This is a genomic window from Paenibacillus sp. 79R4 (genome assembly GCF_013393165.1).
Classification (GTDB): domain Bacteria; phylum Bacillota; class Bacilli; order Paenibacillales; family Paenibacillaceae; genus Fontibacillus.
In genome coordinates, this window is record NZ_QJOT01000007.1 from 230,685 (window position 1) to 334,410 (window position 103,726).

General features: G+C 45.8%; 105 protein-coding genes and 1 pseudogene (1 of these 106 running past the window's edge). 74 read left to right on the forward strand and 32 right to left on the reverse strand.

From position 1 onward, the window contains the following. The 7 genes from DMN77_RS12175 to DMN77_RS12205 all read left to right on the forward strand — a co-directional run. Positions 1-984 carry the 3' portion of a PrkA family serine protein kinase gene (locus tag DMN77_RS12175; protein ID WP_068780202.1) on the forward strand. The gene continues 912 nt to the left of window position 1, outside the view, so 984 of the gene's 1,896 nt are visible here — the last part of the coding sequence; the start codon falls outside the window, past its left edge; it ends in the stop codon at positions 982-984. A gap of 432 nt (positions 985-1,416) precedes the next feature. After that, positions 1,417-2,253 (forward strand): YitT family protein, encoded by an 837-nt coding sequence (locus tag DMN77_RS12180; RefSeq protein WP_179015153.1) that lies wholly within the window; start codon positions 1,417-1,419, stop codon positions 2,251-2,253. A 109-nt stretch (positions 2,254-2,362) separates the two neighbouring features. Then, positions 2,363-3,085: a glucosamine-6-phosphate deaminase gene (locus DMN77_RS12185; protein ID WP_179015155.1), complete on the forward strand. Its 723-nt coding sequence runs from the start codon at positions 2,363-2,365 to the stop codon at positions 3,083-3,085. A 44-nt stretch (positions 3,086-3,129) separates the two neighbouring features. Continuing rightward, positions 3,130-4,101: an ROK family protein gene (locus tag DMN77_RS12190; RefSeq protein ID WP_068780205.1), complete on the forward strand. Its 972-nt coding sequence runs from the start codon at positions 3,130-3,132 to the stop codon at positions 4,099-4,101. Between the two features lie 93 nt (positions 4,102-4,194). Then, positions 4,195-5,979, forward strand: a complete 1,785-nt coding sequence (locus DMN77_RS12195; RefSeq protein WP_179015156.1) for a glycoside hydrolase family 9 protein — start codon at positions 4,195-4,197, stop codon at positions 5,977-5,979. A 212-nt stretch (positions 5,980-6,191) separates the two neighbouring features. After that, positions 6,192-7,355: a sporulation protein YhbH gene (yhbH, locus tag DMN77_RS12200; RefSeq protein ID WP_068780207.1), complete on the forward strand. Its 1,164-nt coding sequence runs from the start codon at positions 6,192-6,194 to the stop codon at positions 7,353-7,355. A gap of 1 nt (position 7,356) precedes the next feature. After that, positions 7,357-8,787 (forward strand): SpoVR family protein, encoded by a 1,431-nt coding sequence (locus DMN77_RS12205; RefSeq protein WP_179015158.1) that lies wholly within the window; start codon positions 7,357-7,359, stop codon positions 8,785-8,787. A 184-nt stretch (positions 8,788-8,971) separates the two neighbouring features. Here DMN77_RS12205 and DMN77_RS12210 read toward each other — a convergent pair whose 3' ends face one another. From DMN77_RS12210 to DMN77_RS23905, 3 genes are read right to left on the reverse strand one after another with little or no spacing between them, the layout of a single operon-like run. Further along, the gene (locus DMN77_RS12210) at positions 8,972-9,250 is read right to left on the reverse strand and encodes a hypothetical protein (RefSeq protein ID WP_068780209.1); all 279 of its coding nucleotides are present in this window, start codon (positions 9,248-9,250) and stop codon (positions 8,972-8,974) included. A gap of 27 nt (positions 9,251-9,277) precedes the next feature. After that, positions 9,278-10,384, reverse strand: coding sequence for a lipase family protein (locus tag DMN77_RS12215; protein WP_256872360.1), 1,107 nt, complete (start codon positions 10,382-10,384; stop codon positions 9,278-9,280). Then, a complete protein-coding gene (locus DMN77_RS23905) occupies positions 10,368-10,628 on the reverse strand; it encodes a hypothetical protein (RefSeq protein WP_256872361.1) in 261 nt (86 codons plus the stop codon). The genes DMN77_RS12215 and DMN77_RS23905 overlap by 17 nt, the downstream gene beginning before the upstream one ends. A 193-nt stretch (positions 10,629-10,821) precedes the next feature. Here DMN77_RS23905 and DMN77_RS12220 point away from each other — a divergent pair, with 193 nt between their 5' ends. Next, positions 10,822-11,376: a hypothetical protein gene (locus DMN77_RS12220; RefSeq protein ID WP_179015159.1), complete on the forward strand. Its 555-nt coding sequence runs from the start codon at positions 10,822-10,824 to the stop codon at positions 11,374-11,376. Positions 11,377-11,803: 427 nt separating this feature from the next. Next, positions 11,804-12,142, forward strand: coding sequence for a hypothetical protein (locus tag DMN77_RS12225; protein WP_179015161.1), 339 nt, complete (start codon positions 11,804-11,806; stop codon positions 12,140-12,142). 561 nt (positions 12,143-12,703) lie between these two features. On the opposite strand, the gene DMN77_RS12230 is transcribed toward DMN77_RS12225, so the two are convergent. From DMN77_RS12230 to DMN77_RS12240, 3 genes are all read right to left on the reverse strand, one after another. Next, entirely contained in the window at positions 12,704-13,558 is an 855-nt protein-coding gene (locus tag DMN77_RS12230) for a DegV family protein (protein WP_068780212.1), read from the reverse strand. 51 nt (positions 13,559-13,609) lie between these two features. Beyond that, positions 13,610-14,467 carry a DegV family protein gene (locus DMN77_RS12235; protein ID WP_068780213.1) on the reverse strand — a complete coding sequence of 286 codons (858 nt, stop codon included), beginning with the start codon at positions 14,465-14,467 and terminating at the stop codon, positions 13,610-13,612. A 124-nt stretch (positions 14,468-14,591) separates the two neighbouring features. After that, complete coding sequence (locus DMN77_RS12240; RefSeq protein WP_068780214.1) at positions 14,592-15,008, reverse strand: hypothetical protein; 417 nt, start codon at positions 15,006-15,008, stop codon at positions 14,592-14,594. 160 nt (positions 15,009-15,168) lie between these two features. Here DMN77_RS12240 and DMN77_RS12245 point away from each other — a divergent pair, with 160 nt between their 5' ends. After that, complete coding sequence (locus DMN77_RS12245; protein WP_068780215.1) at positions 15,169-15,561, forward strand: DUF423 domain-containing protein; 393 nt, start codon at positions 15,169-15,171, stop codon at positions 15,559-15,561. Positions 15,562-15,656: 95 nt separating this feature from the next. On the opposite strand, the gene DMN77_RS12250 is transcribed toward DMN77_RS12245, so the two are convergent. Further along, on the reverse strand, positions 15,657-16,211 hold the full coding sequence (locus DMN77_RS12250) for a hypothetical protein (RefSeq protein WP_068780216.1): 555 nt from the start codon (positions 16,209-16,211) through the stop codon (positions 15,657-15,659). Between the two features lie 418 nt (positions 16,212-16,629). Here DMN77_RS12250 and sufC point away from each other — a divergent pair, with 418 nt between their 5' ends. The 5 genes from sufC to sufB are packed head-to-tail and all read left to right on the forward strand — an operon-like array spanning position 16,630 to position 21,808. Next, on the forward strand, positions 16,630-17,409 hold the full coding sequence (gene sufC, locus DMN77_RS12255) for a Fe-S cluster assembly ATPase SufC (protein ID WP_218652948.1): 780 nt from the start codon (positions 16,630-16,632) through the stop codon (positions 17,407-17,409). Between the two features lie 20 nt (positions 17,410-17,429). Then, positions 17,430-18,731: a Fe-S cluster assembly protein SufD gene (gene sufD, locus DMN77_RS12260; protein ID WP_068780218.1), complete on the forward strand. Its 1,302-nt coding sequence runs from the start codon at positions 17,430-17,432 to the stop codon at positions 18,729-18,731. After that, positions 18,728-19,942 carry a cysteine desulfurase gene (locus tag DMN77_RS12265; RefSeq protein WP_179015162.1) on the forward strand — a complete coding sequence of 405 codons (1,215 nt, stop codon included), beginning with the start codon at positions 18,728-18,730 and terminating at the stop codon, positions 19,940-19,942. Before sufD ends, DMN77_RS12265 begins: the two co-directional genes overlap by 4 nt. Further along, positions 19,942-20,364 (forward strand): Fe-S cluster assembly sulfur transfer protein SufU, encoded by a 423-nt coding sequence (sufU, locus tag DMN77_RS12270; protein WP_179015164.1) that lies wholly within the window; start codon positions 19,942-19,944, stop codon positions 20,362-20,364. Before DMN77_RS12265 ends, sufU begins: the two co-directional genes overlap by 1 nt. 46 nt (positions 20,365-20,410) lie before the next feature. Continuing rightward, positions 20,411-21,808 (forward strand): Fe-S cluster assembly protein SufB, encoded by a 1,398-nt coding sequence (gene sufB / locus DMN77_RS12275; protein WP_068780221.1) that lies wholly within the window; start codon positions 20,411-20,413, stop codon positions 21,806-21,808. Positions 21,809-21,999: 191 nt separating this feature from the next. Here sufB and DMN77_RS12280 read toward each other — a convergent pair whose 3' ends face one another. Next, complete coding sequence (locus tag DMN77_RS12280; protein WP_179015165.1) at positions 22,000-23,046, reverse strand: HD-GYP domain-containing protein; 1,047 nt, start codon at positions 23,044-23,046, stop codon at positions 22,000-22,002. A gap of 198 nt (positions 23,047-23,244) precedes the next feature. Further along, on the reverse strand, positions 23,245-23,493 hold the full coding sequence (gene moaD / locus DMN77_RS12285; protein WP_179015167.1) for a molybdopterin converting factor subunit 1: 249 nt from the start codon (positions 23,491-23,493) through the stop codon (positions 23,245-23,247). Positions 23,494-23,635: 142 nt separating this feature from the next. Between moaD and DMN77_RS12290 the strand changes: the two genes are divergently transcribed. From DMN77_RS12290 to DMN77_RS12325, 8 genes are all read left to right on the forward strand, one after another. Continuing rightward, positions 23,636-25,069, forward strand: a complete 1,434-nt coding sequence (locus DMN77_RS12290; RefSeq protein ID WP_179015168.1) for a bifunctional metallophosphatase/5'-nucleotidase — start codon at positions 23,636-23,638, stop codon at positions 25,067-25,069. A 30-nt stretch (positions 25,070-25,099) separates the two neighbouring features. Continuing rightward, positions 25,100-26,197, forward strand: a complete 1,098-nt coding sequence (locus DMN77_RS12295; protein ID WP_068780225.1) for an HD-GYP domain-containing protein — start codon at positions 25,100-25,102, stop codon at positions 26,195-26,197. Between the two features lie 16 nt (positions 26,198-26,213). Further along, entirely contained in the window at positions 26,214-27,350 is a 1,137-nt protein-coding gene (yfkAB, locus tag DMN77_RS12300; RefSeq protein WP_179015170.1) for a radical SAM/CxCxxxxC motif protein YfkAB, read from the forward strand. Positions 27,351-27,431: 81 nt separating this feature from the next. Further along, complete coding sequence (locus DMN77_RS12305; RefSeq protein ID WP_179015171.1) at positions 27,432-28,781, forward strand: hemolysin family protein; 1,350 nt, start codon at positions 27,432-27,434, stop codon at positions 28,779-28,781. Between the two features lie 253 nt (positions 28,782-29,034). Beyond that, positions 29,035-29,535: a hypothetical protein gene (locus DMN77_RS12310; RefSeq protein ID WP_179015173.1), complete on the forward strand. Its 501-nt coding sequence runs from the start codon at positions 29,035-29,037 to the stop codon at positions 29,533-29,535. Positions 29,536-29,716: 181 nt separating this feature from the next. Continuing rightward, the gene (locus DMN77_RS12315) at positions 29,717-29,947 is read left to right on the forward strand and encodes a spore coat associated protein CotJA (protein WP_229520996.1); all 231 of its coding nucleotides are present in this window, start codon (positions 29,717-29,719) and stop codon (positions 29,945-29,947) included. Further along, positions 29,940-30,215 carry a spore coat protein CotJB gene (locus tag DMN77_RS12320; protein ID WP_068780305.1) on the forward strand — a complete coding sequence of 92 codons (276 nt, stop codon included), beginning with the start codon at positions 29,940-29,942 and terminating at the stop codon, positions 30,213-30,215. Before DMN77_RS12315 ends, DMN77_RS12320 begins: the two co-directional genes overlap by 8 nt. A 215-nt stretch (positions 30,216-30,430) precedes the next feature. Beyond that, positions 30,431-31,000: a manganese catalase family protein gene (locus tag DMN77_RS12325; RefSeq protein ID WP_068780228.1), complete on the forward strand. Its 570-nt coding sequence runs from the start codon at positions 30,431-30,433 to the stop codon at positions 30,998-31,000. A 71-nt stretch (positions 31,001-31,071) separates the two neighbouring features. Here the strand turns inward: DMN77_RS12325 and DMN77_RS24275 are convergent. Next, a protein-coding gene (locus DMN77_RS24275) for an IS3 family transposase (RefSeq protein ID WP_372775850.1) occupies positions 31,072-32,627 on the reverse strand; the annotation gives its coding sequence in 2 pieces (ribosomal slippage) (positions 31,072-31,976 and positions 31,976-32,627; 1,557 coding nt in all). A 304-nt stretch (positions 32,628-32,931) separates the two neighbouring features. On the opposite strand from DMN77_RS24275, the gene DMN77_RS12340 reads away from it, so the two are divergent. From DMN77_RS12340 to DMN77_RS12360, 5 genes are all read left to right on the forward strand, one after another. Continuing rightward, positions 32,932-33,354 (forward strand): VOC family protein, encoded by a 423-nt coding sequence (locus DMN77_RS12340; protein ID WP_179015178.1) that lies wholly within the window; start codon positions 32,932-32,934, stop codon positions 33,352-33,354. A gap of 115 nt (positions 33,355-33,469) precedes the next feature. Beyond that, positions 33,470-33,835: a hypothetical protein gene (locus tag DMN77_RS12345; RefSeq protein WP_179015179.1), complete on the forward strand. Its 366-nt coding sequence runs from the start codon at positions 33,470-33,472 to the stop codon at positions 33,833-33,835. Positions 33,836-34,366: 531 nt separating this feature from the next. Then, positions 34,367-35,236, forward strand: coding sequence for a GNAT family N-acetyltransferase (locus DMN77_RS12350; RefSeq protein ID WP_179015181.1), 870 nt, complete (start codon positions 34,367-34,369; stop codon positions 35,234-35,236). Positions 35,237-35,529: 293 nt separating this feature from the next. Continuing rightward, entirely contained in the window at positions 35,530-35,934 is a 405-nt protein-coding gene (locus tag DMN77_RS12355) for a hypothetical protein (RefSeq protein ID WP_179015182.1), read from the forward strand. Between the two features lie 77 nt (positions 35,935-36,011). Next, positions 36,012-36,170 (forward strand): hypothetical protein, encoded by a 159-nt coding sequence (locus tag DMN77_RS12360; RefSeq protein WP_157259348.1) that lies wholly within the window; start codon positions 36,012-36,014, stop codon positions 36,168-36,170. 266 nt (positions 36,171-36,436) lie between these two features. On the opposite strand, the gene DMN77_RS23910 is transcribed toward DMN77_RS12360, so the two are convergent. From DMN77_RS23910 to DMN77_RS12370, 3 genes are all read right to left on the reverse strand, one after another. Further along, positions 36,437-36,559 (reverse strand): YjcZ family sporulation protein, encoded by a 123-nt coding sequence (locus DMN77_RS23910; protein WP_229520997.1) that lies wholly within the window; start codon positions 36,557-36,559, stop codon positions 36,437-36,439. Between the two features lie 108 nt (positions 36,560-36,667). Then, entirely contained in the window at positions 36,668-38,602 is a 1,935-nt protein-coding gene (locus tag DMN77_RS12365) for a TOMM precursor leader peptide-binding protein (protein WP_179015184.1), read from the reverse strand. Continuing rightward, positions 38,599-40,137: a hypothetical protein gene (locus DMN77_RS12370; protein WP_179015185.1), complete on the reverse strand. Its 1,539-nt coding sequence runs from the start codon at positions 40,135-40,137 to the stop codon at positions 38,599-38,601. The genes DMN77_RS12365 and DMN77_RS12370 overlap by 4 nt, the downstream gene beginning before the upstream one ends. A gap of 355 nt (positions 40,138-40,492) precedes the next feature. Between DMN77_RS12370 and DMN77_RS12375 the strand changes: the two genes are divergently transcribed. The 4 genes from DMN77_RS12375 (at position 40,493) to DMN77_RS12390 (ending at position 44,149) form a co-directional block, all read left to right on the forward strand. Then, positions 40,493-40,981: an isochorismatase family protein gene (locus DMN77_RS12375; RefSeq protein ID WP_179015187.1), complete on the forward strand. Its 489-nt coding sequence runs from the start codon at positions 40,493-40,495 to the stop codon at positions 40,979-40,981. Positions 40,982-41,167: 186 nt separating this feature from the next. Further along, positions 41,168-42,703, forward strand: a complete 1,536-nt coding sequence (locus tag DMN77_RS12380; protein WP_179015189.1) for a glycoside hydrolase family 44 protein — start codon at positions 41,168-41,170, stop codon at positions 42,701-42,703. A 593-nt stretch (positions 42,704-43,296) separates the two neighbouring features. Continuing rightward, positions 43,297-43,716: a GNAT family N-acetyltransferase gene (locus DMN77_RS12385; protein WP_068780238.1), complete on the forward strand. Its 420-nt coding sequence runs from the start codon at positions 43,297-43,299 to the stop codon at positions 43,714-43,716. A 67-nt stretch (positions 43,717-43,783) separates the two neighbouring features. Next, the gene (locus tag DMN77_RS12390) at positions 43,784-44,149 is read left to right on the forward strand and encodes a DUF4180 domain-containing protein (RefSeq protein ID WP_179015274.1); all 366 of its coding nucleotides are present in this window, start codon (positions 43,784-43,786) and stop codon (positions 44,147-44,149) included. A 283-nt stretch (positions 44,150-44,432) separates the two neighbouring features. Here the strand turns inward: DMN77_RS12390 and DMN77_RS12395 are convergent, their stop codons facing one another. After that, the gene (locus DMN77_RS12395; RefSeq protein ID WP_068780239.1) at positions 44,433-44,777 is read right to left on the reverse strand and encodes a nitrous oxide-stimulated promoter family protein; all 345 of its coding nucleotides are present in this window, start codon (positions 44,775-44,777) and stop codon (positions 44,433-44,435) included. A 339-nt stretch (positions 44,778-45,116) separates the two neighbouring features. On the opposite strand from DMN77_RS12395, the gene DMN77_RS12400 reads away from it, so the two are divergent. The 5 genes from DMN77_RS12400 (at position 45,117) to DMN77_RS12420 (ending at position 49,005) form a co-directional block, all read left to right on the forward strand. Further along, positions 45,117-45,602 carry a hypothetical protein gene (locus DMN77_RS12400; protein ID WP_179015190.1) on the forward strand — a complete coding sequence of 162 codons (486 nt, stop codon included), beginning with the start codon at positions 45,117-45,119 and terminating at the stop codon, positions 45,600-45,602. A gap of 96 nt (positions 45,603-45,698) precedes the next feature. Next, positions 45,699-46,052 (forward strand): VOC family protein, encoded by a 354-nt coding sequence (locus DMN77_RS12405; protein ID WP_068780241.1) that lies wholly within the window; start codon positions 45,699-45,701, stop codon positions 46,050-46,052. 463 nt (positions 46,053-46,515) lie between these two features. Further along, positions 46,516-47,499 (forward strand): ABC transporter substrate-binding protein, encoded by a 984-nt coding sequence (locus DMN77_RS12410; RefSeq protein WP_179015197.1) that lies wholly within the window; start codon positions 46,516-46,518, stop codon positions 47,497-47,499. Then, positions 47,480-48,256 (forward strand): ABC transporter ATP-binding protein, encoded by a 777-nt coding sequence (locus tag DMN77_RS12415; RefSeq protein WP_179015204.1) that lies wholly within the window; start codon positions 47,480-47,482, stop codon positions 48,254-48,256. Before DMN77_RS12410 ends, DMN77_RS12415 begins: the two co-directional genes overlap by 20 nt. After that, positions 48,250-49,005, forward strand: a complete 756-nt coding sequence (locus DMN77_RS12420; protein ID WP_068780244.1) for an ABC transporter permease — start codon at positions 48,250-48,252, stop codon at positions 49,003-49,005. The genes DMN77_RS12415 and DMN77_RS12420 overlap by 7 nt, the downstream gene beginning before the upstream one ends. A gap of 227 nt (positions 49,006-49,232) precedes the next feature. Here DMN77_RS12420 and DMN77_RS12425 read toward each other — a convergent pair whose 3' ends face one another. After that, positions 49,233-50,081 (reverse strand): AraC family transcriptional regulator, encoded by an 849-nt coding sequence (locus tag DMN77_RS12425; protein ID WP_179015205.1) that lies wholly within the window; start codon positions 50,079-50,081, stop codon positions 49,233-49,235. 180 nt (positions 50,082-50,261) lie between these two features. Further along, entirely contained in the window at positions 50,262-51,644 is a 1,383-nt protein-coding gene (locus DMN77_RS12430) for an ADP-ribosylglycohydrolase family protein (RefSeq protein WP_068780246.1), read from the reverse strand. A gap of 498 nt (positions 51,645-52,142) precedes the next feature. Here DMN77_RS12430 and DMN77_RS12435 point away from each other — a divergent pair, with 498 nt between their 5' ends. After that, on the forward strand, positions 52,143-52,943 hold the full coding sequence (locus DMN77_RS12435; RefSeq protein ID WP_179015207.1) for an inositol monophosphatase family protein: 801 nt from the start codon (positions 52,143-52,145) through the stop codon (positions 52,941-52,943). A gap of 266 nt (positions 52,944-53,209) precedes the next feature. On the opposite strand, the gene DMN77_RS12440 is transcribed toward DMN77_RS12435, so the two are convergent. From DMN77_RS12440 to DMN77_RS12460, 5 genes are all read right to left on the reverse strand, one after another. Further along, positions 53,210-53,881 (reverse strand): ABC transporter ATP-binding protein, encoded by a 672-nt coding sequence (locus tag DMN77_RS12440; RefSeq protein WP_068780248.1) that lies wholly within the window; start codon positions 53,879-53,881, stop codon positions 53,210-53,212. Between the two features lie 11 nt (positions 53,882-53,892). Beyond that, positions 53,893-55,440, reverse strand: coding sequence for an ABC transporter permease (locus DMN77_RS12445; RefSeq protein ID WP_179015209.1), 1,548 nt, complete (start codon positions 55,438-55,440; stop codon positions 53,893-53,895). 24 nt (positions 55,441-55,464) lie between these two features. Then, the gene (locus DMN77_RS12450) at positions 55,465-55,848 is read right to left on the reverse strand and encodes a hypothetical protein (RefSeq protein ID WP_068780250.1); all 384 of its coding nucleotides are present in this window, start codon (positions 55,846-55,848) and stop codon (positions 55,465-55,467) included. A gap of 148 nt (positions 55,849-55,996) precedes the next feature. Continuing rightward, positions 55,997-57,247 carry a sensor histidine kinase gene (locus DMN77_RS12455; protein ID WP_256872362.1) on the reverse strand — a complete coding sequence of 417 codons (1,251 nt, stop codon included), beginning with the start codon at positions 57,245-57,247 and terminating at the stop codon, positions 55,997-55,999. A gap of 31 nt (positions 57,248-57,278) precedes the next feature. Continuing rightward, positions 57,279-57,968: a response regulator transcription factor gene (locus tag DMN77_RS12460; RefSeq protein WP_179015212.1), complete on the reverse strand. Its 690-nt coding sequence runs from the start codon at positions 57,966-57,968 to the stop codon at positions 57,279-57,281. A gap of 433 nt (positions 57,969-58,401) precedes the next feature. Here DMN77_RS12460 and DMN77_RS12465 point away from each other — a divergent pair, with 433 nt between their 5' ends. From DMN77_RS12465 to DMN77_RS12490, 6 genes are all read left to right on the forward strand, one after another. After that, positions 58,402-58,932 carry a GNAT family N-acetyltransferase gene (locus DMN77_RS12465; protein ID WP_179015213.1) on the forward strand — a complete coding sequence of 177 codons (531 nt, stop codon included), beginning with the start codon at positions 58,402-58,404 and terminating at the stop codon, positions 58,930-58,932. Between the two features lie 167 nt (positions 58,933-59,099). Next, entirely contained in the window at positions 59,100-59,345 is a 246-nt protein-coding gene (locus DMN77_RS12470; protein ID WP_068780254.1) for a hypothetical protein, read from the forward strand. A 111-nt stretch (positions 59,346-59,456) separates the two neighbouring features. Then, positions 59,457-59,987: a hypothetical protein gene (locus tag DMN77_RS12475; RefSeq protein WP_068780255.1), complete on the forward strand. Its 531-nt coding sequence runs from the start codon at positions 59,457-59,459 to the stop codon at positions 59,985-59,987. Positions 59,988-60,076: 89 nt separating this feature from the next. Further along, a complete protein-coding gene (locus tag DMN77_RS12480; RefSeq protein WP_372775832.1) occupies positions 60,077-60,883 on the forward strand; it encodes an aminoglycoside phosphotransferase family protein in 807 nt (268 codons plus the stop codon). Between the two features lie 25 nt (positions 60,884-60,908). Continuing rightward, positions 60,909-61,184: a GNAT family N-acetyltransferase gene (locus DMN77_RS23915; RefSeq protein WP_256872363.1), complete on the forward strand. Its 276-nt coding sequence runs from the start codon at positions 60,909-60,911 to the stop codon at positions 61,182-61,184. Positions 61,185-61,503: 319 nt separating this feature from the next. Next, on the forward strand, positions 61,504-62,103 hold the full coding sequence (locus tag DMN77_RS12490; protein ID WP_179015216.1) for a YdeI/OmpD-associated family protein: 600 nt from the start codon (positions 61,504-61,506) through the stop codon (positions 62,101-62,103). A gap of 83 nt (positions 62,104-62,186) precedes the next feature. Here DMN77_RS12490 and DMN77_RS12495 read toward each other — a convergent pair whose 3' ends face one another. Further along, complete coding sequence (locus tag DMN77_RS12495; RefSeq protein ID WP_179015218.1) at positions 62,187-62,603, reverse strand: VOC family protein; 417 nt, start codon at positions 62,601-62,603, stop codon at positions 62,187-62,189. 120 nt (positions 62,604-62,723) lie between these two features. Beyond that, the gene (udk, locus tag DMN77_RS12500) at positions 62,724-63,356 is read right to left on the reverse strand and encodes a uridine kinase (protein ID WP_068780259.1); all 633 of its coding nucleotides are present in this window, start codon (positions 63,354-63,356) and stop codon (positions 62,724-62,726) included. Positions 63,357-63,712: 356 nt separating this feature from the next. On the opposite strand from udk, the gene DMN77_RS12505 reads away from it, so the two are divergent. The 8 genes and pseudogenes from DMN77_RS12505 to DMN77_RS12540 all read left to right on the forward strand — a co-directional run bounded on the left by DMN77_RS12505 (position 63,713) and on the right by DMN77_RS12540 (position 70,030). Then, complete coding sequence (locus tag DMN77_RS12505; protein WP_179015219.1) at positions 63,713-64,360, forward strand: FusB/FusC family EF-G-binding protein; 648 nt, start codon at positions 63,713-63,715, stop codon at positions 64,358-64,360. A gap of 251 nt (positions 64,361-64,611) precedes the next feature. Further along, complete coding sequence (locus tag DMN77_RS12510) at positions 64,612-65,682, forward strand: polysaccharide deacetylase family protein (protein WP_179015227.1); 1,071 nt, start codon at positions 64,612-64,614, stop codon at positions 65,680-65,682. Between the two features lie 300 nt (positions 65,683-65,982). Next, complete coding sequence (locus DMN77_RS12515) at positions 65,983-66,486, forward strand: GNAT family N-acetyltransferase (protein WP_068780262.1); 504 nt, start codon at positions 65,983-65,985, stop codon at positions 66,484-66,486. Positions 66,487-66,904: 418 nt separating this feature from the next. Next, a pseudogene (locus DMN77_RS12520) lies at positions 66,905-67,517 on the forward strand (MSMEG_1061 family FMN-dependent PPOX-type flavoprotein). Positions 67,518-67,563: 46 nt separating this feature from the next. Further along, a complete protein-coding gene (locus tag DMN77_RS12525; RefSeq protein WP_068780264.1) occupies positions 67,564-67,959 on the forward strand; it encodes a GNAT family N-acetyltransferase in 396 nt (131 codons plus the stop codon). 29 nt (positions 67,960-67,988) lie between these two features. Continuing rightward, the gene (locus tag DMN77_RS12530) at positions 67,989-68,450 is read left to right on the forward strand and encodes a DinB family protein (protein WP_179015228.1); all 462 of its coding nucleotides are present in this window, start codon (positions 67,989-67,991) and stop codon (positions 68,448-68,450) included. 105 nt (positions 68,451-68,555) lie between these two features. Further along, entirely contained in the window at positions 68,556-68,951 is a 396-nt protein-coding gene (locus DMN77_RS12535) for an RDD family protein (protein ID WP_179015230.1), read from the forward strand. 695 nt (positions 68,952-69,646) lie between these two features. Beyond that, positions 69,647-70,030 carry a DUF6508 domain-containing protein gene (locus tag DMN77_RS12540; RefSeq protein ID WP_068780268.1) on the forward strand — a complete coding sequence of 128 codons (384 nt, stop codon included), beginning with the start codon at positions 69,647-69,649 and terminating at the stop codon, positions 70,028-70,030. Between the two features lie 51 nt (positions 70,031-70,081). Here DMN77_RS12540 and DMN77_RS12545 read toward each other — a convergent pair whose 3' ends face one another. After that, positions 70,082-71,539 (reverse strand): 4-hydroxyphenylacetate 3-hydroxylase N-terminal domain-containing protein, encoded by a 1,458-nt coding sequence (locus DMN77_RS12545; RefSeq protein WP_068780269.1) that lies wholly within the window; start codon positions 71,537-71,539, stop codon positions 70,082-70,084. A gap of 252 nt (positions 71,540-71,791) precedes the next feature. On the opposite strand from DMN77_RS12545, the gene DMN77_RS12550 reads away from it, so the two are divergent. Next, complete coding sequence (locus tag DMN77_RS12550; RefSeq protein ID WP_068780270.1) at positions 71,792-72,340, forward strand: GNAT family N-acetyltransferase; 549 nt, start codon at positions 71,792-71,794, stop codon at positions 72,338-72,340. A 54-nt stretch (positions 72,341-72,394) separates the two neighbouring features. Then, positions 72,395-73,009 (forward strand): hypothetical protein, encoded by a 615-nt coding sequence (locus DMN77_RS12555; RefSeq protein WP_179015231.1) that lies wholly within the window; start codon positions 72,395-72,397, stop codon positions 73,007-73,009. A gap of 322 nt (positions 73,010-73,331) precedes the next feature. Here the strand turns inward: DMN77_RS12555 and DMN77_RS12560 are convergent, their stop codons facing one another. After that, complete coding sequence (locus DMN77_RS12560; RefSeq protein ID WP_179015233.1) at positions 73,332-75,359, reverse strand: acyltransferase family protein; 2,028 nt, start codon at positions 75,357-75,359, stop codon at positions 73,332-73,334. Positions 75,360-75,719: 360 nt separating this feature from the next. Between DMN77_RS12560 and DMN77_RS12565 the strand changes: the two genes are divergently transcribed. The 7 genes from DMN77_RS12565 (at position 75,720) to DMN77_RS12595 (ending at position 80,811) form a co-directional block, all read left to right on the forward strand. Further along, positions 75,720-75,986, forward strand: a complete 267-nt coding sequence (locus DMN77_RS12565; RefSeq protein ID WP_179015234.1) for a hypothetical protein — start codon at positions 75,720-75,722, stop codon at positions 75,984-75,986. 231 nt (positions 75,987-76,217) lie between these two features. Further along, positions 76,218-76,430 (forward strand): DUF2933 domain-containing protein, encoded by a 213-nt coding sequence (locus DMN77_RS12570; protein ID WP_179015236.1) that lies wholly within the window; start codon positions 76,218-76,220, stop codon positions 76,428-76,430. A 444-nt stretch (positions 76,431-76,874) separates the two neighbouring features. Beyond that, on the forward strand, positions 76,875-77,591 hold the full coding sequence (locus tag DMN77_RS12575) for a response regulator transcription factor (RefSeq protein ID WP_068780276.1): 717 nt from the start codon (positions 76,875-76,877) through the stop codon (positions 77,589-77,591). Next, entirely contained in the window at positions 77,578-78,993 is a 1,416-nt protein-coding gene (locus DMN77_RS12580) for a sensor histidine kinase (RefSeq protein ID WP_179015237.1), read from the forward strand. The genes DMN77_RS12575 and DMN77_RS12580 overlap by 14 nt, the downstream gene beginning before the upstream one ends. Then, complete coding sequence (locus DMN77_RS12585; protein WP_068780278.1) at positions 78,990-79,190, forward strand: hypothetical protein; 201 nt, start codon at positions 78,990-78,992, stop codon at positions 79,188-79,190. The genes DMN77_RS12580 and DMN77_RS12585 overlap by 4 nt, the downstream gene beginning before the upstream one ends. A 195-nt stretch (positions 79,191-79,385) precedes the next feature. Next, the gene (locus tag DMN77_RS12590) at positions 79,386-79,859 is read left to right on the forward strand and encodes a MarR family winged helix-turn-helix transcriptional regulator (RefSeq protein ID WP_082790054.1); all 474 of its coding nucleotides are present in this window, start codon (positions 79,386-79,388) and stop codon (positions 79,857-79,859) included. Positions 79,860-79,956: 97 nt separating this feature from the next. Beyond that, a complete protein-coding gene (locus DMN77_RS12595) occupies positions 79,957-80,811 on the forward strand; it encodes a pirin family protein (RefSeq protein ID WP_179015239.1) in 855 nt (284 codons plus the stop codon). A gap of 140 nt (positions 80,812-80,951) precedes the next feature. On the opposite strand, the gene DMN77_RS12600 is transcribed toward DMN77_RS12595, so the two are convergent. Then, on the reverse strand, positions 80,952-81,365 hold the full coding sequence (locus DMN77_RS12600; protein WP_179015240.1) for a NusG domain II-containing protein: 414 nt from the start codon (positions 81,363-81,365) through the stop codon (positions 80,952-80,954). A 154-nt stretch (positions 81,366-81,519) separates the two neighbouring features. Here DMN77_RS12600 and DMN77_RS12605 point away from each other — a divergent pair, with 154 nt between their 5' ends. Further along, a complete protein-coding gene (locus tag DMN77_RS12605) occupies positions 81,520-82,215 on the forward strand; it encodes an HAD family hydrolase (RefSeq protein WP_179015242.1) in 696 nt (231 codons plus the stop codon). Between the two features lie 35 nt (positions 82,216-82,250). Here the strand turns inward: DMN77_RS12605 and DMN77_RS12610 are convergent, their stop codons facing one another. The 6 genes from DMN77_RS12610 to DMN77_RS12635 all read right to left on the reverse strand — a co-directional run bounded on the left by DMN77_RS12610 (position 82,251) and on the right by DMN77_RS12635 (position 88,966). Next, positions 82,251-83,360: a YheC/YheD family endospore coat-associated protein gene (locus DMN77_RS12610; RefSeq protein WP_218652949.1), complete on the reverse strand. Its 1,110-nt coding sequence runs from the start codon at positions 83,358-83,360 to the stop codon at positions 82,251-82,253. Between the two features lie 2 nt (positions 83,361-83,362). Continuing rightward, a complete protein-coding gene (locus tag DMN77_RS12615; RefSeq protein ID WP_068780282.1) occupies positions 83,363-83,893 on the reverse strand; it encodes a GNAT family N-acetyltransferase in 531 nt (176 codons plus the stop codon). Positions 83,894-83,919: 26 nt separating this feature from the next. Next, the gene (locus DMN77_RS12620) at positions 83,920-85,032 is read right to left on the reverse strand and encodes a YheC/YheD family endospore coat-associated protein (protein WP_179015243.1); all 1,113 of its coding nucleotides are present in this window, start codon (positions 85,030-85,032) and stop codon (positions 83,920-83,922) included. Further along, entirely contained in the window at positions 85,032-86,402 is a 1,371-nt protein-coding gene (locus DMN77_RS12625) for a YheC/YheD family endospore coat-associated protein (RefSeq protein WP_068780284.1), read from the reverse strand. Before DMN77_RS12625 ends, DMN77_RS12620 begins: the two co-directional genes overlap by 1 nt. A gap of 73 nt (positions 86,403-86,475) precedes the next feature. Next, positions 86,476-87,585, reverse strand: a complete 1,110-nt coding sequence (locus DMN77_RS12630) for a YheC/YheD family endospore coat-associated protein (RefSeq protein WP_179015245.1) — start codon at positions 87,583-87,585, stop codon at positions 86,476-86,478. 13 nt (positions 87,586-87,598) lie between these two features. Next, the gene (locus tag DMN77_RS12635) at positions 87,599-88,966 is read right to left on the reverse strand and encodes a YheC/YheD family endospore coat-associated protein (RefSeq protein WP_068780286.1); all 1,368 of its coding nucleotides are present in this window, start codon (positions 88,964-88,966) and stop codon (positions 87,599-87,601) included. Positions 88,967-89,161: 195 nt separating this feature from the next. Here DMN77_RS12635 and DMN77_RS12640 point away from each other — a divergent pair, with 195 nt between their 5' ends. From DMN77_RS12640 to tnpA, 12 genes are all read left to right on the forward strand, one after another. Next, the gene (locus DMN77_RS12640) at positions 89,162-90,325 is read left to right on the forward strand and encodes a DUF445 domain-containing protein (RefSeq protein WP_179015246.1); all 1,164 of its coding nucleotides are present in this window, start codon (positions 89,162-89,164) and stop codon (positions 90,323-90,325) included. Between the two features lie 129 nt (positions 90,326-90,454). Then, positions 90,455-90,805, forward strand: a complete 351-nt coding sequence (locus DMN77_RS12645; RefSeq protein ID WP_068780289.1) for a YlbF/YmcA family competence regulator — start codon at positions 90,455-90,457, stop codon at positions 90,803-90,805. Between the two features lie 340 nt (positions 90,806-91,145). Next, complete coding sequence (locus tag DMN77_RS12650) at positions 91,146-91,439, forward strand: hypothetical protein (protein ID WP_179015248.1); 294 nt, start codon at positions 91,146-91,148, stop codon at positions 91,437-91,439. Positions 91,440-91,977: 538 nt separating this feature from the next. Beyond that, positions 91,978-93,210, forward strand: a complete 1,233-nt coding sequence (locus DMN77_RS12655; RefSeq protein WP_179015249.1) for an ABC transporter substrate-binding protein — start codon at positions 91,978-91,980, stop codon at positions 93,208-93,210. A 134-nt stretch (positions 93,211-93,344) separates the two neighbouring features. Further along, positions 93,345-94,286 carry a carbohydrate ABC transporter permease gene (locus tag DMN77_RS12660; protein WP_068780291.1) on the forward strand — a complete coding sequence of 314 codons (942 nt, stop codon included), beginning with the start codon at positions 93,345-93,347 and terminating at the stop codon, positions 94,284-94,286. Further along, the gene (locus tag DMN77_RS12665) at positions 94,283-95,104 is read left to right on the forward strand and encodes a carbohydrate ABC transporter permease (protein WP_068780292.1); all 822 of its coding nucleotides are present in this window, start codon (positions 94,283-94,285) and stop codon (positions 95,102-95,104) included. The genes DMN77_RS12660 and DMN77_RS12665 overlap by 4 nt, the downstream gene beginning before the upstream one ends. A 45-nt stretch (positions 95,105-95,149) precedes the next feature. Beyond that, the gene (locus DMN77_RS12670; protein ID WP_179015251.1) at positions 95,150-98,239 is read left to right on the forward strand and encodes a glycoside hydrolase family 2 TIM barrel-domain containing protein; all 3,090 of its coding nucleotides are present in this window, start codon (positions 95,150-95,152) and stop codon (positions 98,237-98,239) included. Positions 98,240-98,243: 4 nt separating this feature from the next. Then, entirely contained in the window at positions 98,244-99,941 is a 1,698-nt protein-coding gene (locus tag DMN77_RS12675; RefSeq protein ID WP_256872364.1) for an amylo-alpha-1,6-glucosidase, read from the forward strand. Between the two features lie 2 nt (positions 99,942-99,943). After that, positions 99,944-100,837: a DMT family transporter gene (locus DMN77_RS12680; protein WP_179015252.1), complete on the forward strand. Its 894-nt coding sequence runs from the start codon at positions 99,944-99,946 to the stop codon at positions 100,835-100,837. After that, positions 100,824-101,816, forward strand: a complete 993-nt coding sequence (locus DMN77_RS12685) for a LacI family DNA-binding transcriptional regulator (protein ID WP_179015254.1) — start codon at positions 100,824-100,826, stop codon at positions 101,814-101,816. Before DMN77_RS12680 ends, DMN77_RS12685 begins: the two co-directional genes overlap by 14 nt. A 259-nt stretch (positions 101,817-102,075) precedes the next feature. Then, positions 102,076-102,855, forward strand: coding sequence for a sensor domain-containing protein (locus DMN77_RS12690; protein WP_068780311.1), 780 nt, complete (start codon positions 102,076-102,078; stop codon positions 102,853-102,855). A 174-nt stretch (positions 102,856-103,029) separates the two neighbouring features. Next, the gene (gene tnpA / locus DMN77_RS12695) at positions 103,030-103,482 is read left to right on the forward strand and encodes an IS200/IS605 family transposase (protein WP_179015255.1); all 453 of its coding nucleotides are present in this window, start codon (positions 103,030-103,032) and stop codon (positions 103,480-103,482) included. Positions 103,483-103,726: the final 244 nt, after the last annotated feature.

Below are 103,726 nucleotides of genomic sequence, written 5' to 3' on the forward strand. Positions count from 1 at the left end.
AACAAGAAGAATGAAGCATTGCAATCGCGGATGATCGTCATGCCAATCCCATATAATCTGAAAGTATCGCAGGAGGAGAAAATCTACGCCAAGCTGATCGGCCAGAGCGATATGGGACATGTGCATATTGCTCCGCATGCTCTGCGTTCCGCGGCGATCTTCTCTATACTGACCCGGCTGAAGGAGACGAAGAAGCAAGGCGTCGATCTCGTTAAAAAAATGCGCCTCTACGACGGGGAAGAGGTGGAGGGCTACAAGGATGCGGACTTGAAAGAGCTGCAGAATGAATATTTGGAGGAAGGAATGTCCGGGGTCGATCCGCGTTATGTAATTAACCGGATATCCAGCGCCTTGATCAAACAGGATATTCAATGCATGGGTGCGCTTGATATTCTTCGGGCAATTAAGGATGGCTTGGATCAGCATGCTTCGATTACGAAGGAGGAACGCGATAGATACTTGAACTTTATCAGCATTGCTCGCAAGGAGTATGACGAGATCGCAAAGAAGGAAGTTCAGAAGGCGTTCGTCTATTCCTTTGAGGAGTCGGCCAAGACACTGTTCGAGAATTATCTAGACAATATTGAAGCGTTCTGCAACTGGACGAAGCGGCGCGACCCGCTTACAGATGAGGAGCTTGATCCGGATGAGCGGCTGATGCGTTCGATTGAAGAGCAAATCGGCATTTCCGAAAATGCCAAAAAAGCTTTCCGCGAAGAGATCTTGATTCGCATCTCCGCTTACTCTCGTAAAGGCCGTAAATTCGAGTACAATCATCACGATCGATTGCGGGAAGCCATCGAGAAAAAACTGTTCGCGGATCTGAAGGACATCGTCAAAATCACGACTTCTACCAAGACGCCGGATGAGAGTCAATTGAAACGCATCAATGAGGTCAGCAAGCGCTTGATTGATGAGCACGGCTATTGCCCTGTATGCGCGAATGAACTGCTGCGTTATGTGGGGAGCCTGTTGAACCGTTAGATGATCCCGCTATCAGGGGCAGGAGACATGACTGGGGGCATGGGCTTCCTGCTTCTATAGGAAGATAAGCTGAATTATAGATTATAGTCTGCCACTTGATAGTGGCGGGCTTCTTTTTTGCGATAAAAAAGGGTTACATATGGCCGTGAAGCTGCTGCTTTCATGAAGCAAAGGTACAGTGAAGATCAGCAAAAGTCGTTATCATTTGTATATTTATTCATTTTCTGAAAATGGCTTAACAAATCATAATATTTCCACTACAATGAAATAACAGGCTTGACCGGCTAAATGGTTCGGAGCGCAGTACAATCCATGTTGAAAAAAAGGGCGTACCCTGCCGCGGTGCGCTCTTTCCCATTTTTTACGAGCAGGTCGGATCTATATGTTTCTGCGCGAGGGCTAAGACCATACTCACAAGAAGGGGCTTACTTCATGAAAAAGAAAATAACCGATATTGTAACTATTATCTTGGGCGCATTGATCTTTGCATTGGATGTAAATCTGTTTGTGATTCCTAATGACTTTGGCGAAGGCGGCGTTACCGGGGTCACCATCATTTTGTATTATTTGTTCCAATGGTCTCCTGGACTTGTTAACTTCATATTTAATTCGATATTGCTGGTGGTCGGGTACAAATTTCTCGATAAGCAGACAACCATATATACAATTATTGCTGTCGTATTTAATTCTCTTTTCTTGTATCTTACAGAGGGATGGAGCATCGCCTCCCATGATTTAATGCTGAATGCTGTCTTCGGTGGCGTATTTGCCGGGGTGGGCATCGGGCTCATTATTAAGGTGGGCGGGACGACAGCAGGATCTACGATTCTTGCCCGGCTTATGAATAAGTATCTGGATTGGAATGTAAGCTATGCTTTGCTATTTTTCGATTTGATTGTTGTCTTCGCCTCCTTGTTCATTATTGGGGTTCAGAGCTTGATGTTCACCATTGTGATGCTGTTTGTCGGTACCAAGGTAATGGATTTCATTATAGAAGGCCTGAATCCGAGAAAAGCAGTAATGATCGTATCCAAGGAGCAGAATCAGATTGCGGAGCAGGTTAATGTTCTGATGGAGCGGGGCGTAACCGTGCTTCATGGACATGGCTTTTATACGAAACTGCCGCAGGAAATCTTGTATATTGTCATTAATAAGCAAGAGATTAGTCAACTGAAGAAGATTGTTAAAGCGATCGATACGAATGCATTTATCACCATCCATGATGTACGCGATGTATTCGGGGAAGGATTTATGGAGCTGTCGAAATAGGCAGCTCTTTTTTTGTAGAATATTAACCCCATATTAGAAGATTTTCCACCTCACTTCCAGGTAGAGAGGGGGTAATATAGAGGTGATTACACATCTTGGGAGGTGCTTCATGAGGATCATAGTGGAAGACACGGAGGAACAGTTTCATATTGCGGCTGCGCTTGAAATTGCAAAGCAAATTGTAGCGAAGCCTGATAGCGTAATTACGTTTGCGGGGGGCGAGACAACGGTGGGAGTCCATCGGGAGCTGGCCCAATTGCGTCGTCAATGGCGTATTGATTTTTCAAAAATGAAGGCGTTTACATTGGATGAGTATGTCGGTCTATCTCCAGATGATCCGCGAAGTGTCAGCTACCGGATTCGTCACCAGGTATTGAACCCTATCGGCTTGCAAAGCGACCATATTTATATGCCGGACGGCATGGCCGAAGATCTGCAGCAGGCTTGCACTGTCTACGATAGACTCCTTGATGAGCATCCTGTTGATCTCGAAATACTCGGGATCGGGAGTAATGGTCATATTGGATTTAATGAGCCGGGGACCCCTTTTCATCTGGATACACATGTCATTCATTTGGCCAGTCGCACGACGCAGGATAAAGCCGGATTCTTCGGCGCAGTCGGCAGCGTCCCTGAGCAAGGGATTACCGTAGGAATTCGGCGGATTATGAGATCGAAGCAGATCCTGCTCCTGGCTAAAGGGAAGGGCAAATCCGAGATTATCAGGCAGGCCTTAATGGGACCGATAACTACGGATGTTCCAGCCTCCGTCCTGCAGCTGCATCCTAGCCTGACGATTATTATGGATAAGGCAGCAGCCGAGCTATTATAGTCACGATTCAGATCCAGGGATAAATTGAAAGGAGATCTAGCCAAATGCGTGTAGATGAGCCAGTAACTGTAGGAATTGATATTGGTGCGACAAAAATATTGATCGGTTCGGTGACCCGTCAGGGCGATATTATTCATCATGCCAGATACGGGATCGATCTTAGCACGGAGTCCTCGCTGAAGGGCAGTATCTATCGTTCCATTGCGGATTATATCCATGGACGCCGCGAAGAGAATATCTCTGTAAATATCGGAATTGGAGTGTTTGGCCACGTTGATTTTGAACAGGGGGACTGGCTCGGAACGATGAGGGTACCGGGGATGGAAATGATTCGCTTCAGAGACGATCTGAAGCAACGCTACGGGATGAACGTAGCCATCGATAATGATGTACATACGGCGGCACTGGCTGAGCTTCATCTCGGAAAAGGCCGGGAGTATCGCCATTTTTTATATGTTAATATCGGCACAGGGATTGCTGCGGGGATCATCAGTGACGGCAGACTGATCAGGGGAGCCTCCAATTATGCCGGAGAGATCGGTCATACCTTCGTCGGGCGTGACATGGAACAGTGCATGTGTGGGAGTAGCTGGTGTCTGGAATCCGCTGCTTCAGGAGGCGGCATGATCAAACGGGCCATCCGCTGGATCAGTGACTATCCGGATTCGAGACTGGGCCCTCTTATTCAATCAGGTGGGATTACATCCGTGGATATTTTTAGAGAGGCGCGCAGGGGAGATCTATTATCGATGAAAATACATAAGGAGTTCATCTGGTCGATCGGGATCGGACTGGTTAACCTGGTGAATATCCTTAACCCGGAAGCGATTATTCTGGGCGGCGGAGTGATGAGGGATAGCTGGCTGTTGAAGGAGCTTAGCGATTTTGTATATCAGAATACAACCGGGGTATCAAGGCGAGGGCTGAAGGAGATCTCACTTACGGAGTTAGGACCACAGGTGACCGGATTGCTTGGGGCGGCCTGTCTGGCATGGGATTATGAGAAAATTGGATAACCATGCAAATTTCCCCGAATGCCTGCTTTGGGCAAACCTGATTTCAGCGAATTAAATGACGTGGGCAGGTCAGGGAGAGAGGACGATAACTGGATGAAAATATTGATTAATCATATCGGGTATGAGCGAAAGGGAACGAAACGTGCTGTCATCATGGGCAGCAGTACAGATGAGGTCAGCAGCTTTCAAGTGGTGGATCAGTCGAGCGGGCAGATGGCTTATGCCGGAACTGTCCAGTGCTGCGGAACGGTGGGAAAATGGAGGAATTGGTTTTTCTGGACGGCAGATTTTGATGGGTTGCAGGTCGAGGGACGGTATGTCATTGAATGTGATACGACACACGGTGTGATTCGTTCCTATGATTTTGCTATAGAAGATCATTTGCTTGGAAAACAAAGTCTATCGGATGTCATTTTCTATCTCAAAGCTCAGCGGTGCAGTGGAGATTTTGACCGCGCGGACCGGAATATTCCGTTCGCCGGAGAACGGGAAGGACAGCATGACTTGCACGGGGGATGGTACGATGCGACCGGGGATTATGGTAAGCATCTATCGCATCTGTCGCATGCGACTTATTTTAATCCGCAGCAAGGCTCCTTTGCAGCATGGGTTCTGTTCAAGGCGCATGAGCTGCTCGAGGAATCAGGGAATCGCCACTACTATCAATTCAAGCGCAGACTGCTGGATGAAGCGATGTATGGTGCGGATTATATGTTCCGGATGAGGGCGCCCTCGGGCAGCTTCTTCCGCTCGGTCAGACGCAGTGGAGAGTTCATGAAGGCGGAGGACCGGAGCATTTCGTTCCAGTACAAGAATTCTTCTTCCCAGTTTGGAGCAGCGGCTACGGCTGAGGTTGAAGTGATTACCGATGAGTCCTATGAGACAGGGTTCCGTCAAGGCGCTGGATTTGCCATCGCTGCGCTGGCTGCTGCGAGCCGGCACGCTTACCCTGGCGATTATTCGCGCGAGCAATATTTGCAGGCAGCCCGGGAGTCGTATGAATATCTGGCGGAGAATAATGCCAAATATTTGAACGATGGCAAGCCGAATCTATTGGATGAATATTGCCGGTTAATCGCGTTAGTTGAATTGTACCAGGCCTCCCTGGATCCGGATTATCTGAAACAGGCGGGTGAGAGCGCTGAGCGGTTAATCGGTTATATAAAACCAAGTTCAGAGTGGGGATGTTATTGGAGTGCCAATGAGGAGGGACGCCCGTTCTTCCATGCTTCGGATGCCGGCCTTCCGGTAGTAGCACTGCTGAATTATTTGCAGATTGAGAAGAATCCGTCACGCCGCAGCAATATAATGGAGGCGGCCCTTCGGGTTATGGAATCTGAACTGAAAATAACCGGGGAGGTTGTGAATCCGTTCGGATTGGCACGGCAATATGTACAAAGCAGTGATGGACGGCGATATACTTCTTATTTCCTGCCGCACCAGACAGAGGTCTCCCCTTGGTGGCAAGGGGAGAACGCACGTCTTGCGTCTTTAGCCACAGCTGCCAGACTGCTGTCCAAGCAGTTAACAGAAGCTAAGGATACTGCGTTCAAGGAAAGGTTGTTGGCCTATGCCGACGCTCAGTTGAGTTGGATTCTCGGACTTAACCCGTTTGACAGCTGCATGCTGCAGGGCTCCGGGCGGAACAATCCGCAGTACCATTTTGTGAATGGGTTCGACTATATGAACTGTCCGGGGGGAATTTGCAATGGCATTACCTCTGGATTAACCGATGAGGAGGATATCGAACTTTTCATCAAATCAGAGCCGGGTGTTGTTGATGACAATTGGCGCTGGGCCGAGCAATGGCTGCCGCATGCCTCATGGTATATGTATGCGGTCGCGCTTGGCGACCTGTCGGATTCCGAAGATCAGTAAGCGGGTCCAATTGTAAATGTAAAGACTAGATCTCGATTAAACCGCCGGACTGAAGCACCGGTGGTTTTTTATTTGTTCTAGCCGCTCTACTCTATTTCGGCCAATGGGCTATACTTGCGTTGCTTCTCCCTCACATATCACCGCGCCGCTTGAATATACTTAGTTACAGCTACTTTTTAATCCCCTGACATTCCAATAGGGAGGTGCCCACTGTGTCATCTTCATTTGAACAGAATAAGTTCAACTTCGTCGTCTCCAAGGAAGATTGGTCGCTGCATCGCAAAGGTTATCAGGATCAGCAGCGCCACCAGGAGAAGGTGCGGGAAGTCATTCGGCAGAATCTGCCGGACCTGATTACGGAAGAGAATATCATTATGTCGGACGGCAAGCAGATTATTAAGGTTCCACTGCGCAACTTGGAGGAATACCGCTTCATCCATAATTTCCAGAAGCAGAAGCATGTAGGGCAAGGGAATGGGGACAGTGAAGTTGGCGATGTGCTGGCTCAGGATCAGCCGAAGGAGGCTGGCAAAGGAGGGAAAGCAGGCAATCAGCCCGGACATGATGTCGTAGAGGCCGAGATTAGCATCGAGGATTTAGAGGATATGCTGTTCAATGAATTGGAGCTCCCCTTTATTGAAGATAAGGATAAAGAGGAGATGGAGACGGTCTCGTTCCGGTTCAACGATGTCCGCAAGAAGGGGCTGATGTCCAACATCGATAAGAAACGGACGATTCTGGAAAACCTGCGTCGCAATGCGACCTCCGGCTCTCCGGGTATCCATGGCATCTCACCGGACGATCTGCGTTATAAGACATGGGAGGATGTCAAGGTCCCCCGCTCCAATGCGGTCATTATTGCCATGATGGATACAAGCGGAAGCATGGGCAATTTTGAGAAGTATTGTGCTCGAAGCTTCTTCTTCTGGATGACCCGATTTCTGCGCCGGCAATATGAGAAGGTAGAGATCGTGTTCCTAGCTCATCATACGGAAGCGAAGGAGGTTAGCGAGCAGGATTTTTTCACCCGTGGCGAGAGCGGTGGCACGATCTGCTCGTCCGTTTATCAGAAGGCGCTGGAGATTATAGATGAACGGTATCCTCCGTCCAGCTACAATATTTATCCTTTCCATTTCTCCGACGGCGATAATCTCACTTCAGACAATGAACGTTGCACGAGGCTGATTAATGAGCTTTTGAAGCGCTCGAATATGTTCGGCTACGGGGAGGTCAATCAATACAACCGCGGCAGCACCTTAATGTCCGCTTATCGCAATTTGAGGCATGAACGGTTTCTGTACTATGTCATTAAGGAGAAGGGTGAGGTGTATCAGGCCTTGAAACGCTTTTTCCACAAACGGGAAGGAGGCGAATAACGTGGCGGCTGAGCTGGAACAGTTGGAGTATTCGATTCAGGAAATTATGGAGATCGCCGATGGATTTGGGCTGGATTATTATCCGATGCGTTACGAGATCTGCCCGGCTGATATCATCTACACCTTCGGGGCTTATGGGATGCCGACTCGCTTCAGTCATTGGAGCTTCGGAAAAACCTTCAATAAAATGAAGATGCAGTATGATTTTGGGTTAAGCAAAATTTATGAGCTCGTCATTAATTCCAACCCATGTTATGCCTTCCTGCTGGAAGGCAATTCGCTGATACAAAACAAGCTGATCATTGCCCATGTGCTGGCTCATTGCGACTTCTTCAAGAACAACCTTCGCTTTTCGGCTACGAATCGTGATATGGTCGAGAGCATGTCTGCGACGGCGGAGCGGATCAATCGTTACGAATTGATTCATGGTGCAGGCAAGGTGGAGGCATTTATCGATGCCGTTCTGGCTATCCAGGAGCATGTTGATCCGCAGCTAATCAAGCCACATCGCTATGATAAGCGGCAGCAGATGGAAGAGAAGCAGCGTCAAGCTAAGGAGAAGAAGAAAGCGCCGGTCCGGCAGGGAGAATATGACGACCTGTGGGGACTTGAGAATCAGGGCGCAGCGTTTTCGGATAGTGAGGATGCGATTCCGTTTCCACCGGAGCAGGAGAAGGATATTCTCTGGTTCATCCAGGAGTACTCAGAACATCTGGAGGACTGGCAACGGGATATTATGAGCATGCTGCGCGAGGAAATGCTCTATTTCTGGCCACAGATGGAGACGAAGATTATGAATGAAGGCTGGGCTTCTTATTGGCATCAGCGCATTTTGCGCGAGATGGATCTGAGCAGTGAGGAGACGATCGAATTCGCCAAGCTTAACGCTTCCGTTGTACAGCCTTCGCAAAGCTTGAATCCCTATTACCTGGGCCTGAAAATCTTTGAGGATATCGAACGGCGCTGGAACGAGCCGACAGAGGAGGAACGGACGAGATTTGGGCGGGTTCCCGGGCAGGGCAGGGAAAAAATCTTCGGGGTGCGGGAGCTTGATTTGGATACTTCATTCCTGCGCAGCTATTTAACGAAGCAGTTAGTGAACGATCTGGATCTGTATATTTTCGAGAAGCAAGGGCCAGAGTGGAAAATTACCGATAAAAGGTGGGAGAATGTACGTGATCAACTGGTTGCCTCCCGCATGAACGGAGGATTTCCTTACGTTGTTGTGAAGAACGGAGATTATGACCGGTCTGGTGAGCTGCTGCTGAAGCATCAATATGACGGTCTGGAGCTGGACCTTAAATATCTGGAACGCACGCTGCCGTATGTCTATACGCTCTGGGGCAGACCCGTCCATCTTGAGACGATCGTCGAGAACAAATGCGCTTTGTTTAGCTATGACGGCAATAAAGTGAGCCGGAGGATTGTATAAGGTTTAGAAGTGAAGTGGGTAAGAAGTTAATGTAACCTGTAATGATGAGCCATAGCCGGATCCTCGATCGGGATGTTAAATTGACAAACTGATTTTATACGTGATCTGGAGCTATGGCTTTGCTGTTTTAGATTGATATCCTGTGTATATTGTACATTTGAAGAGTGCACGCTCTATGAAAAGGTTAATGGCCATAGTAGGAAAGATCGACTCTCTCCATCTGTTGAATATAACGCTGAAGTTGTTCTTTATGTATATCTATTTCATAGGCTTTCTTAGCCGCTTCACGAAGAAAGGCTTCCATTTTGGACTCTAGCTTAACAGCAGACGCGCCTTTCCAATCATGTAAACGACGGTATAGGCTTCTCATTTGCTGTTCTTGGAGTTGGAGCTTTTGCTTTAAATACTCGCATTGCTGAACTGCTCTCCTTAGATCCTCAAGTTCTAGGGATATTCGACTCATACAATTTACACCACCCTTTGTTCTAATTTAGTGCTGTTGATCGGCAGCGATGAATAGCTTTGCCTTCAAGTCGATGTAATTAGCAATATCTGAGATGGATTCAAGATACCATTGATTTATTTTTCTGAAGGAATCGGTCGCATCGTAGATGATTGGTCTCAGAGCGTTGCTCTGACTTGTCTCTACCTCTGCTTGGAATAAACGAATCGCAAGATGAATTCCACTGTCAAATTCCTGCAGGCTGTTTCGCATTTGTTGCGCGGTTCTTTGCAGTTCTTCAGGTGTAAGCTGAATGCTGCCCCCGTTCATGTTCCCTATAAAAGTTACCACATCGCTTCCCGTCCATCTGCTAGTTGCAACCATCTCCTCATAGGCAGAAACTCTCGGATTAAACTCTACCGCTTCACCGTCCATAGTAAACAGGTTATTAACCAGATTACCGTTTTCATCAAATTTGAAATATTCTAGGGAATGATATTCCTCTCCAGCAATAGAATTGTACATTTTCATGAGTGCCGACTGTTTCCCTAAGGGATATGTATAAGGAACAAATTGAATGGGTGTCCATTTATAGCCAAAGAGCATTTGAGCAAACCAATTATCTCTTCGTTGAGGAACAGAGAAAGGGATATATATTGTATTGTATCTATCGTTAGCATCATTAAAGGTAGAGTTAATGTAATAAGTTTCTCCGACATGAGGCTCTGAATTAACTGCACCAGAACCGATCGCGTCCCCAGGATGAACGTAAGCAATATTCGTATCGCGGAACTTACTATTCTTCACTTTCTCCTGAAGATCATCGGACAGAAGATGTGTGATGCTAGGTGCATTAAAACTTACTGAATTCAACCCATTACGGACTGCGACATACTCGGCCTCTGCTCCTCCTAGAGAGTGGCCAGTAGTGGATATTTCGGCGGTAGGATATTGTTTCTTAACAGCATCATACAAATTTTGGGCTTGTGTAAATTGATTATCCTGGTATTTGGCTTCATATTGCATGAAAGGTAATGCATTTTGGAGCGGTAGTTGATTGATTTTATCCTTATTCTTCTCATAATACTTATGAACTTCTTCTAAATTTTTGGGGCGATTACCGATAACATCATTAATATCAGTTCCATAGTCCATAAGCAACGCTCCAAACGGGGCGGTCCGGGGGTTCTGTACCTCTATAGCCGATAATGACCTGATTTGTTTTCTCATTATAGAAGACCGTTGCATCAAAACCAGAGCCATTGGTGTCGTGCAGCATGGCTCCTTCTGGTTCAACAATGCTCCAATTTGGAATACTATTGAGATCTTCATTAGTAATATCCCTCACATATGCTAAGCCTGATATCTCCCTATAAGTTTTATCATTTATGTATGTCATAAAGCTCCCTCCTAGAAAAATTTAAATTTAAATTTTATAATCAGGAAGTATGTTGTAATAATTTCATGATTTTACATTTTGGGTAATCGGTACTATTATACTATATAGGATAAAATTAGGATATGAGGAATGTGTTTTAACTACTATGAAAGTTCTCTTTTTTGAAACGATAATAAGTAGTAAGAGGGAATTCATGTGGGGAAAACTGTTAATTTTATTAGGAATATTTTTTGTTATATTTATCGTCATTGGAGCATATCGCTACAAATATAATTTGGAGAGGAAGGCAATAGTCGAGACAGGCATTAGAATGCATCTCAATGTTTTTATAAGGGGACATGAAGATACATCCATTTTGGGTATATACGATTATGAAGAAAAAGTTAGTGAAAGGTGCGGGGGTGTTGAAATGCGGAAGAAGCTGTTGATTTTACTAGGGATATTTCTTGTTATATTCATCGTCATTGGAGCATTTCGTTACAAGTACAATTTAGAAAGGGAAGCAATAATTGAGGCGGGCACGAAAATTAGTCAAGAACACATAAAAGAACATTTTAATAGTGACTTTGTTATAACAGACTATGATATTATTCATTCTTCAATAGATAATAGAATGTATATTGATGGTTATATTAAAGGACATGAAGATGTAAAGATTAGTGTGATTTACGATTACAAAAATAAAGAGGTATGTGGTGTTGGAGGTCCCAAGTGGTTTCTTAATAGTGAAAAGAAGGATATACCATAACCAATGTGGTTTCGATGAAAGAATCTGAGTACCAAGTAAAATACTGTGTGGGGGTTTGCGATGAGGAAAAAGTTGTTGATTTGAGTAACAATAGCGCTGGTTATAATCACGGTTATCGGAGTATATCGTTACAAGTACAATTTGGAAAGGAAAGCAATGGTAGGGACGGCCACAAAATAAGCCAATAATACATAAAGAAACATTTTGATAGTGAGTTTATATTAAGAGATTATGATCTAATTCATCCTTCTATAAATAGAACATTATTTCTTGATGGATATATTAAGGGACACGAAGATATCACAATCTCTGTAACATATGATTATGAAAAAAAAGAAGTACGAGATGTTTGGGGACCAAAGTGGTTCATAGAGAGTGAAATAAAGTGAATAATGGGATGAGGAGATTTTTTTGAAAAGGGATGCAAATGAAAAAAATATTGATTTTACTAGGGATATTTCTTGTTGTTATATTCATCGTCATCGGTGCATTTCGCTACAAGTACAATCTAGCAAGGAAAGCAATAATTGAGGCGGGCACGAAAATTAGTCAAGAACACATAAAAGAACATTTTGATAGTGACTTTATAATAACAGACTATGATATTATCGATTCCTCAATAAGCAGTACAATGTATCTTGATGGTTATATTAAGGAGCATAAAGATGTAAAGATTAGCGTGAAATACGATTATAAAAATAAAGAAGTACGCGGTGTTGGAGGTCCTAAGTGGTTTCTTAATAGTGAAAAGAAGGATATACCATAACCAGTATGGTTTCGATGAAAAAAATCTGAGTACCAAGTAAAATACTGTGTGGGGGTTTATGTGCGGAAAAAGCTATTAATATGGATAACGATATTTGTAGTTGTATTTATGATAATCGAAGTATATCGCTTTAAATACAATCTAGAAAGGAAAGCAATAATTGAGCCGGGCACGAAAATTAGTCAAGAAAAGAATACATAAAAGAACATTTTGATAGTGACTTTGTTATAACAGACTATGATATTATTCAATAGATAATACAATGTATCCTTATGGTTATAAAAAGGAACATGAAGATGAAAAAATCACTGTTTGGTATAATTATGAAGAAAAAAGGTGGATGATATTAGCGGTCCAAAGTGGTTTATTAACAGACGTAACCCATCCATTGATTCAACAACAGGTCTGTAAGGATATATCGTAATCAATTAGGAGCGCATGGGTGTTCAAATAGTTGATTGAGGGCAAAATACATAACTTATAAATTAAAAAACATGACGTACAAACGGGATACCAATTTGCACGTCATGTTTTGTTTTATTTCGGGTTTATTCTCTAGTGCTAGCTTATTTTCTTCGTGTACAAAATGCCGATGGTCTTTGCACCGCAGTGGCTTGAGATGACGCAGCCGGCCTTGGAGATGGCGACTTCCCTGGCGCCGGTCTTTTCTTGCAGAATGCTCTTCAATTGGTCGGCATCTTCATCCGCCAGCGAATGGGTGACGAAGATCAGATCATTGTCCATATCCTCGATGCAGGCAAGCGCATTGTCCAGCATTTGATGAAGAGCCTTCTCACGGCTGCCGCGCACTTTGTAGGCGGGGGTCATTTTCCCATCGATCACTTTGATGACCGGACGGATCTTGAGCAGGCTGCCGACTAGATTCTGCATGCCGGAGCAGCGTCCGCCTTTGTAGAGATAGTCGAGGGAATCGATCACGAATTCCGTCTCTACCTGCGGTCGGGTTCTGTGCAGGAGGTCCATGATCTCTTCGATGTTCTGGCCTGCTTCGGCTGCTCGATATGCCTTCATCACCTGCAGACCAATGCCGGTAGACAGGTTCAGTGAATCAAATACACGAACTCGTCCCTCGGGGAACTCAGCTGCCGCGATCAATGCGTTCTGATACGTAGAAGAGAGCTCAGACGACAAGCTGATATAGAGGATATCCTTGCCTTCGTTGATGGCTGGCGTGAAGGCCTGAATGAAGTCAGCGGGTGAAGGCGCAGCCGTCTTTGGCAGCTTCTTCGTCTCGCTTACCTTCTGATATAACATGGGGGTATCCAGGTCAACGCCATCTTTATAGGTCTGCTGATCAAAGATGACATACAGGGGAATAATTCCAATGTCATATTTCCCAATCCAATCGGATGGCAGGTCACATGTGCTGTCAGCGAATATTTTGAGAGTTCCCATTGTGTAGTCCTCCTTATATGGTTTAAGTTAGTCCTTAAGCTGTCTGCTCTATCAGGCCTCAGACTTCTTAGTATACATGATTGCTACCGTATGTGGGCCACAATGACTCGAAATAACGCATCCTGCCTGGGAGATCGCTACTTCGCGCGCGCCGGTCTTCTCTTTTAATACGGACGCCAAATAAAGGGCTTCTTCCTCTGCAAGCGTGTGTACAACAATAATTACATCATTATCCATTGCGTCAAGATTTGCAAGTGCGTTATCCAGCATTTTTTGAACGGCTTTATCTTTCTTGCCGCGTACTTTGTAAGCGGGGATAATCGAGCCGTCAACAACCTTAAGGATCGGCCGGATCTTCAGCAAGCTGCCGATGAAGTTCTGCATGCCGGAGCAGCGTCCGCCTTTATACAAATACTCCAGCGTATCGATAACAAATTCGGTGTCTACCAGTTGCCGGGTGTGCTCTAACATCGCGGTAATTTCCGCTGCGGTCTTCCCTTGCTCAGCCGCTTTGACGGCCTTCATGACAAGCAAACCAATTCCGCTGCACAGATTCAGGGAGTCGACAACATGTACCCGCCCTGGCGGGAGTTCGTCCGCCGCGATCAGGGCATTTTGATAGGTTGCAGACAATTTGGACGACAAGCTGAGATAGACGATCGTGTCGCCGCGCTCGATATGCGGACTGAAAGCGTGGATGAAATCGGTGGGCGATGGCGCTGTAGTCTTCGGCAGAGAGCCGCTTTCTTCCACCTTGCGATAAAGCTCCTCCGGAGTAATATCAATCCCATCCCGATAAATCTCATCACCAAATACAACGTAGAGAGGTATAATTCCTATTTCATATTTTGTAATCCAATCTGCCGGCAGATCGGAGGTGCTGTCTGCGAATATTTTTATCTGTGACATATGCATCTCCTTTAAAATAGTTGTGAATAGTCCCTAGCTTCTTCCTCAAACCTTCCCCGGTGCAGAAAAGCGGGGGGTGAGCGGTACTATTTCTGAATACGTATTATTATAGAAGCAACGTTTCTTATAGATTAGCAAACAATAATATGAAAATCACCGGCAGTATAGGAATTGCCGAGAAAATCGTACCTAATATTGCGAACACTTTCTTGCGATTCTTCATGCTGATGCCGACAATGCCCAGGATAAGGGAGGTCAGATTCAAGAGCATAGTAATCAAGAGCAGCAATACTCCGGCAATTGCGCTGCCTTGCTGTATGAAATACTCCTCGAACAGCTCTTCCGGGCCTTCCAGAACATTGGCGGCTGCGACAGTTACAAGCACTGTAGCGAAAAGATAGCCCATAATAGCTACCAGGCTTATGATGAAGGAAGCGATACCGGGGCCCGAATGCTTGATGATTTGGGAAGGTTGGCCGCCTTGGGCGGGGCCGGGGTAGGAAGGATATGTATTATAATTCCTCTGGTCAAAGTTTTCCATTTAAATAAGTCTCCTTTAGGCCATAATGATTACTCTGTTTAATTTTTCATATCTTTGCCAAAAAATCAATGACTATTTCAATTGTGTGTACTACTAGAATGAATCCAGCCATTGGGTTAAGATGAATGAAGGAAGATTGAGCTATATAGGAGGCGTTAGCATGCAACGCAAATATGCCGGGATCGGCGCTATAATTATGCTGTTATCTGTGGCACTGGGAGCGTTTGGCGCTCATGTGCTTAAATCGATCATCGGAGAGGAATCGCTGGGTACCTTTGAGACGGGAGTTCATTATCAGATGATTCACGGAATCGGAATGATCCTTGCATCCATAGCGGCTGCCTTTGGCGGCAATGCGAACAAATGGCGCTGGGCGAGCATCTTGTTCCTGATCGGTACCATTCTGTTCTCCGGAAGCTTATACCTGCTTGCCCTTACGGGCTGGAAATGGTTCGGCCCGATTACACCACTGGGTGGTGTATCCTTTATCGCCGGCTGGCTGATGTTCATTCTGGCCGCATGGGATAAGACGCAGCAGAACAGCAGTAAGTAATGAAAGCGGGCGAGTCTATGATGGAATAGATCGTCCGCTTTTTTAGCATGCCTTATTCAAAAGTAACCCTATCGAACTGTCTCTAGGAGGAGTTATTACTCGTTAAGATCGATAATTTCGCTGAGATGGAAGGAGTAGACTTGTTTCTCGTCTACGTGGTAGACCGTCAATGTATAGGTATCCGTCAGGAAGTTCAAGATCCGGCAAGGGATGCTGACGCGCTTCCCGTTACGGTTGACTAATAGACGAACGAGAGAATTATCGGCGATGTATTTTTGAACCCAATTTTCGAAATCCTGGCTCTTGGCCATGCTTTCAAAGTTGTTCTCCTGCAGGTCTTCCGGTTGTTCCTTAGGAGCAGCGGGTGTTTTTGCAGTTTTGGTTACCGAGGGAATCGGGTTCGAAGCACCTTCATTGATTCTTTTATAGGATTTGGTAATAAGCGACTGCTTCTTATTGGCCAGCATGGAGCTGATGATGGAACCAAGTTCAATTCCAGAGTTGATCCGGTAATCGATAATATCATTATTGCTGTTCAATAGCTGCAGCAGTTTTTGCAGTGCTTTTGCATTTGTCTCTTCTTTGACCAGAATTTCTACATTAAATAGAAAACCTAGTCCTTCTTGATCGGTTGTACTTGTCTTGTTCATAATTCCCCCAGAAGCTTTGTCATGATATGTGGTAAAATAATGGTTTTATAGTGTAACTCTAATACACTTGACTATCATAGCACTGCTTCAATGGGAAGCATAGTCCTAAAATCTTATAAACATATAGGAATTCACCTATAAACACATGAAATTCTTACGATTATTCATAAAAATAATTCTGTAGACCTAGATCATAGGGCTGATTTTCAGTATTATAACCTTCGATTTACTCATTTGTCCTGATCATTGCAGAGAATCTTTGCGGCTCGCGTTGATTCGGCTTGCAAAGTAGGGTAGAATGAAATGAGAATCAGTGAGAATCACCAATAATAATTCTAATTAAATAATTATTAGAATTATTTTATGTTATAATGGCTTTACAAAAAAGAGAACGAGAAGATGGAGGGTATGATAAATAATGACACATTTCGTTGTTGAAGGTCTGAAAGCGACCATTGAAGGGAAGGAAATTCTCAAGGGAATCGACCTTGAAATAAAGGGTGGAGAAATCCATGCTATCATGGGTCCGAACGGTACAGGTAAAAGTACGCTCGCTTCCGCATTGATGGGGCATCCTAAATATGAAGTAACCGATGGCGCAGTAAGCCTGAATGGTGAAGACGTATTGGAAATGGCCGTGGACGAGCGTGCTCGCGCAGGCCTGTTCCTAGCGATGCAATATCCAAGCGAAATCGCTGGAGTAACGAACTCTGACTTCATGCGCAGCGCAATCAACGCACGCCGTGAAGAAGGCAATGAAATCTCACTGATCAAATTCATTCGTCAAATGGAGGGCAAAATGAAGGAGCTGGAGATGGATCCTGAATTCGCTCACCGTTATTTAAATGAAGGATTCTCCGGCGGGGAGAAAAAACGGAACGAAATTTTGCAAATGATGATGATTGAGCCGAAGCTTGTCATTTTGGACGAGATCGACTCTGGTCTGGATATCGACGCATTGCGCATCGTTGCTAACGGTGTGAACAGCATGCGTGATGAAGATCGCGGATTCCTGATCATTACACACTATCAACGTCTGCTTAACTATATTAAACCGGATGTCGTTCACGTAATGATGCAAGGTAGAATCGTGAAATCCGGCGGCCCTGAGCTGGCAGAACGTCTGGAACGCGACGGATACGATTGGGTTAAAGAAGAACTTGGAATTACGGATGAATCTGTCGGTCAAGAAGCCTAAGACGGAAGGAGGGAACTGAAATGACGACACAAATCGTTCTTCCGGTGGAACTTGATGCAGTAAGACAAACATCCGTTAATAATGGGGAACCGGCCTGGTTGACGGAAAGTCGTGTAAATGGAGTGAAGCTTGCTCAAGAGCTTGAACTGCCTAAATTGGAAAAGACAAAAATCGAACGCTGGGATATTAGCAATTTCGGCCAACAACGTGAAGGTTATGCAGCATCGGCACAACAGCTGCCTGAAAGTGTAGCTTCTCTCGTTGATCTGAAAGAGCATAGTAATCTGATCGTTCAGGTGAACAGCAGAACGCAATTTGCACAGTTGTCCCCTGAGCTTGCCGCCAAGGGCGTTATTTTTACAGACCTGGAGACTGCCGTTCGCGAGCATGGCGATCTCGTACAGAAATATTTGCATCAGGCTGTTAAGAGTGATGAAAACCGCTTGACGGCTCTGCATTCCGCATTGTGGAATGGCGGTGTGTTCTTATATGTGCCGCGTAATGTGGAAATCGAAGTTCCATTGCAAAGCATTTTCGTCCAAGAGGATGATAAGACGACTTTCGCGCCGCATATTTTGATCGTAGCTGAGGCGAATAGCCGTGTTGCTTATGTAGACAACTACTTCTCCGGACAATTTGACAAGACGGTTGTTCATAGCGGAGTGGCGGAAGTGTTCGTTCAAGCAGGAGCGAAGGTACAGTTCGCAACGGTTCATAATCTGGGTACAAGTACCACTGACTTGAGCTATCGTCGTTCCATCGTCGACAATGACGGTTCGATCGAATGGATCATTGGCGAGATGAACTTCGGCGATGCGATGAGTGAGACGCTGTCGATTCTAAAAGGCAACGGCTCTCTCTCCGATATGAAGGTAATCGCGGTTGGTTCGGGTTCGCAGAAGCTGAATTATACGACGAAGGCAGTCCATTTCGGCAAGAGCTCTGAGAGTCAAATGATTACCCGGGCTGTTATGCGTGAACAATCTACAGCGATCATTAACGGGATTACGAAAATCGAGAAGGGGGCAACCAAAGCAAACGGCGAGCAGACAGAGAAGGTTCTTATGCTTAGTCCGAAGGCGCGCGGGGATGCTAACCCAATTCTGTTGATCGATGAGGACGATGTGAAAGCCGGTCACGCGGCTTCGGTTGGCCAAGTCAATCAAGAGCAAATCTACTATCTTATGTCCCGTGGTATTTCCCGCGAGCAGGCTGAACGCTTGGTTATTTACGGTTTCCTTGCTCCGGTCGTTACGGAGATTCCTATGGAACAATTGCAGCAGCAATTGCAAGGATTGGTTGAAAGGAAGTTAGGTCAATGAATGCAGAGCTGATCCGGGAACAATTTCCTATTCTGCATCAGGAGATCAATGGACATCCGCTCGTATACCTTGACAGTGCGGCTACTTCCCAGAAGCCGCGCGCTGTGCTCGATGCCTTGAAGCATTACTATGAGTGGGAAAATTCCAACGTGCATCGCGGGGTTCATACACTTGGCAGCCGGGCAACGGATGCTTATGAAGGGGCGAGAGAGAAGGTGGCGCGCTTTATCGGCGCTGCGCGGACCCAGGAGATTATTTTCACCCGGGGGACGACGACTTCGCTGAATATGGTGGCCTCTGCTTACGGACCTGCCGTGCTCCAAGAGGGGGATGAAATTGTCATTACCCCAATGGAGCATCATAGCAACCTGATTCCTTGGCAGCAGCTGGCCATACGGACGGGTGCCACTTTAAAATATATCCCGCTTCAGCCTGACGGCAATATCGCTCTGGAGGATGCGGAGAAGACGATTACCGATCGGACGAAGATCGTCTCGGTCGCCCATGTCTCCAATGTGCTTGGTGTAGTTAATCCGGTCAAAGAGCTGGCTGAGATTGCCCACCGTCATGGAGCCGTAATGGTGGTTGACGGTGCACAGAGCACGCCTCATATGAAGGTGAATGTGCAAGAGCTGGATTGTGATTTTTACGCTTTTTCTGGCCATAAAATGTGCGCACCAACCGGAATTGGGGTACTATATGGTAAGAAGCATTTGCTGGAGTCTATGGAGCCGATCGAATTCGGCGGCGAGATGATCGATGATGTTGGTCTCTACGAATCGACATGGAAGGAGCTTCCGTGGAAATTTGAAGGCGGGACACCGATTATCGCCGGAGCGATTGGACTGGGCGCTGCGATTGATTTTCTGCAGGAGATCGGTATGGATGCGATTCACCAGCATGAGACGAAGCTGGCGAAGTACGCTACTGCCAAGCTTTCTGAAATTGAAGGACTGACCCTTTACGGACCGCGCGAACGCGAGGTAGGATTGTTGACCTTCAATCTGCAGGATATTCATCCGCATGATGTGGCTACTGTTCTGGATGCGTCCGGAGTAGCTATACGTGCCGGTCATCACTGCTGCCAGCCGTTGATGCGCTGGCTTAAGGCCAGTGCGACAGCTAGAGCCAGCCTCTATCTGTACAACACGGAGCAGGACATTGACCGTCTGGCTGAAGCTTTAGTCCAGACAAAGGAGTATTTTGGATAATGCAACTTGACGATTTATACCGCCGCGTAATTATGGATCATTATAAAAACCCGCGCAACCGTGGGAAATTTGATGACGATTCCCTGACTGTTGATCTGAACAACCCAACTTGCGGGGATCGTATTTCTCTCCAGCTGAAGCTGGAGGATGGCGTTGTGAAGGACGCCCGCTTTACCGGAGAGGGCTGCTCGATTAGCATGTCCTCAGCATCGATGATGACAGAAGCCGTGAAGGGCAGGACCTATGCGGAAGCGATGGATTTGGCTAGCCGATTCTCTACCTTGATGCAGGGAGAACCTGTTGATTTTGACGAATATGAAGAGCTTGAGGCTCTATCCGGGGTGAACAAATTCCCTGCTCGGATCAAGTGCGCGACGCTGGCCTGGAACGCACTCAAAAAAGGGATTCACGAAGAAGAATAAATTTAAACGTAAGCAAATAATGAAACTTTAAGGAGGTAATGCAGCCATGGCTAAGAAAGCGCCTGAAATGGAAGAGTATAAATATGGCTTTCGTGATGAGCACAAGTCGATTTTTCAATCGGGTAAAGGTTTGACTCGAGAGATTGTCACGGAAATTTCCCGTATGAAGAATGAACCGGAATGGATGCTTAACTTCCGTCTGAAATCACTGGAGCAGTTCGAGAAGATGCCGCTGCCGCGCTGGGGCGGAAATCTGGACGATCTTGACTTTAACGATATTCAATACTATGTCAAACCATCTGAGAAGCAAGGCAAGACATGGGATGAAGTTCCTGATGAGATCAAGGAGACCTTTGATAAGCTCGGCATTCCGGAAGCGGAGCAGAAGTTCCTGGCCGGGGTATCGGCTCAATATGAATCCGAGGTAGTATATCACAGCATGCAGAAGGATCTGGAGGACCAAGGCGTCATCTTTATGGATACCGACTCTGCGCTTAGAGAGCACCCAGAGATCTTCCGCGAGCATTTCGGTACGATTATTCCTCCGGCAGACAACAAGTTTGCCGCTCTGAACAGTGCGGTATGGTCTGGCGGCAGCTTCATCTATGTGCCGAAGGGCGTGAAGTGTGAGGTTCCACTGCAGGCTTACTTCCGTATTAACTCGGAAAATATGGGTCAGTTCGAACGTACCTTGATCATCGCTGACGAAGACAGCTTCGTTCACTATGTAGAGGGATGTACGGCTCCGATCTACAGCACGAACTCGCTGCACAGTGCGGTCGTGGAGATTATCTGTAAGAAGAACGCCCGTGTTCGTTACACCACAATTCAGAACTGGGCACCGAACATTTACAACCTTGTTACGAAGCGTGCCGTTGCCGAAGAAAATGCGACAATGGAGTGGGTAGATGGCAACATCGGCTCTAAGCTGACGATGAAATATCCAGCCGTTATTCTGAAGGGCCGTGGTGCCAAAGGCAGCGTATTGTCGATCGCTGTTGCCGGTAAAGGCCAGCTTCAGGATGCGGGTGCGAAGATGATTCACCTTGCACCGGATACGACTTCGACAATCATATCGAAGTCGATCAGCAAGCATGGCGGTAAGGTAACATATCGCGGTCTTGCTTCATTCGGACGTCAAGCCGATGGCGCGAAGTCCAACATCAAGTGCGATACGCTTATTCTTGATAATGAGTCGACTTCGGATACTATTCCATATAATGAGATCATGAACGATAACATTGTTCTGGAGCATGAAGCGACTGTATCGAAGGTGTCGGAGGAGCAGCTCTTCTATCTAATGAGCCGTGGTCTGACGGAAGAGGAAGCAACGCAAATGATCATCATGGGCTTCATTGAGCCGTTCACGAAAGAACTGCCGATGGAGTATGCAGTTGAGATGAACAGATTGATTAAGTTCGAGATGGAAGGCTCTATCGGTTAAGAGCTGCTTCATCGCAAAAAAGGCAGTCCCGAGTCACGCTCAGTGACCTGGGGCTACTTTTTTGTTTTAAGGGTGATAACCGTATTTTTGGACTAATAAATCACTATTTTCCAGATTTAACCAATAACATTAAAGAAGCCCACTAACCGATAAGGTCTATGGGCTTCTAACTTAAAATTGTATTTAAGTTATTACATATAAATTTCAGTGATCGTAAGCTCGCGCTCCTTGGACAAATCGATAAAGCGCGACTCCGTACGGATTAGCGGGCGGAAGAAATCCGCTGGGTTCGTCATGATAATTGCCCCGACTTCACCGGAACTGAGCAGTACCCTCTTACCAATAAAGTTCGGCAGCAGATGGTTAATCAACACCTGGGTGGGCTCCGGGCTTAATTTGCCGAAGCTCATATCATTCAATTCTTTGAGAACGCTGAACAGCTCCTGCTTGGATTGATAGATACGGTTAGAGGTCATTGCCGTGTAGACGTCTGCTACGGCAGTGATCTTGGCGTATGGGTGGATCTCCTTATCGGTCAACCTGTGGGGGTAACCGCTTCCATCTTCACGCTCATGATGCTGCAAAGCGACGAGGGCCGATAGCTCGTCCCCGGTGGAATTCAGAATAATCTCATACCCGTATTGCGTGTGTCGCTTGATCTCCTCAAATTCCTCAGGCGTCAGCTTCCCGGGTTTGAATAAGATTTCCTCAGGTATTTTACACTTTCCGATATCGATCAAGTAACCGGCTTTGCCCACTTTATAGGCGTCTTCCTTTGAATATCCCAACCAGGAAGCGATATAATAGGATAGCATTCCAACCTGCAAAGAATGATTATATGTATAATTATCATTATTGCCCAGCAGCAGAAGCAGAGATACGACATCTTTCTGGTCATCAAGCTGTTCAACCATAGGCTCAAGCAGTTGGTCTACTTGGGAATGATCGAAATTGCCGGTGGCCAGCGCTTCCAGGAATATTGCTTCAAATCCGTCAATCGCTTCGTTAAACACAGGCTGAATTTTCTGGATGAACTGCGGAGTAACTGAGGCGGTCGGAACGACGACATCCATGGTATGAGGGATGATATCGATATAATCGATCCCATGCTGCATCAACTTAACGATGGCCTCGCTGGACAGCTCCTTTTCTTTCTGTAGAACCAGTACGCCAAAATGATTGAATACGTCGGTTTGAAGCTTGTCTCCGGGATTAAGATCCATAATATGTACCTTCAAGAAAGATGACACCTCAATATTGTGCTTTTTTTCTAATCATATCAGGAAATATATGGGTTGACAACGGTATCATAGTTCTTTATTGCTATTTATTAGATGCAGATTATGACCGGGGCAGGAGGGCGTGAGGAGAACTATAGTCGTTATCTCTTCTGTAAAAATAGCTCACAGGAAGGATAAAAGGTTGATGCTTAAGCATCAACCTCCAGATACAGGCGGAATCAAAGCGATCTCATCCGTCTCCCGGATCGGGCAATCCGCTGTTGCGTATTCCTGATTGACGGCAATCATTGCCGCGGATATGAGCGGAGCAGCATCGGAATAAGCATCACTTAGCAGCTTTTTCAGACGCTCGGCAGTAAGGCCGGATTCACTGCAGTTTAAAGAGATCCTGGACGTACCGAGTCGCTCGGCCAGTCCGGCAAAGAGAGAAATAGATATTATCATGTCTAAGCACCTCGGATTTTGTGTTTAAATCCCTATAATATATCATATATAAGAAGACAGTGGGCGTTTTCAAGGTATATAATTAGATTTATCTTCATTTTTAAATGGTCAATGGAATAAAAAACAACAAGGGGGCTTTCATGTGCCGGATAAGGACGAAGTTACATTAACGATCGCATATACGAATGACTTGCACAGCCATTTCGGCGCCATGGGCAGAATCGCCGCGATGATCGATGATCTGCGGTCGGAGCCAAATAGTGAAATGCTGCTCCTTGATATAGGCGACCATATGGATCGAGCCGCACCAGAGACGGAAGGTACAATGGGGCAGGCGAATGTCGATATTCTGAATTTGACGGGATACGATGCGATTACCATCGGGAATAACGAGGGGTTGACCTTTACCCCGGAACTTCTGACAGAGACGTATGCAAGGTTGCGTTGTCCCGTAATTTGCAACAATATTGTTGAACAAAGAACCGGTCAGCCTCCAGGATGGATGAGAAGGCATCATATTGTGCAGCGGGGCCCGTTCACAATCGGGTTGATTGGTGCGACGGCGGCATTTTCCAACTTCTACAGCTTGCTGAGCTGGGATGCTCTTGACCCGTTAGAGACGATCCAATATGATGTAGAACAGCTGCGTCCGCGAGTGGATCTGATTATTGTCATGTCCCATTTGGGGATATTGCTCGACCGACAACTGGCGGAGACGATTCCGGACATTGACCTCATCATCGGCGGTCATACCCATCATTTGCTGGAGGAACCCTTGATTATTGGGAAGACAGCGATCACAGCTGCGGGCAAATTCGGCAATTATGTTGGGCTAATAAAATACCGCAAGAATCCGCTGAGCGGTCTACCGGAGATTTACGATGGCAAGGTGCTTCAAGTTGAGCCAGGGGTCGAAAGTGAAGGGGTCCTGAGCTCCATTGACATTTATCGCAAAAAAGCCAAGGCACGTCTGGACCGGACGGTCACAACGACGGATCGGAAGCTGTTGATCTCATACCACAGTGAGTCTTCATTCGGCAATTTATTGGCCCAGGCAGTCAGGAGGTTTACAAATAGCGAGCTGGCGATTGTCAATAGCGGCCAGTTGTTGAGCGACCTTCCCGCTGGTGATATCAGTGAAGGCATGCTGCATGAACGCTGCCCCTCTCCGATTAATCCTTGTACCATGATCTTAAAAGGTGAGGACATTCTATATACCCTAGAGCAATCATTGCTTCCCGAGATGATGGATAAGACCATATTCGGCTATGGATTTCGCGGCAAGGTGCTGGGCGGAATTTGCCTGGACGGGATGGAAGTTGAGTATGATCCGTATGCCGCGCCCTATCGGCGAGTGACTAAGGCGAGTGTCGCCGGGATTCCTCTGAACCCTAGTGCGACTTATAAGGTTGGTACTCTGGATATGTTTACATTTGGAGTAGGCTATGAACAACTGCAGCATGGAAGTGAGCAGAAATTTATGCTTCCTTTATTTATACGTGATCTGCTCAGGCTGGAATTACAGACGGCAGGAGCTGTAGACAGCTGCTTCTTCGCCAGATGGAAGCAAGTTTAAATGATTTATAACGAGACGGAAGTGGTTTAGTTGCGGTTAATAGCTATAAATTCTCTACAACCAGGAATGAAGCTGGGTAAAAAGATTTATAATGAGGACGGGATTGTTCTCTTATCGGAAAATGCAGAAATAAATGATGCTATCATTCGCCGCTTGCGTCACCACGGCCTCGATTATATCTATATTGCTGATCATCGTACGGATGATATTCAGATCAGCGAGATGATCGAAGAAACTACGCGCCGCCGCGCTCTGAATGAATTAAGGGTCAACTTCAAGAAGCTGATGGAGCCGGCGATAAAAGGGATGGTCTATCCCTATCTGGGCAAGACTTTCTCCGGCCTGGTCGAATCCATCGTTGATGATCTCAGTTCTCGGGAAGATGCGATGATCATGATGATGAATATCGATAGTATGGATCATTACCTGTACCGCCATTCTTTGAATGTATGCATTTATACTTTGCTGCTGGGTCAGGTCCACGGCTATAGCAAAGAGGATCTGACACTGCTCGGACTTGGAGCCATGCTGCATGATATCGGCAAGACGAAGGTGCCGCGGGATATACTGAATAAGCCCTCACAATTGACGGACGATGAATTCGCACAGATTAAGCAGCATACCGAGATCGGGTTCAAGCTGTTGAAGGATGAGCCAGGGATTCCTCTCAAGGCAGCGCACTGTGCTTATCAACATCATGAACGGATTAACGGCGAAGGTTATCCGCGGGGCTTGAAGGGCGATGAGATTCATGAATTTGCCCGCTGGATCGCAATCACAGATGCGTTTGATGCGATGACAACGCATCGGGTATACCGTCCGGCGATGCTGCCGCATCAGGCACTGGAGGTGCTCTATGCAGGCTGTGGAGAATGGTATGAGAAGTCGAAGCTGGAGCTGTTCAGAGATCATATGGCTATCTATCCGGCGGGGATGACCGTCGATCTAAGCACTGGCGAACGAGGCGTTGTTGCCAAGATTCACAAGGCGATTCCGCACAGACCGGTAGTCAGAGTATTGACCGATTCCAACGGAGCTGATCTGAAGGTCCCGTACGATATCGATCTGTCAAATCGTCTATCCGTCGTTATTACCGGAGTAGATGGTGCAAAAGAAGCTATAAAATAAATAAGGTGAGTATAATATGAAAATAATGAGTATGAACCATGAAGCAATCCGGCAAGTCAGTCCGAGTTATGATCCGTGGGACCCGATTCTGTCGCTTAAGCAGCATGGTCGGCATGTGCTGACCAGCGTGGAGATGACGGTAACCAATCTGTGCAATATGCGTTGTGAGCATTGTGCAGTAGGCGATAGCCTTGTGATGAAGGAGCCGGAGCATATTCCACTCGAAATGATGTTAAATGCGCTGGATGAGGTCGAGAACCTGCAGACGATCAGTATCACAGGCGGGGAGCCTACATTTCGGAAGCAGACGGTCGACGAGCTGATTGTTCCACTATTGAAATACGCAAGATCACGGGGGATTCGTTCTCAGATTAATTCCAATCTGACGCTTGATTATGAGCGTTATGAGAAGCTGCTGCCTTACCTGGATGTCATGCATATCTCGTTCAATTACACAAGCGAGCAGGACTTCCATGAGGTGGGCTTCGCCCGCAGCGGACATCCGGTTAAATCTGAGGTTGCTTACAGAATGTATGACAAGATGGTGGAGAACACCCGCCGCTTGAGTGAGGAAGGAATGTTCATCTCTGCAGAATCGATGATCAATTACCGAACTTATGAGAAACTGCCGGAGATACATCACTTGATTCTGGAAATGGGCTGTAAACGCCACGAGGTCCACCCGATGTACGCGGCTGACTTTGCGGAGGGACTGCCTATGCTGTCGTTGGATCAGATGCGCGGGGCCATCCATTCCTTGCTTGATGCTCGGGATCCTGGTCTGTGGATGCTGTTCGGTACGCTTCCTTTCTTCGCCTGCAATCCAAGCACGGAGGATGCCAAGCTGCTGAGTCGTTTGCGCGGGGAGCCGAATGTGACGGTGCGCAATGACCCGGACGGACGCAATCGGGTGAACGTGAACATGTTCACGGGCGACGTATTCGTTACCGACTTCGCAGCGATTCCGGCCTTCGGCAATTTACGCGACGGGCGTCTGGATGATATTTTTGAGAAGTGGCTTATGGAGCATCCGCTCAATCAGAAGGTGAACTGCCACTGCCCTGCTGTTAATTGCTGTGGTCCAAATCTGCTGGTTGCCGATATGTATTATAGGGATATCGACTTCAAATCGCGTAAAGCTATTATGCTATAAGAGGTGCGAAAACTCCGCTACTCGTACTATAATATTTAACAATACGACATTATTCGTAATCACAGAAAAGAGGCGTTCATCTTGCACACCGATTTTGAAGTTGGCAAGATTATTTCTAATCTACTTATAGTCTTAATCCTGGTGTTCTTTAACGGGTTCTTCGTTGCCGCGGAGTTCTCGCTCGTTAAGGTGCGCCAATCACGGCTGACCCAGCTTGCCAGCGAAGGGAATCGAAGAGCGTCCTACGCGCTTCGAGTCAATAAGAAATTGGATGCCTACTTATCGGCTACCCAGTTGGGAATTACGCTTGCCTCGCTTGGTCTTGGCTGGGTTGGCGAGCCGGCTGTATCAGACCTTATCGTCATGCCTATTATGTATAAGCTTGGAATTACGGACCCGGCACTGATCTCCACGATCTCTGTGGCTGTCGGGTTCGCGATAATTACGTTCCTGCACATTGTAGTTGGGGAATTGGCTCCCAAATCGCTGGCCATTCAGAAGTCAGAGGCAACTTCCCTCTGGCTGTCAGCTCCATTGCTGTTTTTCTATAAGCTGTTCTTGCCCGTCATTTGGCTGCTCAATGCATCGGCGAACGGAATGCTGCGTTTAATCGGCATTCAGCCGGCGAATGAGGCTGAAGCGGCGCATTCTGAGGAAGAGATCCGGATCTTGATGAATCAGAGCGCTAAGAGCGGCGTGATCGACAAAGATGAAATGAAGCTGATGGACAATATTTTTGACTTTTCAGATATGCTGGCGCGGGAGGAGATGCTGCCGCGGACAGATATGGATTGCTTGTTCACCAATCTATCCTGGGAAGAGAATATGAAGATCATCACTGATACGAAGCATTCGCGTTATCCGGTAGCTGTGGAGGATAAAGACCAGATCATCGGCTTTGTACATATTACCGATCTGCTGCTGCCGGAGCCGGATGGACCGAAGGAGCTCGCGGATATGGTGCGTCCGATTCTAAACGTACCGGAATCGATGGAAGTTAGCCATGTGCTGCGGCTGATGCAGAAGCGGCATTCCCAGCTTGCGATTGTGGTGGATGAATACGGTGGCACAGCCGGTATTCTGACAGTGGAAGAGATTCTGGAAGAGATCGTCGGCGATCTTCATGATGAGTTCGAGGATGAGCGTCCGGAAATTGAAAAGCTGCAAGACGGTGTATACTCGGTAGACGGCCGTCTGTTGATCGAAGAGGTGAATGACCTGATCGGAAGTGAACTGGTGGACGATGAGGTCGATTCCATCGGCGGCTGGCTATTCAAGGAGCTGGAAGGGATTCCGGCCAAGGGCAAGAAGAAGCAGGAGGACAACATTATTTTCGAGGTTGCTGAAGCAAGCCGCCTGCGGATTACCCGGGTGAAGATTATTAAATTGCAAGAGCCTGAACAACCTGATGATCCGTGCGAGGAAGCATAAGGTTTCGGGACAGGAAAATTGTGGAGCTATCAGACTTAGACGAATTAATGATTCCTGCGAATAAGGTTAAGCAAATAATAAGACCGTCAGGTCATCCTATACTTGAGAATTTGGAGTAAGGTGTGATGCTGATGGTTTTTTATTTTCCAAATATATAGGTGGTTAGTTTGGAAATAGTTGGTATAATGAGGAAGATTCGGATTAAGGGGACACGTTACAGCCAAGTGAAGACAGAAGTCCGAAAGGCGGAAGTATGAAGTATAGGGTTGCTTGGTACGGATTATTACTTTCAGTAGTTCTGAACATGGTGCTTGCTGCCTTGCTTTGGTATAGCGGAAGGCAGGAGGCATCGGCGCTAACGACGAACCTGTATCTTATGGATGGCGAAGGTGAGAATTGGACGGTCATCAACTATAAAGTGGTCATAGATCAGGAACGGATTAAACGGGGAGAAGCAAGGCTGCGTTATATCGGAAGCATGGCGATTGACCAATCTGAGTATTTCGGTATAGAAGTCATCGAAGATCACGAGACGGTATATAACACGATTCATACCAGTCAGGGCGGGCCTGTATCCATTTATGAGAATCTGGGCAACTTCGGCTCGATTACGTCACCTTTTGGTGCTGATGATATCAAGCCGGAACGAACAAGCCTCGAGAATACGATTATTCAGATTACTTGGAAGGATAACCAGGGTGAGATCCATTCGGAGCGGATTCCGATGAGCATTACGGATGAGATTGCGATTTAACATAATAGTGGGCTAATCATTGGCTTGACCGCTCTGAATAGGGCGGTTTTTTGCTGTTTATTCACGCTTTTTAGTTCATTATTTGGGCGAATGTCATATGTTAAAGAATGAGGAGATCGTGACTAGATTTGTCCCAAGCCGCAGCGATCTTGAAAAATTAGTATGTAAAGGAGGAAGTGGTTTGAACTTTACTCAGGAGAAGTCATATACCCCTTTCATTGGCCCTTTTGATCCTTGCCCGCCGATATTGGTTAAAACCTTTAGCACTCCACCGCAGTTATATATGCGCTTCCAGCCGCCCAATCTGCCGCAGTTCAGTCCGCAGGAAGCATTAAGACATGGTACGCTATGGCCCGCATTATACAGCCCCTATGAATCCCGATGGGGGAAAGGAAGGCAGACGAATGAATGAAGTAACTAAGCCGCATTGCGATCAAGAGTATTACGACATGCTGGAGAAGCTGCAGGCACTGGATTTCACGCTCGTCGAGCTGAACCTTTATCTGGATACGCATCCGGGGGACTTGGCCGCGCTCCAGCAATTTAACCAACTTGCCCTGGAGAGACGGCATCTGGCAGAGCACTTTCAGCAGTTATACGGTCCGTTGCAAAATTTCGGCCATTCTTTCTCGAGGTATCCGTGGGAATGGGTTAATGTCCCGTGGCCATGGCAGGTTTAGGCCTGCCTTGATTCTTTAGGGAGAGCCTTCATTAACACGGTCTTAATTAAGATTAAGATCTCCTACCTAAGGCCGTTATAGGATGAATGAATGCACTCCTTAGATATTAGACTTCAGGCAACCCCATCGTTTTTGCAAAATGCATAACGGGCATAAGCTTCAGTGCTGAGAAGTGGTCTTTATGAAAATGAGCAGAAGGAGGTAAGGCGGAGAAAATGTGGGTATACGAGAAGAAGCTGCAATACCCGGTTCGCGTAGGCAAATGCGATATTGGAATGGCGAAGCTGCTGCTGGAGCAGTATGGCGGTGCCGATGGGGAGCTCGCGGCTGCGCTGCGTTATATGAACCAGAGGTATACGATTCCGGATAAAGTGATTGGATTACTTACTGACATTTCTACGGAGGAATTTGCCCACCTCGAGATGATTGCCACCATGGTGTTTAAGCTCACGAAGGATGCGACTGTAGAGGAGTTGCGAGCTTGCGGGCTAGCGCCTCATTATGTTGCCCATGATAGCGCGCTTTTCTATGAGAATGCTTCAGGCGTACCATTCACGGCCGCCTACATTCAGGCGAAGGGCGATCCCATCGCTGATTTGTATGAGGATATTGCCGCGGAGGAGAAGGCCCGGGCTACATACCAGTGGCTGATTGACATGACCGATGACGTGGATCTGCAAGACAGCCTGAAGTTCCTGCGCGAGCGCGAGATCGTCCACTCCTTGCGCTTCCGCGAGGCAGTAGAGATCTTGAAGGCTGAGCAGGGAAAGAAGAAGGTGTTCTAGTGAGGCGGTTTAAAGGGCATTCCAATGTGAACTGCACCCCGTCAAGTAGACAGCACAAATAAGTAAAGATATTAGGCGGCCTTCGTCCTGAATTCCATGGGACTAAGGCCGTTTAATTTTGCCTGTAAACGCCGGTTATTGTAAAAGTGGATGTAGGCTTCAATGTCCTTCTTGAGTTCTTCAAACGTGCGGTATGTATTCAGATAATACATCTCACATTTCAAGGTTCCCCAAAAGGCTTCCATCGGTCCGTTATCGATACACCGCCCGACACGCGACATACTTTGGGTCATGTTTGCTTTGTCCAGTTTGTACTTAAAGGCTCTTGAGGTGTATTGGAATCCCCGGTCGCTGTGGAGCATGGGTTTAACACCCGGCGCTGCCTCTAGTGCTTTGTCCAGTGTCATAAATACAAGTTGGTTATTATTTGAATGGCCTAGCACGTAGGAAACAATTGTGTTGCCATGGAGATCCAGGATGGCGCTGAGATAAGCCTTTTGGCCGTTACCATACTTGAATTCCGTTACATCCGTCAGCCACTTTTCATTCGGTGCGTCAGCTTGGAACTTACGATTTAGCAGGTTTTCGGCGATGTGTTGTGGAGTGGAGCGCTTGTAGGGCTTCTTCTTCCTGCGAATGACAGACTGGATCCCTGAGAGTCTCATAAGCCTTAGGATCCGTTTGCGGTTAATAGGCTTGCCCGTATCTCGACTGAGCTGAGTCGTGTGTCTACGGTAGCCGTAAATACCTCTTAATTGTGAATGGAGGGCGAGTATCTTCTGAGTCAGCAGCTCATTTTCACGCTCCTGAGGGCTGGGCTTGTGGTTTACCCATTTGTAGTAGCTGGACCGCTCGATCCCGGCAACCCTGCACAGGAGCTTTACGCTAAACTGCTGTTCACCATGTACGGACTTTATGGCCTCATATACGTGGGTTTGCCGGTGACGGCTTAGCCTCGCCTCCCTCTGAGTTCCTTCAGCTTTTTTAGAAACGCGACCTCTGCTCTAAGCCGCTCATTTTCGTACTCCAGCTTCTTGAGTTCGAGCTTGTGGCGTTCGCTCTCCGTCAGTTCCTCAGGCGCTTTCTTCCGTCCACGTCTGTCCTGAAGCGCGCCTTCTCCGCCATCCTCATACTTCTTGCCCCACTGGTATACCTGGTTGTAGGAAACCTTAAACTGCGCTGCTGTCCTCCCGTAGTCGCGCTCATGTGCAATACAGTGGTGCACAATGTCCATTCGTTCCTGCCATGTGGTAGACCGACCTTTTGTCATAACCCTTGCTCCTTTGTTATCCGATTTGAAGCTGCTATGACTATTATACCTGCCGATCCACTTCTGGAGTTGAGTGCGGCTTGCTATTTTATATTTATTGATAATTTCATTCTGCGAATACTTTCCTGACAAATAGTCCTGAACCGCCTGAAGCTTTAATTCTGGGGAATACTTGCGATTTCGAACCCGTATTTCTAATCCTTCAATCCCGTACATTTCATAACGTTGTCGCCATTTCACCAGTGTACTTACGTTGATGTTATACTTCCGGGCGATCTCCACCCGGGTACCTTTACCGGTTTGTAGTTCCCCTAATATCGCCAATTTTTCCGCCGCAATATACTCATTCATTTTCACCAAATGGAAAACTCCCCTTCAAATAGCGGTTTATTTATTAAACCTGTCTACTTAAAGGGGAGCATATCAGAGGAGGGGTGTCTTTTTACGTTAATATATATGAAAAGGGGTTGCAGCCATGAAGTTGCAAGCTTTCAGGACAAGCACCGTTGGAAGGAATCGGATTACATGACTATGAAATGGAGGTATAATTAATCTTGTGGTCACCTCGGGCTTTAGGTGGAGGGACGTCGAGAATAAATAACGTTATCGGAAATATTTGTAAATCTCATAGAAATCATCAGATAATCGGAGGAAAGTAAAAATGATTCAATCAATAGTCCATATTGCTCTTGTTGTTAAGGATTATGATGAGGCGATAGATTTTTATACAAAGAAGCTGCATTTTGAATTGATTGAGGATACGTATCAGCCTGAACAAGATAAGAGATGGGTGGTCATTTCCCCTCCTGGATCAGTTGGTACAACTATATTACTGGCAAGAGCATCGAAACCGGAACAGGAATCATTTATAGGCAATCAATCAGGGGGGAGAGTTTTCTTATTTCTGAATACAGATGATTTTTGGAGAGATTATAACGACATGCTCTCTAAAGGAATAGAATTTGTAAGAGAGCCCAAAGAGCAACCATATGGGTTAGTTGCAGTATTTAAAGATCTTTATGGGAACCTATGGGATTTATTGCAGTTGAACGAACACCATCCTATTATGAATCGTATGAATTAATATATAAAATCAAGCTTATGTAAGCAAATGTAGAGAAGGCAAGACTTCCGAAAACATTTTAATGTATTAATGGATAATTCCCTTTGAATAGGGGTGGAGAAAGGACAATACTTACATGGAAGAGGTATCAAATTTAGAGAAGTTGGAATCAATAAAATCTTTGCAATCGACCATTAGCAAGCTTGAGAATGCCTTATCGCAAATGACTGGTAATGGTGCAAATACAACTCTGGTAAAGAAAAGACTTAAAGCTGTTAACATCGGTCTAGCTGCGCTGGAAAACGTTTGGAATCAAATTCCCCATCACAATACCCAGGAAGATTTGATAGAAGCTCACGATGTTATTACTGGTTTATTTCCATCAATCAAAAACAGTTATGCTAAATCAAGGACGGGTAGTCCTCAAAGTACACTATTGAAAAGAAGAATGAAAGCGTTGGAACTGTCTATTCAAGCGATTGATGAACTTTCCATTAAATAACTCGTAAGTAAATATAACGTCATTCCAGTCCTTGGGACTATCGCTTCCCGGTTGCCAGATGTATAATCGTGGAAGAAGCTCCGACAACAAATGACCCAGCCCTAAGATAAAAACTATCTAAGGCTGGGTCGTTTCGTGAATGCAAGACGTTAGTTGAAACCGCTTAATATTAATTGTATTGAATATTTCAGTAGCATAGAGGGGGGATATAATGCAAGGTCTAGCTATATTGATCTTGGTCATAATTTGTTATACGCCTGTTTTGTATAGGTTAAATTGGTGCCAGAGTTATCCCGGCCGGTTCAACCTATAAGATCCGTAACCAAGAGTATACACATAATGGAATCAGATTTTATCCTTCGTACACTCAGACAGGGGATAGCTCTAATATAGAGAAGAGTAAACGAACAATGATAGCTTATAAGGAGGCGGTTCAATTGGCAACCATGAATATTGGGACAGAATTTAGAAGGATAGCGCCTACTCGTCCATAAACTGCGTGTTTCCTTCATGATGAGGGTAACTAGTATAATGCAAAAGTATAAAATAATTAAAATGAATGATTTTTCAAATTATCAGATTGATCAAATCAGAATATTGGAACAGTTGTGCAAGGTATTCGATAGGTCAAGTTTGAGAGTGGGGATAGAAAGCCTTAAAGAGATAGATGGCGATGAGGGCTTTCTTTGTAAGAACGAAGGCCAGTTAATTGGTTTTCTTAGTTGGTATTCTTCAGATGGGATTGAAGCTAATATTAATAGTATGGTTCATCCGGAATACCGCCGTTCTGGTATTTTTCGGGAGTTATTGGAAAGGGCGGCATCGGAGATGCAAAGGCAAGGCATTCTCACTTGTCGTTTTAGAGTCCCATCCAACTCTGAGTCGGGTATTGATTGTATAAGGCATTTAGGGGCTGATTTTAGTACATCTGAATTCTCCATGACCTTAAAGAACGTAGAAGATACAAAATTATGTTCCACAGACGTTATTTTACGATTAGCTGAAGAAGAGGATTTCGAGTTTCTGGTTAAATGTTCATCTCAGGCTTTTGGAGATTCAGAGTCTTGGACCAGGAAGTATCTGAGCCATACTAGAGAACCTTCACGTATTACTTATATCGCTAAGGACAATCTGACACCGATAGGGATGATCAGGGTAAATTGTATTGATACGAAAACTGCCGTTATACATGATTTTTGTGTGCTCCCCACATTTCAAGGGAGAGGTTATGGCCGTAATATCCTTGCTAGGGTTGTTAAGCTTTTGCTAAGTCAAGACTACTCTCTAATCCGTTTGAGCGTAGTTACTCAAAATAGACACGCATTGAGTCTTTACCAGTCAACAGGATTTGATATTTCGGCTGAATCTCTTTATTATATGCTCCCTATTCATAAAATTTAGCTGATTAATATCATGGATATCATCTATTGCAAATAAAGATGGTATCATTATTTAAAAGAAGACGTTGACATTTTAAACTAAGCACTGAAGGGCTGCTGCCCTTGGGTTGTCAGATAATAGTCTTGGAAAGAAGCCCAGATACAAACGCCCCAGCCTAAGATAGAGTTATCTAAGACTGGGGCTTTTCGTGAGTACACAGCATTAAATACAACTAAGCAAATAAGTAACCTATATTTCATAAGTTATATCAGGTAAGGCTGCATTAACCATATCTGCAATTTAAAGGAGAAGTCATGACGAATAAAAGAAGGTCGTATATAATTATTAATTCGTTGGTTATATTGTTTGTCATGTCAGCTTGCATGAGTACTAAACCAGAAAATAAATTTAAATTATATGAAGGGAAGTCTTTGCGTATAGCTGTTATTGGAGAACCGCCACAAATAAAAGAAGAGCAAGTTAACTTCAGAGAAATTTCATTTGATGATTTAAATAAAGGGGAACTGAAAAATATTGAATATGAAGAGACTTGGGACTGGACTCCAGGTACAATCTACGCTGTCGGTAGCTACAAATCCAATGAAGATCACTCATTAAAAAGCTGGGGACTTGCTTTATATAATAATGAGAAAACCGACGAAAACATTAAAAATCTTTACTCCAGAATTTTTACGAAAATAGAAGAACTAGATAGTTAATGGCTTAAGTCAATGAGAGCGTGGACTTAAAAACCTTATGTAATATAACCTGAAAAGATTAACTCAAGGAGGCAGCTATGATAAACAGTGGTTACACTATTGGATGGGGAACATTGGCCCTTGTTAATGCCGGATTGGCTCAGGGCAAAAATAGAAGTGGACTTAATTGGTTTCTTTTGTCGTTAATATTAGGTCCAATTGCTACTTTCTTAATTGTTATTCTAGATAAGAAATAAACAATTTACTATTTGGAGGACAGTAAGAAATATAGAATAACAACATGGGAACAAGATAGAATATATAACTTGCTAACTAAAGAAGATCAAGGAAATGGACGGCTTGCCGCTCAATAAGTTGAAAAAATGAAAAAGCTCAAGTGGTATGACCACTTAAGCTTTAACAGACAGATAAAAATCCGAGAACGACTACCAAGGGCATTACAAGGGCTGTAATGTTTTTTTCTTAATCAATACAGGGCTCGATTATCTGTATCCTGAAAAAATTAGTAAATAAATGCGCGAGTAATAATAACCAACAGAATGAATAATACGAGGATTGCACCTGTATTTGTGAACAGGCCGCCACAGCTACAGCTACAAGTTCCGATTCCACCTAGTTCTCCCATCGCGATATTCCTCCCTTCGCCTTATCTTAAATTGTATGAAGGAAAACGCCTGGTGGATTGGACTATGGTCTAAATAATCGGTGAAGGCACTAAAAATTTTGTCTTTGTCTACGGAAATGGATGCGGGTAAGGATTAAGCTCCTGCGGAGTCAGCCTGTGAGTTGCATGACCCAGCAACCTCGGAACCTCCAGCACCCTGTTTAGGCCAATGAGCCGGGTAAGATGATGTCCAAATGTCATAGGTAACATTCCTGGTATGAGTACCTTTACACAACGTAGTCCGTTGCGAAGCGTCTCACTTGATGACTGATCAACTACAATGACATCCATCTGAAGCCTGCGGAAAACTTGAAGAATTTGTTTCAAATCCTCCGTTAAATCCTCTTGCCAAGTTAGTGGGCGGAACTCTTCGGCAAAAGTACGGACAGGGTTCCCCTCATCTAATAAGAAGTGCAGCCGTTCCTCTGCTTGTGGCAAGCTATAGAGCAAGGAGTGATCTGCCATATGCTCTACAAGGAACGAATCATCAAACATAGCTTCGGCTTCAGACCTTCGTTCCTTCAATCGCTTTTCGGCCGTCGGGATCATGCCCGCAAGCTCATGGATGGCACTCTTGGCTGCCCGAATCGGATCGAGATGAGCCCCGGCAGCACAGAGAAGGTTCACGCCGTCTTTCGATCTTCCTTTTGCCAGTGCCCAGATGCTAGGAATTCCGTTTTCCATCGTGGTATTGTATATGCTTACTTCATAACCCGTAACCGCTTTTAAGCGCTGGATCATCAGGATCAGCTCCGAATCTCCTGATGAAATATAGTCAAGCTGCGGAACCTGCAGCCCTGCATACCAGGTCAACAGAAAGGAATCCCGCTCAACCACCTCCAAGATCCCGTACAAGATGGCCTCCTCCAAGCTTCCTCCTACTGCGCACCCGTTGGAGGTTTCATATACAAAGCCCTCTCCATCATTGAGACTGTAATAAGCCAACAGCTTAGGAATCAAAATCGGACGTTCCTGTTGAAACGAATATCCCCAGACCCATTCCATTGGAGATTCAGGATCATACGGGTTGAAGGGGAAATCCGAATGCTCGTATTGCTCTTCGGCATGAAGTCCTACCGTAGACGGGTCCAGGGCGGCAGCCTTAAGGTGGGAGTAAGTATCGCGCACGACCGTTTGTTTGCCGCGTGGAGTCACACCGCAAAAACGTTCCAGACCTTCTAATATCCCCGCGAGTTCGCTATCCGCATATGAGTGCGAATGTCCCCCTGTGACCTCATCGTAATAACCTAAAGGAAGGTTTACACCGACACTGGCAAAAATAGAGTCGAGTCCCCACTTCTTATCATTAAAGATTCCGGTACGATGGTCCCAATAATCTCTGAGCAGAACCTTCTTCAAATCACTCGTCTTGCGGCAGCGGTAGCTATTGCTCTGTTTTAGGCTTTCCTGTAGCGAGAGCTCCGCTAATTCTGCGGAATCATCCGGCAGTTGTCCGCAAACCGCGCAACTCCCAAGCGGCATGACATAATGAATTGTGCTGCTCAAATGATTCAGGTTAATCAAATAGAGATGTTCTTCCGTATTGGCTTTATCCCCCTGCAGCACCTTATCCGTTTCTGCTGCGATAATGTGCGCCATATAACTGGCTCCCGCGTCAGATATTTCCGCTGTATGAGGAGGAATATAATCATCAGATACGAGCCTCATCAGCAAATCCTGAACTTCAGTACGATTGCTTCCCGCCAAAGAGAGCCGTGCTTCTGCGCATTTGAAGCATCCGGGTGTTCCCGGAACTATGAGCGGCCCTATGATTCCTTCTCCCAGGGATACATAGGCACATAACCAGGGAATACCACGTATTCGCAGTATCTGTTCAGCTTCATAAAAATAAGAGGAGCTTTCCTCATCCTTCAGCACCAATACCAGGTCTACAGCGGGGATATCTTCACTAAGGTCTTTTCTTCGCACAGGAGAGAGCCTGGACAGACGCTTGTACACGGCATCGGCAAGTATTCCCTCCCCGATAATAGCGATTGTATTCAAAGGGATTCCTCCTCTCCAAGAATTACTCCATAGGCTACAAACGGCCCGTTTCCCCATAAAGAGTCGCTATTCAATTCGTATACCTCAAGCTGCTGATCGCACTGCTTCAGAGTTTCAATGGCTGAAAATATCAAATCGCTGTAGCTGAGAGGTTCGCCATCAGGAACTGCTATGTTTTGCACTTCACGATCCTTACAAAGCGTAGGAGAAGCCGCAGTTCGCCTGGTTTTGGTTAGTGCTTTCTGCAGGGATTGGCGAAGGGCAAGCGTAAAGCTAAGATCTACGCTGCCGTACCACGTGGAATCGGAATAGACCCATACTGTTGGAAAACCGAGCAACGGCTCACCTACTGCAAGCAGTGTTTCTCCCTCTAAGGTAGCTAAAGCTTGTAGGTAATACTGGCAACGGGCGTCTTCAATTTGCGGACATGCTATACGCTGAACAACAGTCGGCTTATCGGACAAACTCCGCTTGCCTAACTCTTTAGTTAAACAAGCGCTGACTCCCCGTCCAACGGCCTCAGCTATATCGCAACCTGCTCCGATGCGGATTCCTTCCTGCTGATGTGGAGATAGACCAGCAAACAGCAGGGGAATGATGCGGGCCGCATAGGCTTCTAGGCCGGCCAATCCTGACTCTCGTCTGGCCTCTATATGCGTTAGTCCGCTTCGGATAATGGCTGGTAATAGTAGGGCCGGTTCTTTTGACAAAGGGTCTACAGGCTGAACAAGGCATTGTGCCAGCGGCAGCTGGATTAGGTCTGCTTCTTCCCAAACATGAAAAATACCTGTTACCGTCGAGGTCAGTTGGTTGAAGGCAGTAAACCATACCTCCGGGCTTACCTGCTGATGATTTATGCTTAGGTGAAGTTCTATATTTTCCACTGAATGTGCAGCATCATATTCAGATACTAAAGGATGGGGCAGAAAAGAATGCCAGCTTCCGGTTAACATTATGGGGTCAAGTAGAAAGCATTGATTTCTGTACTCCCATTCAGGCTTTACCGGAAACTCTTTATACCATTGGACAATAAGACTCGATAGAACGCCTGCGGCAGCGGTGGATAAGACCTCCTGCGTTTGTTTTTCGGGAAAGACGGACGCATGAATTCTTAGCCAGGCTGACTCCCAGTGTCCGGCCCCGTCAGAATGCAGCAGCGGCCCTGCCATTCCTACGCCTCTTATTGCGATGGCGGGGAGCATCGGTTTCCTTTCCGCTATACAAGCATGCTGTACACTCCGAAGCTCCTCCAATTCGCCATGCTCTGCAACATACAACACAAATCGAAAAGGACGAACGATCGCCCTCCAATCCGGCTCCTGATCCCCTTCTGCAGCAATCGTATTTAACGCGATTTCGCTCTCACTGCCTTGGGTTTGTTCGTGAAGTTCCTTGAGTTTTTCCAGGTCTGTGTTTTCCTTGTTTGTTACATAAACCGTGAGCTTGCACGAATCGGATTCATTCCATAATTCAGCAAGCGAAAGCAAGATTTGGCCGGAACCGATCGCAAGCGCACCTTCCTCCTGAAGAGACATCCTGCACATCTCCTTCCCCAACTTTGTAAAGCATCAACTTATTCAAGCAGGTCAAACCCTAGTTCTAACGAACGACAAAATTCATTTTAAAGATATGTGGTCTGCTGTTTTTCTATGACTTCCTGATCGGATAGCGGAAGGCTCAATGGGAGGGGCCTGGCAACCTTGATCGTTACAACAATAGATCGCTGCTTGGAATTTCGACATTAGGGACACAAAACTTACGTAGTGCTAACATAAAAAATCAATGATACAATTCCTATAACTTGGTATTCAAGCGGCTGTACTGGACCGGATCAAGGAAGTTTTGAAATGGCGCAGTGCTTAATAAATTCATTATAAAGGAGCAAATACGATGAAAATTGGATTTCTAGTCATTGATATGCAAACTATTCATTTGCAGGGGATTGACAAACAAGTCATAGATAAAGCAAGTGAATATATCAATTATGTATCCGACATGTTTCGTTCAAAAGATCAAGTTGTCATTCATATTCAAGATATTGAAGGAATAACAGAGTCAAGTAGGGAGGCATTTAGCATAATTCCGGAAATTCATGTCATGGAAACGGATTTGATTTTAACTAAGGAATATACGAATGGATTTTGGAAGACAGAGCTGGAACAGATGCTAAAAGAACAAGGCGTTGATTTTTTAATCATTTCAGGGAATGCTGCGGAGTATTGTGTCTTGTCTACTTATAACGGAGCTATTGAAAGAGGGTTTAGCACGGTGATCCTGCAAAATGGAATCTTAAGTACCCATAATGATGTTATAACCTCAACGTACAGAGATAGAAATATTATCTCATATCCAGCAATCAAATATTTGCTGAATAAGTGAGATATGAACTATCTCCCCTGGAATATAGGATGTAGAATAATGGAATATGGTTTAGAGACGCGAGCCGGCCTGTGATAACTGCTATCATAAGCCGGCTCGTATTATAAATACGGGAACGATGATGTTAGGTGACATATCCGCAAAATAATCAAAACGGAAGCATTTCTTGATACGGGGGAGGTTGCTATGAAATCCAGGAAATCATTTATAAAAGTATTAATCACTATCATTGCTTTATGTTTGATGGTTGCAGCCGGGGGAATGATTTATTTAAATTACACGATCAAAAAATTCAACGAACTGCCCTACATCAAAAGTATCCCGATCAGCAGCCTGAGCGAAAGGGATAACCATCTCAAATCGACTATTCGTGTTGATCCGTCAGTAATATTACATGAAATTAGCCCCTTTATCTATGGAAGCAGCTGGGCGAATTGGATAGATGTTTTGCCGCCAAAAGCTGAAATAAAAATGCTTAATACATCGATTGTTAGATTCGGAGGCAATGATTTCAGCAGATTCGATCCAGTCACAGAGACTTTTTATAAGCAGGAAGGCAAACAACAGCTAAAGCATCCTATCGGGGAAGCCGCTGCCTGGTTTTCAAGCAATGGGTCTCAGGTGATCCTGCAAATCAATATGTTGGGGATTGCGAAAGACCCTGTTACCAAAGAACAGCTTTCGATTTCTTCCCCACAGGATGCGACCGGGTTTATAGAAAACATAAAGCGAGAACATGGAGTGGATATCAAATATGTAAACCTGGATAATGAACCGTTTATCTGGTCGGACACTCACCGGGATTTGCATCCGGCTCCTACTTCTTATGCTGAATATAGCAATAAATTTATCGCTTATGCAAAAGCGATAAAAGAATATGACAAAGATATAATGATCATGGGGCCGGAAAATTGCAATCCTTACTTTTACTATAGAAGCAATTCAAGCGAGGATAAAGAAAACGGAGTATGGATAGAGTATTTCCTAAAAATATGTCGCGATTACGAGAAGAATAATAATGTCAGGCTGCTGGATATTCTGTCTGTACACAGGTATCCGATTTTTCGAAAAGCGAATGGCACAGAAGTGATTGCCTCCGACCAGCAAATCCTAAACTCTGCAAAGGACTGGTGGGATGAAACCTATATAGACCCCATTGATCCTTATTACGGGAGCGGCATTATTCCAAAACTGAGAAGGATGATCGATGAAAATTATCCAAATACGAAATTGGCGATTACAGAGTATAATCTGGATTATGATTCAAACATCAAATACGACCCCGTTATCAGAGCGGTTTGGCTTGCTGATACTTTAGGCATATTTGCACAAACTGGCGTTGATTATGCAAATTATTGGAACTTGCAGGAGAGTGGCGAACAAGGGCTGATTTCAAACGGTCAACTAACGATCAACAAGGAGACATACGGCGAAAAAAGACCGTCGTTCTACAGCTTTTATTTAATGTCAAACTTTTTGAGAGGTTCATTGATAAAAGCAGAAAGCAATAACGAAAATATCAAAGTGTACAGCGCATTGGATCAGGGGAAGGTAAACATTATTGTTATAAATTCTGATGCTCAGAACGACTATCAGTCCAACATATTGGCTAATGGTCTTCTTGTGGATGGCAAGATCTATCTTTTTAAGAGCAGGTCTATCACGGTGTTTGAAGTTAAAAACGAGCAGGTGAATATATATAGCTGTGAATTTTCAGATTAACAAGAAGCAAAAGAGGATGTAATCAATACTCCATCTGTGATGAGGCCATTTGAGGCATGCGAAGAGGAAGTATACCATTGATCAATAAAAGGGAGGCAAGATTGGATTGTTTCATTTTATTAGTATAATCATACCTATGGCTATATTATTGCCTAATCTGTTTTTTTTCGTGATACCGCCTAGAAATTTACCTGATAATATGGAGGATAAAGAAAGTTTGCTTTTTAAGATGGCTGAAGGTATTGGAAGGCTTGGAGTATTCATATCGCCTATCCTTTCACCGATACAGCATGAAGAATACTACGAAGTTCTATCGCTAATTGGAATGTTCATCTTTCTGGTGCTATATTATATTGGATGGATACGGTACTTTAGGCTGGGCAGGGATTACAAGCAATTGTTCTCACCAATGATTGGAATTCCGGTACCTCTAGCCATTAGCCCGGTCTTATATTTCATTTGCGCGTCAGTCGTATTGCATTCTCCTTTATTATTGCTCAGTAGTTTGTTATTAGCGATCGGACATATCCCAATTAGCCTGAAGACTTACCAGCGAGTTAAAAAATAAAGAAATAAGTTAGGGGATTGATCTTATTATTATTAGAGGAGCAAGTAAAACAGACTACCCTCAGCTAAGACAAATATATCTTGAATCACGGCGTCAGAGCTTTCACTGGGCCAAGGCTGATGAGATGACTTTAAATGATTTTGATCAGGATACGATTGAAGAATACGTATTATTGGCTGAGGAAAATTCACAGATTCTTGGATTCGCATCCTTGTATCTACCTGATCGTTTTATTCATAATTTATTTGTACATCCCGACTTTATCGGCAAAGGGGTTGGCACTCAGTTAGTTAAGAATGCCATAGAAAAAATGGGTAAGCCAGTAAGGCTAAAGTGTGTATCTGAAAATCATAGAGCATTAATGTTCTATGAGAAAAGCGGATGGAAAAAGGTCGTTGAAGAAGGAAACCCCGGGGAGGAGTATTGGGTTCTAGTATATGAATGACAAAATGCTCCTTGAAGAGAGCTTTAGAAGTCGTGATTTTATGGAAACTAGAGTGAGGGAAATTGATATGAATATTAGAACAGTCAACGAAAACGGAATTGAAATTGCCATTATCGATAGTAGTGATATGTTGATTTATGATACGCAATCAGCTTTGGATCTGATAGCCACCATTAATTATCAAACAGGAGCAGCCCGGTTTATTCTGAGCAAATCAGCGCTGGATGAGAAATTTTTCGACTTGAAAACAGGCCTTGCAGGAGAGGTTCTGCAGAAATTTATCAATTATCAGGCTAAAGCTGCCATCATAGGTGATTTCACCATCTATCCAAGTAAAAGTCTTAGGGATTTCATATATGAGAGTAATCATGGAAAGAACATTTTCTTCTTACCTGATGAACAGCAGGCCATTGATAGACTAAGCCAGATATAGGTTATGTAATCATGACAGAAGCTCGGACAACAAACGACTCAGCCTAAGATGAGAGCAATCAAAAGGCTGGGTCATTTTTTGTGAAAATTCAAATATTTCCGGAGAGCTTAGAGTGCTGAATGAGAGACAGAATCTTCGATGAACATGGAAGAAAGAACAAGGGGATAGAGCTTCAACTTTGAAGGGGGGGGGGAATGAAAGCAAGATGGGAAGAGGTGCTGGGGAAATTGAGGCATATTTAGCTTTCAGGCCCCTGATTATTATAAGAAATAATTTTTGCGCCTTATTTTCTTAACTTACCGGGTAATGGTATATGCTTTATGGACTCAATGGGATGATACAGCAGCATCCATGGACCTGAGAAGCGCATGACTTTCTTAATTCGGTGACGATAATCCGGCTTATAGCAATGGATTGGGCACTTTGCGCAAGCGGTCTTATTTTCACCAAATTGGCAGAGGGACAGCCTTTTCATAGCATAATGATTTAAGTCCTGGCATTCCTCGCATAACTCTTCATAATGATGTTTTTTCATACAATATAGACGAATCATTTTCGAAACAATTTCTTTCTCTTTCTGAATTTTGGGACCCGTATTCAGTTGTCGTTGTTTTGCTTCTGTAATCATGGAAGTAGACCTCTTTTCGATGTGTAAAAAAATAAAGTATATGAAGCATCAGCCATATCATCTAATTCTCTAATATGCCGTCTTTTGCCTGCTTCCATTCATCTGAAAATAGAAGAAATGATAAAATATCAATGATATTTTTGATCATGACACAGAAAACCTCGTGAAAGCCATATTAATATATTTTAATCACATTTGGGATTAGTGAAATACTTTAAAGCTCCTACACCCATAGTTAATCAAAGCAAGAGAAGTGCTTTTGGAAGCTTAAGCGGAATGGCATAAGGCAAGGTGAGCTTGACGGGGGACCGGAGATTGCTGTAAAAAGGAGAGGATTTATTGAAGAAGCTGCGCTTACGGTATCTTGTATTATTAATAATTATCAGTATCTGCATCTTCGAAGTATTCCGTTTTTTTTATCCAGTAAGAATCCAACAAATCATCTCTCAAGAGAATATGGATAAGATTTATATTAGTTATTTGGCAGAAGGAAAAACGACAGCTTACTTAGTGCAAATGAATCATAAGAGTCAGATTTCTGAAATGATGAATATCCTGGATTCGGTTTCATACACTCGTGGCATTAGAAGTGCTTACTATGGCACCTACAGGAACTGCTTATATATGACGATTGTTAATCGGGATTTAAGCAACTACTCTATAAATATTTCTGAAGATGGAAAGCTTGTATCTCCCAAAAGGTTATTTCAAGCAAGAGGAAGTTTTGAGAGCTATTTTAATGACCTGGTTGAATGGATGGAAAAGTATGGAGCGATACAGCCTATCGAGAGAATTGATGCCAATCCGAGTCCGGATACGATATAGGATGAGGTAGCAGACGACATATAGAATGGAACGAGTTTATTTAGAAATAATAGATAAGATAAGTAGAGAGCAAAAGAAGAAGGGAGACCGTATGAAATGAAGGTAAAACGAATCGTGACCAATATTCAGACGAAAGATATAGAGCTGGCTAAAAAATTCTATCAAGAAGTTTTGGGGCTCGACCTATTGATGGACCATGGATGGATAGCAACCTATGGCTCAAAGGATCGGATGGACATTCAAATCAGCTTTGCGTCCCAGGGGGGTTCCGAGACGAACACGCCGGATTTATCCATAGAGGTTGATGACATCGACGAGGCCTATGCGCGAATGAAGGATGCAGGATTCAATATTGAATACGGGCCGGTAGATGAACCATGGGGTGTACGAAGATTTTACGTCCGAGACCCATATCACAACCTGGTTAATATACTTGCCCATAGAGAATAAAGTCGTAGGAGAAACGATTATTTATATTTATTTTAAAAGCAAGCTGAATATAGACATGAACCCTACTTCTTAAATCGATAAGAACAAGGGGCCGATTTTGTTATAAATGACTCCAAAGTTAGTGGATTAGTGATCACTGAAAAGGATTTATAAGCGAATAGAGACGAGAACGGAACTGTATTTGAAAAGGTAAATTAATATAAAGGACAGGGCATATGACATATAATTTGTCTTTATAAGGGATACTGGATTCCTTTATTTTGAAAATAAATTAAATTTGTAAATATACAAAATGCAATTATAGATGTAAAATAACATTACTTGAGGTTTTTTTAGCAGGCATATGAAGGATGTACGACAATATTTGTGAATAAAAGTGCAAAGTTGCGAAAGCTGCCTCAAGTAAAAGAAGGCACATTGTATGCCAATTCTAGATAGAAAACATAGGGGAGATGGGACAACCATGAAGATCAAAACAACAAGAAGAATTATGATGCTGTTAGCACTAGCGCTTATTATCAGCATAGTGGGCGTGGCCTGCAACAGCAAGACGGATCATGCCAACACAGGCAATGCGGGCAGTAAAGCATCGGAGATATCGGAGCTGTCGTTGGGTCTTCTGCCATCCATTGATGCCATTCCATTTATTATTGCTCATGAACAGGGCTTTGATCAGAAGCACGGAGTGAACCTGAATATCCAGACATTCAAGAGTGCCAAAGACCGCGATGTGGCTTTTCAAGCAGGCAAGATTGACGGGTTAAGCGCCGATCTGGTCGCCATCTCGATCTACAATGAAGCTGGACTGGATGTGAAAATCACCAGCACAACCTTCGGGGAATTTGATCTGTTGACCGGCAATAATGATATTCAGGAAGTGAAGGATCTCAAAGGGAAAACCGTGATTCTCTCCAAGAACACCTCGACGCAGTACACCGTTGCCATGATGCTGAAGCAGGCCGGACTGACGGAGAAGGACATTAACATTACCGAAGTGCCGCAAATTCCAACCCGTCTGGAGCTGCTGAAAAATAACAAAGCGGACGCCGCGATCCTGCCTGAGCCATTTGTAACTATGGGAAAAGAGTCGGGTCTACGCGTGCTTAGCTCCACGAATCAGGCTCAGGTGAATCCGTTTGTGCTGGCCTTTCCGCAGAGCGTAATAGCCGCCAAACCGGAGGCAATCCGTGCTATGTATGTGGCGTATGATGAGGCCGTTGCCTACATGCAATCCCATGATCAGAAGGATTATATTGACCTGGTAATCAAGGAAGTGGGCTATCCGGAAACCTTGAAGGATCAGATTGAGGTACCGGCTTATATTCCAGCTAATCAGGTCGATGTGAAAGAGGTTGAGTCGGCATTTGCTTGGGCTCGCGAGCAAGGTCTGCTGACAAAAGACATCACCCCCGAAGAGGTAATATCCGATGTCCAGTTCAAGAAATAACGGACTGTGCGTAAAGGAGCTTGAAGTTGAATACAAGAGCGGGGAGCTGGCGCTTGGAAGAGTGGATTTCACCTTGCCGGAGCACGGGATTTACACTATTCTCGGGCCATCCGGGAGCGGAAAATCCACGTTGCTGCGCGCTGTGTCTGGTCTCCTGCCGGAATTTCGGGGCGAGCTGCTGTTCAATGGACAGTCTCTGCGCGAGCAGGACATTTTGATCGGTCTGGTGCCGCAAAATTACGGTCTCCTGCCCTGGAAGACAGTCAAGTCCAATATCAGGGTGGCCATGAAGATTGCCCATCCTAAGGGGCAGGATCGGAGGTACCAGGAGACGCAAATCGATCGCTGGCTGTCGGCGATGGGCATCCGGGAGCTGGCGGACCGTTATCCGCTGTCGCTAAGCGGGGGGCAGCAGCAGCGGGTTGCCATTGCGCGGGCATTTGCGATTATGCCCTCTATTTTGCTGCTGGATGAGCCATTTTCTGCGCTAGATGCTATTACAAGGGAAGTGCTGCAGCAGTTGTTCCTGGACCATTGGCAGGCGAATCCTGCCACAGCGCTGTTTGTGACCCATGATGTAGATGAGGCCATCCTGCTGGGGCAGAAGATTATCGTGCTTCCATCGAGCAAGAGCGAGGTACCGGAGATTATAGACAATGAGGCGGTATTCGGACTGGAGCATGGGGAGAAGCGGGCCAGTGACGCCTTTTTTGACCAGATCAAGAGAATCAGAAAGGTAATGCAGGAGAAATGGTAAATAAACGACGTCGGCTCAATTATATTTTGAGATTATTGCTAGTGTTCTTGGGGATGCATGCGGTTTGGCATGCAGCTTATCTGCTAGTGCATCATCCGATGCTGCCCAGCCCGCTGGAGGTCTATCAGGCGATGGGGCACCTGGGCGGAAGGGATATTGTGCTGAATGTAGGCTACAGTCTGATGCGGATTTTTGCTGGAATTCTGCTAGCGTTGATCGTCGGCCTGCTGATCGGACTTCTGATGGGGCGTTCGGCGCTTTGGAACAAGCTGCTGGACCCGGTGGTATATTTAACGTATCCGGTGCCCAAGATCGCGCTGCTCCCGGTGGTTATGCTCTTCTTCGGGCTTGGTGAAACCTCCAAGATTCTTATGATTATGCTGATTCTGCTATTCCAGATTATCATTTCTGTACGGGACGGGGTAAAAGCCATTCCAGCGAACACCTATGATGTGCTGACAAGCATTGGCGCAGGGCCTGGTCAGAAATTTTGGCATGTCACTTTGCCCGGTGCGTTGTCCGTGATCCTCAGCACGATCCGCATCTCGCTTGGTACAGCTATATCAGTTCTGTTTTTTACGGAAATCTATGGTACTGAGCATGGCATGGGCTTCTTTATTATGGATGCATGGCTCAGATTGGATTATCCGCAAATGTATGCCGGGATCCTGCTGTTTAGTCTGGTCGGCTTCGTTCTGTTCCTGCTGGTGGACCTGCTGGATTACCGATTTATGAAGTGGCGGAAGTAGGGCAAATTTACGGCTAATCCCGTATTTACGCTGTAGGGCTTCCGCCTCTGGATTACCAGGTTGTATAATCGTGGACAACAAACGCCCCAGCCTTAGATAAGAGCTATCTATGGCTGGGGCGTTTGGCAATTATAAGGTAGTTTTCTGAAATGAAGGGAGAAGAAAATATGACTCAATTCCCTATAGTAGAAACTGACCTTTGATGGTAAGAACTGCGGAGTTGTTACTCATTGCCCAAGCCCCATAGATTGACGATAAGTCACAGGGGATACCCCGGTAATGTCTTTGAAAACGCGATAGAAGGTGGGCAGGCTTTGGAAGCCACATTCAAAGGCAATATTGGTGACTGCCTTATCGGTCCCCGTCAATGCTCGTTTGGCAGCTTGGACACGTAGCAGAGATAAGTAATCAGAGAAGCGGTACCCGGTCGTTTCCAGAAATGCACGACTGAGGCGGGATGCACTTATGCCCAGCTCCTCCGCCAGCCCCACCAAACTCAGCGGTTCATGATATCGCCGTTCCACCAAAGCGGCTAAAGATTGCGCGTGACGAACCGTTTGTACCATCGCCTGCCGCTCGTCATCACTGAGCAGTTCGTTGTAATGTCTAAGCAGGCGGCCGCATAACTGGACAAGCGCGCTTTTCGCCATCGCCAAATAGCCGGGGGATTTCTCACGAAGCTCCTCCGCTATTACATGAATCCAGGGCGTAAGCTCCCTGGCAAGCGGCGAGCTGCCGGTGATATGATTGCGAAATTGAGTAGATCGATAAGAGAAGGGCAGTAAAAGACCCGGCTCCTCTGCTAACAGCAGCGCCGGATCAAAGTTAATGAAGAGATAGCGGCTTGGATCCTTCGGGTCAGATTGAGCGATATGATGTTCCTCGTTGTTGACGATAAATAAGTCGCCAGGACTGGCCGTATAGCGTTTGCTGCCAAAGAAGAAGCAGCCTTTGCCTGATAGGCAGAGGCCAACTTCCAGACTTGAATGCATATGGGGCGATTGTCGATTCGTAGCAGGCGTCCATTCGAAAGCATTGATCGGAATTGGGTGATCGTATGTTATATGCAGTCTCATTTTCCGTCGCCCCCTGATCTTAATCATGGTATATGGCAAGTATACAATAAGAGCTGCTCTTGTGGTTGTACAATTATCCCAGATTGTTCATAGTGGAAGCCTGGATTACGAAGCCAAGATTCGCATTGTCCTTGTGCTGGGTAGGTAATACTCCTTTGGCTGATTGCTCCAGTATAAATTTTACTGCTGAAGTTTTCGGAAAACATCATAGCTCCTTTGAGCACATTCTGAGATGGCGATCGGGTGGAAGCCGCTGATATCGGCATACAAAGTATCGTTTAGCGGCTTGATCCAGCCTTCAGGCAGCCTAGACGCTCCAAGCGATGCGCCGAGGATGGAGCCAACGGTGGCGCCATTGCAATCAGTGTCCCAGCCACCCAGAACGGCTGTAGTGATTCCCTTCTCAAAATTGCCGCCGGAATGAATGAGCGCAGCCGCGCATAATGCGGCATTATTATTCGTATGCACACAGTGATAATGCTTAAAGGCATCCCAAATTTTCTCAACCAGTTCTAGCTGACCTGGCGTTTCTTCAGCAATTTGGACCGCCAGTCTAATATCTTCTGCCAGCCGGCTGCGCTGCGGAATCTCACTTAACCCGATCTCAATGATCCGCTTTACATCGCTCTCAACGAATGCGGCTGCAATCATGGCAGAGCAGAACATGGCACCATAAATCCCATTTTTCACATGAGAGAAAGAAGCATCGCGCCAAGCAAGTTCAGCAGCAAGCTGAGGCCGGCCGGCAGCGCCATATGCATAGCCGTCTACGCGGATTTGAGCACCGATCCATTCCCGGAAAGGGTTCAGATAGGAACGTACCCACTGGATATGCTTCTCCCAGTCATCGGGCTGATCGCCGCTAATATGCGAAGTAACTCGGGCAAAATTCAGGTATGCCTGTGCTTCAGCTGTGAACACCTGACCGAAGGATAGGCGACGATGCCACATCTTGCCAACATCCCAGGAGTTAAATTCTAGACCACGCTCCTCAAGCATGAGCAGTCCAAGCACGGTGTATCGAATATCATCATCCGTCTCCATAAAACGGATATGCTCCCGGCAGCTGGCCAGACTGCTCCAGTGGGCAATATGGATGTCATAATGAGACTCGGCGGTCGATTTACTTGGAGTATAGTGTCGAATCGGCCACTGCCCGGCGCCTTCGAACCAGAGCTTAATATTTTGCCAGCCGGGTCTGCCTTCTGATCCCTGCATGAAGGGTGGAGCCTCCAAGGGTTTGCCCAAGGCGCAACCGGCTGCACGGCCAAGCCAGGCCCCATAAAACTTGTCTTGCCATACTTCGTTGCGCCAGTCACCCTGAATCATACGCGGCCCTTCAGGGCGTTCAGCGCGAATTGCTTCCAAATCTGATGGCTCGGTATACTTAAATTCAGGACTTATTTCCAGTGCCGTTAATTCATGGTAGATCTCCATAATTCGGGCTTCATCCTGATCGGCTGCTCCCAGCCGTTCCATGAAACCTGTTACATGGCAGCCTTCTTCCCCACGCTGCTGTATTTCGTGTCTGACAAGTTCTTGCAGTCCAATCCATTTGGTCATAACGGATTCCTCCATAATGTGGTGAATTTTCTTTATCACTGATTATAGCCAGCATTGCCGCTTGCGACTTCTCAAATAATGAAAGCGATATTCTCATTTTTTGCGTACTGAGTATAGTTGGCCACAAAGCAGCTTCTGCTTGCATAACATTCTGTAGACTGGTACGCTTGGAGAAGCTCAGACAACACAGGACCCAGCCTAGGATAGAAGCTATCTGAGGCTGTTTTTTTGTCTTTTAATAGAAAGAGATATAGGGGAGTCATGGTGGAAGGAACAGGGAATCGGCCCTGTTTGGCTGGAACTTGACAAGTAGGGATGGCATTCCCAAAGGAACTAAGTACTTTCAAGTTACCGCTGGGAACGGGGTTATTCTAAAATCCTCCCAATCATCCTCATTCATATGTTGTAAAAAGCTACGCATAAATCAATTATATGTCATGGACGTCCTACTTTTTGTGTCTGAAAGTCTACGAATAAAAATCTAATATGAGGTGCTAAATGAATGATCAGTTAATCCAGGCCGCCAAACAATTAGCCATAAGTACTATTCGCCAAGCCGGGCGGGTGGCTAAAGACAAGTTTGATAATTTTACCGTATTGAGAGCAAAAGATGAGTTTGGGGATGTGGTGACTGAAGTGGATCATATCTGTGAGGATATTATCATTAAGCCAATTCGAGAGACCTTTCCCAGTCATCAAATACATAGTGAAGAAGCGGGAGAAATCGGCTCGAATGACGAGTGGTTATGGTTAATCGATCCTCTAGATGGCACTAATAATTTCGCTATTGGTTTACCGGTTTTTACGACATCCATTACGCTCATGTACAGAAGAGAGCCTGTGCTTGGAGTGATATATGAGCCATTGACGGATCGTCTATTTGTATCTGCTCTTGGAGAAGGTGCATTCTGCAATAGTCGTCCCATGCGAGTGCAGAGCAACCCTAACATAGTCAAAGGAAATATTGGCTGGATTCAAGGACATAAAGTGCAAAATGACCCAAGAGCAGTGAATCTAAGGCAATGCATGGATCTTAAATTTAAAAGAATGATGAGATTATGGGCGCCGACACTGCAATGGTGTATGCTTGCCAAAGGAGATATCGATGGAATAGTGCTGTACAATTCTGAAGGTGATGACCTGTATTCCGGTCTTTTGATGGTCAAGGAAGCCGGAGGGATTGTTGTTGATTTTGATGGGAATCCGTTCACTGGAATGAAAGAGGAACCTTATGTAATAGCCTGTCATCCGGATAATAAAGAAGAATTGCTCCATATTGTGAGGGAAGGACTACAGTGAGGGAATGAGATGCCCTTGACTAACAGGATCGCACGTACCAAACGGTCAAAAGGGACCGTTAGAGCAATGAAAATCAACTTTACTCTTCTAAGGGACAACTTTGACCATTAGAAGCGAAAAATACGATTTTCGCGACCTAATGCCCTTGTAACGGACCTTATTGTCCGTTACAAGGGCAATGTTCTAAGAATCAACGCTAACGGTCAATAGTGTCCGGATAGCAGGTCAACATATAGGGATGTCAATATTTTGATCCCTCTTGAGCTTTATTTTTGCTTCATCTGTGCTAGTTTCCCCTCACTCATCCCGTAAATGACATCGGCTATGGTGGTTACTTTTTTGGAGTGTGTAACGATGATGATGCATTTGCCTTCCTGATGAGCAAGTGAAGTGAAAATATCTAAGATGGCTTCCTCTGTCGCGCTATCCAGATTGCCCGTCGGCTCGTCGGCGATGATAATATCGGGATTATGCGATATTGCCCGGGCAATTCCCACACGCTGCTGCTCGCCACCGGATAACCTGAGTATTTTTCTGTCCGCCGTTTCTCGGTCAATGCCAACCTTTTCAAGCAAAGCATAGGCATACGCTTTTTTATCCTTCTCGGAGCTGCCATTGATATTCATGGAAAGTACAATGTTCTCAATAGCGGTCGCATTGGTAAGGAGATTAAAGCTCTGAAATACCACGCCAATTCCTTTGGATCTGTATTCGTCACGGTCTAGCTTTTTCAGGTCCTGATCGTTATGCAGGATAGTTCCATCCGTACATACATCAAGCCCGGAAATTAAGGAAAGCAAAGTTGACTTGCCGGATCCGGACTTGCCAACGATCGTATGAACCTTTCCAGGCTCAAAAGAGGCGTTCACTCCTTTAAGAACATTTTTCTTCGTACCTTCATATCTGTAAAATACATTTTTTACCGTAAGTACACTCATTGTATTGTCACCTAGTTCCTTTCCATAAGTATTTTGATCGGCTCATACTTTGTGATCTTACTGATGGAGACGAATCCGGCAAATGAAGCCAGCAGAATAGAAATGGCGATAATTTCCGATATCGTAACAAAGTCCAGTGAAATTTTCATTTCGGACAACGGGTTCGCACTCGTCTGTGCTCCTCCCAATTGCGCACCGCCTAATTGCATGCCTCCTGGACCCATCATCATAGCCCCTTGCGCTGCGTTTGATTGTGCCGTCTCAGCTTGATTTTGCAGCAACATGTCAGATACAGGCTGTGCGGCAACAGTGCCTGCTGCTAGTCCAATGACAAGGCATAAACAGGTAACTGTAAAAATTTCAAACCAGAGTCCAAGTGCTACTTTCGCTTTTTTCATCCCCATCGCCCGAAGCACACCGATCTCATATTTGCGCTCTCGGATCGAGATCGAAGCTAACAGTAGTAAAATAATGGAGCCAAGGATGATAACCACGACCATAAAGGTGATGGAAATGCTCTTTAATCCCTCTACAGGTTTTACTACTTTTTCATAGGATGCTGTGTCCGTATTTACATTAAAGAGATCGTCAAGTCCTTTTGCTCTAACCTCGGCTTCAAATGGCTCCAGCATCTCGGGACTTTTCAGATAATAGGTTACACTTACATTTACCCCGGTCTCGCTGGTCTTGCGCTGGGCGATTAATGTATCAAGCGTGGTCAGAATCTCGTTGCGTCTATTAAATCCTGCGGATTTAGGCATATTGTCATTGGCATATTCATCGGTCAGGTCATGGTAAACACCAACAACGGTTAAGGGGTAAGTAACCTCGCGCTGTAAGCGAACGGTTCCCATTCCGGTGATGGACGCGGTATATTCAATACCATCTACGGTGACCTTATCACCTTCCTGGACATTGTCGGAACTCATATCAGCGGGGGCATCAACACTCATATTAGCTGTAAAAGTGATTATATCGCCGAGGCCAAGACTGTTTAAGTCACGAAGCTCGTCGCTAATCACCCCTTCGCCGTCTGACTCTGGCAATCTGCCACTTTCAAGGCTTCTGAGTCCCTCGTTGAACTCTTCCCAGCTATCTCCCATGAGCTTATAATTTCCGTTCATTCCGGGGCTCCTCATCATACCGCCTTCACCAGCAATAGAGGTAGACCCTGTTCCCGACGAATTAGAGTCATCTTGGTCAATCGCTTGTATATCCGCATTGTTTGCCATAATCGAACCCGTTGCAAGACTCTCTTTAAGGTATTCCGAATTGGCGAACTGCAGCAACTGTTCCGAAGGAATCTCAGGTTTTTTGATCATTACCCTGCCGTCTGTAGAATTTTTCTGCGCGTCTTCCATCACCTTCTGCATGTCAGGCGTAATATATACCTCTGAGGCAAAGCGCTCTTTATAGTCCGCAATAACTGCCGCAGAGGTATTATTAATGATTAAAGATACGACGGTTGTCAGTATGATCACAAAAATAATCGCACCGATCATCAGATTTCTACCTTTGTTTCGCATCAAATTTTTGAGTGCATTTTGTAAAATAAACATGCTAATAAACTCCTTTGCCCCTTTTTATTTTCCATGCTCCGTATCTACGACTTCAAATCCATCAAAGAATTCATCCAGTTCGTCGTCTGCCGAAGCTTTTGGCTGGAATGGCCATGACATATTACGACGAGGATCGGATGGCTGATTCGCAGCAAGTCTTAAGTGAAGCATGCCGGCGGTCAGCAATACCGCTGTAAAACCAACGATAGTAATGACATAGGCAAGAACCTGCGGTATGAAATCATGCCAGTAGTAATCGGATGTTTGTTCCGCTGTAGCGCCCTGCAAGGCGGCATTGTCCAGCATTTCAAGCTGTGGCGGGATGTACAGGATGAGCTGCCATACGCCCAAAGCAAGAATAATACCGGATAGTCCAAAGATCATGACGCTCGTTAAAGTTTTTTTCACTATCTATTTTCCTCCTCATAGAATTCATATTGATTATTTAAAAGGACAAACCTTTAACCAACCTTAAATCGTAACTCCAAGCAACAAAAAGCCCTCGGACTATAATCCGAAGGCTCTGTATGGTAGCTCTGTATGGTTGATTCTCTCTCTAATCCAATTCAAAAATAAAGGTTGTGCTTTCTCCTTCAACACTTGTGACGTGAATTTTGCCGCCTGCATTTTCTATAATAGCTCTTGCAATGGATAGTCCCAGGCCATAACTGCCGTCATGGGCTCTTGAAGCGTCTATACGATAAAATCGATCAAATAATCGGGGCAGATTTTCTTTTGGAATGCCGTTTCCTGAATTTTTGACGGAAAAGTGGACGTGGTTACGAGACTTTTTGAGCGCAACCTCAATTGTACCGTTTTCGTTAACGTACTTTACGGCATTATCAAGCAGTATGATAACGACTTGTTTTATTTTATCACCAGCTCCGTTTACGATGAGATCGGGCTCAATGTGCTGTGAAAGGGTTATTCCTTTTTCAAAGATAACGGCTTCCATCGCGAGCAGTACATCGTTCACAACATGGCTGATATTAAAAGGGACAAGCTCATTGTTTGCAGCCTCGCTGTCGGTTTTCGCCAGATACAATAGATCACTCACAAGCTTTCCCATCCGATCCGTCTCGGTTGCGATATAATCCAGCCATTTCTGCTGGCTCTCAATCGTCTCCGTTTTATTGGCATACAAGGCATCAGCATTAGCATGAATGACAGCGATCGGTGTCTTCAGTTCGTGAGAAGCATCTGCGATAAACTGCTTTTGTTTCTCATAAGCAATCTCTACAGGTGTAATGGCGCGGCGGGCAAAAAACAGGCTTATACCGAAAATCACAAACAGCATCACAAGGCTGATGGCGCCAAAGGTGAGCAATAGCTGGGAAAGTATGTTGTACGACTCGGTCACATCCATGAAATAGATCTGTTCAAGCACGGCCGCTTGAGTAACCCCGCCCTTGCCCTTGATAATAAGATTTGCATTCATGGCATTGATTTTATAAAGCCAGCGTTGTCCATCGATCGAGATGACCGCACTTTCTTTATTTGAAGAGGTGGCCAGCTTGGTTGCCTTTGCATAGGTTTCTTCGGTTAAATCCAAATAAGAATGAACATTCAGCAAAGTGTTTCCTTTGCCGACTAATACGCTAAAAGTGGAGGAATAATCATTTGGTATTTTCCCGACAAATACCCTGCCGCTGTTATTGTACTCGTCTGATTTTACCAACGAATTTATCCTAAGAGGGGATACAGCGATATTGGTTAGTTTGATTTGATTTTCCTTCTGGATATTACTGTAAGTTATCATGTAAATGGCAGCGAAGGCTGAGATCATAACGACTGTAATGATGGTCATGTTCAGGATCATAAATTTGTTCCGCAATCTCTTAAACATGTCTATCCCCCTGTGATTTCAACACGTAGCCGACACCGCGCATCGTATGAATTGAGGTCTCAGATTGAATATGACTCAATTTCTTGCGCAAGAACGAGATATAAACCTCCACATTATTATCTTCGGCTTCGCCATCGTACCCCCACAGCTTTTCAATAATGGTGTTCTTGGACACTACCAGGCCTCTCATGTTAATAAGCAGCTCTAATAGCTGAAATTCTTTTAAGGTGAGCTTGTACGACTTATTGTCGCAAAATAATTCGAGAGAATTAGGATAGAGGTTAATGTCTCCATAAGCCAATATCCCTTCTTGGATCAGCTTGCCTTTCCGGCGGCTAAGGGCACGAAGACGAGCAAGAAGCTCCTCGGACCTAAAGGATTTGGCCATATAATCATCTGCACCGCTATCCAGCCCGTTTACGGTATCCTCGGTCTCTCCCTTCGCTGTTAGAAGAACGACCGGAACAGACATCCCTTGCTTTCTGATTTCTTTTAGTATCGTTATGCCGTCTATTTTGGGAAGCATAATGTCAAGTATAATGAAGTCATAAATCGCTGATATTGCGCAATCCAGCCCATATTCTCCATCATGGGCCAAATCGACGGAATAATGGTTCTTCTTGAGAACCTGTGCCACGGCTTCAGCCAAATGTGTCTCATCTTCTACGATCAGTACTCTCACGCAGATACCTACCTCCTTGTTCTTCTCTATCTTAGCAACGCAACCTTTAATTAACCTTAATTTTGCTAAAGAGGTTTTGATCTATTTCATTTCTGTGAGCCCATCTCTGCGTTGCAGGAATACCCCCTCTGGCTATCATCAGGAGAGGTGAAACTTGGGAAAGAAAAAAAGTATGGAAAGTTCATTTATAACCATCTATCCTGGAGTGAAATTTAATATAATGAGTATGTTATTCATAAAATTTGTTTATTTACCCATCTTTCGGTTACCCGAATAGGTTTTACAACTGGAAGAGATCGGAGAGGCATACCATCCGTGGAATCATACAAGTCAAATCTATGAAGCGGATGTAACATAATGTAAGCGTCTAGGCGGAGTGAGGTATGGAGGTAAGCAAAAGCTAATAAGCCGTTAAAGTTTGGAGGGAAGGGTATTGAAAATCAGGGTCTTGCAGGAATCAGATGCGCAGATGTATCAGCAAGTTCGATTGGATGGCTTAAGGAAGGATCCGAGTGCCTTTGGCTCCACTTATGACCGCGAAGAGAAATTTTCTCTTGAGATGGTAGCTGAAAGAATAAAACCCAGTATGGATAAGTTTGTATTAGGTGCATTTGGAGATCACGGCAATTTATTTGGAGTTGTAGTCTTTGTGCGTGAGACAGGTATGAAGACTCGGCATAAAGGCAACATTTACGGCATGTATGTAGTTCCGGAAAAAAGGGGAATTGGGTTAGGAAAAGAACTCATGGGTGAAGTCATCAGAAAGGCGAGAGAAATGGAGGGAGTAGAACAATTAAACCTAACAGTGATCTCTAATAATAACCCTGCCAAAAAATTGTATATGTCTTTAGGATTTGAAATTTATGGTCAAGAACGAAATGCTCTTAAATACGAGAATCAATATGATGATGAAGATTTAATGGTTCTCAGATTTAAGGTGATGGTAGAGGAAACGCAGGTATAAGAAGGGATTATTTCATGGAAAGCAAAGATTACAGTCATTGCTGTAATGAAAGAGGGGGACCATGGGTAGTTCGTCATTTCGTTCTTACTGATCGTATATCTAATAGGGCTCATAACTGCTTATTTCAAACATTGCAAACAAAAAGCTAATAATTATGAGGTGATTACATGAATAATATCGATAAACGGAATCGCCTCGGTGAAGAGGAAGTATTCACTTATAAAACGACGAAAGACAAAAAGGTGTTTATTTATTGGAAAGGAAAGCAAGTATCCATACTTACCGGTAAGGCCAGTGAGAAGTTCTTAAAATCTATAGACGGTAAGGATCATCTGGAAACCCAGCTAGTCATGGCTAAATTGACGGGGAATTTTAAGCGCGGAAATGAGAAAGATGGAAAATCAGCGAAATAAACCGTAGTGACCGGAGTGCTGCAATCAGCAAAACTCACAACATGACCCAGCCTAAGATAAGTTTGTCTAGGGCTGGGTTATTTTTATAACGTATTAGGAGGGATTGATAATATGGAATATCTACGGGACTATACGATGTACATGGCGATTTTCGGAATGTTCAGCTTTATGTGGTTTGGGTGGGCTCAGGAGAAGCCCCGAAAGAGCTGGAGATTATATATTGGGATCGCCAGCGGGATTGCCCTTGTAGTCTGCCTGGTTGGAGTTTACTTGAGTATTATCAATTGGAATGAGGCTTCGGCATTGTCAGATACGAGTTCATTTAGAAGTTACTTGATATTTGTGATTATTGAATTTCTCCTTGCGGGTGTTGGCGCATTTCTGATGATTAGACTAAAAAGAAGTGATTATGTAGCCCCGTGGATTGCGTTGATTGTGGGAATTCATTTTTTCTGGCTCAAGGATGTATTTAAAGATTCAAGCCTGAACATTTTAGGGATTCTCCTTATTGCAGTCGTATTTATTTCATTCTGGCTATCCAAAAAATGGAGTGTTGCAAATAGCGCGATAACGGGGATTGGTGCCGGCACTGTACTGTTCTGCTTCGCCATATTAGGGTTGAGTCGGTATCTTGCTTTGTAAGGCGGCAGCGAACAATTACCTAAACCTATACTGGCTCAACTCAAGTAGAAAGAGCTCGTTTAAATGATAAAGATGAACCGAAAAGGGGGATGAACTTGCCAGAGCCTGAGGAAGTCCTGAGTGGAGGAAATATAAATAAGGTCGTAAAGGTAGGCGGGACCGTTCGCCGAGCGGTTGCTTCACCTGATCCGTATGTACATGAGTTGCTAATGCATCTTGAACAAGCAGGATACCCCAGCTCGCCCAGATATATCGGGATTGATGAGGAAGGACGTGAGATCCTCTCATTCCTTGAAGGCGTTGTTCCCGGAAATGATTATCCTGATATCGAACCGTATATGTGGTCAGATGATACGTTGGCTGAGCTGGCCAAACTGTTAAGAAATTATCACAATGCAACCGTAGGATTTATGGCATCCGTACGCTCTGCAAATGAGTACCCGGAACGGTCTTTACATGAGGTTGTCTGCCATAACGATGCGGCATTGTATAACATTGTATTTAAGGACAATCATCCAATTGGCCTCATTGACTTTGATATGTCAGGACCGGGACCGCGCATATGGGATATCGCCTACACGTTGTATACATCTATTCCGCTAGCCTCGTTCGCACCTAATAATAAGGATCGAGCAGTCGTGCAGTATGAGAGAGAGGAACATGCAGCGTTAAGAAGGAGACGCATAGATTTGTTTTTTAAATCTTACGGGTTAGCTGTGCCGATCGATCTTAAACAGTGGGTCATCTCTCGGATGAAGTTGATGTGTACGACCTTATCCGAACGAGCGGAATCCGGTGATATGGCCTTCGTGAGATTAGTTGAAGAAGGTCATTTAGCACATTACCTGAGTGAGGTCAGCTTTCTGGAACAGCATTTTGATGATTGGTGGAACTAATAAGATTAAGAACGGGGGAACATCTATGATCGCACTTAGGGAAATAGATCGGGATAATTTTTATGATGTCATTAAGCTGAGTGTAAGCGACGAGCAGAAAGAGTTCGTTGCGTCCAATTTATTTTCGCTTGCACAGGCTAAGGCATACCCGGAGTGTATCTGCCTGGCTATTAATCAGGATGAGGTACTTGTGGGCTTTACAATGTATTGCATTGATCAGGAGGATCAGGAATATTGGATTTATCGCTTAATGATAGATGCTGCGCATCAGTCAAAAGGTTACGGAAAGGCTGCTATGTAGCTGCTTATTGAACGAATCAAAGCAGATCTTCAGCATCAGATGATCTACATCAGCTTTGAACCCACGAATGTTGGAGCAAGACATTTATATGAACAATTAGGCTTCCGGGCCGATGGACGAGTGATCGATGGCGAAGTGGTGTATAAGCTGGAATATTAATTAGAACGGGCTCTTAGAGGAGGATATTTATTATGTTTTATGTCAATTCAAGGGCGATCATTGAAAGAAAGCTCGATGGGCAAATAGAAATTTTAAATAATTTTCCTTTAGGGTAAAATACAAATAGATAGTTTCAAGGGGAAATTAGGGGGCAGCTAACATGACAGAGAAAAAAGAAACGAATCCCAAGGTTGATGCATTTATGGGCAAGTCGAAAAAGTGGAAGGAAGAATATGAGAAGCTGAGAAATATCGTTCTTGACTGTGGCCTGGACGAAGAGTTCAAATGGATGCATCCTTGTTATACATTTGAGAAGAAAAATATAGTGTTAATCCATGGATTCAAAGAATATTGTGCCCTACTTTTCCATAAAGGAGCTTTGTTGCAGGATCCTCAAGGGATTTTGATTCAACAAACGGAGAATGTACAGGCGGCACGGCAGATTCGGTTCACGAATGCTCAAGAAATCGTTGAGATGGAAGCGATCCTGAAAAATTATATCCATGCAGCCATTGAGGTGGAAAAGGCCGGCTTGAAAATCGAATTTAAAAAAGAAACAGAATTCGAAAGTCCTGTAGAATTTCAAAATAGACTAGACGGAGATCCTGCCTTGAAAACGGCCTTTGAGGCATTAACTCCGGGACGGCAAAAGGCTTACATCATGTTCTTCGCTGCGCCCAAGCAATCCAAAACTCGAGAGTCCAGAGTAGATAAGTATACACAGCAAATTCTTGAGGGCAAAGGATTGAATGATCGGTAACCGTTTATGAAAAAAAGGATATAGATGTTCTCTAAGAAGAGAGGATCTATATCCTTTATTATTTAGCGTCTTCGGATCAACCATTACTCGCTTTCATAGCTCATTTGCCATTCAATGCCGAACTTGTCTCGCAGGTTGCCATAACACTTGCTCCAGAATGTCTCTTGCAGCTCCATTTTCACCGAGCCGCCATCTTGCAGCTTGTTAAATAACTGTTTGACCTGATCGATATCTTTGCTGACATAAGCAAGACTAATGTTATTCCCAACCGTAAATGGCGAACCGGGAAAAACGTCTGAGAACATGACATTACTGCCATTGATGTTCAGTCGTGAGTGCATGATTAAGTTTTTGGCTGCTTCAGGAAGTGAATATTCAGGGTTAGGTGGGTTGTCACCGTAAGCCATAAATTGCGGTTTCTCGGTTTCGAATATTTGTGCATAATACTCTACTGCTTCACGACAGTTTCCATTGAAATACAGATAGACCTCAACAGCCACTAACTTCACTCCCCGTCATGGATTCAATTTATAAATCAGAAACATCGATTGACTTCAAAATTGTACCATGTGAACCGATGAAATCAAAATAGATTACTATGGTTTAAGGCCTGCTTCCGTCTAACAGTTAAAATTCTCTCCGCTGTGTAAGTATTTCTCAGTCAGCGTGGTGAGCAATTGAATGCCTACTTCATTATGTCCGCCTTCGGGAATAATGAGGTCGGCGTATTTTTTGGAAGGCTCAATAAAAGCTTCATGCATCGGTTTGACCGTACTTAAGTATTGATCATGTACGGAGCGAATGGAGCGACCGCGCTCCTCAATATCTCGAACCACCCGGCGAAGTATGCGTACATCAGGGTCCGTATCGACGAACACTTTAATGTCCAATATGGCTCTGAGATTCTCATCGGACAGGATGTGAAGGCCTTCGAGGATCATAATGTGATTAGGCTTCAGTTCAAGGGTTTGTGTTTTTGAACGGGCATGAACCGTGAAGTCATATACAGGGGCGTAGGCAATCTTGCCTTCCGCCAAAGCTTGAATATGTTCAATCATGAGCTCGGTATCAAAGGCGAAGGGATGATCATAATTAATCTTCTCGCGCTCTGCAAAGCTTAGATGGGGATTATCTTTGTAGTAGTTATCTTGGGAAATAAAGGTTACCTTGTCCGAACCAAGTCGATCAATCACGGAATGGGCAACCGTCGTTTTACCTGATCCGGTGCCACCGGAAATACCAATAATCAGCATGTTTATTCAAAAATCCTCCCTAGTCCTATGAGCTTGTACAATTTTTATATTGTAGCATAGCGGACTTATTTTTTCACCATGAAACGACACATATGTACATAAAAGTGAAACAAGGGTTATAAATTGCTCTTCACAGAAATCACTGCTATAATTTGCATATGAATCAGGATTGGGGGTTATATCGGTGGCAATGCTGAATTGCTCGTTAGCTAGGAAGGACTCATGCAAAGCCTGATCTGGGGCGATACTTTGCGTGGGGCGCGATAATATGAGTTTGATCGCCCATACTTAACATCATCGTTTCTAATACAGGCTTTGCACCTTATTCTTCAAATTACAATAAGGGGCTGAAAGCTATGAGTGCACCATTTATTAGAAACCATCAGTATAATATGATTAAGAAACAAGCGGAATTTCTTCAGAAAACATTGCAAACGGTTGCGGATCGGAGTGTCCTGGAAACCGTAAGGTACAGTGCTGTAACGAACATTGTTGAAGCATTTCCTTCACTGACAGAGGATCAGAAGCAGATGCTGGTACAGATATCGGCCCTGGACTCGGCAAGTGACTTCAAGAGCTATCTAAGCGCTTTGGAACCTTACCTGGAGCCTTTTCCGCAGATTACGCCGAAGCAGATCCAGAAGCTGTTTCCTAAGAATAAGAAGTTGAAATTACCGGACCTGAATGCTATCGACTTTCGATATTTAACCTATTTGAGCTGGGCGGATATTGCCACGAACAAGTTATTTATGGTATATCCATTCGAGGGAAGGTTTATCGGTATTGAGGGAAGAATTACACCGATCCACAAGAAGGGATACTGCCTGTTCTGCAATCGGCACCAAGAGCTTGCCTTCTTTTCGGTCAAGACGAAGCCTGCTCATTCTTCGCCGGATAATCTTTCGTTCATGGGGCATTATGTCTGCCTGGAGAACCAAGAGTGTAATCACCGAATTACCAATACAGGGCCGTTGGAGAAATTCATTCTCTCGGCCACTAAATAACATATGAACCGACGTAAGGCTGCCTTTAATGGCAGCCTTTTTTTTGATAACAAAACCTATACTTTTGACGGTATAATCTTTATTTTGTTAATTGGAATATATAGGAATTATTTGCTAATATATTATTTGTAATCGCTTACATTATCTTCTAAGTAGAACATTTTATCACAGACTCGTAGATCGCTCCGGCTAGCTGCTAGATCCCAACAGGTCAGTCTAACTGCACCTAAATAAAAAGGAGGAATGTTCTAATGTTCAAAGCAAAGATCGTAAAAGTAGTAGCGACCCTTGGGCTCTTTAGCAGTCTGTTCTCGATCCCTATGTTGCCAGCAGCTAGTGCAGCTGATGCTAACTGTCCGAATGGTTACGTTGGTCTGACGTACGATGATGGTCCAAATCCAAGCAATACGACAAATTTGCTCAATGCACTGAAGCAGAATGGTCTACGTGCAACGATGTTCAACATGGGACAAAATGCGCAAAGCTACCCTTCTTTAGTCCAGGCTCAGGTGACCGCAGGGATGTGGGTCGGCAACCACTCCTATACGCATCCGCATATGACTACATTGAGCACTTCGCAAATGTCATCGGAAATTACCCGAACTCAGCAGGCCATCCAGTCGGCTACGGGAACGGCACCAAAGCTGTTCCGCCCACCTTATGGCGAGACGAATGCTACCTTGAAATCCATCGAACAGCAAAACGGTCTTACTGAAGTGCTGTGGAATGTTGATTCCCAGGACTGGAACGGTGCCTCGACCGCCCAAATCGTAGCTGCTGTAGGCACGATGCAGAACGGAGATGTAATCCTGATGCATGACCAGTACCAGACAACGCTCCAGGCGATCCCGCAAATTGCGCAGAATCTCAAGAGTCGTGGTCTTTGCTCCGGCATGATCTCTACGTCAACTGGCCGGGCAGTGGCACCTGACGGAGGCGGTAATACGAATCCTCCAGGCAATACGACGAGAGTAGAAGCAGAGAGCATGACGAAGAGTGGTCAGTATACGGGGAATATCAGTTCTCCGTTCAGCGGAGTAGCTCTATACGCCAATGGAGACTCGGTCAAGTACACGCAAAATTTCACGAGCGGAACTCATCATTTCTCACTCCGAGGTGCTTCCAATAACTCTAATATGGCCAGGGTCGACTTGAAAATAGGCGGACAGACGAAGGGGACCTTCTATTTTGGCGGAACTAATCCTGCGGTTTACACTCTGAGCAATGTCAGTCATGGTACAGGTAATCAGCAAATTGAGCTTGTCGTAACAGCGGATAATGGGACATGGGATGTGTATATCGATTATTTAGAGATTAGCTAAAGCGTGAAATGGTAAGGCAATTTTATAGTCATGGAACGGATGCAGGCTTTCCCCTTTATGGTTATTAGTTGTATAATCAGGGGAAAGCTCAGACAACACACACCCCAGCCTAGGATAAGAGCTATCTTAGGCTGGGGTGTTTTATTTTCATTAGGGATATTGATAGTTAATTATAAGAGGTTTATTTAGTAATTATAGAAATCACGCAGAAATATTGTATAGGAAAAGTGTGGGTTTAAGCTGGGCCGAAACTTGCGAGAGAAGAGAATTGTTGAGCTGACTAGAGGGGGAAGAAAAGAAATGAGTAATAATCTAAAGCTAGAGCTGTCTATTGTAGATAAAGAATCTGACGTAGCTTTCTTTTGGGAGTTATTTAATGATTATATTAATGAACTTTCTCTTAACGCAACTATAGGGAGTGAGTTTGATGTGGACTACTTTTACTCTGATGAATATAGAGATGTAATTGAGGAACTAAGAAGTAGAGATATAAACCCACTAAAAATCTATTTTATACAAGAAGCGGCTTTGATTGGTTTTTTAATGTATGTCACTTATTTTGATGAAGGTGGAAAATGCTTTTTAATGGAATACTATATCGAACCTAAATACCGCAACCATGGGTATGGCAAGCTGGCTTATTTGCAAGCTGAACAGCTTGTTAGGAATGAAGGTGCTTTATATATTGAATTAACACCGACCAACGAAGCCAACGAAAGGTTCTGGAGTAGGGTTGGGTTCGAGAAGTCTATGGATGTGGATGAAGATAACAAACACTATTACAGAAAATCACTTAAGATATAAAAGAAATTTGGAATATAAATGAACTTCGCCAGTAACAATACTACTTATAATTTCTTTATTAATCTATCTATTTCGTCAGACTGATATTAAGGGGAAAGAAAAGGATAAGGTGGGACAGAGTAATTGATAACAAATGCTGTACGACTAGCAACTTCAGAAGACTGTTTATCGTTAGTTGAATTAAATTACAAATTTAGTGGAGTGGAACGACCCCGCAAATCATTCGCTTGTTAGAAGAAAACTTGCTCCAAATCGGGGTCAAGCATATCACGGTATTAACAGGACAAAGCAATGTTAGGGCCCAAAAAACATATCAAAAAGCGAAATATGTATTAGCGGATGAAGTTATGTATGAGAAATTAGCTGAGGAATCTTAGCTTTAGGGAGGAAAGAATATGCAATGAATAGAGGTGCTGGTATGCAGAACCCTTTTAAAGAAATCCTGTCTTCAGAAGATGAGATTAGAGAGCTCATAGGTCATCCCAGTGAGATTGTTAAAAAGAAAGCCATACAACACCTGGATGCTCATTGCCAAAATTTTATTGCTATGTCCCCATTAATTTATGTCCACTGCGGATGATCAAGGGTTTTGTGATGTATCTCCGCGGGGGGATGCTCCTGGATCGGTTCTAGTCATAGATGAGCAACACTTAGTGATTCCTGAGCGGCCAGGCAATCGTAGAATCGATTCTTTAAGGAATATTTTGTTAAACTCCAGAATCGGCCTAATATTTCTTATTCCCGGGTTAGAAGAGACGCTTAAAATTAATGGGAAAGCCTTCGTAATCAAGGATAAGTACATTCTAGGACAAATGAAATCCAGAGATAAGCAGCCCCTATTAGGGATTGGGGTAGAGGTTGAGGAATGCTTCATTCATTGTGCTAAAGCCTTTAAGCGGTCCAAGGTGTGGGATATCCGGTCGTGGGCTATGGACGACGCTTTGCCGTCGGTTTTGGCTATATTAAAGGATCATGTGAACTCATCTGAATATACTGAAGAGGTTATACGGAAAGGATTAGCGGAGAGCTAAGAGAAGAGATTATATTGAATCAAGTTATTAGCCGGAGGAGATAATTATGATCGTTTATTCAGATGACAAAGAACAAAATGCACGCGATGTAGCTGAAGTTTTTCGGAATTCCGGAATCAAAAGACCTTATGAAGATGTTGAGAGAATCCAAAGCATGATCGATCATTCAGATATTATGATTACCGCTTGGTCTGATGGCAGGATGGTGGGAGTAGCCAGAGCTTTAACTGACTATTCGTATTGCTGTTATTTATCTGATCTGGCGGTGGACCAGGGATATCAGAAACAGGGAATTGGAAAAGAACTGGTACAACGTGTACAGGCAAAAATAGGGGAGCAATGCTCATTAATACTAATTTCCGCCCCAACCGCAGTGGATTACTACCCGGGTTTGGGATTTGAACGAACGGATAAAGCATTTTTAATAAGAAGAGACCAGTAAGCAGCCAAAGTACTTATGAGGGGGATCAGATGAAAGCTCTATTTCAATACAATTGGCAGGTCAGGGATGAATGGTTCGACGTATTGGAATCAATTCCACCACTTGAACTAATAAAAGAGCGTGGAACGGGAGTGGGCTCCTATCTTAAGACGCTTTTTCATATCCTTGATGTGGAATATAGCTGGATAAGAGCCATGCAGAATGAACCGGACATCGTGTTTCCATTTGAGGAGTATCAAGATGTTCAAGCTTTGAGAAACCTGTCCAATGAACTCAGAGTTGAAATTAGAGAGTTTATTGATCAATGGACACACGAGATGGAATATGAAATGGTGCATCCATCTTGGCAGGATAAGCCCTTCTGTAAAGGTGAAATTTTAAGACATATTTTAGTTCATGAAATCCATCATATTGGCCAGTTCTCAATTTGGTCGAAGGAAATCGGGATCCAAGTCGTTAGTTCGAATTTTATCGGTAGAGAATTAATGTGACCTCACTAAGAACGTACTCCCATGATTAATATCCAGAAACAAATAAGAATCCACATATCCTTAAAATAATAAACGAATCAGGCTGCTTAAGGAAGGTGGAGAGTAATGGAGGCCGATTTTTGGGTTAGATTCGGGGCTTTGATAATAGACTCAATCTTCATCGGAATCCTAATAGCAATAGTGTCTTATATGATTACAGGCGGTACAAACGATGAGAGCGTCAAGAGCATATTAAGGTTCTTATATTCGTTGTTATTGCCAATTTTCTGGGAAGGGTATACCGTTGGGAAGCGTCTCTGTGGGATCAAAATAAGAAAGGTCGATGATCAAACTCCGCCTGGACTTGGAACCATGTTCCTGCGCAATGTCTTTGCAGGTTTGATCTATACCCTGACCCTGGGAATTGGTGTGATTATCAGTGCATTTATGGTGGGAATGCGCTTGGATCGAAGAGCGATTCATGATTTTATTGCGGGTACAGAAGTGGTACATAATAAATGAGCCGGATTACACTATAGGCTATTATGAGATATCGGGTCATTATTACTATGAGAAAGGAGGCATTTAGCTTTGCTAAAACCCAAGAACAATGTAAGAAGGGGTTGGATATGGGTCGGTGCTTGCTTTATGATAATGATACTTGGCAGTAATCACCTGCATGGTTACTCCTTTTTGGATAGTTTTTTGAATGCTATTGGGATTGAAAGCTGGGCTACGAATGGGAAGATAAGCTGGCATGTAACATCCATCCTAGCCCTCCCTCTGTTATTGCTTTGCTTCATCCAATCAGTACGTTACATGAAGATGAGATATCCCAACGTTGCCATCACTTTATTTATAGGTAGCTGCTTATTTGGCGGCCTATATCCTAAACTGACAGAGCATGTGGTTAACTTCAGTCAGTGGTTAATGAAATAAATAGTGGTCTGGATTTACTGCAAAGCTGCCATACATTTTAGGGGAAGCATCTAGACAGGCCAGAATTGACTTTTCTAGCTCATCCGTAAATTTGAGATGCCTAATTACTTTTTGCTGTTTCACATCAAAGACTTGGACGAGCGTGGGATCTGTGGCTTGAGCATTCAGCTACAGCAGTCCTAATACGATCGTTATTATTTTTAGAATCATTTAGGTTCACCTCACAGATATTATTCCCAGGTTCCCAGGATCAATAAATAGATAAAGAGGAAGCGCATATGACCCATAAAATGATGACAGAACAAGAGATAAATAAGCTGCTTAGCTATCTTGATTTTTTTCAAGATTCCGGCAGTGTTTTCTTTACTGAGGTAAATGGGTATTACCGGGAGAGCGAAGAAGTTCTCAGGTTCCGTGAAGCACTGAATGAGACCGGATTTTTATTAGTATTCGATTGGAAGACTTGGCTTCATGAGCATGAAGTCTATAAAGATATCAGCCATGACATCCAGGATCAGATTCGGAATGCTGATATAGAGATATTGAGGAAATTAATGACGAGCTATATTCGCGGAGATCGGTTCAACGAAGGGTTGTTTATTTCTACGATTGTAAACGGACATATCGCCAATATTTTATTGAGACTTAAGGAACTGGTATAGAAGCCAGCAGAACAGAGTGATTATTTAAATAAAAGGCCTAACTCATAAGAGTCAGGCCTTATTGCTTTGCAAGAAGTCAGAGACCATGTTCTTGTATCCATCTTGATTCGGGAAGCAGTTATATAACCTGGAGGAGATCATTTTCTGACTGCCCAGGAAGAAGAGCTCATACTGATTTTGTCTCCCACCAAAAGCCCCGGCTCCCAGCTCCCAGGCTAGCCGAAACAAGGCGACTCGTTCCTTCGCAGTCGAGAAAATACCTTTTAAATAGTTCTCCAGATAAGGCTGAACACCTGATTCGAGATAAGCTCCCGAGGGACTCATGATTAAGCTGCTGGAGCTCAGCATTTGAATTATATTAGTGATTTCTAGATGGAAGTCAGGGAATTGCAGACTGGCGGCAAGCAAAGGACTGGTCGCAGGTATATAGTATCCCAGCTCATTGGCAGCTGCCTCTGCCTCCGACGCGAGTCTTAGTCCCTTCAGATTCTCAAGCGTCATCATCACCCGCGATATTTGCTGGATCGTGGACATCTCTAAGGTGACATTTTGCTCCTCTGCCAAGCTTTGAATAAGACCGAGAAGAAACTCTGTTTTGGCAATATATCTGGAGACGACCTGATATCCGGCATGGGCTAAGAAGTTTCCTTCTGTAAGTAAACGATTCGCCATGTTCTCATTCCCATAGATAAATACACGGTTATGAGGAACAAGCACCTTGTCGAAAATAACCATCGTATCCATCTCATCAAATCGGGAGCTGAGCGGATAGTCGAAGGTGGAGTCATGCGCATAGCTGTCACGGCAAACAAAGGTCATCCCCTCGAGATCATTCGGGACTGCGAAAGCGACGGCCATTGGATTCGCATCCTCTGAAAATGTGAAGGAAGGGGTGGGCAGGACCAGAATTTCTTCACACGTCGCACCTTGAGTAGCCATTACAAAGGCACCGCTAACGATCAGACCTTCGTCAGTGGCTTCAATCACCTTACAAGCGAGGGTTTCTTCAATAGGGTCTGCCTCTGCTGACCATTTGCTTGCAAACGGCTGGACAAAAGCATGGGATAAAGTGATGTCGTTGTCCCGGCAATATTCATAATAGCTTCTTAAATGGTTGGCGAACTTAGGGTCATCCTCTTCAAGAATCGCAGCAGCAGTGTATAACGACATAAGGACTGTATTCATATAGTCGGGAGAGCGGCCCAGAAATCCGTGATGTCTATTGGACCACAGATCAATCATTTGTCTCCTTTGCAGTAAATCCTCTCTATTCATTGGAGGAAGAAAAGATAAGCCAACGGGATCATCGCCGAGCGGGGATTTATAAGTCATCAGACCGGTATAGCGGGCATCGCACTGCATATCGTATAGATCAGCCTGGGTGTGTATTAGTCCGCGAAATACAGGATGCTCGGATAGCAGACCCGTAACACGCTGGCCGTTATACCATAAATTAATGTGTTGACGATCGATCCGCTCGATATACTCTTTACCGTTTTTTATTGGCAAGACATACACACCCTCTCGCTATTCCTGGTAAGCGTAGTAGTTGATTACCACTTATCTTATGCCGTCTAAATAATGAAAGTGATTTGTCCAGAGACTTGGACAATTCGAATGGAAGGAGGCGAACCTTATGATATCGAATACTTAGTTACACACATATGATCCGGCCGAGGATAAGCTATCTAAAGCCGGTTCTTCTTGTAAATGCGGGAACATGAAAGCTTGGTTAATCATTTCTTTAAGGTGGGAAGTACTATGAGAACTCTGCCAACTATTCAATTAGAGAGGCTCACATTAAGGCCTTTTCATGCAGATGATGCGGAAGCAGTTCAAAAATTAGCGGGTGATCCTTATATCGCCGAGACAACATTATATATCCCGCATCCCTATGAGGACGGTATCGCTGAAGCTTGGATCGGTACACATAGCAACAATTTTAGTCTGGGCCGGTCACTTGAATTAGCGGTTGAACATAAGGAAGATAAATGTTTAATCGGTGCGATAAGTATAGGAATGAATAAGAAGTTTAATCATGGGGAACTTGCCTATTGGATGGGCAAGGAATATAAAAATTACGGATACTGCACCGAAGCTGCAAAAGGGATGGTCAGATATGCATTTGAAGAAATGAAGTTGAATCGCATATTTGCCCGTTATCTAAGCAAGAACCCAGCTTCGGGTAGGGTTATGAGTAAACTAGGCATGAAATACGAAGGGACATTAAGACAGCATGTAATCAAATGGGACAAGTATGAAGACCTCGTATATTATGGGCTTTTGAAAGATGAATATATTTGTGAGTGACTTCGCTTTTCATAGCTCTTGCTGGATCAAAAACCTAATCATGAGGTGAGCGTAATGACTCAAATATTAACCCGGGATCAAGTTCGTTTAATCGAGCAATCGGAAATGGATTATATGGCAGATCGAATGCGGGCGATTGAAGAGAGGGAAGGGAATCCGGAGGGAGTAGAAATCAAGCCGTTTGGTCAGGCGATAGCGATCTATAGCAGGACGATGCCTTGGCCCGCATTCAACACGGTCAAAGGTTTGAGTTCGGACGATATCGATTGCCTTGATGTGATTGTAGATTTTTATAAGTTGAGAGGGCGTAAGCCGCAGTTTGAAATTGTCCCCTCAAGGGTGAATTCAGGAATCTTAGAGGAACTGGCTAAGCGCGGGTTTTATCAGTCTGGCTTTCATACCTCAATGTACTATTCCCTGGAACAGCTGCCGCCGGATGGGCGAGATAGCGGCATTGAGATCAAGGAAATTTTAGAGGAAGAGTTCATGACTTATGCTCTGATCCATTGCCGGAGCACAGGACTTCCGGATGATGGCATTCCGTATGTCGCTGACAATAACCATGTGTTATACACGAGGCCGGGATGGAGATTCTTCATGGTTCTTCCGAGTGGTCATTATGGATACCTTCGCAAAAGAAAATCTAGCAGATTTAGTAGAAGATATTGAACAGGAGATTAGCACGAAAGAAGATTATCTCAAGCTGGACTACGATAGCCTGGGCGTTGATAGATACTTTTTGCTTGCGATAGCGAATAAACAGATAATTGGAACTATTGGAGTCTGCTCTTGAATGTATTGCTTTTGTCTTTAAGGAACTTGACCACCGGTTCGTAAACTACTGGAGTGAAGGAAACGACCATATGATCTGGAGACGCATAAGTGACATTCCTGTGATCTTTAAAATATAGAAGCCCTAATATTATAGCGACAATAAATAAAACAGGCAGTCAGAACTTTACGTTTTGACTGCCTGTTATTCTTTGTGGAGTTACTTCTCTATAGAACTTAATGTCTTGGCAATAAGCTGAGCGTAAGCCTGCGAGCCTTCTTTGGTTAAGTGAACCCCATCCTTAGCAAAATACTCATCATGATTCTCGCTGGCGCTGTACCAGTTAACTAGCGTAATGCCAGATAAATTTGCAGAGATATCCGCCAACAGTTTATTAACTTGGCTCTCCCATTTTCGAGGAACCCGTGTATTGATAAGAACGATATGTTTGACATTCTTCAATGACCCGAGACAGTTCTCTAGCTGCTTCTTATTGAACACGCCGTTGGTGCCTAGGCCGATAACGACAGTATCGCCGAGCTTGCGCCGCTTCTGAAGCTGGGTAAGGAGCTTGGAACCGCTCGACATCTGCCGTCCGATCTCCGCATCAACCTGGATGCCGGGCAGCAGTTCTTCCAGGTAGGGCCCACCATCAAGCATTACCGAGTCACCGATGGCGGTGACATTTCCCCAATCCGATTTAGAGGATTTCACAGGTTTAGACGCTTGAGAGCTCTTGCCAGATTCCTTGGAAGCTTTCGGTTGAGCAGCAGGTGAACCGGCTTCCTGCTTCGTCGTCATATCCTCCGCTTTAGGTCCGGAGCCCGGATTTGTATTCACAGTAGTAGAATCACCGTCCCTAGTTTTTTCTTTTTCAGCGGATATTGGGGTTCCATCCGTTCCATGGGATGCATTGGTGTCTCCTTGGTCCGGTTTCTTAGGAGGGACGGGTTGATCCCCTCCCTGCTTGGAATCAGGTTGCGCCAGAGCAGGTACGGAGACAACCTCCCTAGCCATAGAAGCTGTGGCCGGAATATGCAGGATCATGCCGGATACGAACAAAATAATAATGATGGCGGATAACGAGCTGATCGTCCATTGTTTGACGGATAATTGCTGACGATTCCATGTAAATTTCTTGATCTGCTTGAGAGCGGTGGACAATTGTCCGCGCCGGATCGGTTCTTCAACATATTTGTAGGACATCGCGGCAAGAATAACGCTCGCCGTTACTTGAGTCAAAGCTAACTTCCAGTTGTATGCGCCTGTGTTCACGGTAGGTTTCGATAGGACGATAATCGGATAATGCCATAGATAAATTCCGTAGGAGCGCATGCCAATCCAGCGCAAGGACTTCAGGCTGAACAACTTGCTAATCCATGTAAATGGATGGATAAGGGCTATAATGACCATTGCCGTAGAAATCGCCGCCAGCATAAATCCACCGCGATAGAGAAAATCATCAAACTCATTCGCTTGCAGCAGTAAGGCAACAATAGCAGCCAAGCCCAGCCAGCCGATCCATTCGCAGGATAGCCGGGTACGCCGGGAAGGGTTCGTGATCATGCCTTGACTAGGCAACATCAGCGCCAAAGTGGCTCCGATCAGCAAGGCGAACACCCGTGTGTCGGTCCCATAGTATACTCTGCTTGGGTCGCTGCCTGGCTGGTACAACAAAATCATAGTCAGCATGGAAGCCAATGCGAGAGATAGGGTGATGAGAACCATTTGAATTCGTTTCGGTGTAAAACGTAAGCCTAGAGTTAACAGCAGCGGCCAGATTATGTAGAATTGTCCCTCAACCGATAGTGACCAGAGATGGATCAGTGGTGCAGGCGTGCTGTATTGCTCAAAATAGGAAACCTGATGGAAGATGAGCCGCCAATTGTTGGCGTAGACCATTGCCGATCCAACGTCGCCGCGCAGTGACTGCAGCATACTGTGGTCGAATAGCGTGGCCCAGGCGACCACAACCATGAGCATAACGATCAGAGCGGGGAACAGCCTGCGGAAACGTCGTACCCAGAAGTCGGATAGATCAAGCCTTTGCCTGTCGCGGCGTCTTTCAATGAGCAGATTTGTTACCAAATATCCCGATAATACGAAGAAAATATCAACGCCGAGGAACCCGCCCGAAATTCGCGGAATGTCCAAATGATAGGCGATGACTGCGATAATAGCCAGAGCGCGGAGACCGTCCAGCCCGGCGATGTAACGTTTTTTTTCGTTCGCTAATGGAGTAGACATAAACAAGATCCCCCGCACCGATTTATCAGGATTTCCCTGGATATTAACGGAAGTTCATAGGGATCCAACGTTAACCTTATCTTTTGTTTTGAGCTTGCAGACTTCAACCTATTTTGCACCACTTTTAATCCATCCTCTCTCATGCTGTCACAATTGATGTGTTCTCATTATAAAACGTTGCGGGATGAGTTTAATGACAATCAGATTACGATTGGAATTCAAAATTTTAACACATTTTGGTTGTTTATTTAACTGGAAAGAGGGCGGATTACCATGAATATTTAAGTTCCTAAGCTAAATCCGATCCTCACAATTTCCACATAAATGGGGTCTACAATTTCTCTTGAGGAGGAGATTGCTATGAAATCAAAATTTGTTATCGCCTTGGGTGTCATTGTCCTGACTTTAGGAATTGGCACGGCTGCGTATGCTGCGGGAGAAGGACAGGGCTTATGGGCGTCCTTCCAGGACATGCTTCCTCATATGAGGGCTGTGCATCCTGATCTGTCGGATCGGCAGCTGGAGAATATGTATCAGAGCTGTCATGGCAACAGTGGACAAAATGAACGAGGGATGATGCGTTCCGGCAATGCGCAGTCCGGTGGTATGATGCAATCGGGATTCTAAACTATGGATTCTCTGTGAATCCAGGGGCGAATAATCAGGTGCCATCTGAGAAATGCGATACCAAGACAGGTGGAGCTGCCAGGGAGGTTGCAGCTATGGATAACCTCAGGCAGCTCCTTTCTTTACATAAATTTGCGTAATCCTATTCAGACTTTGTAATTTCAACAAGCTTTCTACATAACTGATCACTACAATAAGGGCATTCAAATAAAAAAGGAGAGGTTCATTGATATGGAGTGGTCTTGGTTGCTTGTATTGGTCTGTCCCTTGATGATGATATTCATGATGTTTGGTATGAAGGGCTCACACTCGCATGGACATGGGCAGGGGCAAGCTTCACCTTCAAACGTAGATCAGGGAGTGCAGCAGCAGTTAAGTGAACTGCGGGAACAGAACGAACTGCTTCGCAGAGAGGTCGAGAAGCTGTCAAGGAAACCGGTGTAGTCAGGCACGCAGGATTGAAGGATCAATCCTTAAGTTCTAAAGCCATCTAATTATTTGTCAGCAGCGCTATACTATATAATAGAAGTTGTTTAAAAAGTCCATCTTTAATAAGAAAACCAATCGTGGCCAATTCAAGGCTGAGCGAACGCGATTCAACGGTAGGTTTTCTTGCGATATAGAATTTCAGTCAGCTCCGCTGATAACTTATAAATTCGATATCTAACACGAAATCAATCAAGAACCTAATCAGCATCGAATCTTGAATTTAGCCAGGCCTCTGGTGCTTACACACAAACTGCGTACGCTCCGCTCTTTAAACCCTAGCTTTATCCAATCTTCCCGGTGCTGAAAACCGGCCTTTTGAACACAACTAAATAGGAGCAATGGAAGCAGGATCGTGAATAGCGGCTGTTTGCGGCGAGGCAATAAGGGATGGTGAGCAGGATGTCAAAATTGCAGATTTTAGTTGTCGATGACGAATGGAATATGCGTAATTTGCTGCGTATTTATTTAATGAAGGAAGGATTCGAAGTTAAAGAAGCATCAAGCGGCATGGAGGCCCTGACGATGATTGATCAGCATGAATTTGATCTTGTGCTGCTGGATGTTATGATGCCGGATATGGATGGTTGGCAGGTTTTAAAGGTGATTCGTGCGAAGAGCAATGTAGGCGTACTTATGCTGACGGCTCGTTCGGAGACGAAGGATAAGGTCTATGGACTGGGGATGGGCGCCGATGATTATTTGACCAAGCCGTTTGAACCCGAGGAGTTGATTGCCAGAGTCTTCTCGTTGATCCGGCGTTCTGTCATTACGCAGTCTTCAGTGGCACAGGAGCAGACGCTTGATTTTCCGGACTTCAGGATTCTGCCTGATGCTCGCGAGATTTACATCCATGACCAATCGGTGGATTTTACCCCTAAGGAGTTCGACCTGATGGTGGTTCTGGCAGGGAATCAGCATCGGGTATACAGCCGGGAGGATCTCGTCAACCTGATCTGGGGGTATGATTATGACGGCGATTACCGCTCGGTAGATACCCATGTCAAGAATATCCGTGAGAAGCTGCAGCGGGCCGGATTAGTCTACAACCCGATTCAGACAGTGTGGGGAGTAGGCTATAAATTCAATGCAGATGGTGCGAACCATGCTAAAAAATAAAGTCGGAATGAAGCTCGGCTTCGTCATTATCGCCGTGTTTATCGTCGTACTGAGCATCCTTGGCGCGACGATCGATCGGATGTTCTCGAATTTCTACACCCGTGAAATGAGTACAGAGGTCGATGAATTGACCACACATTTCGCTATGATGGCACAGACCCCGGATGCACCGACAGAGCAAATGCTGCTTAAATTCGCCGATTTCTCCAATGTCAGCATTTTCTACGTCAATAAAGACGGGAAAGTGCAGGATTACTCCGGAGAGGAAGAACTGGCGGATGCTTTGTTCATACATCAAGGAGATATCAAGACGATTTTTTCCGGCCGGACAATACGCCTGAAATATGAGGCCGCGAGTGGCAATCGTTATTTTGTAACAGCGAAGCCGATTGTCAAGGAACTGGCGGGAGAGAGTCAGGTGATGTCGGCGCTTTATGTACTGTCATCGTCCAAGCATATGGATGAATCCATTGCCGCGATGCGCAGGCTGCTCGTTCTTTCAGGAATCGGCGCCTTTCTGCTTGCGCTTGGTATTACCTGGATTGTGGCTCATCTGCTGTCCAGACCGTTGCTGCAAATGCAGCAGGCGACGCGCAAGATCGCTGTCGGGGAGTTGGAGACGAGGCTGGACATTTCCCGTGATGATGAGATAGGTTCTCTGGCAGCGGCCATTAATAATCTGGCCGAGGAATTGCAAAATTACAGGGATACGCGGCAGGAGTTCTTTGCAAATATATCACATGAGCTGCGCACTCCGATTACCTATCTGGAGGGATATTCCAAGGTCATTAAGGAGCGGCTGTACAGTACAGAGGAAGAGCGTGATCAGTATCTGGATGTGCTCCATCAGGAAGCGAAGCGCCTCCAGCATCTCGTTGACGATTTGTTCGAATTGTCGAAGATGGAGGAGGGTAAAATCAGTTTGTCCCTGGAGTGGATTGATTTGAGCGAAGTGATCGATAATGCGGTCCATAAAGTGCAACTAAAAGCAAGCGATAAAGGGCTTGCGTTCAGCACCTGCTTGAATCGCAGCACCGCCTGGGTTTACGGTGATGGGCTGCGCATGGAACAGGTGATCCTCAATTTGCTGGAGAACAGTATCCGCTATACAGAGCAAGGCGAAATCAGCCTTACTTTGGATCAGACGGACCACTATGTATTCGTGACAGTTAAGGATACAGGAATCGGCATCGCAGCAGACGAGCTTCCTTATGTATTCGAACGCTTCTATAGAGTCGAGAAATCCCGTTCCCGTCAGCATGGAGGGACCGGTCTTGGATTATCCATCGCCAAGAAGCTAGTGGAACTGCAGGGCGGGGAAATAGAGGTAAACAGCAGGCTTGGCGAAGGTACGACTTTTGAGATTAGATTCAAGCTGGAGGAACAGGGGGAATCGGCATGAAGCGGGTGGATTGGTTGATCGCTATGGTGATTATCGCTATGGGACTAATTTGCCTGTTTGTCTCAGCCAACATCTCCCGCGACATGTCGATTCTCCAAATCGCCAAGACGATGGGCAAATACTGCCTGAAAATGATGGTGGCGGCTGGACTGGTCGGAGGGATTTATTGCTTGCTGAACCGTTCCAATCGACAATAATCGTGTTGATCTGGAGTAGTTAAAGAGTCTCTTTTGCCATACAGAGGCTCTTTCTTTTTTGATTGTTATCAGTCCCGTTGGTAAGGATTCCTTGCCTTATTGTCGATTTACTAGTAAACTGATGGTGACCAAGCTTTGAAATTCACAGGATAATACGAACCTTGATCAACAGCCTTTAGAAAGCCAGGTGATACGTTGAATAAGCGAGGATTCACAGAAGACAACCGATCAGCGCTGTTAATATGGCTGCGACTGGCCCGGTTCTATCAACGAAGCAATCAGCTTTCGAATGAGCTGTTGCAGCATTTTGGAATTACCGCAGCCCAGTTCGATATGCTTGCCCAGGTGATGATTTACCAGCCGGTGGCTCAGCTTGAGCTGGCAGAGCATCTGACGATCAGCCGCGGTGGTGTATCTCATATGCTGGCTCGCTTGGAGAAAGAGCAGTTCATTGTTCGTGAGCAGCAGTGGAAGGTGAAGTACATCTCACTGACGGACAAAGGCTTGGCGTTGATGGAGCAAGTGCTGCCGATTCAATCGGATTTCCAGGCTTCCATGTTTGAGGTGCTGGATGAAGCAGAACAGAAGAGCTTCCTGGGGATGATGACGAGGATTCACAGGCATAGCGTCCGTAAAAAGGTAGATGAAGCAATGCTGCCGCACCGATAGTGCATTGATTTTTTGGCCGAATTTTATCCCAAGTGATACCGGTTATAATCATTATTTATTTGCCCGTTTACCAGTAAATGAAGAGGAGGGTATTCATATGAAGACAAGTTCCGTATTTCAACGTCATATTGCGGAGGTCAGAAGAGTGAAGCTGGACACGGTAAGTCCGATTCATTCGGCAGGTCCGGTGCTTGAAATGGGGAAGTGGGAGAAGAATGACCCCTTCCTGATTATGATGGAGGACAAGTTCCGGCGCGGCGCCTTTGATGTCCATCCCCATCGGGGGCTGGAGACGGTCACGTTTGTGATTGATGGCTCGATAGAGCATTATGATAGTCAGAGCGGAGATGGCGGTGTACTCGGGCCTGGGGATGTCCAATGGATGACCGCAGGCAGCGGAGTCATGCACAATGAGCAGCCGTCGGAAGGGGTAACCGCCCATTCTCTACAGTTATGGGTCAATCTGCCTCGCGATCAAAAAATGAGCGCGCCGCGTTATCAGAATCTCAAGAGTGCGGATATGCCGGTGCGTGAAGAACATGGCGCTTTGATCCGGGTCTTCTCCGGCTCCTCGCATGAGGTCGTATCGCAGACACTTAATCACATTCCCGTGACGATGGTTGAGGCAATTATGGAACCCGGTTCGACGGTGACTCAGGATTTGCCGGGCAGCTATAACGGCTTCATCTATATCATCCAGGGCTCGGGCGTATTTGGCAGCAGCAAGACCCCGGCGCATCAGGGCCAAATGATGTGGCTGGGTCGCGGCCGCGATGGGGAGGCAAGTGAGATCGAGATTACGGCGGAAGAGCCGTTAAGATTCGTCTTATATGCAGGGGAGCCTGTACGCGAGCCGGTGGTAGCTCACGGCCCCTTCGTAATGAACACGGAAACCGAGATTGTCGAAGCCTTTCGCGACCTGCGGCAAGGTACTTTCCTGAAGCATTCCTGAATAGGGGTTGCGGGATCGTATAAAATACAGAGAGCCTCTCCTGGAAACAGGAAGGCTCTTGTTCAATTTGGCTCGTTATTCCGAAAAGATTATGTTAAAAGGATTGACTGATTTGGGTTGTCTTCTCCGGGTTTCATGGATTAATAAACCTCTGCATCGATCTCCGTCTGTGAATCGGGAGCCTGTCCCCCTATTTCAATTATCATCCGCAGAGGCAAGCAGATAATCACATCCCCCGGTTTTGTAATCTGTCCGAAGGTGAAGCAAATCTTCTGTGGGCAGTCGGATTCGATAACCTCGATGCCATAGTCATGAATCTTGAGCCGATCATATCCGCGTGAAGTTTGCACCTCGACATATTGCGTCTCGGCAGTGAGTTCTACGGTTTTGTAGATTTTATTGTCCACTTTAATTGTGGCATGGTAATTTCCGGTGGGGTTAACTGTTGCTTCGGAGCTGCCCAGCACCCATCTTGCGCCAAGGATGAGGAGAGCGATGGATAGTATGACAGCGATCAGTACAAGATCGCCTTGCTTAAAGGTTCGATGAATCATAGGGGTCATCTCCAGCAGAAGTTCATTTCACCCCGTTATTTTATTATGAAAATATGTGTTTTTCGTGTGAGAATGAAGTGCTTCCGCGGTTTACTTCTTAGACTCATTAACTTATGATGGGGCTATGAATGATGAGATAGAGAGGATTGTGGATATGGAGCTTACAGAGAGTAGACTGATAAAGCCGGAGGCAATGATCTTCGATATGGACGGAACGCTGTTCATGACGGAGACATTATTGTTGCCGGCGTATCACCGCATGTTCGACCAGCTGCGGGAAGAGAAGCTGTATATGGTGGAAACTCCGCCTGAGCATGTCATTCTGGGTTGCCTTGGCATGCTGCTTGATGATATCTGGAAGAAAGTCATTCCCGATGCCAGCGAGGCAGCCCGCCAGCGGGCAAATGAGTTGCTGCTTGATTTGCAGCTGGAGGATTTGCAGAAGCATCATTCGAAGTTATATCCCGGTGTACTGGAGACGCTAACCGAACTGAACAAGCGGGGGGTTAAGCTGTTCGTAGCCAGTAACGGACTAGAGCACTACGTAAAAGGGGTAGCCAGAGCCCATGAGATTTCCCCGCTGTTTGAAGCCCTTTATAGTGCCGGTGAGTATGAGACAGCATCCAAGGTGGATCTGGTGAAGCTGCTGCTGGACAAACATCATATACATCATGCCTGGATGGTAGGGGATCGCTCCTCGGATGTAGAGGCTGGCAAGAAGAATGGACAAATCGTCATTGGCTGTGCCTATGCGGGCTTCGGGAACGGGCAGGAGCTGGAAGGATCGGATCGCTTGATTGCGAACTTTACGGAGCTGCTGAAGCTGTACGATCATGCAATTACAGAATAATATGAGTATCCGGGCAAAATAAAGAAGTCGCTCCTTTAAGAAGGGGCGACTTTATGTTTATAGAACCACAGTGCATATTCCAATGGCCTGACAATTGAGCGATGATAAGCCTCGGGATCACCGGACTGGATGAACACCTCTCGCGCAGGTTTTGGATTGACCTCAAGAATAAAAATTTTTCCATTCTTATCGATGGCCAGATCGAGAGCCAATTCGCAGAGCGCACCGTACGACTCTTCCAGATACGCCGCAGCCTCCACGCTCAGCTTCTCGGCCGTACGGCGAATTTCCAGGCGCTTCTCTTCATTTGGAGCAATTTGTCGCAGCAGTGTATTCATAGACACTGCCTGACCACCACCATGCAGATTGGAGGTGATGCTGCGAGGAGGACCGACGCGTCCGGCACATCCGGTTACGTCCCAAACCCCTTGCCCATTCTTCTGGACCAGCATGCGGTAATCATGAACCCTGCCGCTTGGCAGTTCAATTTGAATTCCCCGCTGGGCTACAAAGCGCTTCCCTCTCTTCCAACCGATCAGAAAAGGGACAAGTCGCGATTTATGAACCTTCTGGGCAGGGATAATCTGGCGATTCAGCCTTCTTCCTTGAATATAGAAGGTATCCTTCCCTAACTTTTCTACCCTTAATATGCCTCTTCCGCCAGTACCGTTGATCGGCTTGATATAAATGGTCGGATAGCTTTTGAGCAGCGAGTTGACGTTAGCGGAACTGTGAAACAGCGTTGTCTCGGGCAGATAGGGGCGGAATCTCGACTTGCGCAGCAAAGTTTGATATACGGTCCATTTATCCCGAAGCGGACGATTCAGGAAGTTCATGTTTTTATATTGCGCGCGGAATCTCTTTAATTGTTCGAAGCGTATGCTGCGTTGAATCCGGCAGCGATCGTAGATCATATGCGGAAAGCTTCGCCATTTCCGCGACCATTTCCGCTGCTTGGGATCATAGATCAGCGCGTGAATCATATTCTTCTTGGAGTCAACGTCCATGGGAGTAAAAACGAACACATCTAATCCGAGCTTCTGTCCTTCGGAGATCATTCGTTGGTAGATGTGCCGTTCCTCAAGCTGTTTCTTATTATTTAAATACAATGTCAAAATGCCAAGAACGGGTTGTGCCACTTGCATATTCACCTTCTTTGAGCGAGGTTGGCAGCAAATTTCTGTTTTCCGTTAGACTCTGATAGCCCAAGCATGGGATCCTGTGATGATTCTTGCAGGAGCAGTCCGCGTTTGCCGCCATGGATTTTAATCAAGCCCTTGGCACAGAGTCCGGCCCGGAATCCCATTTGCAGAGCGCCGAGATCATCCAGGGCAATCTGACAGGTCAGCGAACCGAGGGCGGCAAGCTGCTGCTTGAGCAAAGTTGTTCCAAGACCGATCCCGCGGTATAGGGGGTGAACCACAACGATGCAAAGGTCCTGCCCATATCCTGCTGCGCCGGAGAAAGCGGCAATTCTCGGGCCGTCTTCTGCCTGGACTGTAACTAGCTGCAATAATGTGCCGGGTTTGCTCAGATCCCGATAGCTAAGCATCAGCAGCTCATGGTAGACATTTCGGTACAATCGCTTGCCGGCACACCTGTTGATAAATGCCAGAATGTCGCTTTGCTGTCTCTTCCAGTCCATCTCGTTGTCAGGCTTTAAAGTTAACCAGTTCATCTTGGGTCCATCCCTCCTTGCGGATGTTATTTATCCTGATGCGCCAAATAATTGCTGAATTGGAAGACACGCTCCAGCGATTTTCTGCGAATATGGGTTTCATCAAATTTCATCGGTTTTGCGTTTGCTTCGAAAAACCAAATTTTCCCCTCAGTATCGATTCCCAGATCCATAGACATCTCCCCCAACGTGTGACCGCAGCCCCGCTCCACCTGCTTGGCGATAAGCAGCGCGCTCGATTTAAGCCGATTGATCAGGAAGGTGGTCATGTCGGAGCCGAAGGTTGGAGTTAGCAGCTTATCGGGATCCTCCACGCTTCCTCCTTGGGGAACATGAGTTGTAATTCGGTGCGGTCCGGCCAGACGGGCACCGACCCCGGTTATGCTCCATACGCCCTTTCCGGTCTTCTGCACCAGCAAACGCAGATCGAAATGACGATCCATATAGGAAGTAAGCGGGATGCCTTGCTGCATAATGTAAGGCACGCGAACCGTCTCAGCTCTAATTCTCCGCCACATCGTTGCAACATTATCGGTGGCATAGATTACATTTTTCTTCCGGGTCCCCTGGATCGTTAACTGATAAGGCTTAGGACTGTCGGGATTATATCTCAGCAGCATAATGCCTTTACCGGCTTTGCCGCTCTCCGGTTTCAAATACAGGCTTCTGTACTGCCTTAGCATAGTGAACAATGTCCTTGGAGAGCGCATTCTCTTCGTATCCGGAACAAGACTGCGGGTGGAGCGATTCTTCTTCAGCCAGTCGAACAGGCGCCACTTATTGAAGAAGTACGGGTTAAACAATTGAATGGAATGATGCTTGATACATTCGTCGATTTTACGTTTTACTTGCGGCTTATTTTCGTCTTCTCGCAGCGGAATCCGGTTATATATGACATGGGGCAGAGGGAACCATTGCTTCTTCCAGGCTTTCTCCTCTGGACTATAGGAATAGCCTTGCACCTTTTTCGCTGACAATTTCAAATCCTTGGTTGTGAGAATATAGACAGGGAATTCAAGCTCCCTGCCTGTCTTCACGAGATCGCGAAAATTGGCGCGGTTCCCTCTGAATTGTTTTTCTTTGTCATGTACCGTGAGTATGGCGATGACAGGCTTCTGGTCAGCTAAAAGATGACTCATTAGCCATCCCTCCTCCGGAATTTGCTCAGATACAAGCAATGTTCCAAAATGTGCTCAATCGAGGCTCTGCCTTCTGCGCGGAGAGAGGGGTGCTTGAATATCGACCTTCCCGGCTTGGCATTCGCTTCGAACATCCAGACTCGTTCGTCCTTATCGATTCCGATGTCGAATCCGATCTCTCCGAGCAAATGCTGATGGTGGGCTTCGATCGATTCGGCGAGGTTAATTGCGACTACCTTGGCATTTCTAAGTACATCATCCGCTCTTGCGCCAAAGGCTCTTCCGAGGGCCTGCTCCGGAGTTAACAGTGAGCCGCCGTTCTTCAGATGTGTCGTCACGCTGCCCTTGCCTGCCTTCTTAGCACCAATGCCCACGACGACCCATTGGTTGCGGCCATTCTTATGCATATGGAATCTGAAATCGATCGGGCAGCCATCGATTTCTACCAGTCGAATTCCCTGCTGGGCGACATAACCGCGCAGGGCGCGTCCGTGCCTCGCCTGAAGCGTACGCATCAGGCTGCCGAAGGAGTTGAAGCGCAGCAGGGCATTGCGCCCGTTCTTGCGGTACCTTGCATAATATCCGTTCTTGGCCACATGCGACAGGCGGTAAATGCCGTTGCCAAGGCTGCCGCTGCTCGGTTTATAGTAGATCAGTGCATGACGATCCAGCAGGTCTTTAATCTGCTCTGGTGAAGGACTATTGATCGATTCAGGAACGAAACGACTGACCAGCGTATCTCTCTCCAGCAAGCGATAGATATCGGATTTATTGAAGAAGCTCCAGTTGAAAAACGGGATTCTGCGGCGGATAAATCGTTCACGCAGTTGATTGATAGAATTCGTCGTCTCCGCACGGCGACTTGGCAACCGATTGTAGACAACATCGGGCAACGGGACTTTCTTGCGCGTGAAGCGCCCGTTCTCGCCGAGGAAGAATCCGTTAATGGTCTCGTTAGTCCAATTAATATCTCTCGGTGTGAAGGCGAAGATGTAGAATTGCTTGCCGCCCGAGGTCAGCAGTTGCTTGATAAAACCGGTCCTGGACCCGAAAGGATGGGTTGAGGATGAGGTTGGGCCATCGGAGAGTACGCCGATGAGCGGACCGATCTGAACCTCGCCTTCCTGAGCGCGCAGGAACACGCCGCCGGCCTTCGGAATTTTAATTCCTTTGCGAATTCCAGAGGCCAGATATAGATGTTTCCCTGTTTTGTTAATGGACTTGACTGTAGCGGGAACTCGTTCTCCGCCGAATCTGAGGTGGACCGACTTTTTTCCCGACAGCTTCAGGTTTTTCATTAAGGAGCCGGACACGTAGACGACCCGTTGAGGCTGCTGCGTGAAATGGACGTTGCCAAAAGTCAAACTCATGAATTTTTTCCTCCTAAAAATACGTGGTTCAAAAAGTCAGATATTGGGGTCTAACGGTTTTTCCGAGCCACATTCAGGATTTGCTATGCAATAAATAGCGAGCGTACCCCATTGGATTTTGTATCGATTTTCTGGCGCTTTTCATATCGCCGATTTTTACAAAGGAAGTGCGCCCTGGTTTGGAGTTAACCTCCAGTATCCATATTTTCCCTTTCCGGTCGACACCGAAGTCGATGCCCAGCTCTGCCAGACGGCCATAGTGGGCTTCCAGGGCTTCCGGGATCTCCGCGGCGAGTTCTTGAATTATTGTGGCTATCTTTCTTCCAGCGCCGCTCCCATACTGTTCAATCAGGAAGGGAATCGCCTTATGGGCTGTTCCGCCGCCATGCAGATTTGAAGTGACGGACTGCTTGCGGCCGACCCTTGCCGCCATACCGGTCTTCTCCCAACGGCCGGTCTCGTTCTTCTGCATCAGTACTCGGATGTCAAACGGCTCGCCTTCCGCATTGCTAAGCTCCAGATAGGGCTGGAGCAGGAAGGGGCGGCGTCCGATGAATTTATCGATCCATTCCAGGCCTTGCTTCAGACTTAGGAAGCGACGGTTAATGACATTGTTATTTCCGGCTCTCCCGGTGATACAGAGCTCATCTCCGAATGTCGACATCTTGACGTGCAAGGTCCGTCTGCCCTGTGTGCCCAATTGCGGCTTAAGGAATGCTTCTCCTTGGTGGGCATGCAGCCATTCGGACAATGCGCTTGAACCCTGATATTTTACGGTTTCCGGCAAATAGGAGGTGAACTTAGGATATTTGCCTAGCGTCCGGTATACGGCCCATTTTCCTGACAGGCTCCGGGTCAAATAGATAAAGGGATGGTTCTTCTTCAGCAAGGAGAGAGTCTGCTGCTTCTGATTCAATTGCTTGCGGTCACGGGAAAAATAGCGGTCATATACGATATCCGGCGGCGAGCACCATTTTCTTCCCCAATGTCCATCCTCATAGAAATAGCCGGCTACAAGTCCGCTATCCGGATTGACGGAGACCGGGCTGAATACATAGACCTCAAGCCCCTCTCTTTCTCCCATAATGCACAGATTGCGGCAGAAGGCCGGTTCAGCGAAAGGAAGCGTTCCTTCGCTGCTTGCTACCAGAATGCCAACCGCTCCTTTTGACAGCTTAGTCAAACTTCTCTCCTCCTTAGAATCCGGACAAATAACGGGCATATTCAATCACTTGCTTCACAGAGGGACGGATTTTGCTCCCGCCCATGGGGGTGTTATCATTCTTGGATGGCTTGGAATTCACTTCAAGCAGCCAGATTCGACCATGATGATCCACAGCTAGATCGATGCCAAGCTCTCCGAAATGGGCCGAAATCTGTGCATCAACGCCCCTGGCAATATCAAGCGCTGCTTTGCGCAGCTGAGCGCTGACCCGGGATTTGACCCCGATGGGAAGCGAGCTTCGAGAGACAGCCTCCTTGACGGTGCTAAGCGATCCTCCGCGAGCCAGATTGGAGACAAAATGCTGACTGCCCGCTGTCCGGGCTACGATCGAGGTAATGTTCCAGGTTCCGCTTCGATTCTTCTGTACCAAGGCGCGAAAATCGACTGGACGCCGATCGCTTTCGATGAGAACAAGTCCCTGCTGGATCTGGTAGCGTGTTGTCTTCATCTTGGGCGATATTGCAGAATACAGCTTGGTGAGCGAAGGGTAGACCTGTCGTTTGGTTCCCCCGACCAATGCGGTCATCGATTGGTACGCCCCGCCTTCTAATCGGGAGATCCGTATGATGCCTTTGCCCAGACTTCCTTTGACCGGCTTGAGGAAGACGATCGGATGCTTGCCGCACATCATCTTCAGCGTAGAGTAGCCGCGGAACAAATGGGACTCTGGCAAGTAGCGCGATACGGATGCGTCTCGCCCCAGCGCGTCGAAGACTTCGGTTTTGTCGAGGAATTTTTCATTGAAGAAATGGCTTCCGTAGCTGGATTTTACTTCTTTCATAAAATGCTGTACGCTAGGTTTATTCTCTAATTTGCGGGTTGTCAGACGATTGTAGAATACGTCTGCAGCAGGCACGGTGATTTGCTTCCATGCTTCACCGAAGACCCAGCCTGACAAAGATTTCGAACTCGTTCCAATATGATCCGGTGTGAAGAAATAAACATACACTCCCTGACGCTGGCAGGCTTTCACGAGCTCTCTGCAGAACATCGTAATGGGACCGAAGGGCCTATCCGAGGCTCCTGCATAATCTCTGCTGATTAACACTCCGACGAGTGGACCAAACTGGAGAGTAGTGGAGTGCGGACGGTAGCTGAGCCGTAACGAGGAACGGGGCAGAACACCCATTTTCCCGGCCAGTTCTTGACTGATTCTTACGCCATCGAATCTGGCCAAGGGAATGACTTTAACGGTGTGCCGGAATGAGCCGAATGCGAGCTGCACCGGGTAATGGGTCGGGATTTTCCATTGCCGTATCAGCTGTTCGCCTAGGACGAGATAATCATTATCCAGCAGATTCGGGCTCATAATCTGAATCTTTATTTTTTTGGAGGGCATGAAGCGTAAGTCTCCTTCCAAGCTTAAGCTTGATATCCTGGATGCTAATAAGGGTATCTGCGTAAGTGCATGTAATGCATCATATGAGGACATAGAATCCTTGGTGATTGACCCATGTTTGATTTCATTAGCCTATATTCAGGGATTTGGCGAATGGAACATGAGGGGCCAAGGGGAAGGTAGGTAGGTATTGAGATGAATCCTTGGATTTATGTTATGGTCAGTGTAGCTGTTGCTGCTTTCGTCGGCGGTATCACAAACCATTTCGCAATCAAAATGTTATTCCATCCGAGAAAGAAGATGATGATCGGTCGATTTCGCGTCCCGTTTACCCCGGGATTAATACCGAAGCGTAGAGAGGATATCGCACAATCGCTCGGGAATGTCGTTGCCGATTATTTAGTGACTTCGGAAGGTCTGCAGGATATGGTGCTCCGTCCCACCTTCAAGCAGAAGGTAGAGGATTATTTGCGGGCGCTTCTCTATAAATGGGCGCAAAGTCCACTCACCTTGAAAGAGGCTGCTTTAACCGTGTGGGAGGAGGAAAAGTGGGAAGCGATCAAGCTGAAGCTTACCGGCACAACCAACGCGGTTCTTGAGCGTGGGATGGATTGGTTATGGGATCAATATGGTCTGGGTGACAAGCCGCTCAAGGAGATGATCCCTGGCTGGACAGAGGAGAATCGGGAGCGCTGGAGCGAGATAGCTGCGGAAGCTCTGCTGCGCACAATTGAAGAGGAACTGCTCTCTGCCGGAGGTCAGCGGATGCTGTCTAAGATGGCGGCCGGCTTGGCCGATCAGGCTGGAGGATTCCTGGGAACCATGGCAGCGATCTTTATGGACGAAGATAAGATGGTGCGCAAGCTGACCCCTGCTCTAGTCCGTGCTCTACGGGGGGATGAGACGAGGGCGAAGGTAGCGAGAGCGATTAAGGACAAGCTGGAGGAATATGCTGAGAAGCCGGTCAACGAGCTGTTGCAGCTATTAGCGGATGAAGAGGGCAAAGACTGGATCCTCTCACAGCTGCGGAGGCTGCCGCTGGATAAATGGATAAGCAAGGTCGAGGAATTGAAGGTATCATCCTTGCTGGCTTCCTGGGAGCCTCAACTGGAGCAAGCGATCCCCGGCTTTACAGACCGCATGCTCAAAGGGATCGTTCGTGGGATTCCGGTAGTGATGACGGCTATTCAATTGCCTAAGCTGGTGCATGAGCAAGTGCAGAAATTCCCGATTGAATTGTTGGAGGAAGTCATTCTTAGCGTCTCCGGCAAGGAATTCCGCGCAATTACTTGGCTGGGTGTGGTCCTTGGAGGAATGATCGGCTTGGTGCAATCTTTGTTCATGTTGTGGTGGCGGTAGCCAGGTTGCTTAAGGAACCTGGCTTCAAGGGAACCGATCCTATTGCGCACGTATGAAAAGTGGCGGGTCCCCCGTGAATCGGTTATTATGGTTTGGAGTCTGTTCACAAAATTTCAGGAGGACATAGAAATGAATATTTATGATAAAGCGAATGAATTAGCGAATTCATTGAGAGAGAGTCAGGAGGTTGCGGATATCAAGTCAGCGATGAAGCTGATCGACCTGGATCTGGATAGCAAGCGGATGCTGGACGAGTTCCGCGCACAGCAAAATGCAATGCAGCAGCGGATGATGTCCGGGGATATGCCATCCCAGGAAGAGATGGGGCAGATGGAGAAGCAATTCGAGAGCCTTAGCCTTAACCTCAATATTCGTCGCTTGTTCGACGCCGAGCGCCGCTTGAGCGTTATTATTCAGGACGTAAACAAGATCATTACTGACAGCCTGCAAGACCTGTACGGTCCATCAATCCAAGGCTAGAGGAACTAAATAAATCGAGCCTATTGCGAGTTCAAAAAAGTTGGTTTTTCAGTATCGAGAAATTGGATGAAGCTGGGGATTGAGGAGCGTAGCGTAGGGAAAGCGGTGTGAGCACCTGAGGTGTTTCCGCAGGAAACATGACTTCTTAGGCATTCGCTTAGCCCGGCCGAATTCAAGAGTCGATATCGAATCGGCTTCCAGTGTTTCTTCGTGATCAAAAGCGACTTTTTGAACAACCTATCATATTGTTGGAACCTTCTTCATAGAGTAGATATATAGATTCCATGTACGAGCTGATGGAACATCGTCTATTCCAAGAAATGAAGGAGTTGTAGCTAAGATGAAAGTTGTCAAGAAGAAGAGCAAGTGGAAGCATGCCGTGTATTTGATCCTAGCCTTGGCTATGCTGGTATATGCCATTCCCCTGATTAAATTCCAGCCGGGCGGGGATTTTGTATCCTGGTTCGGAATAGTCTGGGCAGCGTTTGCCCTATTAATTATTGGAGCGCATTTGCATTTCCTGCTTGGTGTGAACGAGGAGAAGCAGCGGGCCCTGGATGCTGCCCGCCGCGCCAAACTAAGCGAGTGGCAGGGCAAGTGGGGCACTACGGAGCGACAGAATCATAGCATGTAAATGATTATATTTAAACAGCAAGCGCGAATCTTCCGGTTCAAATCGAACGGGGAGGCTCGCGTTTTTTTCTTGGGAATACGGGTTGCCTTTTCGACGAGTGATTTAACGGTAATCCAAGAATTCTATTAATGATAGCTATATTCACTAGTAAAAAAGTTTAGTTTTTACTAAATCCAATAAGACTTAAAAAGCCCTTTTATGTGAAAAAATAAGCAAATATCTCGTTTTAAATGGATTTACAGGCAAATTAAGGATGAATTACGATTATTTTTACTGATAAAAATTGTTGACTTTTTACTAAAATTAAAAATATAATGAGAAAAAAAGAAATGCTCCACTTGGATAAGAAGGGAAGAAGCTGTAGTGTGAAGCGATATTCAGTCTTATTTTTAGTAATTTCGAATGCGCTTTCATATCAAAGAATTCCAGGGGGTGCCTACAGCAAACTTAGAATAGGCGATTCATAACATCTTTATGTAGCGGGATCGGGATTCAGCGTAGTCTTAAGATTTGGAACACCATTTTAGGGGGGGCTTTTATGCTGAAAGCAAAGGGGAAATTATTATTTATCGTTATGTTGCTAGTCGTTCTGTCTTTAACGGCTTGTGGTGGAGGAACGGGAAATAAGGCGGAGCAGGGCGGCAAGCAGACGATTCGGTTTGCAACTTGGGATTCTGAGGATAACTTGACGCTGCAGCAAGAACTGATCGATAAGTTTAATGAGCAACATCCTGATATTCAAGTGAACCTGGAGGCTTACGGCAGTGATTATGACACGAAGATTACCGCTGGTATGGGAGCCAAGGATGCTCCGGATGTGATGTATATGTGGAATTACCCGACCTATAAAGATGCATTGGAGCCTTTGGACGCTTATATCGAGAAGGAAGGCAGCGACTTTAAGGATAATTTCTATGAGACGCTGTGGAACTACAACTCGGCAGATGATCAAATCCTGGGCCTGCCGGTCGGCTATACTACACATGTCGTCTACTATAACAAGGATTTGTTCGATGCGGCGGGCGTTCCGTATCCGCAGGACGGATGGACTTGGGAAGATCTGCAGGCAGATGCCAAGAAATTGACTGATGATGCGGAGAGTATCAGCGGATTTGCCTTCTCAGGCAAGCCTGATCCTTATGATTACGAGATGTTCCTATGGGGGAACGGCGCATCCTATGTGGATGATCAAGGCAACCTTGAAGGGAATTTGAATAGTCCCAAATCTGTTGAAGTGCTAACTATGTTCCAGAATATGCTTAAGGAAGGATACGCGATTACCACCGAAGGCTCGGGAGCAACGGAGATGAAGTCAGGCAAGGTAGCCATGTTCACAAATGGAGCCTGGTCGCTCGGCAGCCTGCGTGAAGCGGGGATTAATTTCGGAGTCGTTGAATTGCCTAAGTTCAAAGATGGAAGCGCTGTCAGCATCGTGTCTTCCTCAGGAATTTCGATGTCGAAGGAATCGAGCAAAAAGGATGCAGCCTGGGAGTTCATTAAATTCTGGACGAGCGAAGAAGCCAATAAGGCGCGTATTGATTATGAACTGCCTGTGCTTAAGAGCGTAGTGGAGAGCGAGAATTTGCAGAATGATGAGCTGAAGAAAGTATTCTATCACATGCTTGAGATGAGTGAGAAATATACACCAGCTTCATTTAAAGTGGATAACTGGAGTGAAATCTCCGAGCGTCTGGAACTGGCGTTTGAGTCGATCTTTAATCCGAGTACTTTGATGGATCCGAAGGCTGTGCTGGATGATGCCGCTCAGTAATTTATTATGGAATGACCTCGATTAAGAGATGGAATGAATGTGGGGGCGATAAGGCTGTCGTCTCCCTCCTTTCCTATCATCATCACCCGCTCAGGGATATGCTATCAGACTAAGAGGAAAGTCGGAGGTTAGCTATGGAACAAGCAGCCAAAAGCTATAAACGAGCCCGCAAATTAGCAAAATGGACTCCTTATTTATTTATATCGCCCTGGATCGTCGGGATCTTGCTGTTTACGGTTGGACCGTTAGTATTTTCGTTAATCATGAGCTTCTTCAATTGGCCTGTCACCTCCAAGCCAACGTTTATCGGGCTTGGCAACTATTCCAAGATGTTTACGGATGACCCTCAGTTCTATAAATCATTGTGGATTACATTGAAGTTCGCCATCTTCTATGTCCCGCTCAGCCTGGGCATCTCGTTGATACTGGCCCTGCTCATTACACAGAATGTGAAAGGGGTCAAAATATTCCGCACCATCTTTTATCTGCCTGCCGTTGTGTCCGGGGTTGCTGTCTCGATTATTTGGGGCTGGATATTCAACACCAAATACGGGATTTTAAACTACGCATTGTCTTTGCTCGGATTGGAAGGGCCGAAATGGCTGGTTGATCCGAACAGCGCGATTATCTCCATCGTCATTGCCAGCGCCTGGGGTGTCGGAACGATGATGTTGATCTTCTATACGAATATAAAAGGCATTTCGCCGGATTTATATGAATCGGCAGCGATTGACGGAGCGGGGCCGTTCCGGCAGTTCTGGAGCATTACCTTGCCGCTGATTACGCCAACGCTATTTTTCAACTTGATTACATCCACGATTTCCGCATTGCAGCAATTGACGCTGGTCCTGCTTCTAACCAATGGCGGGCCGCTCAAATCGACTTATTTCTATGGACTGTTCGTGTACAATAATGCGTTCAAGCACCATAAGCTTGGTTACGCCAGTGCGAACGCCTGGTTTATGTTCATCATCATTTTATTGTTAACAGCATTGATCTTCAGATCTTCCTCTGTATGGGTGTTCTATGAGAATGAAGTGAAGAATAAGCCTGCGCGGGGAGGAAAGGGCAAATGAAGACATCAGCATGGTATAAGACGATCATCTATTCTCTACTTGTGTTGTTTTCGATCTACTTTCTGTTTCCTTTCATATGGATTGTGCTGACCGCGTTGAAAACAGAATCCGAGGTGTATCAGTATCCGCTCGTGTTTTTTCCGGGTGGCTGGAGATTCTCCAACTTTGTTGATGCCTGGAATGCTCAGCCCTTCAGCAAATATTTGCTGAATTCGATCACGATTACGGTGCTGACAACCATTGGACAGATCATTTCCTGTTCGATGATCGCTTATGGTTTCTCCAGATATGAGTTCAAGTTCAAGAATGGTCTATTCATCCTGCTATTGGCGACGATGATGATCCCTTGGGACGTTACAATGATTCCGCTTTACATGCAGTTCAATTTATTCGGCTGGATTAATACCCTGAAGCCGCTGGTCATACCTGCCTTTTTCGGTTCGGCCTATTATGTATTCCTGCTGCGGCAATTTTTGATGGGCGTGCCTAAGGAACTGGAGCATGCAGCCAAGATTGACGGGGCTAATGACTTCCAGACATACTCCAGAATATTTGTGCCGATTATGAAAGCGCCGCTAACGCTGATTGCCGTCCTTAATATTCTTAGCGTCTGGAACGACTATCTCGGACCGCTCATCTTCTTGCAGGATCGCTCAAAGTATACGCTGGCACTAGGGCTGGCTGCGTTTAAAGGAGTTCATGAATTACAGATCATTCCGATTATGTCGATTACGATACTAATGATTATTCCGCCGGTCATCGCCTTCTTGTTTGCACAGAAATATATAGTTGAAGGAATTAGCGGAGCGATTAAATAACAGCGTCAAGCGTTATACAACCACGGTATTGGGGAGGAAGTTGGTATGAGAAGAAGCTATAAACGCTGGGAGGATATTCATCTATCTCACATCAATCGTAAAAGCGCGAGCGCAAGCTTCTGGCGTTATCGCTCGAAACAGCAAGCGCTAGAGATGAATAAGAAGGAGAGTATCGGTTATCAAAGTCTGGACGGAGTGTGGGAATTCCTCTATCTGGAGGCGCCCGAATTGTCTCCAACAGGCTTCTATCAAATAGATTATGATTCTAGCAAATGGGATCGCATTGAAGTTCCCTCCTGTTGGCAGATGAAAGGGTACGGGAAGATGAGTTATACCGATCTGTACTATCTTTTCCCGATTCATCCCCCGTATGTGCCAACCGACAATCCAACGGGAATTTATCGGCGCAGCTTCCGTGTGGGGGAATTGGCTTCTGGACAGCGCACCCTATTGAAATTTAACGGCGTGGATAGCGCCTTTGATCTATGGATTAACGGTGAGCATGCCGGCTACAGCAAGGTGAGCCGCCTGCCATCAGAGTTCGATATTACACCGTATATTGCAGCGGGAGATAATCAGATCACGGTTCGTGTCTATCAATGGTCGGACGGAACTTATCTGGAAGATCAGGATATGTGGTGGTTAAGTGGTATTTTCCGTAGTGTTGAACTATATCAGGTGATGGAGACAACGGTTGAGGATATTTATGTCGTCACGGAATTCGATGAATCGTATCAGGATAGTGAGCTGAAGGTGCAAATCAAGCTGGGTAGCTGTGCCGAGCATGAGAAGAATGTCAGGATTACCTGCGAGCTGCTTGACGATCAGGGGGAACTTGTGACTGAGATGGAGCGAGGAATGACCTTCTCTGCTGGGGCTACCCAGGATATTACGTTGAACCGGCTGATCTCCGCGCCTAGGCAATGGACGGCAGAAACGCCTAATTTGTATTCACTACTCGTAACGCTGTATGAAGGAGAGCAGGTTGTAGAGGTCATTCCACTGCGCATCGGCTTCCGCTGTGTTGAAGTAAAGGATGGCAACATTAGGGTGAACGGAAAGGTTATCATGATTAATGGCGTCAACCGCCATGACCATGATCCGGAGCAAGGCCGTACCGTTAGTCCGGAGCGCATGCTGCAGGATATCCTGCTCATGAAGCGGCACAATATCAACGCGGTTCGTACGGCCCATTACCCGAACAATGAAGTATTTTATGACCTCTGTGACCAATACGGACTGTATGTTATCGATGAAGCGGATTTGGAATGTCATGGCTTCGAGCTGATCGGTCGTTATGATTGGCTATCCGATAATCAGGAATGGGAACAAGCCTATGTGGATCGTGCTGAGCGAATGGTGCTGCGCGACCGCAATCATGCTTCGATCATTATGTGGTCCTTGGGCAATGAATCAAGCTTTGGCAGCAATTTCGCCAGCATGGCCCAGACCTGCAAACGGCTGGACCCGACGCGCCTGGTTCATTATGAAGGGGACCGTAAAGCGATTGTCACCGACGTCTATTCCACGATGTATACAAGGTTTGAGGCACTGAAGGGGATCGGCCGGGATGAGGAGGGCAAGAAGCCTCATATAATGTGTGAATACGGACATGCCATGGGGAATGGACCGGGCGGTCTTCAGGAATATCAGGATGTATTCAGGCAGTATAAGCGGTTGCAGGGCGGCTTCATCTGGGAATGGTGTGATCATGGCATCCAGCAGATTGATGCCGACGGGAACACCTATTATGCTTACGGCGGAGATTTCGGCGATGAGCCTACGAACGGCAATTTCTGCATCGACGGCATGATATACCCTGATCAGACACCTTCGCCAGCGCTGCTGGAATATAAGAAAGTGATTGAACCGGTGAAGACAAAGGCTGTGGATCTGAAGCAGGGCATGATTGAGATAGAAAATACGTATCAATTTCTTGATCTTTCTCATTTGCAACTCGTATGGAAGGTTGTACATGACGATCAAGTGCTTGTCCAAGGCAAAGCATCACTGGATGCCATTATGCCTGGTGAGCGGAGGGAGCATCGAATGGATTATTCTATAGATGAAGTGCTTCCCAACACGGACTACTATTTGAATTTGCAATATCAATTGAAGGATGGAACGATTTATGCGGAACAGGGGCATGTAGTCGCTGATGCGCAGTTCAAGCTTCCGTATGAACGAACCGAATTAACGGTACGTCAAACATCAGGAGAATTAAGCATCGTACGGGATGCGCTGTATACGACAATATCCAACGCCCAGTTCGAAGTGGTATTCGACCATGTGTACGGTTACTTGCACAGCTATCGCCGACATGGCGCGGCATGGATTGAACGCGGTCCGAGGCTGACGATGTGGCGGGCGCCGATCGATAACGATATGTATAAGGTGGATGATTGGAAAAAGAAGTATTTTCTTCATCTCAGCAGTGAGCAATTCATGGGCTTTGAAGTGAAAGATTATGGCAGCTACGTGGAAGTGAATATATCTACTTACTTCAGTGCATTGAATCAGGCCTTTGGCTTCGAGACAGTTTACCGTTATACCGTGTATGCGGATGGAACGATCCGGCTTCATTTGGCGGGAGAACCTGTGATCCATGGCAAAGAGGTTCCGTCTATGCTGCCGCGGTTAGGTATCGAGATGCATGTTCGTCAAGAGCTCGAACAGGTGACCTGGTACGGCAGGGGGTTCGGAGAGAACTACGTTGACAGCAAACAGGCAGCGATGATGGGAGTATATCGCGCAGCGGTTGAAGAATTGCATACTCCTTATGTGTATCCGCAGGAGAATGGCAACCGTACCGATGTGAAATGGTTCAGCATGTCGGATCGTGAGTCATCGTCGATCCTGTTCAAATTACGGCACAGCTGCGAGCTTACTGTGCATGATTACACGACAGAAGCGCTCGAACGGGCAAAGCATCCTCACGAATTAGAGAAGGCTTCCTATCATGTTGTTCATATCGATGATATGCAGACAGGACTAGGTAGCAATAGCTGCGGCGAGGAGCAGCTTCCTCCATACAAGCTTGGTCTTCGTCCATTTGCCATCGATGTGGAGTGGTTGGCGGTTATGCCCGGGACTGAAGTGAGTACAAGCAAACGGCTGTATGCCGAGAAGGGGTGAGGCGATGAACATCAATATTGCGGACATTCCGTTCAGCCGTTACGGATCATACTTTGCGTTCTCCCTGGATCGGAAGAACGGTCAGCTGATGCTGCGGGATCTGCATGGTGGAGATGAGGCGCCAAGCAATATATTTGAGGTTCGTCTTATGCAGAATGGCGTGCCGGTGGCTTATGATCTGGATGTAACAGAGACGAGGCTTCGCCTCGTCCATCGCGATCAGCCAGAACAGTGGGCAGAGCTATGCTTTAGTGATGAAGATGTTATTCGCGGCATGATGAATGGAGTATCCTTACAGCTAATAGCGCACAAGTCGCGTTATGACAGTCTTATGCCTTACAGGGAGAAGCAATGGGAGTACCATCTATATACGAAGGAAATCAAGCTGATGTTTACGCTGCTTCAGGGAGAGGTTGAGGTGGATGCACCCTGGAGTACGGTGGGCAATGAGCGTATATCTATTACGTTCAATCCGAACGGCGGGGAAAGCAGCTTTGCGATCGAGAGCTATAAGACAGTCCGGATGAGACGAGAGTATGATGACTATCCTGCGGCGTATGAGCGGGTAAAACAGCATTATGCGCAGTGGCTGCAGCAGATGGCAGTTGTACCGGAGCGGTTCGAGCCATCGCGCCAATTGGCTTCTTATATAACATGGTCCTGTGTCGTGCATCCCGAAGGTCAGCTAACAGATTACGCAATGTATATGTCCAAGAACTGGATGTTTAATATTTGGAGCTGGGATAACTGCTTTAATGCCTTAATGCTGAGTAAGCAGCGGCCCGAACTGGCGCTGGCTCAACTGGAGATATTTATAGCCCATCAGGATCAGAGCGGCATTTATGCGGACTTCATTAATGATAAGTTCATTTCCTTCAATTGCTGCAAGCCGCCGATCCACGCTTGGGCTTTCACGCAGATGAGGCAGCAGAATGCCAAGTTCAATGAGCCAGCGCTTGTAGTCAGGATGTATGATAGCTTGAAGCGGGCGACGAATTATTGGCTGGAACATCGCCGCAGCGATGCTCGTTATCTGCCGGTGTACAATCATGGCAATGACTCGGGCTGGGATAATGCTTCGATCTTCCACGATGGGGTTCCGGTCGAGTCGCCTGATCTGGCAGCTCATCTGATCCGCCAGATCGATATATTAAGCGATATGGCGGTTGAGCTAGGTCTCATAGACGAAGCGAAAAAATGGAGCAAGATGGCCGATGAGTTGTACGATCTGCTTATGGAGCGCTTGTATGTGGGAGGCACCTTCGTTGCCAGATATGCTCCGGAGGACCGGATTATCGAACATCAGGACAGCCTGATTCTGTTGATGCCGCTTGTGATTGGCTACAGGCTGCCGCCGGAACTAACCGACAGGCTGGTACGGATATTAGTTGAGAAATTCGAAGCTCCATACGGAATATGTACAGAGAGCATGGATAGTCCGCTTTATAAGGACAATGGCTATTGGCTAGGTCCGATCTGGGCACCGGTCAGCTATTTGTTCATTGATGCACTTCAAAATAATGGATATAATGAACTTGCGGCAGCGTTGGCGCATAAATTTATGGAACTGACACTTGTCGGCGGAATGGCGGAGAATTTCGATCCATTCAGCGGCAAAGGCCTGGTCGATCCTGCCTTTACTTGGACATCGAGTGTATTTCTGCTGTTAGCGGAACAGTTCGCTATGGCGGTGAATGAATAAGGATGAGAAAATATGCAGGTGAACTCGGCCTCCTGTTAGTAGCGGTTATCTGGGGAACGGGATTTATTGCGAGTGCGATTTCGCTTGATTTTATGTCACCCTATCAAGTGATGGCAATTCGCTTTCTGATCGCCTCCTGCCTTATGGCCCTGATCTTTATCAAGCATATACGGGCATTGACGCGGCAAGCGTTAGCGGCGGGTGTAGTGCTGGGCATATTTCTATTCCTGGCTTTCCTGTTGCAGACCTTGGGGCTGCAATATACAACCCCTTCCAAGAACGCATTTCTGACCGCAGTCAACGTGGTGATTGTCCCGTTTATCGGCTTCCTCCTCTTTCGGAGAGGCTTGGATAAATTCGGTTTGATCGGTGCGGTTCTGGCCATTGCCGGCGTTGGCATTCTATCCGTAGAATTGAACGGGGCGTTTAATACCGGAGATGCCTTGACATTGCTATGTGCGGTTTGCTTTGCTTTTCATATCTTCTTTACGGCTGAATTTGTTAAGAAGCACTCGCCGATCGGACTGACGATCGTGCAGATGTTTACGGCATTCTTGCTCTCTATACTAGTCATCGTGTTCCGTGGGGAATCGGTTCATTTCGATTTCGACGGCAGAGGTTTGCTGGCAGCGTCCTATTTAGGCGTATTCAGCACGACGGTTGCTTTTCTGGTACAGACCCTCGCGCAGAAATATACGACCGAGACCAAAGCGGCGATCATATTGTCGACGGAGGCGTTGTTTGGCACTCTGTTCTCGGTGTTAATCTTGCATGATCAGCTTACGATACGTATCATTATCGGTAGTATATTGATTTTGGCAGCGGTGATCACCGCGGAGACGAAACTGGCTTTTTTACAAAATAAGATGAGTAGGAGGTATAATGGCAACGATTAAAGAGATTGCGGATATAGCCAATGTCTCCATTGCGACTGTGTCGCGGGTATTAAATTATGATGAGACGTTGAATGTGACCGATGAGACGAGACAGCGGGTCTTTGAGGCTGCTGAGCAGCTCTCCTATCAGGCGCCGAGTCGCAAGAAGCGCAAGCGGAGATTCAAGATCGGGCTCTATTATTCTTATTCTCTGGAAGAAGAATTGGATGATACCTATTATCTCTCGATTCGTGTTGCATTGGAGAAGAAGCTGGAGCAAGAAGGCCATAAAATATACCGTATCCGCAGCGGCGATCAGCCCGAACGGCTGCGGACGATCGATGGAATCATATGTCTCGGGTTCTTCGTCAGAGAAGACATCGAGCGCATCTCAGCCTTTCAGAAGCCGGTCGTCTTTATTGATTCATCTCCGGACCCGGACCGCTTTGATTCGGTTGTCATCGATTTTCATAAGGCCACTCGCAAAGCGCTTGATTACTTGCTGGAGCTTGGGCATACGAAGATTGGCTTTATTGGCGGTGTCGATACGGATAAATCGGGCAATCATTACTATGATCTGCGGCAGGAAGTGTTCGAGAAGTATTTAAAGAGCAAGGGCCTCTATCATGAGGAATATATAAAGATCGGCGGCTATAATCCGAAGGATGGCTACCTGCTGCTGAAGCAGCTGCTGGAGCTCAAGGAGAAGCCGACTGCCGTATTCGTCGCGAATGATACGATCGCCGTTGGGCTTTACAAGGCCTGCTCCGAACTGGGGTATCGCATACCGGAGGATATTAGCATTATCGGATTCAACGATATCTCGGCTGCACAGTTTATGGTCCCGCCTCTGACTACGATTCGTTTGAATACGGAGTTTATGGGTGAGACGGCTGTGCTGCTGATGCAGGACCGCTTGAATAGCGACAGGGAGATCTGTCTGCAGATCACGATCCCTACGAAGCTGATCATACGCGAGAGCGCCATCGATGTGAGATGAACAGCGGGGCGTGGGTGCTCCGCTGTTATTAAGTGAGAGTGAGTCGTATTGTGTTGTAGCTCATAGCTGGAACCGATTTGGAGGGTTGCCTCATTCGCAATAATTTTGCTGCGATCGGGCAGCCTTTTCTGTTTTTTAATAGCCTTACCTAGCCTAAAGTCTAGCTTCAGATACCACCTGAGACGGTTATGTCACGCAAATGAGCCCGATATAATAGATTTATAAACTCAGAGCGTGAACTCAAAGGAGTGTTTGAATGATGAAGGCAACAGAAGCGACCGCCACGGTGCGGTCAGGTAAGGTGAATTGGGCGTTATTTAATCCGAAAACCTATGCAACGATCCTCTATTTACTGATATCTCTCCCGTTAGGGATTATCTATTTTACGGTAGCGATCATAGGAATTGCACTATCCGTAGGTCTAACCCCTGTATTTATCGGAATACCGCTATTTTTTGGCGTAGCTAAGCTGTTGAATGGGATTGTGAAGTTTGAACAAAACATGATTAGACAAATTTTAGGTTTGCCTACTCCTCCTGTTTCGAATCCCCACAATCGACAGTCTGAGGCTGGGCAGAACTGGTTGAAACGAATGATCAAGGATTTTGACGGGGCGCTATTCATTCGCAACCTGCTGCTCGTATTACTGAGATTTGTAACAGGCATTGTCTTCTTTATTATTATGATAACGGCGATTTCATTAGGGCTGGGACTTATCGCTCTTCCCGTCGTGCATATTATTTTGATGAATGAAATGCAGCTCGATATTTTAGAGAATAGCCTATTTAGCTATTTTCATATCGATTGGACCTATAACCAGCAATATATGCTGTATGTAGGTGCTGGCCTTGTACTTTTTTGGGTCGCACTTCGCGTCGTGAATGGACTCATGCAAGTTCAGCGCAGAATCATGTATGTGGATGAGCCATATCAGCAGCCATCAGTACCGATGGAAACGACGGTCCAGCCACAATATTATGACTACCCCGAAGATCCCTCTACCCAAGCGATGATACAGCCAGCCTACAGAGAGCTTTAAAAGCTCTCTTTTTTATTATGGCTTAAGCCAGTTGAGCTCGCGAAGCGTGCGAAACAGAAAACCACCTGCTATGCGGGTGGTGTAGTCCATGCTTATAGCAAAAAACCACCTGTTGCGTTCGTTATAATAGAAGTGTTCAAGCTACTATGTATAACGAAAAGAGAAGGTGGTTTAATGGCTAATCGAAGTGATATGTCACATACAAAGTGGATGTGTAAATATCATATCGTATTCACCCCAAAGTATAGACGAAAAGGGATCTACAATCAATACAAAGAGAGTATCCGAGATATCTTGAAGCAACTTTGCAATTACAAAGGTGTAGAGATCATCGAAGGACATTTAATGCCAGATCATATCCATATGCTAGTAAGTATTCCCCCAAAGATGAGCGTCTCGAGCTTTATGGGATATCTGAAGGGAAAGAGCGCACTGATGATCTTCGACAAGCATGCAAATCTGAAGTATAAGTACGGAAATCGGCACTTCTGGGCAGAAGGCTACTATGTGAGCACAGTAGGTCTGAATGAAGCAACTATTCGAAAATACATTCAGGAGCAGGAAAATCATGATATAGCTCTAGACAAGCTCAGTGTGAAGGAATATGAGAATCCCTTCAAGGGATAGCTGGTATTAACGCCCCCTTCAGGGGTAGGCAAAAGCGGCAAAGGCATAGTAGCTTGAGCGAAGTGAAAGCTAGCGCCTTTAGACGCGAGCCGGTAATAAAGGCTTATAGCCTTAGAGCAAACCACCCGTTAGACGGGTGGTCATGATTATGGCTTAAGCCAGTTGAGCTCGCGAAGCGTGCGAAACAGAAAACCACCTGCTATGCGGGTGGTGTAGTCCATGCTTATAGCAAAAAACCACCTGT

What these genes read in the sequence shown, in the direction of transcription:
- DMN77_RS12665 (WP_068780292.1), top strand. Translation starts at nt 94,283, where the DNA reads ATGAAGACATCAGCATGGTATAAGACGATCATCTATTCTCTACTTGTG.
- sufB (WP_068780221.1), top strand. Translation starts at nt 20,411, where the DNA reads ATGGCTAAGAAAGCGCCTGAAATGGAAGAGTATAAATATGGCTTTCGT.
- DMN77_RS12510 (WP_179015227.1), top strand. Translation starts at nt 64,612, where the DNA reads ATGTTCAAAGCAAAGATCGTAAAAGTAGTAGCGACCCTTGGGCTCTTT.
- DMN77_RS12340 (WP_179015178.1), top strand. Translation starts at nt 32,932, where the DNA reads ATGATTCAATCAATAGTCCATATTGCTCTTGTTGTTAAGGATTATGAT.
- DMN77_RS12585 (WP_068780278.1), top strand. Translation starts at nt 78,990, where the DNA reads ATGAAGCGGGTGGATTGGTTGATCGCTATGGTGATTATCGCTATGGGA.
- DMN77_RS12595 (WP_179015239.1), top strand. Translation starts at nt 79,957, where the DNA reads ATGAAGACAAGTTCCGTATTTCAACGTCATATTGCGGAGGTCAGAAGA.
- DMN77_RS12190 (WP_068780205.1), top strand. Translation starts at nt 3,130, where the DNA reads ATGCGTGTAGATGAGCCAGTAACTGTAGGAATTGATATTGGTGCGACA.
- DMN77_RS12455 (WP_256872362.1), bottom strand. Translation starts at nt 57,247, where the DNA reads ATGACCATCATTACAGTCGTTATGATCTCAGCCTTCGCTGCCATTTAC.
- DMN77_RS12245 (WP_068780215.1), top strand. Translation starts at nt 15,169, where the DNA reads ATGCAACGCAAATATGCCGGGATCGGCGCTATAATTATGCTGTTATCT.
- DMN77_RS12655 (WP_179015249.1), top strand. Translation starts at nt 91,978, where the DNA reads ATGCTGAAAGCAAAGGGGAAATTATTATTTATCGTTATGTTGCTAGTC.
- DMN77_RS12600 (WP_179015240.1), bottom strand. Translation starts at nt 81,365, where the DNA reads ATGATTCATCGAACCTTTAAGCAAGGCGATCTTGTACTGATCGCTGTC.
- DMN77_RS12525 (WP_068780264.1), top strand. Translation starts at nt 67,564, where the DNA reads ATGATCGTTTATTCAGATGACAAAGAACAAAATGCACGCGATGTAGCT.
- DMN77_RS12425 (WP_179015205.1), bottom strand. Translation starts at nt 50,081, where the DNA reads ATGAGACTGCATATAACATACGATCACCCAATTCCGATCAATGCTTTC.
- sufD (WP_068780218.1), top strand. Translation starts at nt 17,430, where the DNA reads ATGACGACACAAATCGTTCTTCCGGTGGAACTTGATGCAGTAAGACAA.
- DMN77_RS12325 (WP_068780228.1), top strand. Translation starts at nt 30,431, where the DNA reads ATGTGGGTATACGAGAAGAAGCTGCAATACCCGGTTCGCGTAGGCAAA.
- DMN77_RS12670 (WP_179015251.1), top strand. Translation starts at nt 95,150, where the DNA reads ATGAGAAGAAGCTATAAACGCTGGGAGGATATTCATCTATCTCACATC.
- DMN77_RS12620 (WP_179015243.1), bottom strand. Translation starts at nt 85,032, where the DNA reads ATGAGTCATCTTTTAGCTGACCAGAAGCCTGTCATCGCCATACTCACG.
- DMN77_RS12515 (WP_068780262.1), top strand. Translation starts at nt 65,983, where the DNA reads ATGAGTAATAATCTAAAGCTAGAGCTGTCTATTGTAGATAAAGAATCT.
- DMN77_RS12480 (WP_372775832.1), top strand. Translation starts at nt 60,077, where the DNA reads ATGAACTTGCCAGAGCCTGAGGAAGTCCTGAGTGGAGGAAATATAAAT.
- DMN77_RS12265 (WP_179015162.1), top strand. Translation starts at nt 18,728, where the DNA reads ATGAATGCAGAGCTGATCCGGGAACAATTTCCTATTCTGCATCAGGAG.
- DMN77_RS12215 (WP_256872360.1), bottom strand. Translation starts at nt 10,384, where the DNA reads ATGGACTATGGAACTGATATTAATGATGTTATCGGTAATCGCCCCAAA.
- DMN77_RS12235 (WP_068780213.1), bottom strand. Translation starts at nt 14,467, where the DNA reads ATGTCACAGATAAAAATATTCGCAGACAGCACCTCCGATCTGCCGGCA.
- DMN77_RS12375 (WP_179015187.1), top strand. Translation starts at nt 40,493, where the DNA reads ATGAAAATTGGATTTCTAGTCATTGATATGCAAACTATTCATTTGCAG.
- udk (WP_068780259.1), bottom strand. Translation starts at nt 63,356, where the DNA reads ATGCTGATTATTGGTATTTCCGGTGGCACCGGATCAGGTAAAACGACG.
- DMN77_RS12440 (WP_068780248.1), bottom strand. Translation starts at nt 53,881, where the DNA reads ATGAGTGTACTTACGGTAAAAAATGTATTTTACAGATATGAAGGTACG.
- DMN77_RS12320 (WP_068780305.1), top strand. Translation starts at nt 29,940, where the DNA reads ATGAATGAAGTAACTAAGCCGCATTGCGATCAAGAGTATTACGACATG.
- DMN77_RS12535 (WP_179015230.1), top strand. Translation starts at nt 68,556, where the DNA reads ATGGAGGCCGATTTTTGGGTTAGATTCGGGGCTTTGATAATAGACTCA.
- yfkAB (WP_179015170.1), top strand. Translation starts at nt 26,214, where the DNA reads ATGAAAATAATGAGTATGAACCATGAAGCAATCCGGCAAGTCAGTCCG.
- DMN77_RS12210 (WP_068780209.1), bottom strand. Translation starts at nt 9,250, where the DNA reads ATGAGTCGAATATCCCTAGAACTTGAGGATCTAAGGAGAGCAGTTCAG.
- DMN77_RS12570 (WP_179015236.1), top strand. Translation starts at nt 76,218, where the DNA reads ATGGAGTGGTCTTGGTTGCTTGTATTGGTCTGTCCCTTGATGATGATA.
- DMN77_RS12605 (WP_179015242.1), top strand. Translation starts at nt 81,520, where the DNA reads ATGGAGCTTACAGAGAGTAGACTGATAAAGCCGGAGGCAATGATCTTC.
- DMN77_RS12615 (WP_068780282.1), bottom strand. Translation starts at nt 83,893, where the DNA reads ATGAACTGGTTAACTTTAAAGCCTGACAACGAGATGGACTGGAAGAGA.
- DMN77_RS12490 (WP_179015216.1), top strand. Translation starts at nt 61,504, where the DNA reads ATGACAGAGAAAAAAGAAACGAATCCCAAGGTTGATGCATTTATGGGC.
- DMN77_RS12650 (WP_179015248.1), top strand. Translation starts at nt 91,146, where the DNA reads ATGAAAGTTGTCAAGAAGAAGAGCAAGTGGAAGCATGCCGTGTATTTG.
- DMN77_RS12380 (WP_179015189.1), top strand. Translation starts at nt 41,168, where the DNA reads ATGAAATCCAGGAAATCATTTATAAAAGTATTAATCACTATCATTGCT.
- sufC (WP_218652948.1), top strand. Translation starts at nt 16,630, where the DNA reads ATGACACATTTCGTTGTTGAAGGTCTGAAAGCGACCATTGAAGGGAAG.
- DMN77_RS12415 (WP_179015204.1), top strand. Translation starts at nt 47,480, where the DNA reads ATGTCCAGTTCAAGAAATAACGGACTGTGCGTAAAGGAGCTTGAAGTT.
- DMN77_RS12355 (WP_179015182.1), top strand. Translation starts at nt 35,530, where the DNA reads ATGACGAATAAAAGAAGGTCGTATATAATTATTAATTCGTTGGTTATA.
- DMN77_RS12180 (WP_179015153.1), top strand. Translation starts at nt 1,417, where the DNA reads ATGAAAAAGAAAATAACCGATATTGTAACTATTATCTTGGGCGCATTG.
- DMN77_RS12360 (WP_157259348.1), top strand. Translation starts at nt 36,012, where the DNA reads ATGATAAACAGTGGTTACACTATTGGATGGGGAACATTGGCCCTTGTT.
- sufU (WP_179015164.1), top strand. Translation starts at nt 19,942, where the DNA reads ATGCAACTTGACGATTTATACCGCCGCGTAATTATGGATCATTATAAA.
- DMN77_RS12310 (WP_179015173.1), top strand. Translation starts at nt 29,035, where the DNA reads ATGAAGTATAGGGTTGCTTGGTACGGATTATTACTTTCAGTAGTTCTG.
- tnpA (WP_179015255.1), top strand. Translation starts at nt 103,030, where the DNA reads ATGGCTAATCGAAGTGATATGTCACATACAAAGTGGATGTGTAAATAT.
- DMN77_RS12420 (WP_068780244.1), top strand. Translation starts at nt 48,250, where the DNA reads ATGGTAAATAAACGACGTCGGCTCAATTATATTTTGAGATTATTGCTA.
- DMN77_RS12395 (WP_068780239.1), bottom strand. Translation starts at nt 44,777, where the DNA reads ATGATTACAGAAGCAAAACAACGACAACTGAATACGGGTCCCAAAATT.
- DMN77_RS12530 (WP_179015228.1), top strand. Translation starts at nt 67,989, where the DNA reads ATGAAAGCTCTATTTCAATACAATTGGCAGGTCAGGGATGAATGGTTC.
- DMN77_RS12625 (WP_068780284.1), bottom strand. Translation starts at nt 86,402, where the DNA reads ATGAGTTTGACTTTTGGCAACGTCCATTTCACGCAGCAGCCTCAACGG.
- DMN77_RS12505 (WP_179015219.1), top strand. Translation starts at nt 63,713, where the DNA reads ATGAGTGCACCATTTATTAGAAACCATCAGTATAATATGATTAAGAAA.
- DMN77_RS12610 (WP_218652949.1), bottom strand. Translation starts at nt 83,360, where the DNA reads ATGCAAGTGGCACAACCCGTTCTTGGCATTTTGACATTGTATTTAAAT.
- DMN77_RS12635 (WP_068780286.1), bottom strand. Translation starts at nt 88,966, where the DNA reads ATGCCCTCCAAAAAAATAAAGATTCAGATTATGAGCCCGAATCTGCTG.
- DMN77_RS12660 (WP_068780291.1), top strand. Translation starts at nt 93,345, where the DNA reads ATGGAACAAGCAGCCAAAAGCTATAAACGAGCCCGCAAATTAGCAAAA.
- DMN77_RS12390 (WP_179015274.1), top strand. Translation starts at nt 43,784, where the DNA reads ATGAATATTAGAACAGTCAACGAAAACGGAATTGAAATTGCCATTATC.
- DMN77_RS12470 (WP_068780254.1), top strand. Translation starts at nt 59,100, where the DNA reads ATGAATAATATCGATAAACGGAATCGCCTCGGTGAAGAGGAAGTATTC.
- DMN77_RS12680 (WP_179015252.1), top strand. Translation starts at nt 99,944, where the DNA reads ATGAGAAAATATGCAGGTGAACTCGGCCTCCTGTTAGTAGCGGTTATC.
- DMN77_RS12370 (WP_179015185.1), bottom strand. Translation starts at nt 40,137, where the DNA reads ATGTCTCTTCAGGAGGAAGGTGCGCTTGCGATCGGTTCCGGCCAAATC.
- DMN77_RS12675 (WP_256872364.1), top strand. Translation starts at nt 98,244, where the DNA reads ATGAACATCAATATTGCGGACATTCCGTTCAGCCGTTACGGATCATAC.
- DMN77_RS12645 (WP_068780289.1), top strand. Translation starts at nt 90,455, where the DNA reads ATGAATATTTATGATAAAGCGAATGAATTAGCGAATTCATTGAGAGAG.
- DMN77_RS23910 (WP_229520997.1), bottom strand. Translation starts at nt 36,559, where the DNA reads ATGGGAGAACTAGGTGGAATCGGAACTTGTAGCTGTAGCTGTGGCGGC.
- DMN77_RS12685 (WP_179015254.1), top strand. Translation starts at nt 100,824, where the DNA reads ATGGCAACGATTAAAGAGATTGCGGATATAGCCAATGTCTCCATTGCG.
- DMN77_RS12410 (WP_179015197.1), top strand. Translation starts at nt 46,516, where the DNA reads ATGAAGATCAAAACAACAAGAAGAATTATGATGCTGTTAGCACTAGCG.
- DMN77_RS12640 (WP_179015246.1), top strand. Translation starts at nt 89,162, where the DNA reads ATGAATCCTTGGATTTATGTTATGGTCAGTGTAGCTGTTGCTGCTTTC.
- DMN77_RS12435 (WP_179015207.1), top strand. Translation starts at nt 52,143, where the DNA reads ATGAATGATCAGTTAATCCAGGCCGCCAAACAATTAGCCATAAGTACT.
- DMN77_RS12540 (WP_068780268.1), top strand. Translation starts at nt 69,647, where the DNA reads ATGACCCATAAAATGATGACAGAACAAGAGATAAATAAGCTGCTTAGC.
- DMN77_RS12550 (WP_068780270.1), top strand. Translation starts at nt 71,792, where the DNA reads ATGAGAACTCTGCCAACTATTCAATTAGAGAGGCTCACATTAAGGCCT.
- DMN77_RS12220 (WP_179015159.1), top strand. Translation starts at nt 10,822, where the DNA reads ATGTGGGGAAAACTGTTAATTTTATTAGGAATATTTTTTGTTATATTT.
- moaD (WP_179015167.1), bottom strand. Translation starts at nt 23,493, where the DNA reads ATGATAATATCTATTTCTCTCTTTGCCGGACTGGCCGAGCGACTCGGT.
- DMN77_RS12185 (WP_179015155.1), top strand. Translation starts at nt 2,363, where the DNA reads ATGAGGATCATAGTGGAAGACACGGAGGAACAGTTTCATATTGCGGCT.
- DMN77_RS12475 (WP_068780255.1), top strand. Translation starts at nt 59,457, where the DNA reads ATGGAATATCTACGGGACTATACGATGTACATGGCGATTTTCGGAATG.
- DMN77_RS12690 (WP_068780311.1), top strand. Translation starts at nt 102,076, where the DNA reads ATGAAGGCAACAGAAGCGACCGCCACGGTGCGGTCAGGTAAGGTGAAT.
- DMN77_RS12565 (WP_179015234.1), top strand. Translation starts at nt 75,720, where the DNA reads ATGAAATCAAAATTTGTTATCGCCTTGGGTGTCATTGTCCTGACTTTA.
- DMN77_RS12575 (WP_068780276.1), top strand. Translation starts at nt 76,875, where the DNA reads ATGTCAAAATTGCAGATTTTAGTTGTCGATGACGAATGGAATATGCGT.
- DMN77_RS12555 (WP_179015231.1), top strand. Translation starts at nt 72,395, where the DNA reads ATGACTCAAATATTAACCCGGGATCAAGTTCGTTTAATCGAGCAATCG.
- DMN77_RS12250 (WP_068780216.1), bottom strand. Translation starts at nt 16,211, where the DNA reads ATGAACAAGACAAGTACAACCGATCAAGAAGGACTAGGTTTTCTATTT.
- DMN77_RS12345 (WP_179015179.1), top strand. Translation starts at nt 33,470, where the DNA reads ATGGAAGAGGTATCAAATTTAGAGAAGTTGGAATCAATAAAATCTTTG.
- DMN77_RS12430 (WP_068780246.1), bottom strand. Translation starts at nt 51,644, where the DNA reads ATGACCAAATGGATTGGACTGCAAGAACTTGTCAGACACGAAATACAG.
- DMN77_RS12240 (WP_068780214.1), bottom strand. Translation starts at nt 15,008, where the DNA reads ATGGAAAACTTTGACCAGAGGAATTATAATACATATCCTTCCTACCCC.
- DMN77_RS12580 (WP_179015237.1), top strand. Translation starts at nt 77,578, where the DNA reads ATGCTAAAAAATAAAGTCGGAATGAAGCTCGGCTTCGTCATTATCGCC.
- DMN77_RS23905 (WP_256872361.1), bottom strand. Translation starts at nt 10,628, where the DNA reads ATGACATACATAAATGATAAAACTTATAGGGAGATATCAGGCTTAGCA.
- DMN77_RS12225 (WP_179015161.1), top strand. Translation starts at nt 11,804, where the DNA reads ATGAAAAAAATATTGATTTTACTAGGGATATTTCTTGTTGTTATATTC.
- DMN77_RS12230 (WP_068780212.1), bottom strand. Translation starts at nt 13,558, where the DNA reads ATGGGAACTCTCAAAATATTCGCTGACAGCACATGTGACCTGCCATCC.
- DMN77_RS12195 (WP_179015156.1), top strand. Translation starts at nt 4,195, where the DNA reads ATGAAAATATTGATTAATCATATCGGGTATGAGCGAAAGGGAACGAAA.
- DMN77_RS12350 (WP_179015181.1), top strand. Translation starts at nt 34,367, where the DNA reads ATGCAAAAGTATAAAATAATTAAAATGAATGATTTTTCAAATTATCAG.
- DMN77_RS12405 (WP_068780241.1), top strand. Translation starts at nt 45,699, where the DNA reads ATGAAGGTAAAACGAATCGTGACCAATATTCAGACGAAAGATATAGAG.
- DMN77_RS23915 (WP_256872363.1), top strand. Translation starts at nt 60,909, where the DNA reads ATGATCGCACTTAGGGAAATAGATCGGGATAATTTTTATGATGTCATT.
- DMN77_RS12560 (WP_179015233.1), bottom strand. Translation starts at nt 75,359, where the DNA reads ATGTCTACTCCATTAGCGAACGAAAAAAAACGTTACATCGCCGGGCTG.
- DMN77_RS12445 (WP_179015209.1), bottom strand. Translation starts at nt 55,440, where the DNA reads ATGTTTATTTTACAAAATGCACTCAAAAATTTGATGCGAAACAAAGGT.